The 92,657-nt window shown below is 57.9% G+C and carries 72 protein-coding genes and 5 pseudogenes (1 of these 77 only partly in view); 41 read left to right on the forward strand and 36 right to left on the reverse strand.

The window, feature by feature from the left end:
- From nifE to AYK65_RS18660, 5 genes are all read left to right on the forward strand, one after another.
- Positions 1 to 563, forward strand: the 3' portion of a protein-coding gene (gene nifE / locus AYK65_RS18640) for a nitrogenase iron-molybdenum cofactor biosynthesis protein NifE (RefSeq protein ID WP_081159546.1). It extends 931 nt beyond the left edge of the window; only the last 563 of its 1,494 coding nucleotides appear in the window; its start codon lies off the left edge, out of view; the stop codon is at positions 561 to 563.
- Between the two features lie 9 nt (positions 564 to 572).
- A complete protein-coding gene (gene nifN, locus AYK65_RS18645; protein ID WP_081159427.1) occupies positions 573 to 1,982 on the forward strand; it encodes a nitrogenase iron-molybdenum cofactor biosynthesis protein NifN in 1,410 nt (469 codons plus the stop codon).
- The gene (gene nifX / locus AYK65_RS18650; protein ID WP_081159428.1) at positions 1,979 to 2,461 is read left to right on the forward strand and encodes a nitrogen fixation protein NifX; all 483 of its coding nucleotides are present in this window, start codon (positions 1,979 to 1,981) and stop codon (positions 2,459 to 2,461) included. The genes nifN and nifX overlap by 4 nt, the downstream gene beginning before the upstream one ends.
- A gap of 3 nt (positions 2,462 to 2,464) precedes the next feature.
- Positions 2,465 to 2,953, forward strand: a complete 489-nt coding sequence (locus AYK65_RS18655; RefSeq protein WP_139793235.1) for a NifX-associated nitrogen fixation protein — start codon at positions 2,465 to 2,467, stop codon at positions 2,951 to 2,953.
- Between the two features lie 1,065 nt (positions 2,954 to 4,018).
- Positions 4,019 to 4,810: a calcium-binding protein gene (locus tag AYK65_RS18660; RefSeq protein WP_081159432.1), complete on the forward strand. Its 792-nt coding sequence runs from the start codon at positions 4,019 to 4,021 to the stop codon at positions 4,808 to 4,810.
- A gap of 788 nt (positions 4,811 to 5,598) precedes the next feature.
- Here AYK65_RS18660 and AYK65_RS18665 read toward each other — a convergent pair.
- A complete protein-coding gene (locus AYK65_RS18665; protein WP_081159433.1) occupies positions 5,599 to 6,144 on the reverse strand; it encodes a hypothetical protein in 546 nt (181 codons plus the stop codon).
- Between the two features lie 916 nt (positions 6,145 to 7,060).
- Here AYK65_RS18665 and AYK65_RS33885 point away from each other — a divergent pair.
- The 6 genes and pseudogenes from AYK65_RS33885 to AYK65_RS31860 form a co-directional block, all read left to right on the forward strand.
- A pseudogene (locus tag AYK65_RS33885) lies at positions 7,061 to 7,189 on the forward strand (hypothetical protein); the annotation flags it as partial.
- Positions 7,190 to 7,193: 4 nt separating this feature from the next.
- On the forward strand, positions 7,194 to 7,559 hold the full coding sequence (locus AYK65_RS33070; protein ID WP_244560017.1) for a hypothetical protein: 366 nt from the start codon (positions 7,194 to 7,196) through the stop codon (positions 7,557 to 7,559).
- Positions 7,560 to 7,641: 82 nt separating this feature from the next.
- On the forward strand, positions 7,642 to 7,959 hold the full coding sequence (gene fdxB / locus AYK65_RS18675; RefSeq protein WP_081159436.1) for a ferredoxin III, nif-specific: 318 nt from the start codon (positions 7,642 to 7,644) through the stop codon (positions 7,957 to 7,959).
- An 84-nt stretch (positions 7,960 to 8,043) separates the two neighbouring features.
- Positions 8,044 to 8,220 carry an exopolysaccharide production repressor protein gene (locus AYK65_RS18680; protein WP_275531673.1) on the forward strand — a complete coding sequence of 59 codons (177 nt, stop codon included), beginning with the start codon at positions 8,044 to 8,046 and terminating at the stop codon, positions 8,218 to 8,220.
- Positions 8,221 to 8,341: 121 nt separating this feature from the next.
- A complete protein-coding gene (locus tag AYK65_RS18685; RefSeq protein ID WP_081159439.1) occupies positions 8,342 to 8,827 on the forward strand; it encodes a NifX-associated nitrogen fixation protein in 486 nt (161 codons plus the stop codon).
- A 40-nt stretch (positions 8,828 to 8,867) separates the two neighbouring features.
- Positions 8,868 to 9,317: an exopolysaccharide production repressor protein gene (locus tag AYK65_RS31860; RefSeq protein ID WP_172402020.1), complete on the forward strand. Its 450-nt coding sequence runs from the start codon at positions 8,868 to 8,870 to the stop codon at positions 9,315 to 9,317.
- Between the two features lie 686 nt (positions 9,318 to 10,003).
- Here the strand turns inward: AYK65_RS31860 and AYK65_RS18695 are convergent.
- A complete protein-coding gene (locus AYK65_RS18695) occupies positions 10,004 to 10,939 on the reverse strand; it encodes a LysR family transcriptional regulator (RefSeq protein ID WP_081159442.1) in 936 nt (311 codons plus the stop codon).
- A gap of 1,068 nt (positions 10,940 to 12,007) precedes the next feature.
- Between AYK65_RS18695 and AYK65_RS18700 the strand changes: the two genes are divergently transcribed.
- The 3 genes from AYK65_RS18700 to AYK65_RS18715 all read left to right on the forward strand — a co-directional run bounded on the left by AYK65_RS18700 (position 12,008) and on the right by AYK65_RS18715 (position 15,968).
- Positions 12,008 to 13,021 carry a LysR family transcriptional regulator gene (locus AYK65_RS18700; RefSeq protein WP_081159444.1) on the forward strand — a complete coding sequence of 338 codons (1,014 nt, stop codon included), beginning with the start codon at positions 12,008 to 12,010 and terminating at the stop codon, positions 13,019 to 13,021.
- Between the two features lie 933 nt (positions 13,022 to 13,954).
- Positions 13,955 to 14,827, forward strand: a complete 873-nt coding sequence (locus AYK65_RS18710; RefSeq protein ID WP_081159448.1) for a calcium-binding protein — start codon at positions 13,955 to 13,957, stop codon at positions 14,825 to 14,827.
- A gap of 127 nt (positions 14,828 to 14,954) precedes the next feature.
- Positions 14,955 to 15,968, forward strand: coding sequence for a 1-aminocyclopropane-1-carboxylate deaminase (locus tag AYK65_RS18715; protein WP_028002389.1), 1,014 nt, complete (start codon positions 14,955 to 14,957; stop codon positions 15,966 to 15,968).
- A gap of 357 nt (positions 15,969 to 16,325) precedes the next feature.
- Here the strand turns inward: AYK65_RS18715 and AYK65_RS18720 are convergent, their stop codons facing one another.
- Positions 16,326 to 17,687 carry a cytochrome P450 gene (locus AYK65_RS18720; RefSeq protein WP_081159450.1) on the reverse strand — a complete coding sequence of 454 codons (1,362 nt, stop codon included), beginning with the start codon at positions 17,685 to 17,687 and terminating at the stop codon, positions 16,326 to 16,328.
- A gap of 1,040 nt (positions 17,688 to 18,727) precedes the next feature.
- Between AYK65_RS18720 and AYK65_RS18725 the strand changes: the two genes are divergently transcribed.
- From AYK65_RS18725 to hemN (AYK65_RS18745), 5 genes are all read left to right on the forward strand, one after another.
- The gene (locus AYK65_RS18725; RefSeq protein WP_244560018.1) at positions 18,728 to 20,056 is read left to right on the forward strand and encodes a M16 family metallopeptidase; all 1,329 of its coding nucleotides are present in this window, start codon (positions 18,728 to 18,730) and stop codon (positions 20,054 to 20,056) included.
- Complete coding sequence (locus AYK65_RS18730; RefSeq protein ID WP_081159451.1) at positions 20,053 to 21,396, forward strand: M16 family metallopeptidase; 1,344 nt, start codon at positions 20,053 to 20,055, stop codon at positions 21,394 to 21,396. The genes AYK65_RS18725 and AYK65_RS18730 overlap by 4 nt, the downstream gene beginning before the upstream one ends.
- A gap of 1,198 nt (positions 21,397 to 22,594) precedes the next feature.
- Positions 22,595 to 23,032 carry a helix-turn-helix domain-containing protein gene (locus AYK65_RS18735; protein WP_081159550.1) on the forward strand — a complete coding sequence of 146 codons (438 nt, stop codon included), beginning with the start codon at positions 22,595 to 22,597 and terminating at the stop codon, positions 23,030 to 23,032.
- Positions 23,033 to 23,793: 761 nt separating this feature from the next.
- Positions 23,794 to 24,300 carry a flavin reductase family protein gene (locus AYK65_RS18740; protein ID WP_244560021.1) on the forward strand — a complete coding sequence of 169 codons (507 nt, stop codon included), beginning with the start codon at positions 23,794 to 23,796 and terminating at the stop codon, positions 24,298 to 24,300.
- Positions 24,301 to 24,546: 246 nt separating this feature from the next.
- On the forward strand, positions 24,547 to 25,881 hold the full coding sequence (gene hemN / locus AYK65_RS18745) for an oxygen-independent coproporphyrinogen III oxidase (RefSeq protein ID WP_081159551.1): 1,335 nt from the start codon (positions 24,547 to 24,549) through the stop codon (positions 25,879 to 25,881).
- A gap of 189 nt (positions 25,882 to 26,070) precedes the next feature.
- On the opposite strand, the gene hemN (AYK65_RS18750) is transcribed toward hemN (AYK65_RS18745), so the two are convergent.
- On the reverse strand, positions 26,071 to 27,423 hold the full coding sequence (hemN, locus tag AYK65_RS18750) for an oxygen-independent coproporphyrinogen III oxidase (protein WP_081159454.1): 1,353 nt from the start codon (positions 27,421 to 27,423) through the stop codon (positions 26,071 to 26,073).
- A 381-nt stretch (positions 27,424 to 27,804) separates the two neighbouring features.
- On the opposite strand from hemN (AYK65_RS18750), the gene AYK65_RS18755 reads away from it, so the two are divergent.
- From AYK65_RS18755 to AYK65_RS18825, 14 genes are all read left to right on the forward strand, one after another.
- The gene (locus AYK65_RS18755; protein WP_081159456.1) at positions 27,805 to 28,251 is read left to right on the forward strand and encodes a pseudoazurin; all 447 of its coding nucleotides are present in this window, start codon (positions 27,805 to 27,807) and stop codon (positions 28,249 to 28,251) included.
- A 496-nt stretch (positions 28,252 to 28,747) separates the two neighbouring features.
- Positions 28,748 to 30,265 (forward strand): PAS domain S-box protein, encoded by a 1,518-nt coding sequence (fixL, locus tag AYK65_RS18760; protein ID WP_081159457.1) that lies wholly within the window; start codon positions 28,748 to 28,750, stop codon positions 30,263 to 30,265.
- Entirely contained in the window at positions 30,258 to 30,869 is a 612-nt protein-coding gene (gene fixJ / locus AYK65_RS18765; RefSeq protein ID WP_081159459.1) for a response regulator FixJ, read from the forward strand. Before fixL ends, fixJ begins: the two co-directional genes overlap by 8 nt.
- A gap of 98 nt (positions 30,870 to 30,967) precedes the next feature.
- Positions 30,968 to 31,315: a transcriptional regulator gene (locus AYK65_RS18770; RefSeq protein WP_081159460.1), complete on the forward strand. Its 348-nt coding sequence runs from the start codon at positions 30,968 to 30,970 to the stop codon at positions 31,313 to 31,315.
- 78 nt (positions 31,316 to 31,393) lie between these two features.
- Positions 31,394 to 32,023: a helix-turn-helix domain-containing protein gene (locus AYK65_RS18775; RefSeq protein ID WP_081159462.1), complete on the forward strand. Its 630-nt coding sequence runs from the start codon at positions 31,394 to 31,396 to the stop codon at positions 32,021 to 32,023.
- Positions 32,024 to 32,715: 692 nt separating this feature from the next.
- The gene (gene ccoN / locus AYK65_RS18785; protein ID WP_081159463.1) at positions 32,716 to 34,332 is read left to right on the forward strand and encodes a cytochrome-c oxidase, cbb3-type subunit I; all 1,617 of its coding nucleotides are present in this window, start codon (positions 32,716 to 32,718) and stop codon (positions 34,330 to 34,332) included.
- 11 nt (positions 34,333 to 34,343) lie between these two features.
- Positions 34,344 to 35,075, forward strand: a complete 732-nt coding sequence (gene ccoO, locus AYK65_RS18790) for a cytochrome-c oxidase, cbb3-type subunit II (protein ID WP_081159464.1) — start codon at positions 34,344 to 34,346, stop codon at positions 35,073 to 35,075.
- Between the two features lie 11 nt (positions 35,076 to 35,086).
- Positions 35,087 to 35,239 (forward strand): cbb3-type cytochrome c oxidase subunit 3, encoded by a 153-nt coding sequence (locus AYK65_RS18795; RefSeq protein WP_081159465.1) that lies wholly within the window; start codon positions 35,087 to 35,089, stop codon positions 35,237 to 35,239.
- A gap of 3 nt (positions 35,240 to 35,242) precedes the next feature.
- Entirely contained in the window at positions 35,243 to 36,112 is an 870-nt protein-coding gene (gene ccoP, locus AYK65_RS18800) for a cytochrome-c oxidase, cbb3-type subunit III (RefSeq protein WP_081159466.1), read from the forward strand.
- 67 nt (positions 36,113 to 36,179) lie between these two features.
- Positions 36,180 to 37,754, forward strand: a complete 1,575-nt coding sequence (gene ccoG / locus AYK65_RS18805; protein ID WP_081159467.1) for a cytochrome c oxidase accessory protein CcoG — start codon at positions 36,180 to 36,182, stop codon at positions 37,752 to 37,754.
- Positions 37,755 to 37,761: 7 nt separating this feature from the next.
- The gene (locus AYK65_RS18810; protein ID WP_081159468.1) at positions 37,762 to 38,256 is read left to right on the forward strand and encodes a FixH family protein; all 495 of its coding nucleotides are present in this window, start codon (positions 37,762 to 37,764) and stop codon (positions 38,254 to 38,256) included.
- The gene (locus tag AYK65_RS18815; protein ID WP_081159469.1) at positions 38,253 to 40,535 is read left to right on the forward strand and encodes a cation-translocating P-type ATPase; all 2,283 of its coding nucleotides are present in this window, start codon (positions 38,253 to 38,255) and stop codon (positions 40,533 to 40,535) included. The genes AYK65_RS18810 and AYK65_RS18815 overlap by 4 nt, the downstream gene beginning before the upstream one ends.
- Entirely contained in the window at positions 40,532 to 40,687 is a 156-nt protein-coding gene (gene ccoS / locus AYK65_RS18820; protein ID WP_081159470.1) for a cbb3-type cytochrome oxidase assembly protein CcoS, read from the forward strand. Before AYK65_RS18815 ends, ccoS begins: the two co-directional genes overlap by 4 nt.
- An 85-nt stretch (positions 40,688 to 40,772) precedes the next feature.
- A complete protein-coding gene (locus tag AYK65_RS18825) occupies positions 40,773 to 41,447 on the forward strand; it encodes a Crp/Fnr family transcriptional regulator (RefSeq protein WP_081159472.1) in 675 nt (224 codons plus the stop codon).
- Between the two features lie 416 nt (positions 41,448 to 41,863).
- On the opposite strand, the pseudogene nodQ reads toward AYK65_RS18825, so the two are convergent.
- From nodQ to AYK65_RS18975, 28 genes and pseudogenes are all read right to left on the reverse strand, one after another.
- Positions 41,864 to 42,496: pseudogene (gene nodQ / locus AYK65_RS18830) on the reverse strand (bifunctional sulfate adenylyltransferase/adenylyl-sulfate kinase NodQ); the annotation flags it as partial.
- A gap of 203 nt (positions 42,497 to 42,699) precedes the next feature.
- Entirely contained in the window at positions 42,700 to 43,458 is a 759-nt protein-coding gene (locus tag AYK65_RS18835; protein ID WP_081159473.1) for a sulfotransferase, read from the reverse strand.
- Positions 43,459 to 43,530: 72 nt separating this feature from the next.
- The gene (locus AYK65_RS18840) at positions 43,531 to 44,319 is read right to left on the reverse strand and encodes an ABC transporter permease (RefSeq protein ID WP_081159475.1); all 789 of its coding nucleotides are present in this window, start codon (positions 44,317 to 44,319) and stop codon (positions 43,531 to 43,533) included.
- 3 nt (positions 44,320 to 44,322) lie between these two features.
- Complete coding sequence (nodI, locus tag AYK65_RS18845; RefSeq protein WP_081159476.1) at positions 44,323 to 45,237, reverse strand: nodulation factor ABC transporter ATP-binding protein NodI; 915 nt, start codon at positions 45,235 to 45,237, stop codon at positions 44,323 to 44,325.
- Between the two features lie 4 nt (positions 45,238 to 45,241).
- The gene (gene nodU / locus AYK65_RS18850) at positions 45,242 to 46,951 is read right to left on the reverse strand and encodes a nodulation protein NodU (RefSeq protein WP_081159478.1); all 1,710 of its coding nucleotides are present in this window, start codon (positions 46,949 to 46,951) and stop codon (positions 45,242 to 45,244) included.
- A gap of 25 nt (positions 46,952 to 46,976) precedes the next feature.
- Positions 46,977 to 47,579 carry a nodulation methyltransferase NodS gene (nodS, locus tag AYK65_RS18855; protein WP_081159479.1) on the reverse strand — a complete coding sequence of 201 codons (603 nt, stop codon included), beginning with the start codon at positions 47,577 to 47,579 and terminating at the stop codon, positions 46,977 to 46,979.
- Between the two features lie 28 nt (positions 47,580 to 47,607).
- On the reverse strand, positions 47,608 to 48,963 hold the full coding sequence (gene nodC, locus AYK65_RS18860; protein WP_081159481.1) for a chitooligosaccharide synthase NodC: 1,356 nt from the start codon (positions 48,961 to 48,963) through the stop codon (positions 47,608 to 47,610).
- A gap of 15 nt (positions 48,964 to 48,978) precedes the next feature.
- On the reverse strand, positions 48,979 to 49,638 hold the full coding sequence (gene nodB, locus AYK65_RS18865) for a chitooligosaccharide deacetylase NodB (RefSeq protein ID WP_081159482.1): 660 nt from the start codon (positions 49,636 to 49,638) through the stop codon (positions 48,979 to 48,981).
- Positions 49,635 to 50,225 (reverse strand): NodA family N-acyltransferase, encoded by a 591-nt coding sequence (locus tag AYK65_RS18870; RefSeq protein ID WP_081159484.1) that lies wholly within the window; start codon positions 50,223 to 50,225, stop codon positions 49,635 to 49,637. The genes nodB and AYK65_RS18870 overlap by 4 nt, the downstream gene beginning before the upstream one ends.
- Positions 50,226 to 50,757: 532 nt before the next feature.
- A complete protein-coding gene (locus AYK65_RS33075; protein WP_081159487.1) occupies positions 50,758 to 51,063 on the reverse strand; it encodes a hypothetical protein in 306 nt (101 codons plus the stop codon).
- Positions 51,063 to 51,188, reverse strand: a pseudogene (locus AYK65_RS18885) (transposase domain-containing protein); the annotation flags it as partial. The gene AYK65_RS33075 and the pseudogene AYK65_RS18885, both read right to left, overlap by 1 nt.
- Positions 51,189 to 51,258: 70 nt before the next feature.
- Complete coding sequence (locus tag AYK65_RS18890) at positions 51,259 to 51,849, reverse strand: hypothetical protein (RefSeq protein ID WP_081159488.1); 591 nt, start codon at positions 51,847 to 51,849, stop codon at positions 51,259 to 51,261.
- Between the two features lie 175 nt (positions 51,850 to 52,024).
- A complete protein-coding gene (locus tag AYK65_RS18895; RefSeq protein WP_081159490.1) occupies positions 52,025 to 52,477 on the reverse strand; it encodes a transposase in 453 nt (150 codons plus the stop codon).
- Between the two features lie 725 nt (positions 52,478 to 53,202).
- Complete coding sequence (locus AYK65_RS18905; protein ID WP_081159493.1) at positions 53,203 to 54,129, reverse strand: LysR family transcriptional regulator; 927 nt, start codon at positions 54,127 to 54,129, stop codon at positions 53,203 to 53,205.
- Positions 54,130 to 54,625: 496 nt separating this feature from the next.
- Complete coding sequence (locus AYK65_RS18910) at positions 54,626 to 55,450, reverse strand: response regulator (protein WP_081159494.1); 825 nt, start codon at positions 55,448 to 55,450, stop codon at positions 54,626 to 54,628.
- Positions 55,451 to 55,712: 262 nt separating this feature from the next.
- A complete protein-coding gene (gene virB11 / locus AYK65_RS18915; protein WP_081159496.1) occupies positions 55,713 to 56,753 on the reverse strand; it encodes a P-type DNA transfer ATPase VirB11 in 1,041 nt (346 codons plus the stop codon).
- A 16-nt stretch (positions 56,754 to 56,769) separates the two neighbouring features.
- Entirely contained in the window at positions 56,770 to 57,912 is a 1,143-nt protein-coding gene (virB10, locus tag AYK65_RS18920; RefSeq protein ID WP_081159497.1) for a type IV secretion system protein VirB10, read from the reverse strand.
- Complete coding sequence (gene virB9 / locus AYK65_RS18925; RefSeq protein WP_081159500.1) at positions 57,909 to 58,787, reverse strand: P-type conjugative transfer protein VirB9; 879 nt, start codon at positions 58,785 to 58,787, stop codon at positions 57,909 to 57,911. Before virB9 ends, virB10 begins: the two co-directional genes overlap by 4 nt.
- Positions 58,784 to 59,497: a type IV secretion system protein VirB8 gene (locus AYK65_RS18930; protein ID WP_081159503.1), complete on the reverse strand. Its 714-nt coding sequence runs from the start codon at positions 59,495 to 59,497 to the stop codon at positions 58,784 to 58,786. Before AYK65_RS18930 ends, virB9 begins: the two co-directional genes overlap by 4 nt.
- On the reverse strand, positions 59,484 to 59,645 hold the full coding sequence (locus AYK65_RS18935; RefSeq protein WP_081159505.1) for a type IV secretion system lipoprotein VirB7: 162 nt from the start codon (positions 59,643 to 59,645) through the stop codon (positions 59,484 to 59,486). Before AYK65_RS18935 ends, AYK65_RS18930 begins: the two co-directional genes overlap by 14 nt.
- Before the next feature lie 31 nt (positions 59,646 to 59,676).
- Positions 59,677 to 60,564: a type IV secretion system protein gene (locus tag AYK65_RS18940; RefSeq protein WP_081159507.1), complete on the reverse strand. Its 888-nt coding sequence runs from the start codon at positions 60,562 to 60,564 to the stop codon at positions 59,677 to 59,679.
- 81 nt (positions 60,565 to 60,645) lie between these two features.
- Positions 60,646 to 61,332: a TrbJ/VirB5 family protein gene (locus AYK65_RS18945; RefSeq protein WP_081159509.1), complete on the reverse strand. Its 687-nt coding sequence runs from the start codon at positions 61,330 to 61,332 to the stop codon at positions 60,646 to 60,648.
- A 13-nt stretch (positions 61,333 to 61,345) separates the two neighbouring features.
- The gene (gene virB4 / locus AYK65_RS18950; protein ID WP_081159512.1) at positions 61,346 to 63,715 is read right to left on the reverse strand and encodes a type IV secretion/conjugal transfer ATPase VirB4; all 2,370 of its coding nucleotides are present in this window, start codon (positions 63,713 to 63,715) and stop codon (positions 61,346 to 61,348) included.
- Positions 63,715 to 64,041 (reverse strand): type IV secretion system protein VirB3, encoded by a 327-nt coding sequence (locus AYK65_RS18955; protein ID WP_028002346.1) that lies wholly within the window; start codon positions 64,039 to 64,041, stop codon positions 63,715 to 63,717. The genes virB4 and AYK65_RS18955 overlap by 1 nt, the downstream gene beginning before the upstream one ends.
- The gene (virB2, locus tag AYK65_RS18960) at positions 64,038 to 64,403 is read right to left on the reverse strand and encodes a pilin major subunit VirB2 (RefSeq protein ID WP_081159515.1); all 366 of its coding nucleotides are present in this window, start codon (positions 64,401 to 64,403) and stop codon (positions 64,038 to 64,040) included. Before virB2 ends, AYK65_RS18955 begins: the two co-directional genes overlap by 4 nt.
- Before the next feature lie 19 nt (positions 64,404 to 64,422).
- Positions 64,423 to 65,124, reverse strand: a complete 702-nt coding sequence (locus AYK65_RS18965) for a type IV secretion system lytic transglycosylase VirB1 (protein ID WP_081159517.1) — start codon at positions 65,122 to 65,124, stop codon at positions 64,423 to 64,425.
- A 1,050-nt stretch (positions 65,125 to 66,174) separates the two neighbouring features.
- Entirely contained in the window at positions 66,175 to 66,657 is a 483-nt protein-coding gene (locus tag AYK65_RS18970) for a DUF192 domain-containing protein (RefSeq protein WP_244560019.1), read from the reverse strand.
- Positions 66,658 to 67,043: 386 nt separating this feature from the next.
- Entirely contained in the window at positions 67,044 to 69,638 is a 2,595-nt protein-coding gene (locus AYK65_RS18975) for a two-component system VirA-like sensor kinase (RefSeq protein WP_081159553.1), read from the reverse strand.
- Between the two features lie 1,938 nt (positions 69,639 to 71,576).
- On the opposite strand from AYK65_RS18975, the gene virD4 reads away from it, so the two are divergent.
- Positions 71,577 to 73,301, forward strand: a complete 1,725-nt coding sequence (gene virD4 / locus AYK65_RS18985) for a type IV secretion system ATPase VirD4 (protein ID WP_081159555.1) — start codon at positions 71,577 to 71,579, stop codon at positions 73,299 to 73,301.
- 22 nt (positions 73,302 to 73,323) lie between these two features.
- Here the strand turns inward: virD4 and AYK65_RS18990 are convergent.
- A pseudogene (locus AYK65_RS18990) lies at positions 73,324 to 73,535 on the reverse strand (transposase domain-containing protein); the annotation flags it as partial.
- Between the two features lie 561 nt (positions 73,536 to 74,096).
- On the opposite strand from AYK65_RS18990, the gene AYK65_RS18995 reads away from it, so the two are divergent.
- The gene (locus AYK65_RS18995; RefSeq protein ID WP_081159524.1) at positions 74,097 to 76,274 is read left to right on the forward strand and encodes a prolyl oligopeptidase family serine peptidase; all 2,178 of its coding nucleotides are present in this window, start codon (positions 74,097 to 74,099) and stop codon (positions 76,272 to 76,274) included.
- 994 nt (positions 76,275 to 77,268) lie between these two features.
- On the opposite strand, the gene AYK65_RS19000 is transcribed toward AYK65_RS18995, so the two are convergent.
- Positions 77,269 to 78,477, reverse strand: a complete 1,209-nt coding sequence (locus tag AYK65_RS19000) for a beta-ketoacyl-[acyl-carrier-protein] synthase family protein (RefSeq protein ID WP_081159526.1) — start codon at positions 78,475 to 78,477, stop codon at positions 77,269 to 77,271.
- The gene (locus AYK65_RS19005; RefSeq protein ID WP_420810258.1) at positions 78,478 to 78,759 is read right to left on the reverse strand and encodes a phosphopantetheine-binding protein; all 282 of its coding nucleotides are present in this window, start codon (positions 78,757 to 78,759) and stop codon (positions 78,478 to 78,480) included.
- Positions 78,760 to 79,490: 731 nt separating this feature from the next.
- On the opposite strand from AYK65_RS19005, the gene AYK65_RS19010 reads away from it, so the two are divergent.
- The 4 genes and pseudogenes from AYK65_RS19010 (at position 79,491) to AYK65_RS33085 (ending at position 85,059) form a co-directional block, all read left to right on the forward strand.
- The gene (locus AYK65_RS19010; protein WP_081159527.1) at positions 79,491 to 82,796 is read left to right on the forward strand and encodes a non-ribosomal peptide synthetase; all 3,306 of its coding nucleotides are present in this window, start codon (positions 79,491 to 79,493) and stop codon (positions 82,794 to 82,796) included.
- Positions 82,793 to 84,187, forward strand: a complete 1,395-nt coding sequence (locus AYK65_RS19015) for an MATE family efflux transporter (protein ID WP_172402022.1) — start codon at positions 82,793 to 82,795, stop codon at positions 84,185 to 84,187. Before AYK65_RS19010 ends, AYK65_RS19015 begins: the two co-directional genes overlap by 4 nt.
- A gap of 302 nt (positions 84,188 to 84,489) precedes the next feature.
- Positions 84,490 to 84,687: pseudogene (locus AYK65_RS33080) on the forward strand (4'-phosphopantetheinyl transferase family protein); the annotation flags it as partial.
- Between the two features lie 6 nt (positions 84,688 to 84,693).
- A complete protein-coding gene (locus tag AYK65_RS33085) occupies positions 84,694 to 85,059 on the forward strand; it encodes a 4'-phosphopantetheinyl transferase family protein (RefSeq protein WP_244560023.1) in 366 nt (121 codons plus the stop codon).
- A 650-nt stretch (positions 85,060 to 85,709) separates the two neighbouring features.
- Here AYK65_RS33085 and AYK65_RS19025 read toward each other — a convergent pair.
- Positions 85,710 to 87,878 carry a S46 family peptidase gene (locus tag AYK65_RS19025; protein WP_081159532.1) on the reverse strand — a complete coding sequence of 723 codons (2,169 nt, stop codon included), beginning with the start codon at positions 87,876 to 87,878 and terminating at the stop codon, positions 85,710 to 85,712.
- 548 nt (positions 87,879 to 88,426) lie between these two features.
- On the opposite strand from AYK65_RS19025, the gene AYK65_RS19030 reads away from it, so the two are divergent.
- Together AYK65_RS19030 and AYK65_RS31865 are read left to right on the forward strand one after the other, a co-directional pair.
- Positions 88,427 to 88,705: an HU family DNA-binding protein gene (locus tag AYK65_RS19030; RefSeq protein ID WP_081159561.1), complete on the forward strand. Its 279-nt coding sequence runs from the start codon at positions 88,427 to 88,429 to the stop codon at positions 88,703 to 88,705.
- 1,106 nt (positions 88,706 to 89,811) lie between these two features.
- A partial coding sequence (locus tag AYK65_RS31865; protein ID WP_139793240.1) for an AMP-binding protein occupies positions 89,812 to 92,657 on the forward strand: 2,846 nt, incomplete at its 3' end.

The following is a 92,657-nucleotide window of genomic DNA, read 5'->3' on the forward strand; positions in this document are numbered from 1 at the left end:
AGGCTATTGCGTGGAAAAGGCTTGAAGCATACCGCCCGCGGCTCAAAGGCAAGCGGGTGCTCATCAACAGCGGCGGCGTGAAGTCCTGGTCGCTTGTTCATGCTCTGATGGAGATCGGCATGGAGGTCGTTGGCACCTCAGTCAAGAAATCGACAGTCGAAGACAAGGAGCGCATCAAGCAGGTGCTGAAGGAAGAGCACCATATGTTCGAGTCGATAGCGCCTCGAGAGCTGTACGCCATGCTCTCAGAACACAAGGCCGACATCATGCTGTCGGGCGGGCGCACCCAGTTCATCGCGTTGAAGGCCAAGACACCTTGGCTTGATATCAACCAGGAGCGCCACCATCCCTATGCCGGCTATGATGGCATGGTGGAACTCGTGCGCCAGATCGATCTCGCCATTCACAACCCTGTCTGGTCCGACGTGCGAGAGCCGGCACCATGGGAAGACGATCCTGCTGTGGAGGAGCAACTGTCCAGCCCGCACACGCACACCGAGACTGTGAGTGTCGCGCCCTTAAAAACTCGCCGGCTCGACGCCGGCGACTTCGCCGAATGTTGAGGAAAGCCAATGGTGCACATCCATCCCCAAACAAAATCAGCGGCGGTCAATCCGCTCAAGTCGTCCCAGCCGCTGGGTGCCGCGTTAGCCTTTCTCGGGGTGGATGGTGCGATACCGCTATTCCACGGCAGCCAAGGCTGCACCAGCTTCGCGCTGGTGCTGTGCGTACGCCACTTCAAGGAAACGGTCCCTCTGCAGACTACGGCGATGGACGAATTGGCAACAGTCATGGGGGGGGAAGGCCACCTGGAAGAGGCGATCCTCAACTTGAAGAAACGCGCGAACCCGAAGCTGATCGGCATCTGCACGACAGCACTCGCGGAAACCCGTTCTGAAGATTTCGAAAGGCAAATCGCCAACATCAAAATGATGCGCGCGGAGGAACTTGCAGGCACGGAGATCGTACTGGCAAACACGCCGGATTTCGATGGCGCCCTGGAGGAGGGCTGGGCCAAGGCTGTCACCGCGATGATCCAACGCATTACACGGCGGGGCCAGCAGGCGCGTCCCTCGAGAAAGGCAACAATCATCGAGAGGATTACAAAGCCTGGCGAGCAACCGCACAAGCGGAAGAAGGTCGCAATTCTCCCCGGCTGGCATCTCACGGTCGCTGATATCGAGCACTTGCGCGAGATGGTGGAAAGTTTCGGGCTCAAGCCGGTGATCCTTCCGGACGTTTCCGGCTCGCTCGACGGCACGGTACCCGATCGCTGGATGCCTACCACCTATGGCGGCACCAGTGTTGAGGACATCCATGAGTTGGGAACGGCAGTGCAGTGCGTCGGAGTCGGCGAGCATATGCGGCGCCCTGCGGAACTACTGCAGAAGTTAACGGGTGTGCCTTACGCCGTATTCCAGTCGCTAACCGGATTGAAGAACGTCGACCGGTTCGTCTCGCTTCTTTCCGAGATCTCCGGCGTGGTGGCACCGCCGAAAATCCACCGTTGCCGCGCACAGCTGCAGGACGCACTGCTCGACGGACATTTCCATTTCGCCGGCAAGAAGATTGCGATCGCCGCCGAGCCGGACCAGTTGTACCAGCTCGCCACCTTCTTCATTGGGCTTGGCGCCGAGATCATTTCGGCCGTTACCACTACCGGTGCGTCAAAAATTCTCGAGAAAGTGCCGGCCGAGTCGATCCAGATCGGCGATCTTGGCGATTTCGAAGATCTAGCCAGTGACGCTGACCTTGTCGTTACCCATTCGCACGGGCGCCAGGTGGCGGAGCGCCTCGGCATTCCTCTCCTGCGCGTCGGCTTCCCGGTATTTGACCGTCTCGGCAGTCAGCACAAGCTCACAGTTCTCTATCAGGGCACGCGCGACCTGATCTTCGAGGCGGCAAATGTCTTCCAGGCCAACCAGCGCATGCCGTCGCCTGAAATACTCGACGGATTGCGGAAGCGGAGAAATGCCGGATGACTTCCCTTCGTCGCCTCTCACTCGTCACTGACGAGATTCACCCCCGGCGTCCCGGCGCATTGCGCATAGCTATCGCGACGCAGGACATGAAAGCGCTTAACGCCCATTTCGGATCGGCCAAGCACTTTGCAGTCTACGATGTGACTCCCGACGGCTGGGATTTCGTGGAAGCGGTGAGCTTCGATGACGTCTCGAGCGAGACCGGGAAGCATCGGATCGAGGGCGATGACCGCATCACCCCGAAGGTGAACGCGTTGAGAGGCTGTCACCTCCTCTTTTGTCGGGCTATCGGCGGACCTTCCGCAGCCAAGGTCATATCGGCGAAAATTCATCCGATAAAAGTGGGGCAAGCTGAACCCATTCAAGACGTACTTTCGCGGACCCAGCAAATGCTTAGGACAACTCCTCCGCCGTGGTTGCGAAAGGTGTTGGCGCAAGCAGGCGTCGCCGAGAAAAAGCCGTTCGAGGACGAGGACTGAACCATGAAAAAAATGTCGATCACCGCGGGCACGCCTGCTGTCAGCGAGGACGAGGCGGCCCTTGCGACCCCCTTTGTCAGATGCCTTGCGCGGCTGATCCGCGCTCAGGATACCTATGGGGCGCAGGACGGCGTATCGGACGCGCAGCTGTTGGCCCACTTCATCGTCACCGAGCAGCAGCGTCGTGAAATCCCGATCATCGGCGATCCCGATCCGGAGGTGATGTTGAGGCTCAATATCTTTTACACCGCCGTCGGGCTTACAATCGAAGCGCGCACCGGATTGGTAGCGTCGCCGACTATGATGATCAGCCATGAGGGCTTTGGACGAGTGCTTCTCACGACGGGGCGGCTGGTCGTATTTTCAAAAACAGTGCGCGACGTCCACCGATTCGGCTTCGCGACGCTTCGGAAGCTCGCCGAGGCCGGTGCAAAGCTAGTGGACGATGCGATCGCCGCGATCGAAGCCTATCCCGAAGTGGCGCGGGCCTGACGATCGATCCGGCAATGATGAATCGCCGGCCCTCTCTGCGCTTGAGGGTCGACGTGGGCAGCGGGGCTGATCTCTCCATCCACTCCCCGGTCCCGCTGCCGTCATGCCCGAAACCTGAGGCGGACATGCCTCGGTAAGATGCTGCGATGCGCCACCGATGGTTAGCAGATCGCCCCGGATAAGCTGGATAACAACCATGAGGGCTGGAGGCGAACGGCACCGGTTTCTACGGATGCGATCATGTCAATGGTTTGTGGACGCCCGCTGGGGATGCACTAATGCACGCGCGAGAGACGGCAGCGACGCAGCTCACAATCGCCGCCTCCAGATGCGCACTTGCCATTCCGGACTAGGCTGTGCCCGAACAGGGAGAGGCCGAACGTGTGCTGATTGAATTGCTGCAATCGACCTCTATGGCCAGCGCGATCTCGATCCGCCGCGAGTGAGTTGGTGAGCGCCACATTTCGGTCGTATGTACGCTACGGCAGGCGCCTGTCGCCGCCGTGGCTGGCCTTGTCGAGAAAGACCGCAGGTGGCAACGCTGTGTGCTCCAGCACCACTCGCAAGCTTGACATGGCTTCGTCTTCGGCCAAAGAACTCGCTGATGCATGTCGCCCAAAGGCGGGCCTGGCGTGCCCCTCCGGTAATGGCCGCCTTGCGGAGTTAGGCTGAGGGCTGCAAGTCCTAGTGCAAACACTAGACCGTGTGTTCGTCTCGTGAAGGTGGCTCGCCCCCGGAATAAGCTGCGCGCGGGGCTTCCTCTGGATCGGGCCCGGAGCCGGGCCCCGAGCTTAGCGAGGGCGAACCATCAAGGATGATACGGCAATTTTCATCGAGGAAGCAGGATCTCGCCTGCCCATCTGTTTATTGCGCCACCACCACCGGCTCGCGGCACCGCATGCATGATCCCGTGTCGCGCCGCGTCGATCCCTCGAAGCTGCGAGTGAAACGCACTGAGACATCCGAAATGTGGATGGGTCCGATCAAATCAATCGATTACTCCAATGGTCTGATAAGGGGTAAAGGAGATGGTGTTGAGGTGTTAACCCACAAGGAGTATCAGCAGTGCTAATCCAAGGTGGTCCACATGACAACAGCCTTCTCGGCAGCAATGGTGACGATCTGCTCATCGAGCCCTCCGGCAATGACTGGATTGACGGTGCTCGCGGAAACGACTCCATCTCGGCCGGCGAAGGCAATGACCGAGTCTTTGGTGGCGAAGGCAATGACCATGTCTTCGGCGACGCGGGCAACGACTATCTTTACGGAGACAATGGCCGCGACAGACCGCGCGTGGGCGGTCAGGACAATGACAAGCTCTACGGCGGTCCCGGCGACGATGTCCTCTTTGCCAGTGACGGCAGGGATCAGCTGACCGGCGGCGACGGCCAAGACACCTTTGTGTTTCAATTCCACGACCCGGTCCCCGGGTTTGACCCATCGTACGGTCCGAACCCGGACAACACCACCATCGTGGATTTCGACCCGACGCAGGATACTTTCGCCTTCGATGCGGCGGGCTATTACACCGACGGTACCGGCGCGAACTTCGTCAGCCACGCTAGTTCGCGAACTGGCGTGGACACGTTCTACAGCGGCCCGGCCTCAGGTGCGAACGGCGAGCACGTGGTGGTGATCACCGAATCTTACCTCAATGGCTCCGATGTCGCGCGAGATATCTCCGGTGAGCACGCGGGCGACATTATGGTGTACTATAATCCGGGGACCCAATCGGCGCATCTGGCGTATGTCACCTCCGAAAACCATGCGGAAGATTTCGCTCATATCGGCGGTATCCATAGCCAGGCCGAACTTGCCGCGCTCGGCCTGAGCGCGTGGGACTTCACCTTCGTTTGATCCGCAAAAACACGTACTGAACTGCGCTCCGCCGCCCCGGCGGGGCGCTATTGAGGGACCAAAGCGATCCCGCGCGAACTTCTTCTCGTTGCTCAGCGCCAAAGCTCCGGACCAGCACTGCAGTTCAGAGTATCAGCGATTTGCCTGTTTATGTTGCCATCGTACGCATTTGCTTCCTTTAGAGCTGAAGCGACGTACTTCGAAGAAAGCGCGACAGTAAGATTCACAAAGAACAGGGAGAAAACATCCACGAGAATCCCGGCAAGAGGGTGCACATAGGTAAAACAAGCGCTGTCCCAATCAGGGCGATGATCATAGGACCGAGGTTCAATACTAACGTGCTGACGAAAGTATCCGTGGCCCACACTGCGCGTGAGAGCTGCCGGATGAGCGACGCCCGCATTGCTGCGGTCGTGCCAATGGGGTGACAATCTCTGAATGCGTTGAAAAGTGCGAGATGAGAGGTCTCGCATGTCAGTGACGAAAAGATCGTTCGTCTTCGAAAACGACGCATGCCGAAGCACAAGAGCGAAAAGTGCAAACCCGGCAAGCATGGCCACAATAAGCAGCGTATCGTTTAGGCGACCTTCGTTGGGCCGAGTACTTACGGCTTGGCAACGACATTGCCCTGGCTCCTGCGCATGTTGGTGGCAAATTCTCCTTTCGGCAGCTCCCGGCCTCACAGTCACGCCGGTCGACAGCGATCGCTAAGGCTCCGGGCCATTAACGAAGACCATTAGAATTTGCCTTAACAGACAGCCGCAAGGGCTCGCAGAAATTGACCTTTTTCACTCTGGCGATGCAAGGGACTCGAAATGAAAGGGGCCGCGTACGCCGGCAGAGAAACGCTCAGCCGCATTGAGGGCTATCTCCAACCTTTCGCGAGGCGGAGCATCTGAGGATGCGAAGAGCGCACCCAGTGCTATCTGGCTCCCGCATCCACAGGCGTCGAAACCATCGACCGGCTCCGCGACCTGGTAGTCCCCGCGGATCTGGAAGAGGCGTCCCGCGTAGCCGACGAGGAAGGTGCCGCCACGTTCGACTTCGTAGTAGCGCTGTGCGCAGCCACCAGCCTTCAGGCACTGGCGGAGCGCATCGATGAACTCTGTCACCATAAAAGCGTAGACATCCTTTTCCGGATGCCTCTTTGGTGGCTTGAAGGAGTGCGCCAACAGTTGGCCCACTCTAAATGAAGTCGTAAATCCGAAGATGAAGTCTTGGTTACGGAAGACTTTGCGATCGGCACGGACCGTAAGTGAGAGGCCGTCCACACCAGCGCTATCGCCCCCGATGTGCACTGACCCGTTGCTGATTAGTCCGACAATGCACGTCATTCCTTGCTGCTCCTTATCTGGGCTCCATCCGAATCTGTAGATGTCGGTTGTCGGGCGAGCAGCCTGACTGAGGCCCTGCCGCTTGCCTGCCCAGGATCACCAGCAAGCATTGTACCAGCCTCGGATATGAAGGGTCGCCCGACCATCTCCTTGGCCGTCTTCCAGCTGCCAGGCACATTTGCCCGGCGCGCCGACAATTCCACTCGAGACTACCCTATTCGATACGGCAGGACGCGGCGCTGTCGGCTGTGTCGAGTTGGCAACATGGCGGTGTTCGACCACCTGCTGCTGCTTAAATGCCGGAATAAGACTGGAAACTGGTCTCCCGAGGCCTTCTCGGGCAGGTGGCATGTGAACATGCCTCGTGCCAGATGGCACGGAGGTGGCAATTGGAACGCCTGACTGAGTTTGGGCCGCTGGGATACGATCCTTCGCGCTCCACTGATAGGCGTCAGCGCCTCTAGCTCGGCAGCCGCCGCGAGAGCAATGTGTAGGGAATCAAACAGTCGCTTCGACACCTTTGTCGGGCAAGCGACACAGGCTTGTTGACCAGCCCTTTTGCCCCTGACTAAATGACTGAGAGTAGGTAACAAATTTCCTTTTTAGCTCGAGCAGCCAACTGGCACGAGTCTTGAAGGCATTCCACTGAGGCGGCGAAAGCTGCCGATCGGTAGGGTGCCAATGAAGGAAAGTACTATGGCAGATATCTGTCAGATCGCATTCTGCTGGTAGGAGGGCATCGGCGCATGCACCAACAGCCAACATACGCTCCTCGCCGTCGTCGGCCTCGGATCGAAGGTCCATATCTTCGGGATCAACGCGAGAGCCGAGCCCCGCCGCCTGATCCTGAACCCAAAGGCGCAGGACCGCGCGGCAGCGCTGGACAATCCCGATTATCGGCGATTCCGATCCGGACGTGCTGCGGAAGCTCAATACCTGCTACACCGCTGTCGCGCTGGCAATCAAAGCGCGCGCCGGTTGGTGGCTTCGCCTATGGCCCACGAGGGATCCGGGCTGCGCGCTTCTCACGACCGGACCTGATCGAATTCATGAAAGTACTGCGCGAGTCCACCGGTTGGGCTTCCATAAGCCTCGGAAGCTCGCCGGAAGCCGGTGCGAAAATGGTCGAGAATGCGATCACCGCCATCCGTGCGTATCCCGAATTGGCGCGAGTGACGGTCGACGTAGCCTATGACGAACCGCCGGCCCTCCCGTCCCTGGGGGCCGACGTCAGGCAGCGGGGCCACTCCTCCCCCATGCCCCCACCGGTCCCGCTGCCGCGACCGTTCCAAAGCGCGAGGCTCGAAAAATACCTCGGCAAGTTATTGCAATTAGCCACCGATGATCAGCAACCGCCTACGATAAGCTGGACAACAAGATTGGGGCAGGCGGACGAGACCGGTTTCGACGGATGATGTCATGTCAGATCTTCGAAAACATTCCAGGCTTTTTGCGAGCGACCGGTGCGCAGAGAGCGCCTGCGTTGGAGAACTAACGATGACAAGTCATTTCTTTACCCGCGACGGCTCCACATGGATGCCGGAATATTTGACGGCTATCGATGGCATGACCTGCATTGGTTGCGGCCGCTGCTTCAAGGTCTGCTCGCGCAAGGTCATGCACTTGCACGGCATCGACGAATCCGGTGAAATCCTCGGTGTCTGCGATGAAGAGGACGACGACTTCGATGGCGAACTCAGTCGTATGATCATGGTCGTCGACCAGCCCGGACGGTGCATCGGCTGCGGAGCATGCGCCCGCGTTTGCCCGAAAAACTGCCAGACCCACGTCGCGGCTGACAAGATTGTTGCTTGAGCTGACGGACCAACCGGGAGAACGGCGTTGCCCTTCAGAATCTTTTCTCGAGTCCTGCGATTGGTCCTGTGCGCCAACGCTCTAATGGTCTACTTCGTCTCGCATTCGATGCGCAGAGTAATCATTACAACATTCGGTACTTCGCTGTTTCTTCAAGTTGCCTACTTCGGAAGCGTACTTTTTCTGGTTTGGCGGGCTAAGTGCAATCGGAGAGCCGTCGAAAGGCCCGGGCAAAGAAGGTGTGACTCTGACCATTCCTGATGCGCATGGCTGGGAACGCATTTTGCATGGTGGGGGGCGGTTATCTCGCACTAGCATTGGACGGCACCCGAAGGACACATGGATAGGCGAGCAAAGGTACCTTAAGAATGAGGACTGAACGATGGCGACACTATCGGATCCCACGGTTACTCCGGTTCTGGGCGACAACAAGGCCATTGCCACTCCTTTCATCAAATGCCTGGTGCGGTTGATTCGCGCTCAGGATTCCTACGGATCATGGAAGGAAAAGTGCGACACTGACCTGCTCGCCTACTTTACCGTCCCCGAGGAAAAGCGCTGTACCATTCCAATCATAGGCGATCCTGATCCGGGCGTTCTGTGGAGGCTCGATGTCTTTTACCGGGCCGTCGGTATCGCAATCGAAGAGCGCTCCGGCTTGCTGGTATTGAGAACCATGGAAATCAATCATGGCGGCTTCGGCCGCGTGCTTTTTACGACCAGACGGCTCGTCGTTCTGTCGAAAACGCTGCGTGACATTCACCGTTTTGGCTTCAGTACTCTTCGCAAACTCGCTAAGACGGGCGCGAAGCTGGTCAACGATGCGGCCCGTGTCATCGAAGCTTATCCGGACGTGGCACGGGCATAAATGGAGCCTATGTTCACGGCAGAGCATGAAACCCTCAAGAATGCGGTTCGAAGCTGCAGTCGCACGCTGGAACCGCAAAGATGGAATCGCACGAAATCTGCCTTTCCCGACCGGCCAGAGCGAGATCATAGCATCGGCCGAGAAAAACGTTTCCGGTCAGTTAGGCCGGTCGACCTGCCCATTCAGCAGAAAAACCAGGAGAAGCGCAGTGCCGTTCAGGAATTTTCCTCACATCTTTTGCTTGCTCCTGTGCACCAATGCTCTTGCCATCTGTGTGGTCTCACATCCTGTTCGCAGCTTGTTTGTGGTGACGCTCGCTCATTCGCTGCTTCTGCAAATAGCTTATATCGGAAGCGTCTTCTTTCTGGTCTGTTTATCTGCGCTCGCAGAGATGTCCAAAGCACTAAGCATTTTCGGTCTCTTTAACGACGCGCCATCCCGACGTCGGCAACAGTTAATCGCAAATTACTACGGGAACTGGAATGCTTGATTTGACTGCAAAGAGAAAGGCAGGGCCTAGCGGATTGGCACCCCCCAAGCCGGCCCGCATGGGCCAAAGTCGACGGAGAACGCCGCGTCGGAGCGCCTGCATCAGCGAGCAACTTATCGGACTCTAATGAATGCCAGCGACCAACGGTCATAGAGACTGCGGCGTTATTCCACTTGGCCTGGGGGAGGGGCTTGCTCAATCTGATTGACATGCTGTGTCGTAATGATCTCGACTTGGACGTTTTTATCGGTGAAGCCGGTTCCAATGGTGTGCGCCATGAGTATTGGACTGGAGGAGGAGTTCCGGATCGCTACTACGAGCCTGTTCCGCGGACCAGGCATTCCCGAGATCGAACATCACGTCGATTGACGCTGGCGCGCGCCGAGCTACGCCAGGTCCCGGGTCGGATTGAAAAGTGAGGCGCAGGCCTACCTCGACCTAGTGAAGGGACGACGTCGACATTCCGCCGCTTAGTGGCTGCCTGCATTAAACGCAATGGAAGTGAAACTCGCCAGCGGCGGTGACCTAGCACCAGCGTACTGTGCAATCGTTCAAGTCTGAATCAATCGAAGAACCCATTTAGTGTGATAGCGGGCGAAGAGTGTCCTTCCGTAGCGTAATTCACTTTACAGCGCGCAGCCCCATGGCACGATCGATAAAAAATGCACCCTCGAATGCGTTTGGACTCAGGGCGTCCCGACGGGCTTATTCGAAGCAGCTATACGGGCAGCTTCCTGTAGCAGGATTTCCCGCATCCAGATGCTTGCCTGATCCCTGTCGTGGAGGGCGGGCCACTGGACAGCCATGGTGAATGCTGGAACTGGCAGCGGAAGCTCGACAATCCGTAAGGGCATTGTCTTTGCGAAATGGCGGGCGAGCCGCAAGGGTATGGTCGCTATTCGGTTGGTGCCCGATAGCAGCGGCGGGATCAAGCTAAAAGCTGGCGCGACGACCTCGATGCGTTTCTCGATAACGTGCCTGAGCAATAACGATTCTTCGATGGAGGGCGCCAGCGCGCTCCCGAACTTGGCTACAACATGCCCCATCGACATGTATCTTTCGAAGGAAAGTTCCTGCGAGAGTTGCTGGTTCGTGGGGCATCCCACGCAGACGAGTGTCTCGTCGAAGAGTGTCGCTTGGGGATACACGTTCGACATAAACAGTTCCGGGACGATCAGGAAATCGATTTCACCACGTCGGAGTAATTCATCGGGATCATCATCGGGAGACAGCAATTCGAAGCCAACGGCGGGAGCCTCCCGCGCTACACGCTCTACAACCTTCTCGAAGAAGACATGCGTCATGAAATCGGACAGAATGATCCTAAAACGGCGCTGCGATATGGTCGGGTTGAAATTGTCAAAGGAAATGATGGAAAGCTGAATATGCGAGAGTGCGTCGCGGACTGCAGGGGCAAGCGCTTCCGCACGCGGTGTTGGGATAAGTTTGCGGCCCCGCATTGTAAACAGCTCATCGCCGAAATAGGCGCGTAGCCGGGCGAGGGCGGAACTCATGGCCGGTTGACTGAGCGTGATGCTGCGTGCCGCTTCGGTGACGCTTCGTTTAGTCGTCAGAGCATCGAACGCAACAAGGAGATTGAGATCAAGGCCCTTATAACGCATGCTTCGATGTATCCGCAGTACGGATGTTTGACATCCAAATAGTAAACTCCATTGCCGAATCGGCATCGTCGGCTGGGGTTCTCGGGGCCCGCCACGGATCTCCATGCAACGACAAAAGAGAGCAGGCGATGGGTCGCTTGCCCTGCCTCAGGTAGTCAAGATGACGTACAACGATAGACATCACTGCGCGACTGAGCTGTTCTCTACACTGCGAAATGCCGAGGCGCGCAGACCTTGACAGCGGGTCGGATTCCCCGCGCTCCGGGGAGCATCGACCGCAACGTGACCGCGCCACTTTGCGTGCAGCCGACTGTTGTCGACCATTTCACCGCTCAAACTGCGATGAGGGCACAACGCACTAAGCATCCACGCTTCGCCGGCAGAGCGTGCTGGCGCCGCCGCCACCTTCGCGTCGGCAGTGTGCTGCCTGGGTCGGATCATCTTGGTTGGACGTGCCGCAGACATCAATGGCATCTCTCCGATAGTTGACTGGGAACTAATACTGCCCGCCGCCCTTTCCTCGCCATGCAAACTGAGTATCCCATCATGCGCTTCGGATATCGTTGAGGCACTCGTTCCGAGGAAGTGCAACGAAACGGCGCCCGCTCTGTGGTCACCAAAGCCGAATTGCGAACTCCCACGAGCCGGATGGCGGCCATGTAGGTTTCTCAACATCAGAGGTGAGGCGCTTTTTGCGCGCTGCTCACCTGCCGTTGAGCAAACGAGCAGATTTGATCACTAGAGCATTAATACGCGTACTATCCATGGCCTGAATGCTAGCCATGCGAAAAGTCAATTTTCCCACTCTTGGGGAATTCGATAGAGAAGGACTGGTGATACGCAGGCGTAAGTGGAAGTTCAGACACGCCAGCTCCAGGAGGAACGGTTGTGATGAACGCCCGCGTAATGGCGGGGCCGCGCTGGCGCCCTTGAACACTCATAGTGGCCAAAGCGCGTCCATCCAACTCGCAATTCGTGATTCTACACGAGACAAAGGAAGTTCTTTCATCCCTCTCAGAGGGCCCGAGGATTTGGCCCTAGAACATCAGTCTCCGAGGAGAATAAATCATGGATCAACCTGCTTGGAAGGGATCACTTGCGATCATCGGTGAAGATGATGCCGCGCAGCAACGGCAGATGCCGAACCTGGCATCAATCGACCTAAACCTGCTGGTGGAGCTCGAAGCGCTACTGCAGTACCGCAACGTCACGCATGCGGCCCAACATGTCGGCCGAAGTCAACCGGCAATGAGCCGAGCGTTGTCAAGGCTGCGTGGCATGTTCGGTGACGATCTTTTGGTTCGCGGCTCGAGCGGCTTGGTTCGGACGCCGCAGGCCGAACGCTTGGCCAAAATGCTGCCCTCGGTGTTGACGGCGATCCGCGACATGCTAACCCGCAGCTTTGCCCGGAGCGACACGCGCTGGAAGGCAACAATCGCGATGCCCGATCATCAAGCGCTGATAGTGCTGCCGCGTCTTTTGCCGCGTCTGCACGAGTGCGCGCCTCATCTAGACATTGTTACCGATCCGCTCTTGGAGGGTGCACTGCGCCGACTTGAGCAAGGTGACATCGATTTGGCTGTCGGGCAGATCGGTACGGCACCTCCCGGCTTCTTGCGGCGAAAGCTCTACGCCGACCGCTTTGCTTGCCTGCTTCGCCATGACCACCCAGCTCTGGAGCAAGAATGGAGTATCGGGACCTTTGCTGCGTTGCGCCACGCCTCCATCGTCTCCGACTCCAATGACCGATTTGGTCAGGTCTATGACGGGCTGATCAAGCTGGGACTATCGGATCGCCATCCAATAGTGGTCTCCAATTTGCTGACAGCGGCTGTGGTGATCGCGGCAACCGACTTAGTGCTAGTCGTACCGCATCGCGTTGCAAGCCGGATCGCCGCCATGCTGCCGCTCACGGTTATCGATCCCCCCGTGGAGCTGGCGCCCTACGACGTTGCATTGATCTGGCACGAGCGTTCACATCGCGACCTGGAACATCGTTGGCTCCGCCACGAAATAGCTGCGGCAGCAAGGGCCCGGCCGGAGCGGCCGAACACGAAATCAAACGCGGCCGAGACTGAGTGAGGAGGGCGTGCCTCGGCCGCGGGCGCACCCGTTGCTAGTGGTTAGGATCTGAGTGCCCGAGACGTCTCTGCCTGGACGTAGGGCTGAGCCATTCATTGACGGGATCGCACCTTTAATCCAGCCGAGCGCTCGTCCACACTTCGCCCGCTTCGCTCGCGGTGTGGTCGGATTCTGTGCTCTCTCGCGGTTAACCCATCCTCTCTTGTAGAACAGGAACGGCCGCGAGTGGCGAGGTCGCGACCCCCGTGTCGAGTGGAATGGTCAGCGAGAATGTCTTCTTCTGCCACACGGTCATTCCAATAAGCGATGATCCGCACATCCGCCTGCCGCCGTAGTGCTGATCATCCCGGCTCATGCCGGAGAGCACGGCGACCAATGTCGGCTGCTACACCATTTCACGGGACACGATCGCTCACTTGAGAAAGAACTTACTTCCCACGAACTCCTCCATTCCTCTCCAGCACATTCTCATCGATGAAGACCATCAGGCGGGGTGATCTGGCTGGACATCCAACCAGGCCTGACGTTCCTCAGGATATCCGGTAGGCTCTGGTCTCATCCGCCCGGCTCTCCCTAGCGCCTTAGCTCTGGCGTCACCACACTCGGGTGTTGGCCAGCGGCTCACGCTGACTGCACTGACACCGAAGCATGCCGCTTCGCGACATCTCGCTGCCGCAGCTACCGCCGTGAGGACGAGCTCCCCAAAATCAATCGATAAAGCTATTCGACATGCCTGCCCGCCTCCATCGCAGATGCGGCAATCCAATCAGACCGCCGAACCCACGGGCGACGTACATTGTGAGTGCATCCGTCATATGGATGCCTTCCATCAAAACAAACCGTTTCGCTGATTACGCCGGCTGAGGCTATGAAAGAAAGGCCCGGGTGGCATCGGGAGACCATAGCACAAGGAGAGCACCATCCGTGATAGAGATGGCCTTCAACAAAACTTCGACTTTTGAACCACGTCCCGTTAACGATGGTTTGACACTGCGGGATCCCAGCCCATTGACCGGCATCGCGCCTCCGCCTCCTGCGTCTCCTACGACCGTTTTCGGTACGTCAGGCGACAACTTTCTCGTGGGCACCACGAAAAATGAAAGGATTTACGGCTTAGGCGGCTTCGATACCATTCGTGGCCGCGAAGGCCATGATCAAGTTTACGGTGGCAAAGGCAACGATAAAATTTTTGGCGGAGTCGGGAACGATTACCTTTCTGGATACCAAGAGATCGATCAGGTGTCCAACACGGGCCAGGGTCCGATCCGTTTGGCCGGTGACGACGACCTCCTCGATGGAGGTGACGGCACCGACATCCTCGTCGCCGGCGACGGCAAGGATAGACTGATCGGCGGCAGAGATGACGATATGTTCCAGTTCCAATGGCATGACCCGAAGTCCAAAGGGGACAGGGGGCCGGGCCAAGCCACTGTCGTGGATTTCGACCCGGCAGAAGATGCTGTCGCCTTCATTACAGGGATGCACCAGGGAGGCAACTTTATCGCTCACAACAAGCCCGGCGCCACAGTCGTAGATACCTTCTATAGCGGCCCGGCAGCGGGTGCTAAAGGCGAGCACGTTATGGTGATCACCGACCATGGTTTCGATTCTGGCCTTCACGCTGCGACTGCGATCTCGGGCGAGGCAACCGGCGATATTATTGCCTATTACAATAGCGAGACGGACAGCGCCAAGCTGGCCTACGTCACGGCTGAGAACAGCTTAAGCGAGTTCGCGGAAGTGTCCAGCTTTCACAGCGCAGCCGATCTGGCCCAGCTGAGCGCCTCGGACTTCATCTACATCTAATTTGGCAAGCTGATCCTGAACCGCGCCGCTGCGACAAGAAAGCGGTTTGAGCCATAGCAACGAAAGACGCTAAGGTGAATCGCCGCGACGGGCAGGGGCCGTAAAACTAGGTTCGATTGGAGAGAACATGCTAGAAAAATTTGAGCGCTACCCGCTCACCTTTGGACCGACGCCTATTGAAAAGCTTGATCGCCTCGGTAAACACCTTGGAGATAAAGTCGAGATCTACGCCAAGCGCGAGGACTGCAACTCAGGTCTTGCATTTGGTGGAAACAAGCTCCGCAAGCTCGAATATATCATTCCGGAGGCGATCGCCTCCAAGGCAGACACCCTCGTTTCTATCGGCGGCGTACAGTCCAACCACACGCGGATGGTTGCCGCCGTCGCCGCTAAGATCGGCATGAAATGCCTCCTGGTGCAGGAGAGCTGGGTGCCGCATGAGGACGCCGTCTATGATCGGGTCGGCAACATTTTGTTGAGCCGCCTCATGGGCGCAGAGGTGCGCCTTGTCGACGGGGGCTTTGACATTGGTATCCGACACAGTTGGGAACAGGCGCTAGCGGACGTTAAATCAAGAGGTGGCACGCCTTATGCAATCCCTGCTGGGGCTTCCGTTCACAATTATGGCGGCCTCGGCTACGTAGGGTTCGCGGAGGAGGTGCGCGCTCAGGAGAAGCAACTTGGGTTTGCCTTCGACTACGTTGTATTATGCACCGTCACCGGGTCGACCCATGCCGGCATGCTCGTCGGATTCGCCAAAGACGGCCGACAGCGCAACGTCATTGGTATCGATGCCTCGGCTACTCCCGCCCAAACCAAGGCGCAAGTACTAAGCATTGCCCGGCATACAGCAAATCTGGTCGACCTAGGAATGGAAATCGTTGAGGACGATGTGGTCTTGCTCGAGGAGTATGCACACCCGTGTTATGGCATTCCGTCCGAGGAAACGAAGGAGGCTATTCGCCTGTGTGCACGGCTTGAGGGCATCATTACTGATCCGGTCTACGAGGGTAAATCGATGCAGGGAATGGTCGATCTCATCAAGAAGGGCTTCTTCCCAGAAGGATCGCGGGTTCTCTACGCACATCTCGGTGGTGCGCCAGCTATCAATGGCTACAGCTATACGTTTCGCGAAGGCTGACGCCGCGTTGGGACGTGATCGCCGCGGCGTTCGATACGATTATCAAAGAACAGGAACATCCGCCGCGGCAATCGGCGCCAATGCCAAAAAGCTTCATGAGAACGAAGAAGGTCGAGGGAGCCTATCCGATAGCCTTCGAAACCTTCGAAGAGATCACGGAGCACCTTCCCCACTTCCTTTAGGAGGCCTACACAAATGACGGCTTCATTCAAGCGCTCGGCTACCTGAGCCTTAACAGTTCGTGGCTCACGTCCAGCAGACTGGCAAATCGGCAGCCTGATCATCCTCCCCAGGCTTCAAAGACCGGGGCATTCATCGGGACGGCAAATCCAATCCTTACTGACATATGCGTCTTTATCACTCCCTTCGCCGGTGAACCGACATCAAGATGTTTGGATGAGGCCGCAGCGTGACCTTCATCACGCGCCGCGGCGGGGTGTCGGTACAGTTATTCAACTTGAAGGACTGAAGCAGGACAGCAAGCACGGCAACGGCTTCCATAAGAGCGAAGGCGTTGCCAATGCAAACGCGTGGCCCCGCACCAAAGGGCATATAGGCATATCGGTGGCGGGTGCGGGCGTTTTCCGGCTCGAACCGCGTAGGATCGAAGCTTTCTGCATCCCTCCACAGGTCAGGTTTACGGTGCACTGCATAGATGGGGATGAAAAAGACCGTACCCTCGGGGATCAGGTACCGGTCAAGCCGAAAATCTTCGATTGCCGTCCGCGTGATGATCGGCGCTGGCGGAAAGAGGCGCATGGCCTCCGAAAACACCTGCTTCGTATAAACGAGGTGCGCCAGATGTTCGGGGAGGACCGCCCCGCCTCCAGTAACGTGCGTAATCTCCCTCACGACCTTCGCCTCATCTTTCGGATGCTGGGCGAGAAGGTGAAGTGTCCAAGCCAGGCCGAGAGCTGTCGTCTCATGGCCCGCAGTGATGAAGGTCATCAGGTTATCAACGATCTCCTCGTCGCTCATTGTACGGCCGGATTCCGGGTCAGACGCCATCAACATCATGGAGACGAGGTCATGCCTTTCATTCGGTTGCTGTCGGCGCTTCGCGATCACCGCCGCTAGGCTCGCCCGGAGAAAAGCGACGGCAGAGCGTGCTTTCGTGCGGCCTGGATACGGCAGCCACTCGGGTGCGCCAATCATCCCAAAAGCGAATGTCCAACCACTCGGTTCAAGAAAGTCCGTTACGCTCCGCTCGACGCGAGCGACATCGATGCCGTGCCCGCCCGACATCATCGTATCGACAATGATGCCGAAGGTCGTGAGCATCATCTCATGGCCCACGTCCAGAACTTCGCCGCGCCGCCGAAGCCAGCGGGCCTTGGTTTCTTCAGCGGCGGCGATCATCGCGGGCTGGAGTTCAAGAAGCCTTTCGTGCCGGAAAGCGGCGGCCACCGACTGTCGCTGCCATTTCCAGTGCGCACCGTCGCCAGTTAGCAAACCTCGGCCTAACGCAGGCCCCAGCGTGCGCCTAATATGCTCGCCCTTGCTAAGGCGGTCCGCATTCTCCACAAGCGTCTCGTGGATAAGGACCGGGTCGGTCAGATACACCTGCAGATTGCCCAACCGCCCGGTAAAGACAATGGGCTCCTTGAACACGGCCGGAGGCAGTGCGTCCAGCGGATTCTTGATCATGGCCAGGAATGCCTTGGCGGTCGAGTGCTTCGTCACCGGAAACGGTGGTGCCCGATCAATGCTCGCATCCATCAAGAAGCTCCTTAGGTGACACCATCTCCTGCATTCGTCGCAGGGCGCTGCAGTCGTCTCCAGGTCGTCCGTTTCAGTTGAGATCGTTTATGTCTTTGAGCGTCTCACCAGGCGTCCTGCACGATGATGAGCGTAACGGCGACAGGCGCCATCACTTCGCGACAATGGATTCACGGGAATGTGTTGCGGGCATGATCTCAGCAACTGCGATAAGGAGTTGACACGACAACGATTTCGGATCCATACGCACGCGTCTTTGATCCAGATCATTTGAACAGAAAAAAGGCACCTCTCAGGGAAGTCTCGCGCTGCGTCACGTGGGATCGGCGACGACTAAATGCTTGCCAGGACTCGGGCCTCAAGACGCATAGACGCGCTTGTCGTCGACCTCCACCATGAACAGTCAGCAAAACCCGCAGACTCAGCTTTGAAGCAGAAAAAACAGCGTGCGGTGCCACTCGCCTCAGGAGGCATAGTACGGTTCCCAAGCGGGTAGTGGTCATGCTCAACTAGTCCCGAGGCCGCGACGGTCAAAACTCCCACCGCCAGGGTGACTTCTGGCCGTTCTAAAGGAAGCGCAGCCATGGCGGCTACAATCCAGAAAGCTGAATCGAGAGTCTAGGTGCCGAGCCCGTCGCTGCTAGGCCCACTTTTGGCAACCAGGTGTGGAACAGCTCAAACTGGCTGCCATTGTCCGACCCACGACAATGTCGGGATGCTTACATGGCCGGTTCGATCGATAAGCCTGTATTTAAACCGTTTTTCGTTCGGCACGCACGTTGCTCTGCAGACGCGTTATCAACGACGATAATCGTGCGGAGAATGTCTAGATGTCAGCACAATGCTTTATGCAGAGGCCTGCGCCCGGCCACCTTACCGCAGCACGTTCCAGGTGCAGACGAAGGAAGAGGCGGTACTCGCGAAGCAACGTTCGAGCCAAGATTGCACAGGCGCTTTTGCCCTGGTGGCGGATGAACCATGCGCGACTGGTTTCGCGCATGCGTGCATTTGCCCTGAGTATGGTCGCGTTGCAACCTTTGATGACCTCGGAAGTGGCGGCGGTCGAGGTCCCGCGTCCCGAAGCCGAGATTGCAAATTTCATGCTGACCAACGGCATGGAGGTGGTCGTCATACCCGATCACCGGGCGCCGATCGTCACGCAGATGGTCTGGTACAAGGTCGGCAGCGCCGACGAGCCACCCGGCAAATCCGGCATCGCTCATTTCCTGGAGCATCTGATGTTCAAGGGCACGAAGAAGCATCCGCCAGGCGAGTTTGGCGCAAAGGTCGCGGAGATCGGCGGTGAGGAGAACGCCTTCACGTCATCCGACTACACCGCCTACTATCAGACCGTCACGCCGGAGGCGCTCGGCACAACGATGGAATTTGAAGCTGACCGGATGCGCCATCTCGTACTCGCCGACGCAGTGATCTTGCCCGAGCGCGATGTCATTCTTGAGGAGCGGCGCTGGCGCGTCGAGAACAATCCGGAGCAGCTTCTTGAGGAGGAGATGCAGGCGACCCTGTATCAGAACCATCCTTACCGCATCCCGACGCTCGGCTGGATGCACGAAATGGAACAGCTTAATTGCGGGGACGCCCTGGCGTTCTACGATCGCTACTATGCCCCGAACAACGCCGTCTTGGTCGTGGCAGGCGACGTGGACGCCAAGACGGTGTGGCGGCTAGCTGACAAGACTTTCGGGGCCCTGCCGCGCGGTCAGGACTTGCCGGAGCGAGTGAGGCCACGGGAGCCGGAGCAGAACACTAAACGGACCGTGGTGCTCACTGATAGGCGCGTGACCGTGCCGACCTACGAAAAGTCATGGGTGACAACGTCCTATGGAACGGCCGGGCCGGGCGAAGCGGAAGCGCTCGATATCCTGTCGGAGGTTCTCGGCGGAGGAAACCGCAGCCGGATCTATCAGCAATTGGTGGTTAAACAGGGAATAGCCTCCTCGGGCGGCGCCTATTTCAACGGAAGATCGCTCGATCCGTCGAGCTTCACGCTTTATGGCTCACCGCGGGGCGGAGCGAAGATCGGGGCGGTGGAGGATGCGATCGACGCTGAAGTTCGGAAAATCATCGAGTACGGCGTTACGGATGTCGAGCTCGAGAAGGCCAAAAACCGCTTGGTGCGCTCGATGGTCTTCGCACGCGACAGCCAGTTTGGAATGGCCCACATTTACGGCGCGGCGCTTGCAACCGGTAATACTGCGTACGACGTGGACGAATGGCCGTCAAGAATCCGCGCCGTAACGGCGGCAGAGGTTCAGGCGGTTGCCAGGAAATACCTTAACCCGGACCGGTCGGTGGCGGCATATCTGCTGCCCCGAGAAAGCGCTGCCGCAGGAGATAAAAGCCGATGATCATGTTCAACCGACAGCCAATCGGGGCCACACTAATAGTGGTCATGGCATACCTAATGGTGGGCCTTGCCGCGATGCCAGCTCTCGCGGGCATGGCCATTGAGGAGGTCAAGACATCGAGCGGGATAAAGGCGTGGTTGGTGCAGGATTATTCGCTACCGATCATCACCATTCGTTTTGCATTCCGGGGCGGCAGCGCGCAGGATCCGTCCGGTAAGGAAGGCCTTGTGAATCTGCTGACTGGGTTGTTCGAGGAAGGAGCCGGTGACCTTGACAGCGATGCCTTCCAGGAGCGGCTAGACGATGCTGGCGCCGAGATGTTCTTCGAGGCCGGGCCCGATGCCGTCTATGGCTATATTCGAGTGCTTGCCGACCGGAAGGACGATGCGTTCGAACTTCTTCGGTTAGCAGTCGAACAGCCGCGCTTCGACCAGGCGCCAGTGGACCGCATTCGCGCCCAAATCGTCTCCGGCATCCTTGCGCAAGCCAATGATCCCGAAATGGCCGCACACGTCGCATGGATGAAGGCGATCTATGGCGATCATCCGTATTCGCGGCGGCCGGAGGGTAGCGAGCAAACACTCGCCGCCGTCAAGACCTCCGATCTGAAGGCGCTTCATAAGCGGATTTTGGCGCGCAGCAATCTTGCCATTGCCGCGGTGGGAGCGATCGATCCCGGCACACTCAAGCGCGATCTGGATCAGATATTCGGCGGACTGCCTGCTACCTCCTCCCTGACGCCGGTTGCGGACACGGTGCCTAAGCTAGGGCGGGCAATTCGAGTCCCGTATGACTTACCTCAGGAGCAACTGAGCCTAGCTTACCCGGGAATCAGCCGCAAAGACCCGCAATTCTTCGCAGTCTATCTCATGAACCAAATCCTCGGCGGACACTCGTTCACGTCCAGGCTCTGGCATGAGGTGCGCGAGAAGCGAGGCCTCGCTTACGGCATCCACACCACCCTCGTGAACAACGACCATGCTTCGGCGATCGTTATCAATACGGGGACCCGGCCAGACCGGGCCGCAGCGACGCTCTCCCTCATCCGCGCCGAGGTCAGGCGAATGTCGGAGGAGGGCGTCAGCGAAGACGAGCTCAAGGCGGCGAAGAAAAAGCTCATCGGCGGCTATGCGATCGAAAATCTGAACTCATCTAGTGCGATCGCCGCCACTTTGGTCGAAATCCAGCTGGGAGACCGCGGCATCAACTATATCGAACGGCGCAAACAACTGATCCAGGCAGTCACTGTGGAGGACGTCCGGGCAGTCGCGAAACGGCTGCTCTCCGCCGACCCCACGGTCATGATCGTCGGACCGCCGCTCAAGGAAACGAAAGGCTGACCCTCTAGTGGAGGCCCGGCTGGTAGCGGCTGGGCCGACCTTTTCCACCGCCCCGGCGGGGCCCGCCAGCTTATCCAGCCGACATGACCACTCGACCCTTGGATTGAGGTCGCCACGTTAACGATAAAAGCAGCGAGCACACCGCCATGTCGTCTTAAGATTTGCTCTACCGTCCCTTTGAGACGCTGATCCGTTCACTTCACATTCCCAGACAGCTGCCGGCAAGCGGGCCATTGCGCACGTATGTTCCGTGCCGTGCTGCGACGAGCGCCATCCTTGCGGCCGACGCCGAGGGAACAATCTGGGGCTTCTCAGTCATTGTGGACTGAGTGAGCGCGGAGGGTGCGGCAGGTTTCCTCGACGCGGACCGCCTTCGCTGACCAATCTCGGCTTTATGGTTTTCCCGGTACTGCCGCTCCTTATCGTCCTGGCCAATACGTTGAACTCTCAGACACCGGCGGCCTACATGCCAGCCGCGATGAATGGCAGGTCTGATGCTCTCGTTTGATCTTACGCAAGCACGGTCGATTTACGCGCCATTACCAATGCAAGTGAGGGATATTAATTCGGACCCTGATTCGCCCCTATCGTTTACAGGTGGCGACCTGCGTCCACACTCCGCGCCAGCGTTCGCACCACATTTTCCCGCGTTAGCCGTAGTGCGTGGACATCAAGCCGCTCACTCAGCAACGGGTTCTCCAGCACTTGCCGCTATCTCAGCAGTGCTCACCGCCGGAGGGATACTGATTTCTCTCTGGCATAACGCGACTATGCACGCACGCACGGGAGGGGTTCGTTCACGCTCTCTCCTTGGGGTAACGTCAAGATCACAATCAGGACCTAATTCACGATAATTGCCTGTGGAACGGCGGTACGGGGGGCCCCGGGCCTCGAGTGTGCCGGCTCAACCGGCGTAATGTACTCGAGCGCGGCCGCTCCTGCGACGCTGGACACATGCTGCCAAAGACAGTGTTTGACCTAGCAGTGGTCTACGAGTTACTCACGGAACTAACCCGCTTACGCGTGCCCAGTTGAGGCGTCATACAAATGTGCTTAGGGTAGCGGTCGCGGACGCACAGATGCCTCAATTGAGTTGCTGACTTTCAGTTGAGCTATGTCAAAGGAGTGTGTCGACAGATGTGGGACTCATATCATGGCTCCCGAAGAGCAAATAAGATTACGGACTGAGGAGGCGATTGTGTTGAGTGTTAACTCTGAAAAGAATAGAGGTAAGCCAAACTCTGTGGATGCCCATGTCGGCCGGCGAATTCGCCAGCGGCGTGTATGGCAGAACATGTCGCAGGCGACTCTCGGCGAAGCCATCGGGGTGACGTTTCAACAGGTCCAAAAATATGAAAAGGGCGTGAACCGCGTCGGCGCTGGCCGGCTCCAGCAGATTTCGAAGGCTCTGAAAGTGCGGCCTTCCTACTTCTTTGAAGGTAATCCTGACGAAATCCAATCGGTCGGGCAGTCCGCCGAAAATCAGGTCGATATCCCGCCCGAAGTGATTGAATTCGCTGCAAGCGAGGAAGGGATCGATCTCATTAGAGCCTTTTCCCGCGTGGGCGACCATGATGTACGCTGCCGAATCGTAATGCTGGTAGAATCTCTGGCGAACACGAGTGGTAATGTGTAACGCCCCGCCTCGGGTGCAGGCAGGGTGCTCTAACGTCAGACCGCACCGCCGCAGTACGTAAATTAGTCAGCTAGTCCATCTGAAACTCTCGCGCGTTCTTCAACGGGGCGCGCTTCCGTGTGCTTGAGGTGTCAGATCGCACTGAGATTGGTGCTATGAATCGATGGTAGACTGCCAATGAATACGATGAGGCGACTGACGCATGCCCTAGAACTAATGCAACTGCCTCGGGTGCGCTCTCCCGTGGAGAGTACCCCATCCAATGCCGGCCAGCCCACGCAGACCCGGACTCGCAGCCAGTGGACGCCAACACCTATGGACAAGTCGAAGTTGCACGAGCCGGAGTTCGGCAAGCCGACGCTGTTGTGCAATTGCAAGAGCCGCTGCCGGTCTCGCGATCTCGCACAAGATCCAACGCCGATTTCACAAGGGCCCTCTTGGCGATAGCGTCATCAAGATCTGCTATGGTTACGACAACCTGGCGCAGGGCTTGGTGCATCCACAGGGCCGATAGCTGCCATACAAACAACCGATTTCTCGAATGTCGCCGAATGCTGCATAAACGCCAACAGCAGCTTTCGCCCGCATCGATGTGCGGCTGTTTCGTTCAGCTGGTTGATGAGGCGGCTCGACGAAGACATGGGGCAGCCGGCCATAAGTGCGAACGCGCCTGTGCAGCTTAAACTGTTATGCCAGTATGGAAGTTCCTAAACGAAGGGAGTGATCGGATGCCGGACCAGCCTTACGTGCACACGGACGTAATGAACAGCGATGGCGCAGACCTTCCGGTGAACGCGGACGGCCTGAAATTTGCTTTGCGCAGGATGAGCGGTGGCGTCAGCGTCATCACCACAGGGCAGGGCGAGGAACGTACCGGAGCAACCGTTACTTCCGCGACGGCCCTCTCTGTCGAGCCTCCATGCATGCTCGTTTCTCTCAATCGTTCCTGCTCAACGTGGCCTGCCGTTGCGCGATTCGGCCATTTTTGCGTGAACATCCTGGGCCATGCCCACGAGGTACTCGCGAGCCAATTCGCCGGCCTCGGCGGGCTGACGGGCGCGGACCGTTACCGCGGTGCCAAGTGGACTCAACTCATCAGCGGCGCGCCCGTCCTTCAGGGTGCGGCGGCGGCCATCGACTGCGAGCTTGAGGAGGCCATAGAAAGGCACAGCCATGTGATTGTGCTCGGCCGCGTCGTCGGCATTTGTATCGGGAACGGAGGTTCATTGGTTTATCGTGACGGCCGTTATTTTGCATTTGCCGAGTAGGGCCATAAGCAAGCCACCCCCGCACTGCAACTTGTTTTCTTTTGGATTTCTGCAACAGGAGCATCTGACGGTTGCGGCAATATTGGAATGTCCGCACTAGCGCAACGCAGAAATCGCACTTTGATTTCCGCACAGCCACCAAGCGCCTGGATTTGCGACAAATACCGGACCGATTGACATAGCGCAAAGACAACGGGAAAGCGCGCCGGCTAGTGTGATGCTGATGTGAGCATGGGACACCAGCCTTTGCAGACTCCAATCCTGGAAAAGTATTGCGATGCTCGCCTGCCTTGGTACACCATTTACCCGACGGTACCGGAATTCTCCGCGTCGGTGGGCGTCAAGGCTTGTGAGAACTGGCTGAGCCGCTTGCCGAGCAACGAGTCGGTGTCGCTCTATCTCCACGTGCCGTTCTGCCGCTCGATCTGTTGGTACTGCGGCTTCCCTACCACCAGCACTCGCCGGGAGGCGCCGGTCCTCAATTACTTAGCGGTGCTGCGTGAGGAGATCCGTTTGGTCGCAGAGCAAGCTCCCCAAGCGTTGCTCGTGAGTGACGTGCATTTTGGCGGCGGAACGCCGAACCTTATCGGGCCAGCGGAGTTCCTCGCGCTGATGGAATTCCTGCGTCGCCGCTTCGCATTCACGAAAACCGCTACGGTAGCGGTTGAGATCGACCCGCGCACATTCACAATGGAGATGGCCGAAGCCTTAGGAAACGCCGGTGTGACCCGCGCGAGTCTTGGCGTGCAGAGCTTCGATCCTGTTGTTCAAGTAGCGGTCAACCGGGTTCAGACTGAGGCGCAGATCGCGGCTGCCCTCGAAAATCTGCGCCAGCATGGAATAAACCGCGTCAACTTCGACCTCATGTACGGTCTCCCTCATCAGACGGTGGAGTCGTGCGTTGAGACCGCGTCGAGGGCGGTGGCCATGCGCCCCGATCGGCTTGCGGTTTTTGGTTACGCACACATTCCTTCGTTCAAAAGAAATCAGCGCCTTATCGAACAGACAGCACTGCCGGACACCACTGCTCGTGCCGAACAAGCTGCGGCCGTGGCCGAGACCCTGGTTGCCGCCGGCTACCGAGAGATCGGGCTTGACCATTTCGCCCTTCCGGACGACGAACTCGCGGTGGCGCAGAAAGCCGGGCGCCTGCGGCGTAACTCCTTGGGTTACTCGGCCGACACCTGTAAAACGCTGATCGGCTTCGGTGCCTCCGCCATCGGCCGTCTCGGCGACGGCTACCTCCAGAACGAGGTTGCAACGGGTTCCTACACGCGGCAGATCAGAGCTGGCCACCTCGCGACGTCAAAGGGCCACCGTCTCACCGACGAAGACCGCGTACGAGGCGCCGTCATCGAGCGGCTGATGTGCGACTTGGAGGCGGACGTGCCGGCAATCTGCGCCGCCCACGGATTTGACCCTATTCCGATCCTCGATTCAGCTGAACGCTTGGCGATACTGGCCAGTGACGAGATAGTAGACATCGAAAAGGGTATTGTTCGCGTGAGACAAGAGCACCGCTTCATACTCCGCGCTGTTGCTGCCGCATTTGATGCTTATCTCGCCGCTCGCCTTGGCTAGCACAACCAGGGAAGCGAGAGCGGAACCTTTGATGCGCAAGGCCCTGTCTTCAGGTACACGCTGCCCATATCGGCGCCAAGGCGCTGTCTCGACCGCATTCCGCCCGTGTTTGGCCAAACGAACGGGATCGGCATCGACCCGCACTGGAGCGCTCCGCGGAATCGAGACTCCCAGAGTCGAGAGATAGCCTCACGCCACCCTGCTATGCACGCGACGCGACTGCTCCAGATAGGCGTCGAAGGCTGCCGCCACGGCGCGGATCAGGAAATGTCGTTCCTCACGAAGGCGGATCACGCCGCCCTCGCGTTGTAGGACGCCATCCTTTTCGAGCATGGCGAGGCTCTCATTGCCATCAAGCACACTGCCGGATTCGAAACCGTGCGCGGCGGCAATAGCCGCAACGTCGGCGGAAAAGTCGCACATCAGCCGCTCAATGATGGCTGCCCGTAGCCGGTCCTCCTCCGTCAAACGATAACCTTTCACTGTGGCGAGATGGCCGCGTGCGATCTTTTGTGCATAGAGGCGGGGCGCCACCTCGTTTTGAAGATAGCCCTCCGACGTCCGCCCGATCGCCGATGCACCAAAGCCTATCAGAGCTTCACAGGCATCGGTCGTGTAGCCCTGGAAACTGCGATGCAATTTCCCTGTGGCCTGAGCGACGGCGAGGCTGTCATCCGCTTTGGCGAAGTGATCGAAGCCGATGCGGCGATAGCCTGCCGCCATTAGGGTTTCGGCGATTGCCTCCGCCTGCGCGATACGGCCTTCCGCATCGGCAAGTGCGGCCTCGTCAATCAGCTTCTGGTGTTTCTTAAAGAAGGGGACATGTCCGTAGCCAAAGACGGCGAAGCGGTTGGGACCCATGGCGATCGCCGCTTCGGCCGTCTCGACACAAGATTGTACCGTCTGGTGCGGCAGGCCGTAGATGAGATCCAAGTTGATGCTGCCGACGCCCGCCGCCCGCAGCTGGGCGACGGCCTCCGCCGTCCGTTCCTCAGTTTGGATCCGATTGATGGCCTTCTGCACGAGCGGATCGAGGCTCTGAACGCCGAGGCTGGCGCGGTTCACGCCTGCTTCGCCAAGAGCTATCACCATCTCCTCTTGGAGCGTACGCGGGTCGATTTCCACGGCGATCTCCGCGGCAATCGCGAAGTCGAAACGGTCACGTAGAAGTTGGAACAGCTCCAGAAATTTCCGTGGCCGGATGATTGTCGGCGTCCCCCCTCCAAAATGCACGTGACCAACGCTGAGCCGTTTCTTCGCCGCCGCAGAGACCAGGCACACCTCCTCACGGAGCGCTGCCAAGTAGTCGAGGATCGGTTCGTCGCGCTTGGTTATCGTTGTATGACAGCCGCAATACCAGCACATCGATCGGCAGTACGGGATATGCAGATAGAGCGATACTGGCTTCTCCGCAGAAAGGGATGCGAGCCAGTCGCCGTAGGTGTCGGCACCGATCGCGGACGAAAAGTGGGGAGCCGTCGGATAGCTTGTATAGCGGGGCAGCATTGCCTCGCGGTATTTTGCGAGAAGATCTGGTTGCATGGGCGTCCTTGTGGTTCCAGGAAGGCACCGTTCGGCTGCCATCGTAGAGAGGCATCGGCCGCCACTCTTTGAGCAATGTCAAAGACACGCAGAAAGGCTGCTCCCGTTTCCTCGCTGCCGTACTCTTCATGGTGGCTAGCAACGAGTATTGGCGAATCGACGAGCTGGAACTGAGGGCCTGTGACAAAACCTCACGTCTGCGATCTGCGCGAGTTAGTTCAATGACAGTTGGCTAGGTGGGGACGACCATCCTCCAAATACCGCATTCAAAAACGCGGGCTTCACCCGATTGTTTGATAAGGATCAAAGTGACCGCATCGTCTCTACTGTATCTCCTTGCATCGCGAGCCAAGCCGGCTCTGAAACCAAAGGAGAATTTCCGTGCGCACATTTGCGAAAGCCGCTGTCGCTGCCGCCATCCTTGCCGTTTTTGCCAGCACCGCAAACGGCGCCGAGTTCGAGGTTCACATGCTCAACAAGGGCGCCGAGGGCCCGATGGTGTTTGAGCCGGCATTCGTCAACGTGAAGCCGGGCGACAGCGTTACCTTTATCCCGAAGGACAAGGGGCATAACGTCGAGACGATCAAGGGCATGATCCCAGACGGCGCCAGCCCCTTCAAGAGCAAGCCGAACGAGACTTATAAGGTCACGTTCGATGTCCCCGGCCTTTACGCCGTCAAATGCGCGCCGCATGTCGGCATGGGCATGGTCGGCGTTGTGATTGTGGGCGATGCACCTGCCAATGTCGAAAAGGTGAAGGCCGGCAAGCTGCCGAAAAAGGCAGTGGAGCGCCTTCATGCCGCTATCGCGGCTGCCATCCAGGAATAATCGGGAATTTGGCAGATGACGGGTCGGTCCCGCTGGTTTGCTTGGCGTCTCGCTTTTGGTGTTCGAGCTGCGCTGGATTTTTAAAGAAGCGGCATTCGGCACGTGGCCGATCTTGCCGGAGGGAGCGTTGTTGTCTAGGGCTTGCTCTCGTCCGGACCTGCCAGCTCATCCTCGACCGTCCGTCTCCTTGCGCATAGAGAGCGGAATAGGCAGACCATATCCATTTCTCCTGCGCCCCCCACTCACGACTTCTCGGCCGGGTGCAGCTTCTCTAGTGGGAAGACTCTGTCCCGAGCGCCTCTTCGAGAGGCATCGAGGAGGGGATCGTCGCTTGGCTCGATTTAGTCCTCAGATCACGCCGTCGGGGGCCACGAGATCATGGGACGATTTGTTCCAGTCTGGCCGGATGGCTGACCGGCACCAACCTGGGTTATAGAGGGAGCGACAATTTGCGATTGGCGCACGACGGCTATTCGTTCCTGCAGTGGATTAGGGAATGCAATCAAAGGGCATCGTCGAAGGGACGCGGCTGGCGCGGTCGCTCATCAGATTGCAATTCGGGCGCGCTTCCGCCTACATTCTCGCGACGGCGGCGGTGTTGAGTGTTGTTGCGTTGAGAGTGGCGTCGTGGGAGTTCTTCGGTGGGAGTGCCATGCTCCTATCCTTCACCCCGCCGATTCTCCTCGTCGCCATAGGAGGTGGGCCGGGCCCGGTCACCTTCGCAGCCGGGCTGTCGCTTGTCGCAGCAATCACTCTTCGGCAGTTTGAGAGCGCCCCCGATATGAGCGCGGTCGAGTTGGTCTTCTTCGCTGTTGCGACGCTTCTGATCATCGCATTAGCGGAGCTGCTTGCGGCAGTGAGGCGGGCGCTGGACAGCACGGAGGACGTGGTAAAGGCCCGCGATGCGCATCTAAGATCCATATTGGATACAGTGCCGGACGCCACAGTGGTGAGTGCCACCGATGGCACTATCGTCTCCTTCAACGCCGCGGCGGTCCGACAGTTTGGCTATGCGGAGGAAGAGGTCATTGGCGAGAACCTGCGCATATTGATGCCTGAACCCTATCGGCACGACCATGATGGATACATGCGGCGTTACCTCAGAACCGGCGAAAAGCGCATCATCGGTATTGATCGCGTCGTGTCCGGGCGGCGTAAAGACGGTTCGACGTTTCCGATGAAGCTCGCAGTCGGGGAGATGCAGTCTGGTGGTGAGAGATTTTTCACGGGCTTCATCCGAGACCTGACGGAGCGGGAGGAGTCCGCCGCTAGGCTCGAGCAAATTCAGGCTGAGCTGGCGCGGCTTGCCCGTCTCAACGAGATGGGCGAGATGGCCTCGACACTTGCGCACGAACTGAACCAGCCGTTATCAGCGATCGCCAACTACTCGCATGGCTGTACGCGGCTGCTGCGTGACATAGACGATACCGTCGCAACACGAATGCGCGAAGCGCTCGAGGAGGTGGCGAGCCAGTCATTGCGGGCCGGCCAGATCATCAAACATCTCAGGGAATTCGTAACGAAGGGCGAGACGGAAAAGGCGCCTGAAGACATTCGCAAACTGGTGGAGGAGGCCGCGGCGCTTGCGTTGGTCGGGTCGCGGGAGCAAGGGGTTCGGACCGTATTTGAGTATTTGCCCGGTGCCGAGATGGTAATGGTCGACCGGATCCAGATCCAACAGATCCTCATCAATCTTATGCGCAACGCGATCGAGGCGATGCGTCACGTGGAGCGTCGAGAGCTGACGATCCGCACGATGCCGGCCGATCCGGGCGAGGTAGCCGTTGTCATTGAGGACACGGGCGGAGGAATTCCCGAGGAAATCGCCGGTCAGCTCTTCAAGCCATTCGTCACGACCAAGGCAAGCGGAATGGGTATCGGACTTTCCATTTCGAAGCGGATCGTCGAAGCGCATGACGGTGAAATGACTGTCTCAAAAAATGCAGCCGGTGGGGCTACTTTCCGATTCACGCTGCCCGCCTATGTAGATGAACGGATCCATGCCAATGACTGACTATACGGTGCACATTGTCGACGATGAAGAGGCGGTCAGGAAGTCGCTGGCCTTCATGCTGACGATGAATGGCTTTGCGGTAAAAATGCATCCATCGGCCGAGGCCTTCCTCGCCTTCGCACCGGACGTGAGAGACGGGGTTCTCGTGACGGATCTGAGAATGCCGGAGATGTCCGGAGTGGACCTTCTGCGCAATCTCGGCGAGCGCAAGATCAAGATACCTTCAATCGTGATTACCGGTCACGGCGACGTGCCCATGGCGGTAGATGCCATGAAAGCGGGGGCCGTGGATTTCATCGAGAAGCCTTTCGAGGACTCCGTGATCATCGAGGCGATCGAGAGGGCATCGGCACATTTGATGGTTTCGCAGGATGCGGACGCGGTCAGCGACATCCAGGCGAGGCTCGAGACGCTGAGCGAGAGAGAACGCCAGGTGCTCTCGGCGGTGGTAGCAGGCCTTCCCAACAAGTCGATCGCCTACGACCTGGACATCAGCCCGCGCACCGTCGAGGTGCACCGCGCCAATGTGATGGCCAAGATGAGGGCGAAGAGCCTTCCCCATCTCGTTCGAATGGCTCTCGCCTCAGGTTTCGGTCCCTCCTGATTTTGCCGAATTGATCTCGCGCAATGCGTCGCATTGCCGCAAGCGGTCTAATGCCGGCTCACGGCGGGCAGACGCACGTCAGCTGAGCGGGATCCAAATTGTTGGCTGAAAGAAGCATAGTCGTCGTTGCAGCGGATCAAGGCCTCCGGCGGTCCGTGGCATTCGCGCTGGAAGTCGAAGGATACTCGACCGAGTCCTACGACACCGTGAAGAAGGCCGAAGAATCTTCCCGAGGCGCTCTGTGCACGATCCTTGATGATGAGATACTAAGATCGGAGCCGCAGCCCGCCACGCAATTCCTCAAGAGTCTTGGAGGAAGAGCCATACTGCTGGCCGACGGCTTGTCGGCACTCCAGGCGTACGTCGACAACACAGTATTGACGAAGCCGTTCACCGGTCCCGACCTGCTCGGCGCGATTAACAAGCTGATCGAAGCGGCTAAGTAGTTTCCCTTAGTGATTTAACCGAATTTCTCGCAGCGACGTGAATTGCCAATTTACCCCCAACCGAACAGGGGATAAGACATGTACGCCGCTGCACAAACCTCCTTCCAACAGGCCGAACACGTAGAACGGACCCAAATTTCTGGGCCGTACCTTGTCGCCCCCTACCAGGCTGGTCGCGAGATTTATGCCGAGGGCGATTTGATCGACAAGTGCTATCAGGTTTCGACTGGAGCTGTGAGTGTCTACCGCCTGCTCCCGGACGGACGGCGACAGGTCGTGTCCTTTCATCTGCCGGGGGAAATGTTCGGTTTCGAAGCAGGGTCCAACCATTCTTTCTTTGCCGAAGCCATCACGGAAACGAAACTGGCCGTCTTCGGCCGCCGGCATATGCAGGAGCGTTCGCGGGAGCTTCTCGCCCTGGCCCTGACCGGTATGGCGCGGGCTCAGCAGCATCTTCTGGTGATCGGCAGGCAATGTGCCGTGGAGCGGGTTGCCGCATTCCTGATCGATCTTTGCGAACGACAGGGAGGAGGCAGGCAGCTGCGCTTGCCCATGTCGCGGCAGGATATTGCCGACTATCTCGGCCTCACGACCGAAACCGTGTCGCGCGTGGTGACCAAACTGAAGGGTCGCAGCGTCATCGCGCTCAGGGACGCCAGGACGATCGACATCGTGAAGCCCGACGCACTCCGTGCGCTTTGTAACTAAGCTGGCCGGGTCGCGCAGCAGGCCCCTCTGGTTCTCTGCCGCGTCCAACGGTGCGTGGTTTAACAGGAGGAGGGAAGAGCCATGTTTGTGAGGCGAAGTCTCGAGAGGAATGCCAAGGGGAAGTCGCTGCCGGCGATCTCGCGCGGTTAGCAGGGACGGCCAGCCTCTAAAATTGTGCCAATCACCTACCGCGCACTCGGGCAATAGCCCTTACTGTTTTTCCACGCCCAGCTAAAAGATCGATTGGATGCGCAGCAACCCCAAAATGTCGCTCCAGATCGATGAATTTGCCGGCAATCGCCAATGGAAGAGCGTGGTTGCGACCCGACGATGTCGCCAACTGCCCGCGGCGGACGGCCGTCACGACGAACGCATTCACGCTGGTCCTGCTCGAACCCAACTGGTGGGAAAGCTTGCAGGGGCGGACGAATTCCTACGGCGCGTCTTCGCAATTTCTTGATTCCTGAATTCCCGTAACAGCGCTGTGACCAGGGGAAAGGTGAGGCTGCCGCCATCATGCCTTGACGCCTTGCTGCCCGCCTACGGTGTCAGCCCGCGCGATATCTCGTGGAGAGCACTTGATTTGAATCAAAGTGCCCAGCACTCGACTCTGACAATTCTCGGGGAGACCTCGATGGCATACGTGCGAAGGCGTGTGCCAGTCAGCGATCAGAGAAGAGTGGGGCCTAACCATGAAACATACAGTCGAGATCGTCGTGCTTGCGATCGGCGCCTTCCTGGCGCTGGCCGGAGCCGGCTTTGCCCAGGACCGCCTGTTCGGCGCGCATATGTGGGTGCTGTTCTTCATTCTGCTCGCCGGCACCTTGATGCTCATGCGCCGCGTTGACTTCCGTCCAGCTGCCGCGGGTCATCCGAACCGGCAGACCGAATATTTCGACGAGGTCGTGAAATACGGCGTCATCGCGACTGTGTTCTGGGGCGTGGTCGGCTTCCTTGTCGGCGTCATCGTCGCCCTGCAGCTCGCCTTTCCCGATCTAAATGTCCAGCCCTGGTTCAACTTCGGCCGCATGCGGCCGCTCCACACCTCGGCGGTGATCTTCGCATTCGGCGGCAACGCACTGATCGCCACTTCCTTCTATGTGGTCCAGCGCACGAGCCGCGCGCGTCTTTTCGGCGGCGATCTCGGCTGGTTCGTTTTCTGGGGCTATCAGCTCTTCATCGTCCTTGCAGCGACCGGCTACCTGCTCGGCATTACGCAGGCGCGTGAATACGCGGAACCGGAGTGGTACGTCGACCTTTGGCTGACGATCGTATGGGTCGCCTACCTATTGACGTTCCTCGGAACGATCCTGAAGCGCAAGGAGCCGCATATCTATGTGGCGAACTGGTTCTATGTCGCCTTCATTGTCACAATCGCCATGCTGCACATCGTCAACAACCTGGCGGTGCCGGTGTCGTTCCTCGGCTCGAAGAGCTATTCGGCCTTCGCGGGTGTGCAGGATGCGCTGACACAGTGGTGGTACGGCCACAACGCCGTCGGCTTCTTCCTGACGGCCGGCTTCCTGGCGATGATGTACTACTTCATCCCCAAGCAGGTGAACCGCCCCGTCTATTCCTACCGTCTGTCGATCATCCACTTCTGGGCGCTGATCTTCATGTATATCTGGGCGGGTCCTCACCACCTGCACTATACGGCGCTTCCCGACTGGGCGCAGACGCTGGGCATGGTCTTCTCCGTCATGCTGTGGATGCCCTCCTGGGGTGGCATGATCAACGGTTTGATGACGCTCTCCGGCGCCTGGGACAAGATCCGCACAGACCCGGTCGTCCGCATGATGGTCATGGCCGTCGCCTTCTACGGCATGGCGACCTTCGAAGGGCCGATTATGTCAATCAAGACCGTCAATTCGCTCAGCCACTACACAGACTGGACGATCGGTCACGTCCATTCCGGCGCGCTCGGCTGGAACGGCCTCATCACCTTCGGCGCCATCTACTATCTGGTGCCGAAGCTCTGGAATCGCGAGCGGCTATACAGCTTGCAGCTGGTCAACTGGCACTTCTGGCTCGCGACCCTCGGGATCGTCGTCTACGCCGCAGCCATGTGGGTCGCCGGCATCCAGCAGGGACTGATGTGGCGCGAGTACGACGACCAGGGATTCCTCGTCTACTCCTTCGCGGAGTCGGTAGCGGCGATGTTCCCGTACTACGTCATGCGTGCCGCTGGCGGCGGCCTATTCCTCACCGGCGCACTCATCATGGCCTTCAACGTGACAATGACCATCCTGGGGCGCGTGCGCAAGGAAGCGGCAGCTTTCGATGCTGAACCTCTGTCAGCCGCGGAATAGGAGGCCAGACGATGTCCATTCTCGATAAACACGCACTACTCGAACGCAATGCCACGCTGCTCCTTGTCGGTTCGCTGCTCGTCGTCTCGATCGGAGGCATCGTCGAGATCGCTCCGCTCTTCTATCTGGAAAACACCATCGAGAAGGTCGAGGGGATGCGGCCCTATTCGCCGCTGGAGCTTGCCGGCCGCGGCATCTACATCCGTGAAGGCTGTTACGTTTGCCACAGCCAGATGATCCGCCCGTTCCGCGACGAGGTCGAACGATACGGCCACTACTCGCTGGCGGCGGAGTCGATGTACGATCATCCGTTCCAATGGGGGTCGAAGCGCACGGGGCCGGACCTTGCCCGCGTCGGCGACCGCTACTCCAACGAATGGCATGTCCAGCACATGACTGAACCGCGCTCGGTCGTGCCGGAATCGGTAATGCCGAGCTATGCCTTCCTCAAGGAGACGCCGCTCGAGGTGAAGAATGTCGCCATGAACCTCAAGGCCAACCGTACGGTCGGCGTGCCCTATACGGACGAGATGATCGACAACGCGGCCGCGGACCTGAAGGCCCAGGCCGACCCGAATGCCGATACGTCCGGCGTTGAGGCACGCTATCCCAAGGCCAAGCTCGGCGACTTCGACGGTGATCCGCAGAGGCTCACGGAGATGGACGCGCTCATCGCCTACCTCCAGATGCTGGGCACGCTCGTCGACTTCTCCACCTACGACGACACAACCGGATATCGCTGAGAGGAACGCACATGGAAACCTACACGGCCATGCGTCATTTCGCCGACAGTTGGGGAGTGCTTGCCATGACCCTCTACTTTCTCGGCGTCGTAGTTTTCATTTTCCGGCCGGGCGCCACGAACGCCGCCGTTGAGGCCTCTGCCATCCCGCTGAAGGAGGATTGATCCATGGCGGACAAGCACAAGCACGTTGACGATATCAGCGGGGTGGAGACCACCGGGCACGAATGGGACGGAATTCGCGAACTCAACAATCCGATCCCGCGCTGGTGGGTCTACACCTTCTATGCGACGATTGTCTGGGCGATTGGACACGCTATCGCCTATCCCTCATGGCCACTGCTGACGGAATCAACGAAGGGTTTGCTCGGTTATTCGAGCCGAGCCGTGGTCACTGCGGAGCTTGCGAATGCCAAGGCGGCGCAGGCCGGCAACGCTGAGCGCATCGCCTCGAGCCCAATCGAGGACATCATGGCCGATCCGGAGCTGAAGCAGTTCGCAATCTCGGCCGGAGCATCCGCCTTCAAAGTGAATTGCGCGCCATGTCACGGGTCGGGCGCGGCCGGAGGCAAGGGCTTCCCGAACCTGAATGATAACGACTGGCTTTGGGGCGGAAATCCCAAGGAGATCTACCAGACGATCGCGCATGGCATCCGTTACGATGGAGACGAGGAGACACGTGTTTCAGAAATGCCTGCATTTGCCGACATGCTGACGCCCGACGAAATGCGAGCGACTGCAGCCTATGTGCTGAGTCTGACCGCGACGCCTTCGAATCCGGCACTTGTGGAACTCGGGAAGCAGCTCTTTGCCGATAATTGCGCCTCCTGCCATGGAGCGGATGCGAAGGGCAGCCGCGAAGTCGGCGCGCCCAACCTCGCCGACGCCATCTGGCTGAAGGGCGAGGGCGAGCAGGCGATCACCGATCAGATGAGGTCGCCGAAACATGGCGTTATGCCAGGCTGGGTCAACCGCGTAGGTGACCCCGTGGTCAAGGACCTTGCGATCTTCGTCCATTCGCTCGGCGGCGGCGAGTAAGAAGCATGATGCCGTTCTGGTGCCGCAAAGGCTCATCTTACATAGAGTTCTAGTGGGGACTGCCCATATGCATTATCAGCCCGCCCAAAAAGCTGGCTCCATGGAAAGGCTCGAGGCCAGGCCCATCAGTGCCGCGCGTGTTGGCCGACCGCTTTACGAGAAGCGGCGGAAGATTTTTCCCAAACGGGCGGAAGGCCGCTTCCGGCGGTTCAAGTGGCTGGTGATGCTTGTTACCTTGAGCATTTACTACTTGACCCCCTGGATTCGCTGGGATCGCAGCGCGCATGCGCCGGACCAGGCCGTCCTCGTCGATTTGGCGGCACGGCGGTTTTATTTCTTCTTCATCGAGATCTGGCCGCAGGAATTCTTCTTCGTGGCGGGGCTCCTCGTTATGGCTGGCTTTGGGCTCTTCCTGGTGACCTCGGCGGTCGGCCGCGCCTGGTGCGGCTATGCCTGTCCCCAAACCGTCTGGGTCGATCTCTTCCTTGTGGTCGAGCGCTTTATTGAGGGCGACCGCCTTGCCCGAATGCGCCTCGATGCCGGCTCATGGACGTTCGACAAGGTCTGCAAGCGCTTTGCCAAGCATGCGATCTGGTTGGTGATCGGTGTTGCGACCGGCGGCGCCTGGATCTTTTACTTCGCCGACGCTCCCACGCTGATGAAGAGCTTCGTCGCACTCGAAGCTGAACCGGTCGCCTACATGACGGTCGCGACGCTTACCGCCACGACCTACCTTTTCGGTGGCCTCATGCGAGAGCAGGTCTGCACTTATATGTGTCCCTGGCCGCGCATCCAGGCCGCGATGTTGGATGAGAATTCCTTGGTCGTTACTTATAACGACTGGCGGGGCGAGCGACGCACACGCCATGCGAAGAGGGCGGCAGCTCTCGGCGAGGTGGTCGGCGATTGCGTCGACTGCAATGCCTGCGTCGCGGTCTGTCCCATGGGGATCGACATCCGCGATGGTCAGCAGCTTGAATGCATCACCTGCGCGCTCTGCATCGATGCCTGCGATGGCGTCATGGACAAGCTCGGTCGCGAGCGCGGTTTGATCTCCTATGCGACGCTCAGCGACTATTCCGCCAACATGGCGCTCGCCACCAACAATGGCGCAATCCCGATCGACCCGAGGCGAGTACGCGACGGGAATGGCGTCTTCGTCGAAGGTATCAGGGATTTCGATTGGCGGATAATCTTCCGGCGGCGCGTGATTCTCTATTTCGGGATCTGGGCACTCGTCGGTCTCGGCATGCTTTATGCGCTTGTTTCCCGCGATAGGCTCGAACTCAACGTGCTGCACGATCGCAACCCGCAATATGTCGTCGAGTCCGACGGCTCAGTGCGCAACGGCTACGTGCTCAAACTCCTGAACATGATCCCGGAGCCGCGGCGGATCACTCTAAGCCTGGATGGCATGCCGTCCGCCCGGGTGCGGATCGCCGGCCAGGCTCCGGGCGACGGTCAAAGCTTCTCAGTTGCCGTCGATCCGGACAAAGTCACGTCCTTCAAAATCTTCGTGACCCTGCCAAAAGAGAGCCTCGTGGAGGCCCAATCAGGCTTCTCGTTCAGAGCCGAAGACCCTTCCAGCCACGAACGAGATGTCTACCGCACCAAATTTATTCAACCCGGAACAGCAAAGTGAGCGGCTTATGATCAGGCAAGGCAGTAAACCGCCCCGATTTACGGGATGGCACATGCTGGCGGTGATGGGGCTGTTCTTCGGGACCATCATCTCCGTCAATCTCCTCATGGCCTGGAATGCTAGCCGCAGTTGGAGCGGCCTTGTCGTCGAGAACGCCTTCGTCGCCAGCCAGAAGTTCAATGACAAGCTCGCTACGACCCGCGCCTTTGCGGCAAGCGGCATTAAGGGAGAACTCACGTCCGAGCTGGCTACCATCCGCTACGTGCTGACCCGCAAAGGCGAGCCTGAGCGGGCGGTCGATCAGGTCATCGCCGTGCTCAAACGGCCCGTCGAGGCTCATGAGGATGTTCGCATCGAGCTTGTTCGCGACGGTGAGGGTGTGTTCGTTTCGACGCAGGTGCTCAAACCGGGGCAGTGGATCGCCGACATGACGTCCAAGGCGGGCGGAGCGCTCGTCTACTGTCAGGCCATTCGTTTCATCGCGCAGGGAGAGGACCAATGAGCTGCTGTGCTGCAACAATCGGAATCGCCTCGGTAGAAGACGGTGCAGGGCAGCGACAGACTGCGTCCGAAGAGCTGTGGCTCGCAAGCCGAGTGCTTGGGAACGGGTTGCGCCAGACGGAGCTTAGCGTGCCGGGCGTTCACTGCGGCGCCTGCATAACCACCATCGAAAGCGCGCTGCGCGTGCGGCCGGAGATCGAGCGGGCACGCGTCAATCTCTCCTCGCGCCGCGTTTCGATCGTCTGGAAGGAAGAGGTTGACGGCAGGCGCAGCGATCCCGGCGCATTCGTGCGCGCGATCGGCGAGCGGGGCTACGAGACGCATCTCTTCACGCCCGGCGAGGAAGAGATCGACGCGGTGCTCAAGCAATTGATCCGCGCCTGTGCCGTTTCCGGCTTTGCCGCCGCGAATATCATGCTGCTCTCCGTCTCCGTCTGGTCGGGGGCGGACGCCGCGACGCGCGACCTCTTTCACTGGCTCTCGGCGCTGATCGCGGGCCCGGCGCTGATCTATGCCGGCCGGTTCTTCTATCAGTCCGCCTGGAAAGCGCTTCGCCACGGCCGAACCAATATGGATGTGCCGATCGCCCTTGCGGTCACGCTTTCCTACGGCATCTCTCTCTACGAGACGATCGGCCATGGTGAGCATGCCTGGTTCGACGCGTCGGTCACCTTGCTGTTCTTCCTGCTTACCGGCCGGACACTCGATCATATGATGCGGGGACGCGCACGTTCGGCGATCAGCGGTCTTGCGCGTCTGTCGCCACGCGGCGCGACCGTCGTCCATCCCGACGGCTCGCGCGAGTACCGCGCGATCGAGGAGATCAAGGCCGGTGAGCAGCTGATGATCGCCGCCGGCGAACGCATCCCCGTCGACGGGCGCGTGCTCTCGGGCGCCAGCGATCTCGACCGTTCCGTCGTCAATGGCGAGAGCGCGCCGGCGCCGGTTGCGGCGGGTGACGGCGTGCAGGCCGGCACCTTGAATCTCACCGGCCCGCTTCTCCTGGAGGCGACGGCGAGCGCGCGCCATTCTTTCCTGGCGGAGATCATGGGATTGATGGAAGCGGCTGAAGGGGGTAGGGCGCGGTACCGCCGCATCGCCGACCGCGCCGCCAGCTATTACTCGCCCGCCGTCCATCTGCTCGCGCTTCTGACTTTCATCGGCTGGATGCTTGTGGAGGGCGACGTTCGCCATGCCATGCTGATCGCGGTCGCCGTCCTCATCATCACCTGCCCCTGTGCGCTCGGCCTCGCCGTGCCGGTCGTGCAGGTCGTTGCCGCCGGACGGCTCTTCCAGGGCGGCGTCATGGTGAAGGACGGCTCGGCGATGGAGCGCCTGGCGGAGATCGACATGGTGCTCTTCGACAAGACCGGCACACTGACGGTTGGCGAGCCAAGGCTCGTCAATGCGCACGAGATCGCGCCCAGGGCATTGGCGATTGCCGCTGCCCTTGCCGCCCATTCGCGTCATCCGATCGCGGTGGCCCTGCAAAGGACGACAGCGGCCACGTCGCCGCTCGCCGGCGACATCCGCGAAATACCGGGCGCCGGTATGGAGGCGCGAACGAAGGATGGTGTCTACCGGCTCGGCAGCCGAGTCTTCGCCTGCGGTGCTGAAGGGGCGACGAACGGCCAGTCGGAGGCGATCCTGTCGCTCGACGGCCGGGAGCTTGCGTGCCTGCGCTTCGAGGACCGCTTGCGCCCTGCCGCTCGCGAGAGCATCAAGGCCCTGCACAGCCGAGGGCTCGAGACCGCCATCCTCTCCGGCGACCGCGGGCCAGTGGTAGCGGAGATCGGTCGCCGGCTCGGCATCAGAACATGGTGGGCCGAGCTATCGCCGCGGGGCAAGGTCGAGGCCTGCACCGCCGCCGCCGGCAGCCACAGGGCTCTGATGGTCGGCGACGGCATCAACGACGCGCCGGCTCTCCGCGCGGCGCATGTCTCGATGGCGCCGGCTACGGCTGCCGATGTCGGACGACAGGCGGCGGATTTCGTCTTCATGCATCAACCATTGACGGCGGTTCCCTTCGCCATCGAGATTTCGCGACAAGCCAGCCGGCTGATCCGCCAGAATTTCGCGCTGGCCATCGGCTACAACCTGATCGCCGTGCCGATTGCCATCCTCGGCTACGCCACCCCACTCGTAGCAGCGGTAGCGATGTCCACCTCCTCGCTGATCGTTGTCACCAACGCGTTGCGTCTGGCGAGCACTGCATCGACGAATGCATTTGATCGAATGGAGCCGGTTGCCTGCCCGCGGCCCTTGGGGATCGGACGATGAACACGCTTGTCTATCTCATTCCGATCGCATTAGTTCTCGGCGGCCTCGGGCTCGTCGCGTTCCTCTGGGCCGTGAAGAGCGGGCAATATGAAGATCTGGACGGTGCTTCCTGGCGTGTCCTCGACGAGGGTGATGGCAGACCGCACGCCTAACGGCTCTTCACTTGTTTGACCGGCGTCAAGAAGGGTTGTCCCCCGAACGGCTAGACTGATGTGACTTTTGTCGAGGCTTGTGCACATGAACACGCTGCAATTGACGTCGACGGATAGGGCGACCCTGATCCGCTCCCGCTTCTTCGGGCGGCTGCCACAGTCTACTTTCGAGGACGTTCTCAACAGTGCGTCGGTATCTGCATACGAAGAGCGTGACGTCCTGTTCCGGCAGGACGAGAGTATCAACGATGTCTTCTTCGTGCTTTCCGGGCTGGTTCGGCTTTGTCGCCTGGGAAAGGACGGACGCGAAGCGGATGTAGCGTTATTCCCGGAAGGTGAGATGTTCGCAGAGACTGCAATGTTTCTAAGGCAACGGGCGACGGCGAGCGCGGTTGCTGCCAAAAGATCGGTCATCGCGCGCCTGAACGGCGGCAAGCTTCAACAGCTCGCCGCGACGGATCACGAGGTTGCGCAAGCATTGATCGAGCACCTTTGCTACCGCGGAAAAATGACGGAGGATTTACTCGCAGAAGATCGCTTGCTCACCGCCACGCAACGCGTCGCGAACTTCATTCTCAGTCATTGTCCCGAGGACTCGACTAGTTTCCGCCTGCCGTTTCAGAAGAATATCCTCGCGGGCAAGCTCGGCCTCGCTCCGGAAGCCCTGTCGCGCGCCTTTTCGACGCTACGCCAGTCGGGAGTGACGGTAAGAGGTCGATTGATCGAGATCCACGATCGGCACGCGCTCGAACGATACTGACGAGGCGGTTGGCTCTGGCTGTGGGGCGCTGTTGGAGTTTAAGAGCCCGGTCGGGCTGCATCAAGGCCGACCTATGTATGGCAGGGTATACATGTCTTCGGCTCTATCCTGAATTTCGTCTCCATGGCAGGAACGGAAGGCCGGATCAGGCTGCCTCGGCCAGCATAGCGCTACCCGAGTGGTGCGGCTTGTTTTCGATCACAAAGCCGAACATCCATCCCGTTGGGCGGCGGTTTCCTCGACAGGCCAAGATCGGCTGCTCTGCGCAATGCCCGGTTAGGCCGGGTCAACGAGTGGGAGGCGGTCAATGTCCAGTTGTACTCCGATTTCATCGACACGCTCACCCACTGCGATACCTCCCAATGTCATCACACTGATAAGGCTCCTTCATGGTGCGGCCATCTGGGCAACCGTCATCATTTCTCCGCTATTCGCCTCTCGAGAAACTCCTCCACTAACAGCGCCAGTTGGGCCGGTTGGTAGCCAACCGTTTTCAGATGCAGTTCAGGACTTTGGGGCATCTCGTACGGAGATGTGATGCCGGTGAAATTGGCGATCTTTCCGGCGAGCGCCTTCTCATAAAGGCCCTTTGGATCGCGCCGCGCGCATTCCTCCAGTGGCGTGTCCACGAATATTTCAATGAACTCACCTTGTTCCATCATCTCGCGCGCCATACGCCTCTCTTCCCGGAAGGGCGAAATGAAGGATACGATTACGATCAATCCTGCATCGGCCATCAGCTTTGCCATCTCGGCGACGCGGCGAATATTCTCAACCCGATCTGCGTCGGAAAAGCCAAGATCGCGATTGAGGCCGTGACGCACATTGTCGCCATCTAGCACATAGGTGTGCTTGCCACGTGCATGCAGCGATCTCTCGAGCGCATTGGCGATCGTTGACTTGCCTGATCCGGATAAACCGGTGAACCAAAGAATGGCGGGGCGTTGATGCTTGATCGCACTACGGGCCGCTTTATTCACGTCAAAACCATGCCAACGGACGTTTTTGGGACGGCGTCGCTGGGAAGCGTTCATGTCGGCGCCGACTGTCGGGTCCATCAGGACGAGTTCGTCGCTATCTTGCTCCATCTCCACACCGTTGTGCTGCCGTCGGAGGAAAAGAACGAAACGCCTTGCAAGGCGACGAGCGAATGGGATCTTTTCCAGTGAAACAGACCATAGCGGGCGTGCAGGACGTTCGTGCTGTTGCACGAATCCTGCATTCCGCCGTCGAAGATCAATGAGATAATCAGTTACCGCTGTTGTTCGAGAACTTCGGCGACCTCAAAAAATCTCGCGTAGGGCCCCCCGGCAAAATGAGCCCGCAACTCTTGGAAATTCTCGACTGTTTCATTCAGTGGCCGCTGTTCCTGTCGCTCGAGTACGACGGCACCAGAAAGTCGAAGCGGAGCAACGCCTAGGAAATCACAAATCGTTGCCAGGCATCCGGCCGGATCGCCAAGAAGACCCTCGTACTCGATCGTGAGCGTGCTGCTCGACGCAAAGGAGCGCTTGACCCGAGCGTGGAAATCTTCGGTAGTCTTAAAGTAAGTCTCGCATTCACCGATCGACAGTTTCACGCGTGGTGGCGGAGCCATATCTTTGTCGGAGCTGAACTTCAGCCAGTGCCCAGACCGTCTCGCCTGTATCAACGAGCGCAGCGATTCCAATGTGTTTTTGCGAGTCAAGAGGATGACCTTGAGACCCGGCCAACGGGCAAGCTCGGGCAAAAAGCCTGGACGCTCCTCGAATTGAGGTTCGTTGATTTTGCAGCCAACGTGCGTCACCTTCTCCTCGCGTGCAGGACGGCGCAGATAGGCAAGCTCGAGCAGTTCGCGATCGCTGCGCAAAAGGCGATCCTTATCGGGCCAATTCGGATCGTATTGATTGAGCAACTCACCGTTGCTTAAGACGCTCGGATGCTTGTTTAACAATGCTTCCAGGTAATGCGTGCCGGTCCTTGGCATCCCAAGAATTACAAATGGCTCTGGTGGCGCTGCGGGATAGGTCATAGTAAGGGCCTGCTCTCTACTGGATCGAACAGATACTGCATCACGTATCTCCTCAAATGGTGGTAAGTGGCCTCAAGGCATGAGGCGTCGACGTAACAGTGCCGCCGACAGGAAGAACGGCAATACTGTATAGACACACAGCGCTCCGATATGCAGGCCGACACTCTCGCCCGGTCGGCCAAGCAATGCCGGGCGAAGAAGATCCACTGCATGCGCAAGCGGCAGGAAGCGCCCCACCTGTTGAAAAGCGCTAGGCAGGTGCGAGACTGGAAAGACCGCGCCGCCCAGGAACAACATGGGTGTGAGGACGAGTGTCTGGTAAAAGATGAAATAGTCGTAACTGGGCGCAAGGGCCATAACGACCATCGCCAGGCTCGCGAAGGCGAAGCCAGTGAGAACGACGACTGGCAGCGCATAGAGAGCGGATGGCCATGCTGTATAGCCCAAGATGCTGGCAACAATCATGATAGCCGTGCCTGCTAGAAAAGCCTTCGTGGCGGCCCACGCCAGTTCACCGAGAATGATGTCGCCGAGCGTGAGTTGCGTGCACAGAATTGCTTCCCAGCTCCGTTGAGAATGCATTCGACCGAATGCAGCATAAATGGTTTCGAAAGTCGCCGAGGTCATCGCGCTTGCGGCGACCATGCCGGCCGCTAGAAAAGCGATATAGGAAGCGCCGTCGACTGGACCTACCATTATTCCAAGGCCAAAGCCGAGGGCGAACAGATAGATCAAAGGATCGGCGAGATTTCCGAGTATTGCCGCAATCGCGATTTTTTTCCATGCGAGATAGTTGCGTCGCCATACGGCGATCCAATTCCACGCATTGGCGGGCATGGCCGCCGCCCAGCCTTCAACCATTGCTCAATTCTCCATGTCGCGCCCGGTCAGCCGCAAGAACACATCCTCCAGATTCGGAGGACGCTGCAAAACGCGCAGATCCGCGCGCCCGCGCAGTTGCACGCGCACCTGCTCGGGATCGGTCGCATAGCAAAAGACAGTCTCGCCGCTCACTTCGATACGCTCCGCGTAAGGATTAATGAGCGCGCGCAGCTCTCGCGGATTGCCGCCGTAGATCTCAAGCACGGGGCATCCGATCTGCTCCTCGATCAGCGCGTGTGGGCGGCCCTCGGCGATGATGCGCCCTCCATCGAGCACGCACAGGCGGTCACATAGCCGTTCAGCCTCTTCCATAAAGTGAGTGGTCAAAATTATTGTCTTGCCGCGCGCCAGCAGTAGGCGCAATCGCTCCCAGATCAGATGGCGCGCATGCGGATCGAGGCCGGTGGTCGGCTCGTCCAATACAAGCAGCTGCGGGTCGTTGATCAGCGCACGTGCAAGCGTCAGGCGCCGCTTCATCCCGCCCGACAGTGTATTGACGCGCGCATCCGCCTTGCTCTCAAGTCGGGCGAACTCAAGCAGCGTCGGGATAGCAGCTTCGATCTCGCTTCGGCTCATGCCGAAGTAGCGCCCGAACACCAACAGGTTCTCGCGGACCGTGAATGCGTGCTCCAAATTGTCGAACTGCGGGACCACCCCGATGCGCCCGCGCGCTAACCGAGCGCGTGCTGGAACTGGCATGCCGAGTACGGTGATCTTACCGGCGTCAGGTGGTGCCATGCCGAGAAGCATACGTGTAATCGTGCTTTTGCCTGCACCGTTCGGTCCCAGCAGGCCGAAACACTCCCCCGCCGCAACAGTGAACGACAGCCCGTCAACAACGACCTTGTCGTCATAACTCTTGCTTACGCCGGTAAGATCGATTGCTATATTGGACATACGTTTAGCTTGCCGTGAAGGTCGTGTCGACCAGCGATTGCTCGGTTGAATGCGTTTGCCTGAACAGCATGCCGTCGCACCATATGTGATCAACGCGTCCCCACTCGCAGGCTGCAGCTGCACTTGGGAAGAAGCCACGCCCGTGGTAATTAGCACTCGTGTTGCAAAGCAGCGGGATGCCCGTGAGCTTTTCGTATTCGACGAGTACCTCGGCAACCTTGTGGTGAGAACTCCTGGAAATCGTTTGCAGCCGCGCAGATCCGTCAAGGTGCACAACAGCAGGAACTTTCTCCCGCCACTCCGGCCTCGTCTGGTGATCGAACAACATGTATGGATCCGGCGTTCCGGGGCTGAATATATCCGGCGCTCGGTCTTCGAGGCATATCGGCGCCACTGGCCGGAAGTGTTCGCGAAATTTGATGTCGTTGAGATAGTCTTTCATTTCCGGCGAGGTGGCGGCTGCCAGAATGCTTCTTCCTCCCAATGCCCGCGGTCCAAGTTCGGCGCGCCCGGACAGGAAAACCACGGGTTTGTTGCTGGCGAGGATCGCCGCAAGTTCCGGGATGCTGCACGGCGTAGCGTCCCATCCGGCCGGCACATTGCCCGCTTGCAGGCTCGGGCCACTGTAGACTGACCATTCCAGCCGGACGAAACCTTGCTGTGCCACTATTTCGGCGCAAGCTGCACCAATTGCAGAGCCGCTGTCATTCGGAAAGGGCGGCACCCAGACTGCATCGAACAGGCCCGCCTCACGCAGTGCACTGTTCCATTTGATATTGAGCCCGCAGCCGCCGGCTATGCACAAGTTGCGCGGCCCTGGAAACGAATGGTGCTGCAAGGCAATCGCCATCTCATTAACAACGAGGCGCTCGATGAAAAGATGAAAGGATGCGAGCACATCTTCCGGTGACGCGGCCGTCAATAGGAGCGCGCTGGCTGCGAAAAATTCATGCACGGCCTGAAGCGAGGCCTCAGCGTTGTTGATGTTGGCGCGATAGGTACGGGCAAGGTCCGTATCGCCGGCAAAGTGCTCCTCGTAGAGCTTCTGAAACACCGCGACGATGCGTTCATCAACCGAGCCGAGCGCGATATAGGCCATCAGCTTGCCAGCCACGCCCAGGTCCCACCCCCCTCGGCTCGCCTGCTTATAGGGCCCGAAGTAATGGCCCGCGGCAGCGTAGGTCTGGCCTATCATCGGGAACAGAGCTTTGAAGAAGCGGACTGTCTTGCCTTCCACATAATAGAGGCGCGGAAATATACAGCCGTCCCACACTAAGCAAAACGCAGGTTGTCCGGACTTTGCAAAGGGGCTGGTGCAGTATGCAGAGGCCACATGGCCCGTCACATGCGGATAGCTTCTATAGCTAAAAACCCGCCCATCAAGTGTCAGGTCGGAGCCGTCGAGCCAGTCGAGAAGTCCCTCGGCATGGCGTTCAACGTAAGGCGCCCCTCTGAGGGTAAGAGGAGTCACCCCACTGAGGACCTGGAACTGGGACTCGACCTCACCGTCCCAGCCATCGATAACAAACTGATCAATATCCCGCACATTCAGACCGTGGTCCGCCAAAGCGGCGACAACTGCATCGAGATTATCGATTGTTTGATATCGCGTATTGTTATCCCTCTTCTCCTGCTCAATGCAGAAGACGAGCTTTCCATTCTCAACAAGAGCGATAGCCCCGTCATGGGTCAGCTTGATGCCACAGACGCGCATAGTGTCTCCATGTAAGTTGGATCCATTAGAAACTGGGTTTCTGAAAACGGGCGAGCAAGCAGTCTTCGTTGGCCGACTCACCCCGGCAATCAAGCCGCTCCGCCTCAATCAGCGTTTCGCTCAGGATCGCCATGACGGTCTCAGCACCAGCAACATGGCCCCAACGTCGGCAATTTGCGTCGCGAGCCGAACCAAAAACCAGCTGCCCACCCGGCGCAAGCATGTTCACCAGGTTACAAACGGCACCGCGCATCGCGGCTATATCCTCAAGGTAGTAGAGAACTTCGGCCACGACGATCAGATCGAAGAGCTTCCTAGTCGAGAACTGTTGAACGTCAGCGACTATCCAACTGATGTGTGACGGCTCCTTCAACCGTTGCCTCGTTCGAGCAATGGCTTGCGGCACAACATCAATCACTGTGAGCTGCTTGCAATGAGGCGCAAGTTTCTCCGTGAATGCGCCGGCCGCGCACCCGACTTCGAGCGCGTTTGTGATGGGACCTTGGGAAAGCGACAGCCGAAGCATCTGCGCATGCCGCTCCTGCTCGAATTTGTTGCCGTCGAGCCGCCAGGGATCCTCCGCCGCCAGCTCATGGTGCAATAACTGATAGTTGTTGACCTGCGTCAAAATTCGCCCTCCGAGACAACGTGAACGATCAGTCGTCGCTGCAGACAGCGGCGGGTGCCACGGTTACAGAGTCTCTCGCAAGATTCAGCCTTCGAAGCGTCGTTGCATTTCCCGACGTCGCTCTACCGCTCGATTCGGACGTCGGGTGTGGAACGAAAACCCCTTCTCCACCTGCGCCTGTCACGTTTTGAGGGGCGCTGCGCGACAGCCAATCGCTATTGGTCAAAGTGCACAGAGCGTAGGCCTTCAATGGGAGTAAGAAAAACAGGTTGATGGGGGTGTGCAAAGAAAACGCCAGAAAACGAAGTTGGCGAGCACGGAAGGCAGCCACGCTGCAGCGGATCATGGTCATGGCGGCAATCATCATGACCGTCCACAAAGGCACTGTAGCTGTCAGCGCGACTTGCGCGACCCCTGCTAAGACGGCGAACGCGAGAAGGAGCGGTCCGAGATTTTGTCCGACCACGTCGAGCGTGATATAGCGATCAAGCCCCGGTAGTAATCGCAGCGCCAGGAAGGTGTCGCGGAAAGTGCTCCGTGCCCAGCGGAGTTGTTGGCGCAGATACGGGCCCATCCTGTCCGGGACGACGGTTGCCGCTATCGCGTCCGGAGCGTACTCGGTTCGAAAACCTGCTTTCAGCATCAGAATGGTGAGGTGGCGATCCTCACCGAAGTCGCTTGGCTTGCCCCAAAAAAACTGCGACTCGTACTGGTCAAGTAGCAAGAGGAGAGCAGACCGGCGGTACATGGCACATGGACCGCAGCAGCACATGACGGCACCGAAGCGAGCCTGTGCCGCACGCTCCTCATTGCAAGCGAGCCAGTACTCCATATCAATCAACCGGGTCAACCAAGTGTCGTTTCGATTGCTAGCGGTCAATTGACCCATGGCCGCGCCGATCTCTGGATTTTGCATCTTGAGCGCGAGTTTCGTGACGACGTCGGACGCTAGTGTCGAATCCGAGTCGACGTTGAGCACCAAATCTCCAGATGAGCGGCGTATCGCAGCGATCTGTGCCTTGCGTTTTCCGACATTCTCGCGAAGCAGAATGAAGTTGAATCTCGGATCCCGCGCATAGGTGTCGTGTACAGGTCCCAATTTCTCGCGATTAGCAGAACCGTCATCAACCACGTAGACACGCAGTTTTCCGGCGTAATCCTGATTTGCAATGGAAGCCAGACACTCGGAGAACGTGCCCGGGTCCTCGTTGTAGCAGGGGACAATGACATCCACGCTCGGCAGCGGCGCGTGGAACACGAAGTCCTCCGAGGCCGATGAGAGGTCTTTCGGCCGAGCATACAATGTCTGCATGCTTTTATAAGCGGTCGAGAGCAGCGCATAACAGGAGACAGCGCCAATGCCAATTGTATTAAGCAGGTCCATGGGATGTCACTTTGTTCAGGGATGTTGAGGAAGCGCGCAGATTCCAAATCCGCGCTCGCGTAACGCTGGAATAAGTCGGGCCAGCGCAATGACGGTTTGATCGCGCAGACTGTCTTCAGCACCCGGCCTGATTTCGTCGGGGGGGCATCCATCGTGCAAAAGCACGACTGCGCCTGGCTGGACAGAGGCAAGCACTGCATCGACAATCGCGTCGGCACCCGGCCGAGACCAGTCCCGCGGATCTACCGACCAGTGGAGGGGCGCCAGTCCAGCGCTCGCTGAAGTAGTAAGCACCTCTTCGGTCCAGATGCCATAGGGCGCGCGCACGTGCCGGACGGATGCCTGGGGGCAGGCCGTCCTGATGGCCTTATTCGCCTCAAGTATTTCATGGTGCACGTCGCTCGGTCCGCATCTGGACAGATCCGGATGAGTCATCGTGTGGTTAGCGACTTCGTGCCCGTCGTCAATCATTCGCCGGATCAGTTGGGGCTGTTCTGCCGCGTAGGCGCCGATAACGAAAAAGGTCGCCGGCACACGGTGTTTTTCCAGCACGTCCAGGATTTCCGGTGTGAAAAGTGGATTAGGACCATCGTCAAAGGTCAGATAGACGTTGCGACCACCCGTGCTGTCGGTGCACGTGCTGCGCACTCTTGATAAGCAGTCAAAGTGCGTCACAGCTCTGGCCCGTTTCGATCAATAAGCGTCGCGGTCGGCCAATCAGACATGGCCGATCCGACCGGCAAAACAACCACGAGTACGTCTTCCATGCGCGTGGGGGGTAGGTCGAGACGCGCGTCTGGGAGCGTAGACCGCACGCGCATCCCCGACAGAACGGTCGCCGGGAAGTGTCGGCCGAACCTTTCCACGTGCCTTTGCAAGGCGTGCCGAACCGCACCGAAACCGAATGGGACACGAAGTTGCTGCAATACTGGATACATGACGCGAAGTGAGTGGCTGATTCCAAGGCCCTCAAGGTCCGGCCGTACTCCGTATAGCCCCAACTCAGCCACTAGAAGATCGACCTCACCAACCTTGATGAACCGACGCAGTAAGCCCATGTGAGCCGCTACACCGTTTGAGTCGTGGGCGATTGCTCTAAGCTCAGGCCTCGCTCCGGCCCAACTCCTACTGCCTTCGAATGGCTTTGCGTTAAAGGCACCAGTCGGTCCATAAGTGTTTCGAAAGAAGCTTGCGAGTTCGACATGTTCGTCGAGTTGCAATTCACTTTCCCAGCGCAGCGTCCATTGCACCTGAGAGCGCACGCAAGACCTCCTATTTCTTTCTGTTTCTTGCGACGCGTGCCTCAATGCGGTCACCGTCGGTCCACTTGACGTTAGTCAATAGTCACACTTTACTAATGCAGCGCCTCCACAAATTCGTAAAATCGTTTTTGTGGATGGAACCCATCCACGCTCTGGAAGTACGCAGCCGATAGTTGGCCGCGCTCGAGGGCGAGCACGCCTGAAAGTTGCCGGCATCAATCATGGCCGCCTTCGAGACGCCGACAACGGAGCCCTCGATTCAGATCAGGCTGGAAGTTAATGTGACCGATGATCCGGACCTTAGGATGGCTTTTCCGCATCCTCGCTTCGGCCTGCAGCACATTAGCGCCCTGCCTACGCGAAGGGGCAAGCGCGATACTCAGAATGGAGGTGATTTCCTTCAGTGGACTAAGAAGAGACCGGCAGCCTAGAGCACCCGCCATCGTGTTCTTTAGTTCTTTAGGATGAAGGCGCGCGTTTCAGTGTGAGCGTCCGGCGAGCGCATTTTTTTGCTCAAGACGTAGGTGTTTAGCTAGCGGTTGCGCTTTACCTCGTCGGCCATAATGCGCTCGATCATTTCGGGATCGCATTGCTCGTCAATGAGAAACTGGCGGATCCCACCGTCCCACGTCCGTATGTCGGCGAGAAGCTCCTGGAGGCCCTCTACGCCATCGCCAGTCAAGCCTCTTGTACCGTATTCGCTTCCGTCACGGACGTGGACCATTTCGCCCTCGGCGATATTGTCCGAGTTGCTGGTGACTTCCTCGATCAGTTCGAGGTTCTCGCCGATCATGCCAGCGACCTCTCTAAGCGTGTAGATAATCTTCGAGCGGGCCATCAGACAGCCTCGTGCAGGTCTTTTGCCGGCGTCCACTGCCACGGCAGCAGTGATTCAAGGCGATTCGTGAGATGATCTTGGATCCGGGCTAGGACGTCTGTCAGATAGACCTCCGGATTGAGGCCATGTTGGACCGCGATCAGCGCGAGCGTAATTGAACTCCCGTAACGCTGCTGGCGGAATTTCAGACGCGCCTCAGGTGACTTTAAACCGCTCAAGCATCTTCTTGAGCTGCAAGTTCTCCGCATAAATCCGTGCAGCGAGCAGCCCCTTGAGCCGCTGATTTTCTAAGTCAAGGGCAGCCAGTTCGTCGAAGGAAATTGGGCCTTCTGCGGCCTTGGCTTGGCCTGTCTCATCCTCACGCACGTCCACAGAAATACGTTCAGGGCGCTTTCGTGAAACGCCGCCTTTGGAGCTTCTTCCAGGCTGCGATACTGGCGCGCCGTCTTCCGATCGCATAACAGCGTCGGCTGCCGGACGACGGCGCTCTTGCAGCTCCGACAATTCGACCTCCACAGTTTCGGCCGAATTTATCGCCGCCCGTCCAACCTCTGCGCTCCCCAGGTCTTCGACGGCAACACCTCCATTCGGCTCTACTGGCGGGTGGTGATCTGCTTTAGGCGTTGCGTTTGCTTCTGTTGAATTAAACAGATGCGGCGCGATCTCTTCTACTTCCCGGGTCAAAGCCTTAAAGTCGGTTTCCCCCCATATTGAGTTCGCGCGCCCCTTTTGCTGCCGCCGCGGCGACTTGAACTCTACGATGAATTTGCGTGGTGGTGCTTTCATAGTCTCAACCGCACAGTGCCGATGGGGGATTCTTGCCGGGCGGACAAATACAGCCCCTTCCTGTTCTTTTCAAGTGATCGCGACGCAAGGTGATGCTCACAGTATCCGACAGTGGCGAGACTTTCCACAAGCCGGCAGAGCGCCTATTACGCCCTATGCGGAGTTCCGATCTTGATTAATCCAGCCCAAGTCTCTTGCGCAGTTCGGCGTTTTCCGTACGCAGTTTCTCCGCCAGAAGGTTGCGAAGCCTCTGGTTTTCCTTTTCGAGTTGAACGAGGTCTGCCAACTCATCGCCAGCCGGCACCGACGTCGCGGCCTTTTGCTCAACAGGCTTTGCAGCTCGTTTCCACTGATAATAGGTTTGCTCGGATATCCCGGCGCGCTTGATGGCGTCCTTCAGCGTGCTATCGCGTTGGGCGACTTCCGTCTCGATAAGCTTGAGCTTATCGGACCTTTCTTGCTCGCTGTACTTCTTAGCCTTAGCAGCCGTTGCCGTTGCCTTTGAATCCTTACCCTGTTCCGTAGCTTTTTGACGCCGTGGCGACCTCTGTTTTTTTGCAGTCGGTGCTTTCGTTTCGGCGGCCGCTTCAGACGCGGCAACTGGTCCCATGTTACTCTCGTCAGCCACTGTAGATTCCTCCCTTAGCCACCTATGATTTGGACTGAAAGAGCTAAAGAGTCAACGCGAGTGTTAAACTCCGACTTCACGTATGGTTGATCTTTTGCTGCCAATATGAGCTCGTCGAGGGAGGGATGGCGCGAGAAGGCCCAAACGCCGCTTCAAATCCACCATTCCTCACACACCGCGCCGCGCCTACTTCAGGATCACAAATATCCCTGATACACATCTGCGGACACCTCGAAAGTGCAAGGGGATATTTCCCTCGGGGTAACGTGCGCGTAGTCGGGTGCTGATATCTGTCCGGCCGCTTCCGCGACCTTCCTAACGGCCCGTGTGGGAGTTCGCGGATCGGCTCCAATCATTACAGCGTGCTCCTGGGCTCTCCTGCCGTCGATGCCAGCATGATCGTCGCGGACGCGGATCGTCAGCACGGGATCGACACAGCCGAGGACCTCGACCCTGAAGCCCAACCAGTATCTCGCCACCTGGATGTGCTTCCTTTGGAGGCGCCACGCCGGTGGAGTCCAATTCAAGTCGCCGGTCGACCCAAGCGGCACCCTGGACCTCAAGGCGCACCGCCGCAACTTGCGTGCGGCGTTTTAGCGACCAATCACGGCAACTGCTTGGCCGAAGTGTCCGCTCGGCGGGGGAGCCAAATCCAATCCTGCGCTGAGGAGGCGACCAGCGCCGCAGATCCATCGCCAGAAGCGGCGGGTGATCTATTTTCTGCGCTAGCAAGTCTCTGATGGAGATTCGATCCGGGCAGCCTCCTGTAGCATGATCTCCCGCATCCACATGCTTGCCTGATCCCTGTTGTGGAGGCCGGGCCACTGGACCGCCTCGGTGAATGCTGGAAGCGGTAGCGGAAGCTCGACGATCAGTAGCGGCATTGACTTTGCAAAGTGACGGGCGAGCCGCAAGGGTATCGTCGCTATACGCTCCGTGCCTGTCAGCAACGACGGTAGCAAGCTAAAGCCGGGCGCGGAGACTTCGACGCGTCTCTTGAGACGATGCTCAAGCAATAGCCATTCCTCGAGAGAGGGTTTCAGCGTCCACCCGAACGTGCCTGAAACATGCCCCATCGACATATACTTTTCGAAGGAAAGCGGTCGGGTTAGATGCTGGTTCGTAGGGCAGCCGACGCATACGAATCTCTCCTCGAACAGATCCGCTTTGGGATGCTCGTTCGACATATACAGTTCCGGCATGATCAGAAAATCGAGTTCACCGCGTCGCAGCAGGTCATTGGGATCATCATCGAGAGCCAGCAGCTCGAAGCCGACGCCGGGAGCGTCCCGCGCCACACGCTCGACAACCTTCTCGAAGAACACAAGCAGCATGAAATCGGACAGGATGATCCTGAAGCGGCGCTGCGACGTCGCCGGGTTGAACACGTCCCAGGAAATGATGGAAACCTGGATGTGCAGCAGGGTGTCGCGGATCGCCGGAGCAAGGGCTTCGGCACGTGGTGTTGGGATAAGCTCGCGTCCCTGCATTATAAACAGCTCGTCGCCGAAATAGGTGCGTAGGCGGCCGATGGCCGCGCTCATGGCCGGCTGACTGAGGTTGATCCTGCGCGCCGCGGCCGTGAGCTTGCGTTCGGTCATCAGAGCGTCGAGCGCTACGAGGAGATTGAGATCCAGGCCCTTAAAACGCATTTTCTAGTCCATAGATGGCGCAATTGGGAGTGATGGGCCCTGGCCGAACTCATACGCGTCGGGGCGCGCCCGTCTCATCATCCGGGCTGCCGGGGTTTGCTCTAGCTTCGACAAGAGGAATTCGATCCCCGTCCAGTGCGACAGGCGCGGGGGCCAAGCGCTGCTGATAATTCAACCTGTGCGTCCATAATTATCTCTTTTCAGCGCTCCGTCGTTCAGAAGCAGGCACGCGCCTAGACTTGGTTTGAGCGGCAAATGGCTCGCTGAGTTCACCGCCGGCCGGTCTAGCGGTCCGATATTTAAATCGCGGCGCCACTAACATGGAGGCCGGTGAATCGAAAATGGTATTTTCTCATGGACCAATGAGCAGAGCTCATAATGCTGCGTGGCGCCACGAATTCATTAGATGCGAATCTCCGGCGCCGTCGCCAGGAGCGCCTTGCCCTCTGGCGGTCGCGTTGGATGGTGAAGCGAGCATTGCGAACTCAAGGCTGGTTTACGACCTGTTTGGGAACGAGTGGACGCTCCGGTCGGTTCGCTTCTCCGATTGCCGGGACATGGCCGCGGAGCTTGCAACGTCAGCGGCGGTCAGGGAGCAGGGGGTCCAGTTGCCCCCGTAGCTGATTTCCACGTCAGCGTCGAAGAAATAACCCGCACCCCGGGATGTTTTAATCAGAAGAGGGTTAGCCGGATCAGCTTCCAGTTTTCGGCGCAACCGCAAGATAAAGACATCAACACTTCGGTCATATACCTCTTCTCCACGCACCCGGCTCGCAAACAGAAGCTGTTCTCTGGATAAAACGTCGCGTGGTTTTTCCAGGAAGGCGATTAGAAGATTGAACTCACCAGACGTCAGCTTGACCTCGCCGCTGTGTTCAGAGATCAGCCGGCGTTGCTTGAGATTGAGCGTCCAACCGGCGAAATGAAACGAGCGCCGATCCTTTGTCCTCCGACTGATCGGGCGCTCGCGCAACGCTACTCGGATGCGCGCTAAGAATTCTCGCATTCCAAAAGGCTTAGCTACGAAATCAGTTGCTCCAAGCTCCAGTGCAACAACTTTCTCAGCCTCCTCGACACGATCGCCGCTGATGGTAATTATGGGAACATCGGATTTAGTTGCCAAATTGCGGACGATGTCGAGCCCATCCTCACGGCCTAGATTAAGATCAACAACAGCGAGATCGACCGCATCACATGTAAGCACGCGATTGAACTGCCAACTATCCGTCACTGCGGTTACCTTATAGGCGTGCATTGTCAGATACTCGGTAATGAGGTGCCGCATGGCGACATCGTCATCGATGACAAGAACATGTTTCAACGTCTCACCTCTCAATCTCGGATCAGGCTGCCGAGACCCACTGTCACGCAGCTTTATGAGGACCTGTACACGCAACAGTTACCCCACTGCCAATCCGCTAGGCGAATGTCAGCATGCGGGCACGAGATGACGGCGCTGCCGCGTGGCGACAGGTCCAACAGTTGGGGTCGCCCTACGAGAATATGGTTCGTACAAATACCGACTGAAGGATTTGAGGGGCTGGTCGCGTAGCCACTGAACGGCAGCTCCAACAATGATGAACCTAATGCTGGTTGAGAAGGTCAGCCACGGTCTCTCCGCGTCGGCGGGCGTCGGCCGCAAGCCAAATCTCGCCGACCTCGTAGATCTCACCGTAGGTACGGAACGGAACAATGACATCGATGGCGGCGGAAAGCATATCAATCAGCGTGCGGTCTTCAAGAGCAGCCCCTTGCGAGCTGCTCTTGACGAGCGAAAAGAGCTTTTTGAACGCCTGAACAGGATCTGCCCCATGTATGGTGGAGATCGATCCCGGATGGCCAGAAACGACTTCGCTGAGATAAGCCCAAGCGGCATCGTCGCGCAGCTCGCCGAGCAGTATTCGATCCGGTCGCATGCGCAGGCTGGCCTGCAGCAGCTGTTCTGCCGTTACCGCGCCTAAACCTGTTCCATCCTTTGAATAGAGTAGCCTTACATGGTTCTCATGCGGAATTACGAGCTCGAGCGTGTCCTCGATTGTGATGAGTCTTTCCTGCGGCGGGATGGCGCCGATCAAAGTCTTGCTCATGGTCGTCTTGCCGCTACCCGTGTGCCCGCAGAGCAGCATCGTCAGCCGAGCAGTCACGCATGCATGCAGGAATCCCTCCAGATCACCTCGGTCGTAGTGCTCAAGAATCTGTTCGTCCTGTTCAGTTTGGCGCTGCTTGCGCGAGCGCCATTGATTCCATCGCGAAGCATCATACCGGGACGCGACTTCCTTGAGCTCCGGAACACGGGATCCGGGGCGCCGAATTGTCAGGCTGACGGTGCCCGATGGCACAGCGGGCGGTAAACAGATTTGAAGCCGCTCTCCATTTGGCAGTTCGGTGGCGCACAGAGGACTTCGCGGTCCGACATCCTGCTTTCTTAACGCTCCTGCCAAGATCGCGATGTCTTCAAGATCATCGTAGGTGAGCGGTAACGGATATTTTGCGAAGCCGCCGGCCTGACGAACGAAAGCCTCTCCAGGTCTATTAATCGCGACTTCTTCGGTCCTTGGCTCCTCAAGCCATCCCAAAACTGGTTCAAGGAGAAAACGCAATTGTGGAGCTGCCTCCGTCTGCATTCAGGCCTCCGATTTACTATCTGGACCAGGGTTGCCGATTTCGCGCTCTCGACGCGCCAGTGGCTGTCCGAAGCTCGTATACATCCGAGAAGTCGATGTCCCGCGCGACAAAAATGGATACCGCATCCCCCTGATTTTTTTTCAGAGTGGGTGGAATGTTGATCGACGCTCTTAGCATCGTGTTGGCGGTCTGTTCTCCATTCCCCTGCAAACCATTAATGCTGGTGCCGGCGCCTGAGCTGCCAGCGTAACTACTGGCCGCCTGGAAAGCACCCTGGACGGCGCTCAAGAGCATTGCCCCGCCAACGCGTTGCCAGAAGTGATTGTCGACCGTGCCAGGCAGTCCCGAGCGACCGAGTTCGTCAGCGCCTGGTGACGCGAGCGACACTACGGCATGATTGGGTGTAACGGCGCGATTCCAGATCACAAACACGCGTGCATCCCCTTGTTGTAAGCCACGCTGGATTTCGCCAACGACGGTCGTGCCGCGATCCAGGAGGACAACGTTGCCCGTCGCCCCTCGGACGTCCTGGGGTAATACGCATTTCACGTAACCGGCCAAGTTGGTATCGATCGCTGTTTGCAGAATGCAGGGAATAGTCGTTCCTTGCGTAATCATGAAGTCAGGGTGCGGTAAGAGTGTTGCCCGGCTAGGCTGCAGCACAGTCGGCTTCATCCGCGTTGAAAGATCATTCTCGACTGGAGCTTCGCCCGTAAGTGAGGAGGAGTCTTGCTCCTTGTCTTCGTGTTCGTGGCCAATGTCCACTCGTTGGGCCGGCTTGCTATTGCCTTGATCACCGCTGCTATAGGCAAAAATCGGCGTTTTCTCAGGCTGTTCGGCATCGCGGTCAGGCTGGCTCATCTCTGCCGCAGGAGCTGGCGGCTGCGCAGGCTGCTGGGTTGCTGGGGGATCGGGAGCAATATCGATCGGCGACGGACGAAAGGGCTCGGTGTGGGTGAGAACCGTAGTTTGAGGCAGGGAAGTGTCGTTTTCTGCCTTTGAGTGTCCACCAAGCCAGATGAGACATAAGGATAACGCCAGAATCAAACCTGCGACCATCAGCTTCTGCAATCCCGAAAGTCGCCGGCGAGGTGAGTCATAAACCACGGATCCGGACGCATCCACATCGTGCACAGATTGCGGATTGGCGTCGTTCATCGCCTTGGCTCCTTTAGAACGCGCCAAACATCGGGCCTGACCGTGCCGGTGCCCGGGTCTCGGCCAATGGGATCGTACGCGCTATTCCAGATGCATAACACTGTGTCTCCATCTCTCAGTCGCCAACCACGAGCAACCGAGGGAATCTCGACATAATCGCCTTTGACCGAATAGTTGGCCGTGGCTTCCTTGCCGTCTGGATTGATCGTGTAAATCGACGGTATGCGCACATTGCCTGGAAAGCGGAATACGGTGGTGATGCCGTTGTCAAAAACTTCCAGGGGCATCAGCGAGCGATCCCCCTGGGCGACATAACGCCAATTGTTGGCGCTCGGACTCTCGCTCGCCGGCTTATCTAATAAGTCCTGAGCCCTGCGTTGATACAGTGCTTCCGCTCGGAGGCGATAGGCGGCAGACGTCTGCTCCGCTTGCTTCCGCCGAGCCGCAGCTTCATCGACAGGGTAGGCGAATTGTACGCTGTAGTAGAGTTCAGGCTGCTCTTTGTCGAGCCCAGACATGGTCTTGGCAGAGATGCTGAAAACATAGCGCCGCATACCCGCGTCGCTCGCTGTCAGCACGATGACCGGCTGCGAGGGGAGGACACGACTTGCCTTGAAGAAGAGATAGTTGCCGCGCGGAAGGGCTGCGAGGTCGTTGCTGTTGGAAACGGCGACGGCTGTGACGGTCTCGTTCGCCCCAAATGTGACAACCATAGTTGCCCCGACAGCGGTTGACAGGCGCACCACCTCGTCCGGGTTGTAGGCTAGATGGCGCATGCGGGGATCCAGTTTACCGGCCGTAGGAGTGTCTTCCGCACGCGCGCCCACCGTGATGAAAAGCAAACAAGCCAGTGTGAAAAACGCTTCTTTCCTCATGGTTGATTGCCCCCCAGGTTCGAAACGGAATCCTCCGAGGTTTCATAGGAGGTAACAACTAAGCCCCCCGGATTGGTCAGCCTCGATCGGCCGGGCAGGCTTGTCACTTTTTCGTAGCGAACTGTTGCAGTCCAAGTACTCACCACCGGCATCTGCCCCTCCAGGACGAGCGTACGCTTGTAGCGAATCTGCTGCACGGCCGGCGTGATGTCATTCGAAGCGATGTGCTCGACCTCCAGCCTGCCGCGCTTACCGATAACGACTTGCGGCGACTCTGGATTGGGGTAGTTGAAGAACTCTTGATATTCCTGTCGCACGGCCGGAGCGCTGAAACTTGATACGAGGTCATAGGCATACTGAGCCGTGTCCGCTGTATAGCTTTCGCGCAGGCGCACATATTGCCAGAGGGAGGCATTCACAACCGCCTCCTCTTGCGTCGCCGGCAGTCGTGAGACGGACACTTCACTGTCGACTGTACCATCGGGGCGTACCCAAAGATAAACAGGCACAAGCTTATTTAACGGAACCATGGTGGCGATAGTAAAGGCCTGGGCAACATTTCCAAGAACAGCGACCGCCGCAGTGACGACCAGCACCTTGGAGACACGCCGTGCTGACTTCGCACGTGCAGTTTGAAACGCTTCCACTTCCTTATAGTGGGCAGCCAATGCCTCTCTCTCCACCAGCAGAGCGTGTTCAGGGCCCTTCATTAAGCTCTCCCGCGACCTGAAGGTCCGATGGAGTCGGTTGCCACTGTCCAACGTTCAGCGGGAAAACTGGACCCTTGCAGGTCGCTAGCTTGTCGGTTGTCTGGCACGCGGCTAGAGTAAGGGTTAGAAGCAACAGGCAATACTTCATTGCGTTTTCCAAGTTGAGTGATTAGTCGGTCCTAGCCACGCGTTAGTTGAGCGAGGTGGCGATTCAGGCTGCTGCCAATTTGGTTTGTTCCGCCCAAATAAGCGCCCCCGATGTTGCTGGCGATCACGGGTAGCGCCACAATCAGAGCGTCGCCGGCAAGAAAGAGCATGTCGAGTTCGTAAAGCCCGATAATCTTGGCTGCAGTCGTGCCCGAAAGAGAGATCACGCGGAGCATTACTGCGAGGACGGTCGCTTCCGCTGCGAGGACAATCGTCGTGACAATGTTCAGCAGGAGTAAAAGAATCCCGTAGGTGATGAGTTGGCCCACCCATTTCGCAGCCATGTCTCGAGTGCGATCAAACAGATAGCCTACAAGGATCAGTGGACCAATCGCCAACAGCACTTTCGTAAGAATTCCAGCGGAATCGTAAATCGCGAACGCAGCCCAAAGTGCACCGTAAAAAGCCCATTGCGCGCCTTCAAAGGCGAGAATGTCCTGGCCATTCATCGGTCCAATTTCGGATGCGATCATTTGGAAGTAGACCTGGCTTTGAGCGAACATGATGTCGAGCCTTAGAGGGATGTCGACAAATGGAATGTGACTGCCACTGACCTGGTGCACGAATTTTGGAATCGTGTCCTCAAAGACTGACACGACGTACTCATGGTAGTTCGCCTGCCCCACGACAAGGGCGGCAACAAGTGACACCGTGATGACCTTCGTAATGCCACCACGAGCGTCCATTTCACCACGCATGACCAAAATGCCTTGAACTATTATCCAAAGCGTGACGCACGCCACCAAAGGCGCACTGACCGCATTCTGGATCTTCTCCAGCGTCGTGTTCAGCCCTATCTCAAAGGCCGTATCAAAGGTCGTGTGAATAGCCGTAAATGGCGCGGCAATTCTGAAATTCATCGCTCCAACCTGACCAACTTCTCTCCGCCTCCGGTAGGGACAGGCTCCCCGCCCACTCGAGCGGTAAGATCAACTGCAAAATTACGGCAGCGCACCGAACATTGTCGCAGTTTCCCGGCGTTCCCGCCGCTGTGTAGTTGCCTCCTCTGCTGCTTGAAGGCGTGCCTGTGCAGTGGTCATCGTCAATAAGCTAGTGGCCTGAGTGTTCTGAATAATCGCGTCGTGTATCTGCTTGAGAATTAGACCGTTCGTGACGGTCGCCTGCATAATGTTCCGCGAACGCGAAAGCTCATTCAGCGTGCTGGCGTTTTCCTTGAGCCGATGATCCATGGCGTCCAGATTGTTGGCTGCGGCCCCGGCTGCATTGGAAGAACCGACAATTTGCTCGCGTAAGAGAGCCCCTTGCGCGTCGTTACCCCACTTCACATCATTTTCGGCATCCGATGCGATCGCGCGCGCCGTTGCCGATGCCGGCGCTTGTGCAGCAAACATCTGCTTTTCAAGGTGATCCGTAGACGGATAGCGGTTCGGCTGGTTGAGTGAACTTAGAACCCCGGTGACCGCAAAGGACGTCGTGAACATCTGCACCATTTGTACTGTCTGTTCGAGCAATGCGAGTGTGTGAACAACGTTTTGCGCAGTGTTTACCGCAGTTAGACCCGACTGGAATTCCGTTGCGGGATCGCTGACGACAAACTGCGCTCGGGCGGGCCCCTGCAGGAGAAGGCAAGCCGCAAGCGCCGTTGCCGTGAGTTGTGCTATTTTCATGAACTTGCCTCCGTCAGTCTTGTACTTCGTCGTAACGCGCTATGAACTCGTCGAGCCACTCAGAAGGTTCCTCGCCATATGTCTGACGCAGCTGATCGGCAAAGCGCACGGTGTTCGCCCGTCCCGAGAGTACGGCGACATATTCGCGCATCTGCCTAAGATCGAATTCGCAGACAACGCTTCCGCTCTCGCGCTTAAGCAAAAACTTGCGGCTCCCGACTGTCATATCCTCACGGATCGCCTGAAATTCTCGTTCGGTACATTTCAGCCCGCCGATATAGGCAGATCGGTCCGCTGTAGGTGATGGGTAAAGGATTTTTGTCATGCATTGCGCGACGAGGCTGGCTCCTAGACGCGACTCCAAGACGTGCTCAGGTTGCTGTGTTGCAAGTATAAGCATGCCGTTGTTCTTGCGCACGGTGAGCAGGAATTTGTCCACAACCGCGGAGAATTGCGGGTTCAACAAATAGAAACGAAACTCGTCGCAGCTCATGACAAATCGGCGGCCATCCACGACAGAGCCCACTCGATGCAAAAGATATGCAGCGGCCGGTGCACACACCTCCTCATACTCCAGGAGTTGCGTCATATCGAAGCCCGTGACCGAGGCATCCAGCCTTACTTCATCTACCTCGCCGTCGAAAGCCCAACCGAGCGCGTTTCCTCTGCACCACCGCTGTAGTCGCGCACCCGCGCCCTCGGATGGACCGTGTAACAAGAATTCGCGAAGGCCGGCGAGTGAGCGCATACCCGGCTCGAACGAAAGCTGCCGAACAATACCTCGCTCCAGGCGACGATTCTCCTCTGGAGTGATGCCGCAGCGTCCGTCGCTCTCGATCAGCGCCACGATCCATTCGCGCAGAAAGTCCCGCGAAGCCGATGTATTGGGCAGGCCCCGCAGAGGCGCCAAGCCGCTCGGCACTCCTCTGCGTAAAGCGAGGTATGTTCCTCCCGTTGCACGTACCAACAGCTCACCACCACGGTCCTTGTCGAAAAAGACGATCGCGCCATTGCGGTGAGCCATGCTCTGCTCGAGCATGGCCAGGATAAAGGTCATGAGCGTCGTTTTGCCTGTACCGATAGGGCCGAATATTGCGGTCATGCCCACGTCGTTCTCATGGGGGACATAATCGAAAGGGGTCCCACCGTTGGTGCGAAAGCGCGCAACTGCGTTGCCCCAGTGGCCCCCAACATTGCCGCCAGGAAAATTCTCAAATGAAACCAGGCCGGCGAAATTTCGTGACGTGACCGCCCCGGGGCGCGTGCGCCACTTGAAGTTCCCCGGAAGCTGCGACCAGTAAGCGGCCTCCATACCGATACTTTCTTGGACGATGACTGCGCCTGCATCCGTCAACCGTGTGCGGGCGTGCGCAGCGCGATCGGCAAGGTGGTTAAGATTATCGGCATAGACGCAAAGACTTAAATGATGCGAACCCATAACGAACTCGTTGCTTGCCAATGCGTCCTCGGCCTGGGCGAGTTCATCGATCTGGGTGATGGCCTTGTCACCGGAACTCATCATTTGACTGGACTTGAGGCTGAGCTTGGCGTGAGCCTGTGCACGGGTGAGGAACGAGAAACTTTGGCTTAAAACAAGCGGGAAGTCTGTGGACAACAGCGTGTTGAGCATTCCCGGCCGTGTCTTTGCCGGATATTCACGGAACGAAAAGATGGAGCCTACGTAACTGTCTTGCGGCGTTCGAATTTCTAGCGCCCGCTTACCGCAGATGACTCGGTCGGTATAGATCGAAGCGCCAAGTGAGCCGCTGACGACTGGAACCGGTGACCAACGGCAAGTCATGATAAGGCGGAGGGCTTCGCCGATCTCCGAGAAAAGCACGTCATCTTTCTCGCGAACACCGAGCCGGCGCAGCCCATACGCGTCGAGTCCGCCAGCAAGCACGTGCCAGAGATCTTCCAGATTGCGCATCTGGCTTGCAAGATCGTTCTCTTTCCTTTTGTGGAACTTAGTGAACCGGCCGCTTATTTTCGCAAGTGGGGCGCGGGGAAACACAATCAAGGTCAGGAAGTGATCGTTGCGAAAAAGTTTGCCGGAGAGCACACGCTGCTCAAAAGCGTCGCTCAGACGACTTGCAAAAACGCTGCGGAACTGCCGAGCTGGCGGCGACGGCACATGGTTATGGCGCACGAGATGAGCGTTTATTGACACATTATCATCGGCGATGTTGCGCAAGAGCGTATTAAACGCGCGGCAGCGTGCATTGCGGATTTCAATATCTTCCAGTTCAAAGGGCAAACCTCTGACATGTGCCATAGTCATGATGGAACCGTCTTCCAAAAGGACCACGTGATCGCTGAGGTGCCCGATATAGGGAAGATAAATTTCCCCAGACCTCTCGGCCGTGCCGCTTGTGCCGAGCATCACACCATTCCTCTTCCGCGCTGCGGCACCTTTATTGGATTGGGGCTGACACTTGCCCCACCCCAAACCTGACCGTCAATGCTTCTGCCGGCACTCTGCAGAAAAAGCAGCACTACGCTCACGGCGTTATAGTCACGCTCGACGATAACGCGCGCTCCGAACCAAAGTGGCACGAGAACAAGTTCGTAAAGGGGGTTCTGGAAGATGACGATCAAAAACCCGGCTGACATCATGAACAACCCGGCCAAGGTCAGCGGCACTCCGAGAAACAATGCCGGTCGGGTGGCCGCCACATAAAGCGTGCTTTCTTCCAGACGGGCATTCATCCGCCGGCCCCAATAAGCGTTTTTCCGAGAAAGCTGGCTCCGAACATGATGACGATCCCCCCAACAACGCCGGCAACTAGACCGAGTGAAGCACGACCGAACATCCAGGATAGACCGATGGCGACGATGCCGAGAACTGCCAGTGACTGTCCGAACGGACCAAGGATAAACGTGCATATGTTGTTTAGCATTGTGGCAGGGTCGGCGCTTGCGCCCACCTGGGCCGCAGCGGGCCCGGAGGAGACAAAGCTCCACCCGGCCGCCCCACCAGCGGCGGGCGCATAGGCAACGGCCATGCGCAACGCCGTGTCCAGAAGGCAAAAACGCTTCAAACGCTCGTGGCACCTTTTGAGGAATGTCATTACTTCACCTTTGTGTGGTTCAATCGAATATGAGTTGATTGTCTTCCATCGATTTGCGGTCTTTCGGCATCTCTGGAGGATTTGATGAATCGCCGCCGGAACGGTGCCCATCATGGGGACCCCAGACATCCCACGTTTCTTCAGGCTTCGCCTTTTCGCTGCCTTTCTCCGGCGGGAGGAGTAGCGGCGGCACGATCTTTCGCGCGGCTAACTCAACCTTCCGCACATAACCGTTCGCAAACCCGCGCGTCAGATCACCAGTATTGTAGGCGGAGATTGCCCGACGAAGCGCGCGTTGTTCTGCCGCGGCAGTCTTGCCGCCCGCGTAGCGGCTCTCAAGCAAGGTCCCTGCAGCCGAGAGTGAGATGCAGGGCTGAAATGCATTTTCGGGCGTGAGACCAAGCGCAGAAAAGTTCGTCGAATTGATCTGCATAAGTCCGACGTCGATCGAATGTCCCGCTTTGAGGCGCTCCTCGACGCTCTGCGTTGCTTCCATGGGATCTTTCCAGTGAAGGGTTTCACCGGTGGTATTGTCATGTGCCGAAAGCGGTTCAAAATCACTTTCAACTTTGGCAATCGCTGCAAGCGTAGACGGAGAAACCCACGGCGAGCATTCGCGGGCGAGTTGGCCGAACTCACGTAAGGACAGTGGTGCTGCTTCGCTTGAGAGATACATGGACGTCAAAAGGACCATCGAGACTGGCCAAACTGCATTCAACATTTCCCCCTGTCCTCTCTATCGCGGTCGGCCGTGATTGGCACCTGTTGTTCGCGATTATGGGAAGGGTCTGTTACTCTTGGATTTTCGAGTGGCTCCTTTCTGTTTCATCTGAAGCAAATGCCGTTTAGGGCGTCAGGCGAGTACAAGATGCCCGATCCAGGAGCATCACCAAAGTGACCTGCTGCGGCTGTCCTGGAACTCAAGTCGGACAAGCCAGGCATTGTTTCAAAGTTATTCGGCTGTAATCAACTCAAGTGGCGTGATTAATGTAGGCCAAACACACGTTGTCGTTATTGCAGGGACTGCCCACTTTCCATGCGATCGTCTCGACTTGAGCAACTTGATGAAGCTTTCGTCGCCCTTGACCATTTGTCACGTCAGGCTAACGTCGGCACCGGGTCGATAGATGCACACGTCATCAGCAGCTTTGGCGCGCGGGCGGTAGGCGATCGCTCTAGGTGTATATCGTAAGCTCATAAGCTCACGACCAACGGCGCCGCGACCGATGCGGGGGATCTCCTGCCTGAATCGCGCCGCTGGCTTGGCTCCCTCGCTGCTGCTCGGAACCCGGGACGCGCGCCCGTGTGAGCGCCCGTGAACCGCCTCGGCCGCCGGTCGCCAGACACCTCGCGAAAACAAACGTTTATGGGTTGGCGCTTAATTTTCTTGTTGAGCGCTCGCTTACGAGACGAACTTGATCACTCACTCAGCGCGAATACCCTCCAGTCCTCAACCGCTCAGGTGAGGCTGCCGAGAACTCACGCTCGCAAGATCGAACATAAGAGCGCGAGAGCAGCGTCAATGGAAGATGTAGTTTTGCTGACCGGACCGTAGCGGCGTCGGCGCACGGACTTTGAAGATCGGGCCCGGATTCTTGCGGACAGCTTCGCCAGGCGCCCCTGGTTTTCCAACGTGCCCGCGTTTCACCGGTTGGCTCGACAGACCTCACGTACCTCCTCTCGGCAACCCAGGGGCTTCACCCCGTAGATGACCGTAGCGGACACCGCTCACTGCCGCGGTTTCAATCGCAATCGCCGGTGGTCCCAACCGCTAGAAACCTCGGCGGCTGTGGTTGGCGACTCTGTCAATGAGCGGGTGGCGGAGCCGCTCGCCGATCTGGATCCCGGTGGTCTGCGCGGTTCCGGCTTTCAACTCCACTACAAAATGCGCATCAACCGCCGGCGACATGAGCATTGTAGAGAAGGGTCGACCCTTTTCGATCGCACGTATCTTTCCATCTTCGCCGACAAACAGGAGATCGAGCGGAATGGCCGTGTTCTGCATCGTGAAACAGCGTGGCTGGCTGTCCTCAAAAACGAACAGCATTCCATGATCGTCGGCCATCGTCGTGCGGAACATCAATCCGCGCCGCCATTCTGCAGGCTCGTCCGCCACTTCTATCGAGAAGCGTTGCTCGCCCGATTTGGTCTCGACCGATAGAGCCGCCGGGTCGGGCGGGAGCAGCAGCGGGTCTCCGGCAACGACCGTTTGAGCGTTGATGGTGAAGGCCGCCAGCGCGGCGAGATTCAGCAAGGGCATGGAAGGATCTCCGGACTATGGTCGGCACGCCAAGGACGATGGATGCGGGTGGGCTCGGCCGCCGTTGCCAATCATCCCCAAAGTCCCTAACTGAGGCGATCCGTGATGCACGTGCCGCCACATGAAGAGCACCGGGCGAAGCCACCCATCCCGGCGCGCCGTCGCATGGCCAGTTGGTCGACACCTGCGCCGTTCGGCACTCTGAGCAAGCGTCGGCGACCTGGTCGTTTCGTTCGAGAACTTGCTGCCGCTCCACGCGCCAGCGCTGGTGCGTCCAGTGACACTAGCTGGTGCTGCTGGGTCCGCACATCTGCGCCGCATGACCTCGGTCAGGTGCGTCACCATCCTTACTCCGCAGCAGGTGTGCGCATCTACCCACATCACGTTTTAATCCTCGTGCGAATTGCATACGCCAAGGTCCTGGATGACACCGGCTTATGCAGCGCAAGAGCGCAGGCTTGATCGCCGCCCGTGAGTGGCATGTTAAGGTTAGCTCCTCCGACCAGGATGACGGGCACTGTCTTGAGGGCCGCTTGAACGGCGTCCACGCATTGATGCAGAAGAAAAGACGAACGGTCCGCCACAATGAGATCGGCTATTTTCCCCCTCAAAATCCAGTCGCAAAGACTCTCAAATGTCTTGAACCCGACTGGCTCAAAGCCCAAGGCGGCAATCCTGTCCTCATACAACTCCAGCGCCGTTGGATCGGGCTCTACTATGGCGATGATCTCTCCGTTGCCAAGGGGTGTATTAGAAGCACCAAAAAAACAAGCAGGACTGACTGGCTCCTTCGGAGAGGCTGGTAGGTAGATGTCGAAGCGCGTACCGCGCCCAATAGTTGAGCTAACGTCAATGTACCCCGCAAGTGCGCTCACATGACCGTGCACCGCAGCGAGACCGAGTCCCGTTCCGCCGATGCGAGAGCGCGTGGTGAAAAAGGGCTCAAAAATATGTGGAAGTACGGCTTCAGCGATGCCTTCGCCGGTGTCTGCCACGGACAGGAGGACATAGTTCCCAGGTGGCAGATCGCCATAAGCAAGTATTTTCGATTGACAGACAACAGCGCGAGAAACGCTGACCTCAATGCAGCCTTCATCGGTGAACGCCTCTGAGCCGTTTTTGCAGAGGTTCATCAGGATCTGCTGTATCTCGAGTGGGCTCCCTTCGATGACTGTTTGCTTCTCGTCAATTTTGAAATTCAGCTTTACATCCGCTCGAAGCGCTATGCGCAGCAACGGAGCTAGATCCATCACTACCTCGGAGACGTCGAAGGGCTTGATCACACGTTCCCGGTTTCGGCTCAGCGCCAAAATCTGATCGATAATCAGCCTCGCTCTGTCGCCTGCCGAGATGATTTGGTCGATGTAACCTCGAGTTCTTGAGGGGCGACGCAGGAGACTGTGGGCCATCTCGGCGTAGCCGAGGATAGCCCCTAGTATGTTGTTGAATTCATGCGCGATACCACCTGCAAGTGTGCCGACGGCTTTCAGCCGTTCCGCATGCTCCAACCGCTTCTCCAGCAGGACGCATTCGGTCTGCCTACGTTGAAGATCCAGGTAGTTGCAGACACGGGCAGCCGCGCACTCAAGAAGTTGGATCTCACTAAAAGAGGGCTGGAAACCGCCTCCCTCGTAGAGAAGGCAACAAACCGCCATGAGTGGATCTGAGACCTTGAAGACAAGCAGCTGACAAAGCCCCGGTGTACATTCAGCAAAGCAGCCACCGTTTTGCGCTGGAAACAGGCGAAACACGGGCTTGCGCTCCTCCGCCTGGGCAAGAGAAGCGACTTCAAGAAGCCAAGCATCATTCCAGGTAGGCGCAGGAGCATTGGCGGCAAAACACTCGGCAACACACCCGGCACTCACGTCGACCAGTGCGAGCGCGCACTGATCAGCATTGAAAAAGCGCTGGACAACTCGCAGTGCCCCTTGGGTAGAGGAGGTTAGCGAAGCCTCTGTTGCCGCACGACCTTCGAAGCAAGCCCCAATCTCCCTGGTTGCTGCTTGAAATTCCAAGCGCCTTGCCAATCGATCCGTCTGCAGACGCAGCCTGGAGACTAGCGCGATTATACAGAAGCAAAGGCATATAGAAATCACGCCTAGGAAAACACGTGCCCGCTGCTCACTCACATGGAGCAAGCTGTAGCCTTTCAGATATTCGCGCTCCAGTTCTGCAGCTTTGTCGATAGTGTCGGATGACGCGATCGCGTTTACAGCGTCGTTCACCTGCGGCAGCAAGGAAAGGATAACTCGGCCATGGCGAGCAAGCGAATGTTTAATGGCTTCGTCCTCGCCCGTCGTCGCCTGAAGCCGCTCGAGATATTGATCGATCCGTGACGCAAGGCTCGAGCTCGGCCTCAGCGAAAACTGCAGGATCAGGTTGCCCAGTTCGAGAGGCAGTGTAGTACCAGAAACGTCGGTTTCCGACGGCAACTTCGCAAGCAAGCTCAGCGACTGGACGAAGCTACTGAGAGAAGCTTGCAAGATCACGTTTTGCGCGCCCATAGCTGCCACGGCCGCGTCAGTCCTTTCGACTGAAGACTTTACCTGCCTGAGCAGGTGGGAGAGGTCACCGGCGCTCTCAAGAGCCGCCCTTTCAAATAACGGCTCTAGCTTTATCACGCTCTTCCGCAGAGCCCCTATGGTGGCGGGAAGAGGTTGGTAATCTCCCGGGGTGCCGGCACGGGCGCGGAGGACGTCACGTTGCAGTAATGCACAATTGACCTGAATTTTCTCGAGCTCACTTAGGATAGTTTGGCTGGTCTGTTCGTCCTGCCAGCGTGTTATCCCCAGCACCGCAAACAACAAAGTCACAAGCACCAACATTAGGATAATAAGGATGGCACTGAGCCTTTTCTCCCTTGGGGACGGCGAAAAACCATCCGCGTTTTTCGCCCTCTCCGAACACCGGGCCTCGAAGATCAGCTCAGTTTCAATCTGGTGGGTGAACGGCCACTGCTGCGTTAGGAAAGCCACTGTGGCCTCCATTCAGCAGACATCGCGTGCCCGCGACGATACGCCATAGCCTTGCGGCATCGAACGCCGCACGTTCGGGTGGGGCCACGGAAAGTTGCCCGCCTTACTGGGGCTCGAAGGAATTGCATCTGGCGACGAATGACACTCTATTTCCCTTGGACATTCGAGCGGACGTTCGGCGCCACGGGAATCTGCACCCCTGTGGTGCTGAATATCTGGGCACTTTTCGCTCTGTTTCAGCCAGAGGTGCTTGACATGCAATAATGAGCTTTACGCGCAAATAGCGCTTACACGGTGAACGTGACCCGCTATAAAGCTCATCGCCCCCAGTTTGAGCGTTCTCTGCTTCTCGACGAAGATGCTAGATCCGCACGTGCGTCATTGTCGGCCCTGTTGAGGCGCTCTGCGGTCGGACGCATCTCGCTCAGTTCCGCTCGAGAAATGGGTCCCTGACCTCCTGCGTGCCCAAGAGCTTGAGCGCGAGCCTCCTCGATCCTACGGTCCAGATTTGAAAGCGACGGCTCTGCCGCATGTCGAGCTGCAGACGGTGCAAGCGGCTCTACACCGGGAAGCGCACTGACGCTCTGCAAGTGGTCGACTGGCAGTTGCGCCTGTTGCTCTGCGCTCAAGTGGTGGTATCCTTTTAAAAGGGCACGGGCAGCATTGTGCTGGGTGGGTAGATCTGGCGGATCTGTGACCAACTGAACTGCCCGATTAACGAGACGATCTCTATTTCCACTGTCCAGGTCACCTAGGTAGTCTCCTACCTTGGAGAGCGCCATTGCTTGAACTCTCGGGGGATCAATGTCCAGAATGCGATCGACGGCGGCTGTTTTTCTCTCAGGAGTCTGAAATTTGAATGTTGGCGCAATTACGGGAGCTACAGCCTGTGCGAACATACGGTCTGCCGGGCCTTCGTCCAGCGCGACCTCGGCCACGGCCCTGTCGTGCAACGCCCTGGCTGCGCTGCCGAGCTGGTTGATCCGCCCGTGAAACTGTCCCACTGGGCTTGCCTGAACCGCCTCTCGTGTTGAGCGGCTCGTTAGCTCGAAATTCGTTAGGTTATTTGCCGTTTCAGCTGTGTCGTGGGTAGGTAGACGGCTTGCTACCTCGGCCACCAGGTCGTTTGGAAAGTGAGTGTTCCGTTCGGCACTGCCGCCATCTCGGACTGAATTGCCCTCGACACGTCTCCGCTGTCTTTCGCGTTCCATTGGTCACACTCCGACGTTGTTTCTACAGCTCCAAGGCTAACATCGAAGAGTGACCCGCTAAACGGATATTGCGTTACAGTTGTAGTTCTCCGTGAGGCGTCAAATCCAAACCTACGAGCCTGCCGAAGCATCGACTTCCTTAATTAAAACTGCGTTGGCTCCCGAGCCGGAACTTCCAGGTTATTGGATTCTGCCGTCGATGCGCGGGCTGAGAGAATTCGGGTCCTTTCGAAATTTTCTATCACTGAGTACGTGCTGCGATAAGAGGTCATGAGTAGGGAGCGCGCAGGCAGATTTCGGCCTCCGGGATCGACTGCAAACCATACTGAAGGTCGATGGTCCATTCGTGTCGGAGACATGTCGGATCGGTGTTCTCTTTCGCGGTGAGAGGCTCACATTTGATGGCGGGCCGTCGCCGTGGCATGTCGTCTTGCCTTTTCCTCACTGGATAGAACAACAGGTCAAAGAATCCATTTTCCTCCGTCCAGCGGAAGTGAAGACGAAACAGACTCGCCTTTCTATTTGCATTTATTTCGCAAACACGAGTTTTGAATTACAAAGATCGCACTGCCCAATTACATTTGTAACAAAATGATTTACATATGTTCTTGCTTATATTTCGTTACACGCGGTAACCTATATTAGGCGGAATCTTCTTCTCTTCACGAAGGCGTCGTGGTTGGGATTGGGGCCCGTCATGCAATCGCTCGACCCATACGGTGGATCAATGACTTCAGGCAAGAATGCGGCTTCAAGCTTAATTCTAAGCATCATGTGTTCACTGGCTGCAGGTTTTTGTACGGCGAGTCTGTACGCAACATTTCGCCACGGATTCAGCAGTGAAGCGATGATGACATTCGACATCCTCGCCTTTTGGTACGAGACGCCTTTCTATTTGGGTAACACAACCCCCGCCTTCTATCGAGGCTTGGCTGTTGTCGTCGTTACGTCTGGCCTCGTTCTGCTAATCCAGCGAACCGTATGCCCGGCCGATCGCGAACATTACGGCACGGCGCGCTGGGCTGGATTGGACGAAATGCGGCGCGCGGGCTATCTCCAACGATACAGTCGCATCAGCGGCCCGGTATTTGGGAAGACCAGCCGCCCTTCTTGGCCTGGATATTACCTGACCAACGGGGAGCAGCCTCACAGCCTCGTTGTTGCACCGACCCGCGCTGGCAAAGGCGTGGGCGTCGTCATTCCAACGCTACTTACGTTCACAGGATCGGTGATCGCACTGGATGTTAAGGGGGAGCTATTTGAGCTCACCTCCAGAGCACGTAAAGCCGGTGGCGATCATGTGTTCAAATTCACACCGCTGGACCCGGAGCGCCGGACGAACTGCTACAATCCTCTCCTGGATATCATGACCCTGTCTCCAGAGCGGCAGTTCATAGAGGCGCGTCGCTTGGCGGCGAACCTCATTACGGCCAAGGGGGAGGGCGCGGAAGGTTTCATCAACGGCGCACGAGATCTTTTTGTCGCCGGTGTACTGGCCTGCATTGAACGTGGCACGCCAACAATCGGAGCCGTTTACGACCTTTATGCTCAGCCGGGGGAGAAATATAAGCTTTTCGCGCGGCTCGCGGCGGAAACCCAGAACAAAGAGGCTCAGCAAATCTTCGATAACATGGCGGGCAACGACACGAAAATCCTGACCTCTTACACTTCAGTGCTAGGCGACGGAGGGCTCAACCTGTGGGCAGATCCGCTGGTTAAAGCGGCGACAAGCCGATCAGACTTCTCAATCTATGATCTGCGCCGTCGAAGAACTTGCATTTATCTTTGCGTCAGTCCAAACGATCTCGAGGTGCTCGCGCCACTGATGCGCCTACTGTTTCAGCAGATCGTATCTGTTTTACAGCGCTCGCTGCCTGAAAAGGATGAGAAGCACGAGGTGCTATTCCTGCTCGATGAATTCAAGCACTTGGGCAAGCTGGAGACGATTGAGACAGCCATTACGACCATCGCGGGCTACAAGGGCCGCTTTATGTTCATCATCCAGAGCCTTTCGTCCCTGACGGGCACATACGATGAGGCCGGCAAGCAAAACTTCCTCAGCAATACTGGTCTGCAGGTCTTCATGGCCACGGCCGATGACGAGACGCCGGCTTATATTTCGAAAGCTATCGGTGACTATACGTTTCAAGCTCGCTCAATTTCCCACGGTCGAGGCCTCGATCGCAATATTCAGATTTCAGGTCAAGGGGCACCGCTATTGCGACCCGAACAGGTGCGCCTGCTGGATGACGAATGCCAGATAGTCCTTATCAAGGGACAGCCACCACTAAAACTGCAAAAGGTGCGATACTATTCCGATCGAATCCTGAAGCGCATCTTTGAAAGCCAAACTGGAGGCCTTCCGGAGCCAGCATGCTTGACGATGTCGGAAGAGGATCACAGACCATGCGCGATGCCCGCAGCAACAGCAGTCAACCAGGTTCTCTCGTAAACCGTCCGGCCAGGGCCGCAGGTTAGGCAGCCTGATGTTGTAGGGACTTCGGTGGCTGCCAATTCCACGGGAGCAATTGCTCGAGCCTGGTGATCAATGCGAGCGAGCACGTCGGCAAGCCATGCCTGCGGATCGACGTCGTTAAGCTTGGCGCTCATGATCAGCGTCGATGAAGGCCGCACGATCGGCACCACGATCAGAGCCGGCAAAGAGCCACGACTTTCTGCTCATGCTGCGCTTCCTTGCCTGATGCGCTTGTGGCTGTTCTCGCAGACCCCGTTCTATCATCAGCTCGAAGCGGTAGCGCCTCTTCACCCTCCACAGATCCAGCGCAAAGCCGAATACATCTGGAGATCGTCCCATGACAAAGCGGCTTGTTGAGGTGATACCTGTCTCGTGAGGAGAAGGAGCCGCTCGTCATCACATTCCTCTTCGTGAGCTGCCATCGCCGCAGCGCCAAGTCCGCAAGTGCGACTACGAGTTCCGGAAAAGCGATGGCGCACAATACTGACGTTGCCGATCAACATGTGGCAAAGCCTTCAATGACACTTTTAAGGAGAACGAAACAAATACCGTGCCTGGTGAAATTAGCCTGTTTGGCTGATAGCCTCAATACCGCTCTGTCGCATGTCCGACATTGTCTGACATCAGTGGGGCTTGCACTTCCCACTGGCTCGAACAAGCCGTTGAAATTTAATGTTCCCTTTAAATGTATCTGACTGGCACACCTCTTGCCGGGAAGAGGGGCGAAGCGGTTTTAACGCTTCGACAGGTCAGGCTTTCGAAAGGCGAAACATGCGAGCTACATTTGTGAACCAGCTTGATGACGGCCCTGCTACCGTGACCACCAAGACGCGTTCTGCCCAGATGACCACGGTCGCCAAGGCGATCGATTCCAACCCCAACCAGGCTCCCGAGCATGCCGCCGATCCTCGCGCCTATCTGAACGAGATCGACGGCGACAAGGCGATGGCCTGGGTCAAAACGCGTAACCTGTCGACCGTTGACAAGCTGTCGAAAGATCCTCGCTACAGCGAATACCAGGCCGACATTCTGAATCTCCTACAGGCCACCGATCGTATCGCTTCGCCCCGGTTCGCGCACGGCGGGATGATCGATAACTTCTGGCAGGACGGCACGCACGTGCAGGGCCTGTGGCGACGTACGACCTGGGAATCCTACAGGTCCGGCGACCCGCAATGGCGCACCATTCTCGATATCGATGCGCTGTCCAAGGCCGAGGGAAAGACCTGGGTGTTCAAAGGCGGGGACTGCCTGCCCCCCGCCAATAATCTCTGCCTGATCCGCCTGTCCGATGGCGGCAAGGACGCCGATGTGGTGCGCGAGTTCGACGTTGCCAAGGGTGAATTCATCAAGGACGGCTTCGTCCTGCCCGAATGCAAGCAGTCGGCGACCTGGGTGGACGAGAACACCATCTATGTGACCCGGGAATGGACGCCGGAGGAAGTGACCGCTTCCGGCTACGCCTACGTCACCAAGGTGCTGAAGCGCGGCCAGAGCCTGGATCAGGCGGTCGAGATCTTCCGCGGCGACAAGAAGGACGTCTCGGCTCGGCGCGGCGTGCTGCGCGACCTCGACGGCAATTATGTGATGGACACCTCCTATCGCGGCCTCGACTTCTTCAATGCTGAGCGAGCCTTCTACCCGAACGGCAACACAGACACCCAAAAGGTGGTCCTGCCCCTCCCGACCACGGCCACTTTTGACGGCTACTACAAGGGCCAGGCAATCTATCGGTTGAAGTCGGACTGGACCTCGGCCAAGGGCACCGTTTTCCACAATGGCGCGATTATCGCTTTCGATCTCAAGGCGGCGCTCGCCGATCCAGCGCACGTCGAACCGCTTGTGCTGTTCATGCCAAACGAGCATCAGTCTGTCAAAAGGATTACTCAAACCAAGAACCGTCTCGTGCTGTCGATCCTGTCGAATGTCAGCGGCGAGGTGCGCAGCTTCAATTTCGGCAAAGGCGGCTGGTCGTCCTTCAAGGTGGCCCTGCCGGAAAATTCGACCCTGTCGGTGACGTCCAGCGACAATGAGAGTGATCAACTGTTCGTCTTCTCAAACGGGTTCCTTGAACCTTCGACCCTGTTTCGCGCCGATGCTGCAAGCGGCAAAGTCGAGAAGATCAGGTCGGCCCCGGAACGCTTCGATGCCGAAGGCCTGCAAGTCCAGCAGTTCTTTGCGACCTCCAAGGATGCCACGAAAGTTCCGTATTTCCTCGTCGCGCGCAGGGACGTCAAGTTGGACGGCACGAGCCCGACCATCCTCTACGCCTATGGCGGGTTCGGAGTTCCAGTGTTGCCCAACTATTCGCCGGCGATTGGCAAGCTATGGCTGGAAAAGGGCGGTGCCTTCGCGCTCGCCAATATTCGCGGCGGCGGCGAATTCGGACCGAAATGGCACGAAGCTGCATTGAAGACCCATCGTCGGCGCGCTTTTGACGACTTCCAGGCCGTGGCGCAGGATCTGATCGCAAGGAAGGTCACCTCGACACCGCATCTTGGGATCATGGGAGGCTCGAACGGCGGCCTGCTCATGGGCGTCCAATTGACCGAGCGCCCCGATCTGTGGAACGCGGTCGTGATCCAGGTGCCGCTTCTCGACATGGTCAATTTCACGCACATGTCGGCAGGAGCCTCTTGGCAGGGCGAATATGGCAATCCAGACGACCCAGTCGAAGGCGCCTTCCTGCGCTCGATCTCGCCTTATCATAATGTCAGGGCGGGCGTGGCTTATCCCGAACCGTTCTTTGGGACATCGACCAAGGATGACCGCGTCGGTCCGGCGCACGCGCGCAAGATGGCCGCCTTGTTTGAAGATATGGGGCTGCCCTTCTACTATTACGAAAATATTCAGGGCGGTCACACCGGCGCCGCCAACCTGCAGGAACGAGCCCGCCGCTACGCGCTCGAATACACCTACCTGTCCCAAAAGCTCATGGACAACACATGAATCCGTAAGCCTTAGGCCGTGCGGGCCGATTTGAGCAAGATGAAGCCGGCCGCGAGGGCGGACTTGCCGCGCACGACGGGTGGAACCGAAAATCTGCACCAGATGCGCCGACAAACCCCGCCGTTCGCCAACAGCTCGCCCCCGGGCCTGGCCCCAGCCCGCCGGCTGGCGGTGATCATGCATCGCATGTGTGACGAAACGGAGTTTTCCTGGAGCAGAAAAGAAGGTCTTGGCCGGCTCAACGCTGCGCTGATTGACGGCTCCGCGCCGAGCCTGGCGTCGTCGAGACCGAACAAAGGAGGTGAGGATATTCCGCCCCGGGGCGGTATTGATGTCCTTCGCGGGACGAGGGATGGGGTGAGATCGTTGCAAGCACACTGGGCCGGTCGCATCAGTTGCGGTCAGGACGTCTCCTAGATTGGAGCGCTTCATTCTTGCGATCCCATCGTGGGAGGGCCACGGTGCCGATCCCGAAGAGAACCCGCCAAGACCATCTTAACGCCGGGGAACGCGAAGCTCGAAAGCGCTTGACCACAACCGCCGAATAGAGAAGTGCTTGCACTAGGACTTGCTGCCTTTAGGCCATCTTAGCAAGGCGGCCCTCCTCGGAGGGGTACGTTCTTTCGGAAAGGCCAGAGGAATACCTCGAAAGGCATCCAGACGGGCAGGCAGACTTCTGAACCTACCGGCGCCACATTGACCGCCCATTGTGGGATACGGGCCCCGAACTGATTTGGATGATGCAGGTTTCGGATCTTGTCGCATTATCGAGGCAACTAGTGTTTGTTTCCGGAAAGTCCTGTCGACCATGGTATCTTAGCCTCTTTGCGTTTGTAGGACGGTCGGCAAAGACATTCAGGTCTCAAGAGCTCACCGGGCGTCAGCTTCACCCCACCGCTGTGTTCAGAGATCAGCCGGCGTTGGAACCGGAGCGCGTCTTAACGATCGAGGCAGAACAGGAGCCGTTAACCGGGCACGGCATGACGCGCCGCTGCTACACCTGTCTGAATGCCAGAACCGCGTTTGTGCCTCCCATGGCGAACGCGTTGCTTAACGCTACTCGAACCTCTCGTTCGCGTGGCACATTTGGCGTGACGTCGAGATCGCATTTTGGATCATGCTCATTGTAGTTTGCCGTGGGTGGGACAATCCCATCGCGGATAGCCATCACACAGGCAATCATTTCGAGCGCGCTTGCTGCACCGAGACAATGTCCATGCATGGATTTGGTGGACGAGACCGACATCGAGCGAGTATGATCCCCAAAAACCCGCTTGATCGCCGCCGTCTCAACCTCATCATTCGCTCTGGTGCCGGTGCCGTGTGCGTTGAGATAGTCGACATCATCGGCATTCAGCCCGGCGTCTTGAAGGCACTGACGAATCGCAGCCTCAGGCCCTTCGGCAATCGGTGCAACAATATGGAAGGCGTCCGCCGAAAGGCCAATGCCGGCGATCTCAGCCAGGATCGTTGCACCGCGCGCTTTAGCATGTTGATAGCTTTCCAGCACAGCCATGCCAGCACCCTCTCCAAGTACCACGCCCTTTCTGTCGGCAGAGAAGGGGCGGCAAGTGTCCGGTGCAAGAACGCGCAACGCTTCCCATGATTTTAGTACACCCCATACGAGCGGTGCATCGCTACCCCCGGCAATCATGACGTCGGCTCGGCCGAGCCTGATCAGGTCCACCGCCGAGGCGATTGCATTGTTGGCCGAGGCGCACGCGGCAGTGACGCCGAAAACTGGCCCGCGCAGGCCCAGATGGATGCTAACTTGGCCCGCAGCGGCACCAGGCATCACTCTTGGAACAGTGAGGATCCCGGTCCGCATGGCGCCGTCCAAAAGCAGGGCGCGGTAATTTTCCTCAACTGCCGCGGAGCCACAAATGCCGACGCCAACAGTTGCACCACAGCGATCGGCATTCCATTCGTCACAGGAAAGCCCCGCCTGCTCTACCGCCTCACGGGCAGCGAGCACAGCAAGTAGGCTGAAACGATCCATCGAGGCGAGTTGCTTTTTACAGATGTCGTGCTCCGGCAGTGCTTTGATCTCGGCACCGATAATGCCGTCTAGCTCATAAAGCTCGGCATTGGAGATCGGCCCGATGGCGGAAATGCCAGCACACATGCCTCGCCAAATGGAGGCCGCATTGCTGCCGAGGGCGCATAGCCCGCCGACCCCGGTTATGACGACGCGTTTATCCATTCAAGACACCTTTGCCATTAAGGTACGCAGGGATTCCACCAAATCGCCGACGGTATGAAGATTTGACCAGGCATCCGTTATGTTCATGTGGATCTCAACGTTATTGGCTTCCTCGAGGTCCCAGAGAAGATCCGCCAGGTCGAGTGAATCAAGGCCGAGCGAGGTTAGTTCCGTAGCGACTGTTATTTCTTCGCAATCCGCCGATGTAGCTGCCCCGGCGCGCTTCCTGATTGTAGCTATAACCTCTTCAACGAGTTGATCGGACACACCGGTTCCTTCCATTATACGTTTCGATCTCAAGGTCGTGTTAATACTGTTCGAACAGGAATGGACATGCTTTGATTTTGGTATAGAGAGCAAAATTCATTGAAAAGCACTTGTATGTTAAGTACGTTTTATATGCGCCATCGACTAAGATTTGGAAAATAGATTGTTTGGATAGATCGCATTCATGTGATCAATATACTGAACACTTGTTTGCTCGGAGATTTACCCTTGAAAAGGTAGTGCGGCGCGCTGCAGAAGCTACCGATCCAGTGCATGCGGCGAGCATCCAAACAAAAAGCCGAATCGGCACGCGTGAGTCTTGCTTGTAAGCTCGCCTCTCGGACCTGCCATCCCGCCATTGCTTCCGTCCCTTGCTTCCTGCGGCAGAGTGCTGGTAGCGCATCGATGCCGATGGTGCAAAGGGCCGGAAACCTCTTTGCCCGCGCTGGGTCTTGGGGCGCGCCAGGATCCGAGACAGCGCGAAAATTGCTCGAAATGTTGCCGGGTCACACTCTCCTGACCGCTATTCCTCAGAAACGTGCGTAACCGGCACCGCTGTCTGTTTGTAGAGTCAGCGACAACTGTAGTTCGACCTGGTTCCTGCTCCTCATTTAAACGGTTGATATTGCGCTTCATTCTTGCCTGAGCGCCTCTTTGCGTAATTGGCACGAGTTTTGAAACCTCTCGTCGCGACGCGTCACGGCCTCCCGACCGTGACCTAGTGATCGCGCCCTGAGAGGAGACTTATGCTTAACGAAGGTCGTCCTGCGAAGCCCGAATTTGTCGGAAGCCAGTTCATCGATGTAGTCGCGGCTATCGATAAGATTGCGGCATCATCCCCCGACAGGATTGCGATCCAGCATGGCTCGGAGGAGCTCACATATGGTGAGCTGCGGGTGCTGTCAGATACCATCGCAAACACCCTACGGGAGCGCTGCGCGGATGGCGCGGTCGTGGCCTATTGCGGCGAACGGAACTCTAATTGGGCAGCCACAGTAATCGCCATTCTGAAAAGCGGCTCAACATATTTGCCGCTCGATCCACCCTTGCCGGCCTCCCGACTTTCCTTCATGATTAAGCAAAGTGGATGCACTCTGATTATCGGGCAAAGACCGGAAGCGCTTGGTCTTTTTGAGAAGGACTGCGAAAGCGCCAGACAATTCATGACGGTGGAGACGGCGCTACTCGGTAGCCGTTTCTCCCCTGCAATGCCATCTTCGGCTGGACCCCGTCTCGCTTACATTCTGTTTACGCCCGGTTCGACGGGAACGCCCAAGGGCGTGATGGTTCGACGCGCAGGCCTAAACAACCATTTGATGGCCAAGATAGATGCGCTCGAACTTAGTGAGCAGGACTGTGTCGCACAGACTGCCTCTCATGGCTTTGACATCTCTCTATGGCAGCTTTTGGCAGGATTGTGTGTCGGCAGTTGTGTCGCGATCATAGATGATGCGACCCTGAGATCTCCCTTGGCCCTACTTAAAGCACTGCAGGCACATCGGGTCGCAATCGTCCAATTCGTTCCATCGGTGCTCGCCATATTCGTTGAACACCTGCAGACGCTCTCAGCCAAGGAGCGGCTCCTCGGTGGCTTACGCATGGTATCCACGGTCGGCGAACCGCTGACGCCTGCCTTGGCGCGCAGTTGGCTGACACTCTATCCTCAAGTCCCCATCCTCAATCACTACGGCCCGACAGAATGCGCGGACGGGGTGACGCACCATTTGATATCGGTCCCACCCAGCCCAGCTGACACCTATGTGCCCATCGGCAGGCCGATTTCCAATCTTGAGGTTTATGTCGCCAGTGGATTGCGCCTGTGCAAGACGGGAGAAGTCGGTGAGATCTATGTCAGCGGAGTCGGTGTCGCTGATGGATACATCAATGACAGCGATCGTACCAGAGATGCCTTTGTGCCAAACCCGTTCTCCGACCACCCATCCTATCGACACCTCTACAGGACCGGCGATCTCGGACGCATCAGGGCAGACGGCCTTCTGGAATGTCTAGGTAAACGAGATCGTCAGATCAAGCTCCGGGGGCACCGGATCGAACTTGGAGAGATCGAGTCTCACCTCGCGGACAACCAAATTCAGCTTCGGGGTTTCAGAATTGAGCTGGAGGAAATTGAAGCGGCGCTTGAATCTTACCCTGGCGTTGCGCGAGCCGCGGTTCTGGTAGAAGGCGCGGATGACGATCGGCGGCTCGTTTCCCTTCTGGCCCCAACTCACGAAAATCTGACTTCAGGAGACATTCTAACTCATCTGCGGCAGGCACTTCCGTCTTACATGCTGCCGTCGGATTTTCGGATGGTGGAACGTATGCCGCTCACACCCAGCGGGAAAATAGATCGGGCTCGTCTGTCTTCCATTTCATCCCGCCCGATCCGAAAAGCGAGATCGGCTGAACCGCGCACGGAAAGGGAGCAACTCCTCGCCGCGATTTGGCAAGAGCTGTTGGGCACCAGAGCTATCGGCATTGATGACAGCTTCTTTGACGTCGGCGGAAATTCGCTTCTGAGTGTACGGTGCGTCACACTGGCGCGTAACGCGGGAGTAAACTTGACGGTCGGTCAGTTGCACCGGACACCGACGATCCGGCAACTGGCAACGCACCAAGCGCCGGCTGCGACATGTGCGACCCTCAAGGGACCGCTGCCGGTAACCCCTGCAGTCACACATTGGAATCATATCGTCGGACTCGGCGAGCACTACAACATTGGCGATCTTTTCTTCATGCCCGCCGGCCTCTTGAATATTTCCATTCTTGAACGTGCCCTTGTGCATGTCATCGGGCGGGAGGAAGGACTGAGGCTCCGTATTAGCCAAACGGACAGGGGCCTATCTCAGGTAATCGGATCAATAGCAGATTGCCCCGTAGAGGAACTAGACCTTGTCGGAGTAGCCACATCAGAACAACTCACGGTTATTGAGCGCGCCTGTGCTGAGCGTCAGCACAGTTTTCGATTTGACGGTCGGACGCCTCTTGTCAAAGTCTCAGCCTTCCGGACATCAGAAAGCGGCGATTACTATTTGCTTGTTCTGCTGCATCACTTTGTAGCAGACGGGGTTGGATACAGACTGTTCCTGAATGCGCTCGATAAAGCTTATAGCTCGCTTGCTGCAGGGCAAATCGCTGCAGATCCAGGGACCACGCCCCTTTCTCAATGGCTCGCCCGATTGAATGATTATGCGCATGGCGAAGCGCCAGCCGAGCTCCAACATTGGGAGAGTCTGCGGTATGAGTTGTTTGATATCCGTGTAAGTGACGCCGGGTCACGTGCGGCGGGATTTTCGGCTGAAACTGCGAGGTGGCTCCACTATGAAGGCTTCGGTGGGCCAATTGATGAGAAATTCTGCAGGCCGCTGTGGAAGGATCAGGCCACATACCGTCTAAGGATCGATGAGGAGACGACGGCGCGCCTTCTCAAGATTGTGCCGACGTCCGCGCATTGCGAAGATTTTGATATATTACTCGCGGCTATCTCGGGGGCATTTGGCCGCGCTTTCGGAAATTACTCGCTCTGGATTGACAGTCTCACTTCGACCCGGGGAGGTCTATTCGACGACATCGATCCGTCGCAAACGATTGGCTACATCGGTGAACTGGTACCGCTGCCGTTATACGTTGCCGGAACGGAGTCTCGTCAAGACCGGGCTCGCTCTATATATCAGCAACGCAGCGCCCTGCCGCGCAAGGGCATAGGTTTCCGGGCTTTGAAGTTCTTGAATCGGCATCCCGATGTGCGGGAGCGGATCGATCGTCTGCCGTTACCCCGGATCGGAGTGAACTATCGAGCGAGACTCCAACGTCATTATCCGCGCCGCCTGCTATCCACAGATCCACACCCGCTGTGGATCGGCGAAGATATGAATCAGTCAGTTATGAACTATCTCTTTTGGTTTCGTGTCGGATACCAGTCGGGCAAACTACAAATTGAAGTGAGATACGATCCAAGACAAGTGGGCTACGAATCCACCCGCAGCCTCTGCACAACCTTGCGCGAAGAGCTGCAACTTTCTGTCGATGCGTTTGCAGAGGCCAACAGATGAGGCCGTTGGAGCTACATATCAAAGGCAAAGACGAACGCATGGCATCGCCGGCAGACCACATTAGTTTGTTGGACGGCAAGGTTTCCCGCCTCATCATGCGCCTTTCCATTCCGTCGATTATCGGTTTGTCGATCAATGGAATTCAGCAAGCGGTGAATGCAATCTTTGTCGGTACGCTTGGCCCCCAGGCCATCGCGGCCGTGAGCATTGCTTTGCCGTTGGTGGTGCTGCTGTCTGCGGTAGGGCAGGGGATCGGGGCCGGTACAGCATCATTCGTGTCCCGCAATCTTGGAGCTGGCAATTCATTGGAAGCAAGTCGTGGTGCGAGCTTGGCACTCGGTCTCGTAGTTCCGATCGGAACGACGCTTACTGTCACCATCCTTTTCGGCTTGCGCGACGCTCTCACTTTGCTCGGCGCCAGTCCAACGATAATGCCAGCCGCGCTCGAATATGCCTCGACGCTCCTGGTTGGTTATACTCTTATCCTGTTGAACATGGTCAGTGGGTTCATCGTACGGGCTGAGGGTAACACCCGGTTCAGCATGTGGACGATGATTACGGCTTTCACGTTGAACGCCCTGCTCGATCCGCTTCTGATTTTCACTCTGGATCTCGGAGTTTGCGGCGCGGCGCTGGCAACACTGTTGTCCCAGATCGTCGCCACCAGCATGTACATCGTATATTTCGCCAAGCAACGCGGGATTGTCCGTTTCCGAGCTTCCTACATCACTTTGAGGGGCGACCGATTAAAGCAGATAGCCGCCGTTGGAGCCCCAGCGACGATCACCGGTATTTTGACAGCGGCTTCATTTATGTTCTTGTACAGGGCTGCTGCCGCATTCGGCGACAATTCAATTGCCGCTGTGGGTATAGCCGCACGATTGCAAACGATCGGGACATTCCCGATCGTTGGCTTTTGCATCGGCTCACAGGCGGTCCTTGGTTTCAGTTGGGGAGCACAGGATTTTGCACGGGTGCAGAAGGCCGCGACGTTCATGCTTTCTACAGTCTGCGCCTTTTCAGTCAGCTTTTCTGCTGTAGTTGTGATTTTCGCCCGGCCAATCGTCAGCCTTTTCAGCGACAGCGAGGATGTGACTGAAATCGCTGTCTCCACCTGTATTATGTTCCATCTCTTTTTCGGGCTGTTTGGCGTCCAATACGTGGTAATAACTATGCTTCAGTCGTTCGGGAGAGCACGCCTGAGTGCCGTCGTTTCCTTCGCAAGGCAAGGATATCTCTTCGTACCAGCCATACTACTATTTCCTCGTATTTGGGGATTCACGGGATTATTGATCAGCCAGGCAGCTGCTGAGCTACTGGCAGGACTGCTTGCCATCTTTGTAGCGGTCAAGCAGTTCAACAACCTCAAAGGAATGCTCCTGCACCGCTAAATCCGAGGTCACGCACCCTTGGCTGCTACTTCATGTTTCCTTTAATCGTATCCACTTTAAGGGCAAAAACATGCAGCAATTCAAAGTGCTACAGCGACCTTTTCGCGTCTGATAAGACGAGCGGCGCTGTAGTGCTTAAGCCGCTTGAAAAACAGCGTCCGGCGACCGTAGTCAGCCGTAAGCGCAACTTTCCATGCGGTACTCAATTGTGCTCGAGCGAAAGGAAATCTCAAGTGATAGAGACGCTGCTTCCATCCAATATAGCCGTGCAAACCTCTCGGGCAAGTAGAGGCCCAGAAGTGATGCCCGAAGAAGAGAGTGCCGTGGCTGGGGCGATCGAAAGCAGGAGGCGTGAATTCTCCGTCGGACGAGCCTGTGCCAGATCGGCATTAGCCAAGCTTGGCTTTCCTCCGTGCGCCATCCCAAGTGGACCTGACCGGGCTCCAGTTTGGCCAGCCGGCGTAGTCGGCAGCATAACACATTGTGCTGGATTCTGTGCCGCCGCTGTGGCCCTGCAGGAGGACTACGTTGCGCTCGGAATCGATGCAGAAGTCGATGAGGAGCTGCCGTCGGGCGTGTTGGAGCTCATTTCGGTTGACGAGGAGCGAGAGTGGCTGGCCAACGCACCAAGGCGCCTCAATTGGGGCCGATTGCTCTTCAGTGCCAAGGAGAGCATCTTCAAGGCGTGGTTTCCGCTCACACGTGAATGGCTGGAATTCGAGGACGCGGTGATCACTTTCATTCCGGACGGGACGTTTGTTGCTCGGCTTCCGAACACGCTCATGCCGACCCGCAATTGTGCTTGGGAACTCCGCGGCCGCTTCAGCATTGCAAATGGACTAGTACTAACTGCAGTATTCATCGCGGGGTAGCGTTAGCCCCGGCTCAAAGCCTCGCGTTCTCCAGTTACGCGCGATCGGCGCCTGATGGAGCGCTCAATGGTGAGCCGTGATCGACTCAGGGAGTGGTGCTCACCAATATCCGTAGGTTAGCGCCCCGGCGCTCCGACTGCGAAAGTATTTTGCAAACAACAGCCGGTAGTGTGTTGAAGATTCTGCAAATTCCCTGAGAGGGGCGACACCATGGCAGGCTGGTGGTGTTGAACGTCACCCGCTCCCCTCACGAGCAACCCCGGATGCTCCAGCCCGCTATTATCGCTCGCTTGATTTCTCAATGTAGTCCACGGCTGGTCTCCATCCGTTGGCGAGGCAGGAGAGGGGCTGAAAGATCGATAGTCGCAAAAGCGTGAGTCCCAGCTTTAAGATGCGGAACGGGCACTCACAACAGGTTGTGCACTTGACTCCGCTGAGGAGCAGCAAGGGGATAGCGGTGCGGCAGGCCCCTGCGCACATAATCCGAATGTAACTCCAAGGCGCGTGTCCAGGCCCCCCGCGGGCTTTTCCTGATTCACCTTGGAGCAGCAGAAGGAGACCGCGGCGAGCTGGTTGGAGGTGACGGTCCACCAACCTGCGGGCAAGCCTTAGTGCTGTTTCTGATGAGCGGATCGAGCGCATTGTCATCATTACAAACGTTTCCTAGCCGACGTCGGCGGCACTCCCATTTCCTTGAGCAACCGGCCGGCGCCGTCGATCTTGTCCATGGTCCAGAGCATGAAACGACTGTCGACGTGGATGCTGCGATTGCGATCTCCGGGAAAGGCCCAGTCCCCAATCACGCCCTCTAGCGTGCCGTCGAAGGCGAGACCAACGAGCTCGCCGCGCCCATTCAACGTCGCCGAGCCGCTATTGCCACTGGTAATGTCGACCGTGGACAGGAAGTCGACCGGTAACGTGCCCAGCGCTGGCGCGACATAGGGGCCATAGTCCTTAGCGCGAATCGCGGCAATGGCGGCTTCGGGCGCGTCGAACTCACCCTTTCCGGTATGCTTGGCCAGCAGTCCCTCAGCCGTGGTGAAGGGCGTCCAGATCTGCCCGTCTTGCGTTCGCCTCGCCACCTTGCCCCAGGTGAGGCGCAGCGATCCATTCGCGTCGGGATACACGGGCCGGCCGATCGCCTTCCTATAGGCAAGCAGAGCCTGCATATAAGTCGCGCGCGCCGCCTGCGTGCGGCCGGCGAGATCCTTGTTCGTGCGCTCCGCGGCTATCTCGCCGGGATAAAGTGCAACCGCCAGCTTGATGAAAGGATCGTCCGATGCCTCGAAAGCAGCAGCCGGTTTATCGAGCCAGCCGAGCCGCGTAGCCGTGTCGGCGAGTTTGGTTTCTGCATAGAGTCGATCAAGGCCGATTTGGCCCAGAGCGGTCTCGAACGCAGTGTCGCGGTCCTTCGCGTCCAGCCGGTGATATTCCTCGAGTGCGGCCTCGAACAGCTTGCGATCGATGTCGGGCAGATACTCGCGTTCGACCTGCGTCAGTCGATCGATGGTCTCGCTGCGGTCACGATCCTGAAAGCCGCTTTCGCGGTTGGCATCTGGTTTCTCGTGCTCCTTCGCCCAGCGATAGAGCGTGCGTGCGGATGAGAGGATCCGCGCTTGGCCGAGCAGCGCCGCCCCCAGCCCCTGGAGCGAGGCCCGGCTGCTCTCCTCCACTATGGCATCCAGCTCGAGGATCGCCGCGCCATAGCGCGCCTGCAGCGCGGGATCGGCAGCGACCCAGTTGCGATAAGCTGTCTCCTCGGTGGCCTTGCGAGCGTTGAGCCCAACCGCATCAGCGCCGGCGAGATCGCCCGCCAGCTTCTTCGCGTAGTTTTCCACGCCTTGCAGGATGGAGGCGTAGCGGATCTGCGCAGTGCGGTTGCCTACCGTGGCCTGCTTTATCTGGGCGGCATAATTCGAGAGCCAACGCTGCCATAGCGGTTCGTACTTCGCAAAGTTGAACCGGACTTCCCCGGCGGTGCGAAACCGATCGGTAGTACCGGGAAAGCCAGCGACCATCACAAAATCGCCCTCTTTCAGGCCTTCGCGAGCGATGCGCAGCCAGTTCTTCGGCCGGTAAGGCACATTGTCAGGCGCATAAGGCCGGGAGGAACCATCAGGAGCGACATAGGCGCGATAAAAGCCGAAGTCGCCTGTGTGGCGTGGCCACATCCAATTATCCTTTTCGCCGCCGAATTCACCGATGCCACGTGCGGGCGAATAGACGAGGCGCACGTCCTGAATTTCGAGCTTCTGCTGAAGGTAGTAGGAGGCGCCACCATAATAGGCCCGCACGTCGCAGCGGCGGTTGGGCTGTCCTTCACACGCGGCGATCAGGGCCTTGCGGTTCGCGTCGAGCTGCTCATGGCGGGCAAAACCGGTCAGGTCGGCCGAGATTCCCTTGAGCATGTCGGCGGTCACTTCCCGTTGATCTTCGATAGCATAGATGCGGCTGCCGCGAGCCGCAGGCAATTCTTCACTCAGGCTTCTCGCCAGAAAGCCGTTTGTGAGATGGTCCTCGCCCTCCTTGCTGATGTTCTGGAGGGATCCCACTACGCAGTGGTGATTGGTCGCGACCAGCCCTTCGGGACTGACGAAGGAGGCGGAGCATCCGCCGAGTGAGACGATCGCGTTGAGCGGGGCAGCGTCGAGACGGCTCAGTTGGGCGGGATCGATCTGGAGCCCATCCGCGCGCATGGCCGCGCCGATTTCTGCAGTCTGGTCGGGCATCCACATACCTTCGTGCGCCGACGCCGCGCTGGCGGTCCAGAGCAAGGCGATGGTACTTGCTTGGGCCAAACATTTCATATTCGAGTTCATGTTGATGTACCTCCCGTCTTGGTGGCTGATTTATCTCGTGGGCTATATCGATGACCAGCGCGAGACGCTGTTCACCCGTCGAGCTGATCGCAGGAGAGCGACGCAATATGCTCGGGTTCTCCTGCCAAATTTGTGTACCTTGAACATCGCCGCCGGACCTGGGGTGGCCCTGCTCGATCGTCTTCGCGGCTGCCACTCCGTGACGGCACAAGGACCATTAACGCGTGCATCTGCATTGCGCTCACCTCTCCTTGTATGGGATTGCATACCGCGACGGTTGCCAACCGTCCGATGCAGTAATCGTGCCAAAGGAAAACAGTTTCAAATACAACGTGGGGAGACCGCTCCATGTATGTCCCGTCTCCGACATTCGTAGCGGAACCGACATATTGACGCGGCCCTCGCATCGCCAACTGGACCGCAGGTAGACGGGCATAGGGAGTGCGGAAGTTGTGGAAATGCACCAGTCACGTGGCAACAAGGCAAACAATTGCGTGACAGGGCTGGCTCTGCGGTGAATGCTCTTCTTCTTTGAGGAAGGGGAATGCATGACCACCACCAATGAAATTGCCGACAAGATCGCCGCTGATCATCAACTCACCAAGGCCCAAGGGAAGGCGATCGTCGAAGCAGTCTTCGGCGCGATCACTGCCGCGGCAACTGCTGGCTCCGAAACGTCGATCCCCGGCTTTGGCAAGTTCAAGGTAAAGGACACACCGGAGCGGGAAGCGCGTAATCCGGCAACCGGTGCCACCATCAAGGTTGCTGCTGCGAAGAAGGTGACCTTCACGCCGGCAAAAGCTCTCAAGGACGCCTTGAACAAATAGCGTCTGCCGCCGTTGGGGGGCACGCTGAGATCAAAGTGACTCGAAATTCGGTAGCGTACTCCTGCATGTTTCCTTACGTACCCGATTTAAGGATAAATACATGCAGCAATTCAAAGTGCTGCAGCGTCCTTTGCGCGTCTGATTGGGCGCAGGGCGCTGTAGCTCACGGCGCGGCGGAACTATCTGGATGCGCCCGGACCAGGAAAATTTCGCTACGCGCCCGTCACGTCGTCAGGCGCGTAGATGCCGATCAGTCGGCGCCACGAAGCCGCATCTGCCAATAAAGCAAGGCCGCAGCCGCGGAGCACCTCTGCTGCGGAAATCCACCCGCGTTCCGGCCAGGTTTTAAGTCCAGCATACGCAGGGAAGGTCAGCGCCATGGGAGCGCGCACGTAAATCGCTACTTTTCCCGAGTTCGACCCTCCAAATCGGCATTTCGAAGTGCGCCCTTGAAAGGCGCACGTCGAACCGATGCGTGCGCATCATCACGTGTCGCGGATATGCTGGCGCAGAGTGCGTAGATGGCGGCGGGCTCTACGGGTTACGCGCGTTGTTAGAGCTTCGCCAATGTCGGACCCGTAATGGTCCCGTGAGCGCCATTCCATTGTTCTGCAAAGCTTTCCATATGGCAAAACTGCCCCTCCCGTAGACACGCTCAACGCCTCTCGCCTGGCATGCGGTGGTCGCCAGAAGACCGCGGGCGCCGATGAAACTAGCCGTTCCACAGCGAGAGACTGGGCGAGAACCCGGACCGTCTTTGGTGGACGGCAGAGCTCGCGCACCAACGCCAATCGGATGGACAGTCAGAACGGGGTGCGTCGGTCCATACATTGGAAGCTGTGAAGTAAAGCGCGCCGATGAAGCCGATATTTGAATAGCTCCCATAAAATCAATCGATTAGGCCAACGGGCCGATGTGGGGTAACGGTAAAGGGAGATGATGTTGAGGCGTTAAACCATGATTAGCTGCCGTGCTAATCCATGGTGGCCCAAGTTACAACTGCCTCCTCGGCAGCGATGGTGACGATGTTCTCATCGCGCCCACTGGCAACGGCTGGATGGACTATTGATAACGCGTGAGCACGAGATCGCTGAAGAGGACCAAAAATGATCGATTTGTCGCGTCCGGAAAGCTCGAATAGCCATGAGGGCTGCGGCCAAGACCTGGGAGACCCCAGCACTACATCAACCCTATCAGTTATCTTTGTCGGTGGTGGCACGCTTAGTATTAGATGTGCACAGATCGCAAAGGAAATGGGCTGTTCCGTACCCGCCGTTCTACCTACAGATGATGTGTTCCGTACCTGGGCTACTCATTTAGGCATCCATTGCTTCGATAACGTCGACCAGACCTATGAATTTCTATGCGATGTGAATGTCGATTTGATATTTTCCGTCGTTAATCCCGTTATCTTGCCAGCTCATTTATTGGAGCAAGCACGTGTAGGTGCGTTCAATTATCACGACAGCCCACTGCCGCGTTACGCAGGGACCCACGCGACAAGCTGGGCAATTCTGGCGCAAGAGAGCCAATACGCCATTTCGTGGCATCACATGGATCCTGGTGTTGACACGGGCAACGTAGTTGTGCAGTGCCCGGTGCCCATTGAATCAACCGATACGGCATTGACCCTCAACCTTAAATGCTATGATGCCGCGATAGAAGGGTTTCGCGCTCTTTTAGCGAAAATAGCGCGGGCCGATCTCCAGGGCCGCCCGCAGCAGCTGGCAAACAGGACCTATTTTCCGAGGAAGCAACGGCCTATTGCCGCTGGTTGTCTGAGATGGAACCAGTCCGCGCAGGAATTATCAGCGATTGCTCGTGGTTTGGACTTCGGCCCTTATCATCCGAATCCGTTGTGCTTGCCTAAGGTTGTCGTCGGAGAAGATGCTATCCCGGTTCGGCGCTTGGAGGTATCCACTCGGTCTTCTGATTATCAGGCAGGCTCCCTGCTCGAAATACATCCAGACCACTGGCGTGTCGCGACGGAAACAGAAGACGTCGATCTTTGGTTTGGTGCTCCCAATGGCCCGTTCGTCGATGCGATAGCACTCGCAGAACGCTCTTGTCTGAATGTAGGTGACCGTCTCGCGATTTTGAGCGATGACCACGCATTGTCCATAACTACTATCTGTGAAGCGTTGGCTCCACGGGAGAGATTTTGGCTGCGGCGACTTGAGACATTCAAACCATCGCAGCTACCTTATGTTTCGTCTCTTCTGGGCGAACAACCGCCCAAATGGCACACGAGCTCCTGGCGCAATATAGATGCCTTGGCAGAACTCTCACCGACGGAACGCGTGGAATGCTTGTTGAGTGCTTGGTTGATTTATTTGGCCCGCACGGCAGGTGAAGCAGAGCTTCAGCTAGGTTGGCGTCCAGCACTCGATGAAACGCAGATTGATGGGCGTCTGGCGCAGAAGCTTATAGCGTCTATCGTGCCGATGGAAATTACCATCGACGTCAATCACGGTTTTTCTGAGCTACGCGCGACGGTCGCGGCTGAATGTGTTCTGTTGCGTAGACACACTAGCTTTGCCCGCGATCTCATAGCACGTAGCCCGGCACTGTCGGGCGACAAAGGGCTGCAATTGCGTCAACCGTGGCCAATTGGCGTTATGATGACAACGATGAGCCACGGCCCTTCAGTTGACGAACTTGGGTCCAATCCCGAGTCGGAAATGATCCTGCCAGGCAGCTTACTGACGCTTCAAATCAACGCGGTCGACGGGAGCTTTAGGTGGCACATTGATGAAAATCGCTGGGCGCCCGAGAAAATCGGCAATGTTACGCAGCATCTAGAGAATTTTCTAAGCGTCGCTACACTCAATCCACAGCAACCGGTCGGCCGGATCGAGCTGCTGTCAGCTGAGGAGCGGGGCTATCTTCTTGAAGATCTGAACCGGACGGAAGTGGACTATCCGTCGGAGCTTTGCGTCCATGAACTGTTCGAGGCGCAGGTGCGCCGGGCGCCCGACACCGTGGCGGTGGTCTTCGAAGCGCAGTCGATCTCCTATGGCGAACTGAATGCTCAGGCCAACCGGCTGGCCCATCATCTGATCGACCTTGGGGTCAAGCCGGACCAGCCGGTGGCCATCTGCCTGGAGCGCAGCCCGGCGATGGTGGTGGGGCTGCTGGCGATCCTCAAGGCGGGCGGCGCCTATCTGCCGCTCGATCCGGCCTATCCGTCTCAGCGGCTACGGCAGGTGCTCGACGATGCCGCCCCGCGGCTCATGCTTTGCGATGCCGCCGGCCGCGAAGCGCTGGGCGCCGAGGCACTCGCCGATCGCAGCGTGATCGACTTCTCGGACGGCGAGCTTTCCTGGGCCGACCAGCCCGCTGACGATCCCGACCCGCACGCCCTCGGCCTGACAGCGCGCCATCTCGCCTATGTCATCTACACATCAGGCTCTAGCGGAACGCCAAAAGGCGTCATGGTCGAGCATCAACAGTTGTCGAACTATTTGCAGTGGTCAAATCGAAGCTTTTACCAGAGAACTTCGAATGGCTCGCCTGTAACGCATTCGATGAGTTTTGATGGCATCGTTACGACCCTATTCGGGCCGCTGCTGGCGGGAACGAAACTTCATCTTCTAGATCCGGCTGTCCAAATTAACTCTCTTGCTGAATCGGCGGATGGACAAACCTTCGATTTGGTCAAGGTTACTCCCTCGCATCTGAGCATGCTTAACAAAACGATGCATGATGGGAAGGAAGAAGCTCCAACAAAAGCACTTATGGTTGGCGGCGAAGCCCTAGTTCCAGCCGACATGCGATTTTGGCAGCGGCGTTTTCCAAATGTGCGCCTGATTAACCATTTTGGTCCGACAGAGGCCACCGTTGGATGTGCCTCATTCGAAATAACGGGCGATCTCGAAGGCCTCACGTCAATCCCGATCGGGCGTCCGATATCGAACACGCGGCTCTATGTGCTTGACGACCATGGTCAGCC

Source organism: Ensifer aridi, from assembly GCF_002078505.1.
GTDB lineage: Bacteria > Pseudomonadota > Alphaproteobacteria > Rhizobiales > Rhizobiaceae > Sinorhizobium > Sinorhizobium aridi.

Bases quoted from the DNA above. Each gene is read 5' to 3' on its own strand.
- AYK65_RS18775 (WP_081159462.1), top strand. From the start codon at position 31,394: ATGTACGCCGCTGCACAAACCTCCTTCCAACAGGCCGAACACGTAGAA.
- AYK65_RS18740 (WP_244560021.1), top strand. From the start codon at position 23,794: ATGAACAGCGATGGCGCAGACCTTCCGGTGAACGCGGACGGCCTGAAA.
- AYK65_RS18905 (WP_081159493.1), bottom strand. From the start codon at position 54,129: ATGCGTTTTAAGGGCCTGGATCTCAATCTCCTCGTAGCGCTCGACGCT.
- AYK65_RS18685 (WP_081159439.1), top strand. From the start codon at position 8,342: ATGGCGACACTATCGGATCCCACGGTTACTCCGGTTCTGGGCGACAAC.
- AYK65_RS18700 (WP_081159444.1), top strand. From the start codon at position 12,008: ATGGATCAACCTGCTTGGAAGGGATCACTTGCGATCATCGGTGAAGAT.
- AYK65_RS18930 (WP_081159503.1), bottom strand. From the start codon at position 59,497: ATGAAGGGCCCTGAACACGCTCTGCTGGTGGAGAGAGAGGCATTGGCT.
- AYK65_RS18825 (WP_081159472.1), top strand. From the start codon at position 40,773: ATGAACACGCTGCAATTGACGTCGACGGATAGGGCGACCCTGATCCGC.
- ccoS (WP_081159470.1), top strand. From the start codon at position 40,532: ATGAACACGCTTGTCTATCTCATTCCGATCGCATTAGTTCTCGGCGGC.
- ccoP (WP_081159466.1), top strand. From the start codon at position 35,243: ATGGCGGACAAGCACAAGCACGTTGACGATATCAGCGGGGTGGAGACC.
- AYK65_RS18940 (WP_081159507.1), bottom strand. From the start codon at position 60,564: ATGAATTTCAGAATTGCCGCGCCATTTACGGCTATTCACACGACCTTT.
- AYK65_RS18725 (WP_244560018.1), top strand. From the start codon at position 18,728: ATGACCTCGGAAGTGGCGGCGGTCGAGGTCCCGCGTCCCGAAGCCGAG.
- AYK65_RS18810 (WP_081159468.1), top strand. From the start codon at position 37,762: ATGATCAGGCAAGGCAGTAAACCGCCCCGATTTACGGGATGGCACATG.
- virB2 (WP_081159515.1), bottom strand. From the start codon at position 64,403: ATGACATTCCTCAAAAGGTGCCACGAGCGTTTGAAGCGTTTTTGCCTT.
- AYK65_RS18680 (WP_275531673.1), top strand. From the start codon at position 8,044: ATGGTCTACTTCGTCTCGCATTCGATGCGCAGAGTAATCATTACAACA.
- AYK65_RS18965 (WP_081159517.1), bottom strand. From the start codon at position 65,124: ATGTTGAATGCAGTTTGGCCAGTCTCGATGGTCCTTTTGACGTCCATG.
- ccoN (WP_081159463.1), top strand. From the start codon at position 32,716: ATGAAACATACAGTCGAGATCGTCGTGCTTGCGATCGGCGCCTTCCTG.
- AYK65_RS19030 (WP_081159561.1), top strand. From the start codon at position 88,427: ATGACCACCACCAATGAAATTGCCGACAAGATCGCCGCTGATCATCAA.
- virD4 (WP_081159555.1), top strand. From the start codon at position 71,577: ATGACTTCAGGCAAGAATGCGGCTTCAAGCTTAATTCTAAGCATCATG.
- AYK65_RS18890 (WP_081159488.1), bottom strand. From the start codon at position 51,849: ATGAAAGCACCACCACGCAAATTCATCGTAGAGTTCAAGTCGCCGCGG.
- hemN (WP_081159454.1), bottom strand. From the start codon at position 27,423: ATGCAACCAGATCTTCTCGCAAAATACCGCGAGGCAATGCTGCCCCGC.
- AYK65_RS18995 (WP_081159524.1), top strand. From the start codon at position 74,097: ATGCGAGCTACATTTGTGAACCAGCTTGATGACGGCCCTGCTACCGTG.
- AYK65_RS18715 (WP_028002389.1), top strand. From the start codon at position 14,955: ATGCTAGAAAAATTTGAGCGCTACCCGCTCACCTTTGGACCGACGCCT.
- AYK65_RS33070 (WP_244560017.1), top strand. From the start codon at position 7,194: ATGAAAGTACTGCGCGAGTCCACCGGTTGGGCTTCCATAAGCCTCGGA.
- virB9 (WP_081159500.1), bottom strand. From the start codon at position 58,787: ATGAGGAAAGAAGCGTTTTTCACACTGGCTTGTTTGCTTTTCATCACG.
- AYK65_RS19005 (WP_420810258.1), bottom strand. From the start codon at position 78,759: ATGGAAGGAACCGGTGTGTCCGATCAACTCGTTGAAGAGGTTATAGCT.
- fixL (WP_081159457.1), top strand. From the start codon at position 28,748: ATGCAATCAAAGGGCATCGTCGAAGGGACGCGGCTGGCGCGGTCGCTC.
- AYK65_RS18795 (WP_081159465.1), top strand. From the start codon at position 35,087: ATGGAAACCTACACGGCCATGCGTCATTTCGCCGACAGTTGGGGAGTG.
- virB4 (WP_081159512.1), bottom strand. From the start codon at position 63,715: ATGCTCGGCACAAGCGGCACGGCCGAGAGGTCTGGGGAAATTTATCTT.
- AYK65_RS19000 (WP_081159526.1), bottom strand. From the start codon at position 78,477: ATGGATAAACGCGTCGTCATAACCGGGGTCGGCGGGCTATGCGCCCTC.
- AYK65_RS33075 (WP_081159487.1), bottom strand. From the start codon at position 51,063: ATGGCCCGCTCGAAGATTATCTACACGCTTAGAGAGGTCGCTGGCATG.
- AYK65_RS18955 (WP_028002346.1), bottom strand. From the start codon at position 64,041: ATGAATGCCCGTCTGGAAGAAAGCACGCTTTATGTGGCGGCCACCCGA.
- AYK65_RS18815 (WP_081159469.1), top strand. From the start codon at position 38,253: ATGAGCTGCTGTGCTGCAACAATCGGAATCGCCTCGGTAGAAGACGGT.
- AYK65_RS18665 (WP_081159433.1), bottom strand. From the start codon at position 6,144: ATGACGTGCATTGTCGGACTAATCAGCAACGGGTCAGTGCACATCGGG.
- AYK65_RS18655 (WP_139793235.1), top strand. From the start codon at position 2,465: ATGAAAAAAATGTCGATCACCGCGGGCACGCCTGCTGTCAGCGAGGAC.
- AYK65_RS19015 (WP_172402022.1), top strand. From the start codon at position 82,793: ATGAGGCCGTTGGAGCTACATATCAAAGGCAAAGACGAACGCATGGCA.
- AYK65_RS18730 (WP_081159451.1), top strand. From the start codon at position 20,053: ATGATCATGTTCAACCGACAGCCAATCGGGGCCACACTAATAGTGGTC.
- nodC (WP_081159481.1), bottom strand. From the start codon at position 48,963: ATGGACCTGCTTAATACAATTGGCATTGGCGCTGTCTCCTGTTATGCG.
- fdxB (WP_081159436.1), top strand. From the start codon at position 7,642: ATGACAAGTCATTTCTTTACCCGCGACGGCTCCACATGGATGCCGGAA.
- ccoG (WP_081159467.1), top strand. From the start codon at position 36,180: ATGCATTATCAGCCCGCCCAAAAAGCTGGCTCCATGGAAAGGCTCGAG.
- nodI (WP_081159476.1), bottom strand. From the start codon at position 45,237: ATGTCCAATATAGCAATCGATCTTACCGGCGTAAGCAAGAGTTATGAC.
- nifN (WP_081159427.1), top strand. From the start codon at position 573: ATGGTGCACATCCATCCCCAAACAAAATCAGCGGCGGTCAATCCGCTC.
- nodU (WP_081159478.1), bottom strand. From the start codon at position 46,951: ATGCGCGTCTGTGGCATCAAGCTGACCCATGACGGGGCTATCGCTCTT.
- AYK65_RS18835 (WP_081159473.1), bottom strand. From the start codon at position 43,458: ATGACCTATCCCGCAGCGCCACCAGAGCCATTTGTAATTCTTGGGATG.
- virB11 (WP_081159496.1), bottom strand. From the start codon at position 56,753: ATGCAGACGGAGGCAGCTCCACAATTGCGTTTTCTCCTTGAACCAGTT.
- AYK65_RS18945 (WP_081159509.1), bottom strand. From the start codon at position 61,332: ATGAAAATAGCACAACTCACGGCAACGGCGCTTGCGGCTTGCCTTCTC.
- AYK65_RS18710 (WP_081159448.1), top strand. From the start codon at position 13,955: ATGGCCTTCAACAAAACTTCGACTTTTGAACCACGTCCCGTTAACGAT.
- AYK65_RS18695 (WP_081159442.1), bottom strand. From the start codon at position 10,939: ATGCGTTATAAGGGCCTTGATCTCAATCTCCTTGTTGCGTTCGATGCT.
- ccoO (WP_081159464.1), top strand. From the start codon at position 34,344: ATGTCCATTCTCGATAAACACGCACTACTCGAACGCAATGCCACGCTG.
- AYK65_RS18840 (WP_081159475.1), bottom strand. From the start codon at position 44,319: ATGGTTGAAGGCTGGGCGGCGGCCATGCCCGCCAATGCGTGGAATTGG.
- AYK65_RS18720 (WP_081159450.1), bottom strand. From the start codon at position 17,687: ATGGATGCGAGCATTGATCGGGCACCACCGTTTCCGGTGACGAAGCAC.
- fixJ (WP_081159459.1), top strand. From the start codon at position 30,258: ATGACTGACTATACGGTGCACATTGTCGACGATGAAGAGGCGGTCAGG.
- virB10 (WP_081159497.1), bottom strand. From the start codon at position 57,912: ATGAACGACGCCAATCCGCAATCTGTGCACGATGTGGATGCGTCCGGA.
- nifX (WP_081159428.1), top strand. From the start codon at position 1,979: ATGACTTCCCTTCGTCGCCTCTCACTCGTCACTGACGAGATTCACCCC.
- AYK65_RS18935 (WP_081159505.1), bottom strand. From the start codon at position 59,645: ATGAAGTATTGCCTGTTGCTTCTAACCCTTACTCTAGCCGCGTGCCAG.
- AYK65_RS31860 (WP_172402020.1), top strand. From the start codon at position 8,868: ATGCGGTTCGAAGCTGCAGTCGCACGCTGGAACCGCAAAGATGGAATC.
- AYK65_RS19025 (WP_081159532.1), bottom strand. From the start codon at position 87,878: ATGAACTCGAATATGAAATGTTTGGCCCAAGCAAGTACCATCGCCTTG.
- AYK65_RS19010 (WP_081159527.1), top strand. From the start codon at position 79,491: ATGCTTAACGAAGGTCGTCCTGCGAAGCCCGAATTTGTCGGAAGCCAG.